Genomic DNA, 114,482 nt, shown 5'->3' on the forward strand with positions numbered 1-114,482 from the left:
TCTCAAATAAAGTTTGAATCTGATTCAAAATCAACTCTTGGCTAATTTATCCTCGTTTTTACTGTTTTAAGTTCAGCACAACTTTTTCAAAAATGTTCTCGTTCCAACTTCGTTGGAACCGGAATTTTCAAGGTTGTTTTATTGTTTAGTTTTCAAAGTTCTGTGTTTGTTACTGTTCATCAGCAACTTTTATATCTTATCACGTTCGTGATTGTCTGTCAAGAACTTTTTTTGAAAACTTTTTATTTTTAACCGATGTGAAAATCAATTCCCCAGTTAAATTCAGTCTTCTTAGTCCTTCAATAAAGATATCAAAGCGGAGAAGGAGGGATTCGAACCCTCGCGCCGCGTTAACGACCTATACCCTTAGCAGGGGCACCTCTTCGGCCTCTTGAGTACTTCTCCGAATTAAATAACTTTATTAATTTCACTGCTGTGACGCAAAAATTATTATACTAAACATAATTAAATATGTCAACTGTTTTTTTCATTTTTTTATTTATTATTTATTAACCTCATTTGTAAAACTAACTTCCTCCCCTATATGACTTATCGTGGAAGTTACTATTTCCGAAAATCATGTATGGAAATTACTTATTCTTATTTATCAATACTTCATCATACAGATTATTGCCGTTAGAATCGATTACAACTATTACCGGTAATTCTTCTACTCTTAGCTCTCTTATAGCTTCTGTTCCAAGATCATCATATGCAAGTACTTTGGCTTCTTTTATACATTTTGATAGTAAAGCTCCTGCACCACCTATTGCTGCAAAATATACTGCATGGTTTCTTTTTATAGCTTCTATTACTTCTTTACTTCTCTTTCCTTTTCCGATCATTCCTTTTAATCCTCTGTCAAGGAGTCTTGGTGTATACTTATCCATACGACTGCTTGTTGTTGGACCTGTTGATCCGATTACTTTGCCTTCTCTTGCAGGTGATGGTCCTAGATAGTATATTATATTATCTTTAAGCTCTACCGGTAATTCTTCATTCTTGTCTAGTGTCTCATCCATCCTTTTATGTGCTGCATCTCTTGCTGTATATATTGTTCCAGTTATATATACAAAATCTCCTGTTTTTAAGTCTTTTATCTTATTTTCTGTTAATGGTGTTGTTATATGTTTTTCCATTTGTTACTCCTTTTTGTACCTGTTTATTTTGTTTTATTTACCTGTATAATTATAATATTGGTAAAGTATTTGCCGACTGTATCATATTAGTAATTATACTCTTGTTAAATATTCTCAAGTTATTATGCTATTAATTATACTTTACTAATTATTTGCTGAATTTATTATATTTCATATACTTGAAAATTCAAAAAACAACCACTCTGTGCAATTTTATCTATATTTCTCTTGTTATATGTCTGTTTACATGACAGCATATATTTACTGCAACTGGTAATCCGGCTATATGTGTTGGATATGTCTCAATATTTACTGCAAGGGCTGTGTTCTTGCCACCAAGTCCTGCTGGTCCTATTCCTGTTTCATTTATTTTTTCAAGCATCTCTTCTTCTAGATTTCTTACATATTCTTTTTCAGGCTTTATATTCAAATCTCTTGTTAATGCTTTTTTTGCCATTATTGCACATTTTTCAAATGTTCCTCCTATTCCTACTCCGACTACCATTGGAGGACATGCGTTTGGTCCTGCTTCTTTTACTGCTGTCAAAATTGCATTTTTTACGCCTTCTATTCCATCTGCAGGTTTTAACATATATACTTTACTCATGTTTTCACTTCCGAAACCTTTTGGTGCTACTGTTATTTTTATTTTATCTCCTGGCACCATGCTATAGTGTATTACTGCTGGTGTGTTATCTTTTGTATTTTCTCTGTATATTGGATCTTTTACTATTGATTTTCTTAGATATCCTTCTGTGTATCCTTCTCTTACACCTTCATTAATGGCATGTTCATATGTATCGCCAACAAGATGTACTTCCTGACCGATCTCAATGAATATTACTGCCATGCCTGTATCCTGACATATTGGTATCATTTCTTTTTGGGCTATATCCAGATTTTCTTCAAGTTTATCAAGTACTTGTCTTCCAAGCTCTGTTGTCTCTGTATTTATTGCATTATTGAGTGCATTTTTCATGTCATCTGCCATATAATGATTGGCAAGTATACACATTTCTTTTATATTTTTTGTTATCTCGGTTGCGTTTATCTCTCTCATTATGTTTACTCCTTTTATCTAATCCATATTTTAGGTAATTGCAAAGCTATATTGTATCATTTAGCTGTATCTGTCTTTGCTTAGTAATGTTTTTATTCTATAATGCTGCTATTCTAGCTGTTTTGTTATTTAATTTGTTTTTGTTATTTAATAATGTCTTTATTAAACTTTTTTTGCATACTTTTATCTTAGTTACTTAATGATACAATCAATTTAGCTGTTTAGCATTTTACATTTATATTGTAACTTATTTTTGTTTGTTATTGATACTTTTTTGTTATTATATTTTTTTATCTTATTTATTACTAGAATTAATATTTACGTTTTGCTGATGAATTAAGTATATATTTTGTATATGTATTATGATTTTTCTAATTTTTTATATATTGATGATTATTCACGTCCTGTATTTGTTGAAATCGCTTTTATTTATGTCTCGTATTTGCTGAAAACATTTTTATTCACATCTAGTTTTTACTGAAACTGCTTTTTTTACGGCTCATATTTGCTGAAAACATTTTTATTTACATATTGTACTTGCTGAAACTGCTTTTATTTACAGCTCATATTTGCTGAATCCATTTTTATTTACATATTGTACTTGCTGAAACTGCTTTTATTTACAGCTCATATTTGCTGAATCCGTTTTTATTTACATATTGTACTTGCTGAAACTGCTTTTATTTACGTTTCGTATTTGCTGAAAACATTTTTATTCACATCCAGTATTTGCTTAAATATTTTTACAACTTTTGTCATTTATCCCCCATCCAACAGTCTCCAGATTTAAAAATCTATCATCTTTTAGTCTTTCAGCCAGATCTTTAATATCGATTTCAAATGCTTTTAGTTTTTCGTTACGATATTTCAGTTTAACATTTACATGCTTATCTTCACATAATTTTATTTCTTCAAGCATTTTGTAATATGTTTTATCATCGCACATCTCATGAGCAGATATCATAAAAGTATTATACAGATATTTATTTTCTCCATCTATATGAGCGTATACTTCTATGCTTATACTGGCTGCTGCATCATCAAGCTTTGGCTCAGTAAAATCATCAACTATATATGGTAACTGCATTTCCTTAATTACTGTTTTTGAAAAAAATCCCATTTTAATTGCTCCTTCCTAATAATAGATTTTTTCTTAATTATATCAAAACAGGCTTCCATATACAATTATACTTATGTATTTACATAGCAATGTTAATGTATATTTAAATTGCATTTTTATTATGGGATATATGTTCTATTGTTGAACATATATGATTTTGATATAATTTGAATGTTAATATTAAAAACATATTAGGCTTTATATTAGGAGGAATATTATGGTTTTATTAGATGTAAAAGAAAATAATGGTTGGCTTAGTTCAAGGTGGAATTTAACTTATAGCATCGGATGGCAACAGATATGCAAGGCTGTTAATTCTGTTTATCAATATTATAACAATGCTGAACTGTTAACTGATGGCATGCAGGTAAGCATATCTAATCCAGATGACATATTAAAACTTGATGAACGCAGTTCAATGGTTATCAGAGGATTATCTACCATTGTAAAATGTCCTGTAATGATAACTTTTTATAATCAGATGCAGTTTGTTGATGTTACGGTTCCATGTATGACAGATGAGTTTAAAACAGCAGATTATAAGAGTTTTAATATGTCACTTGGACAGTATATGGACAGCATTGAACTAGCAATGTACAGATAAGGCTACATGTTGTTGAAATTGCTGAGTTTTATTAAAAATGCACCTTATTATGTTTCGAATAAGGTGCATTTTTTGCTTAAGGCAAGTATAATAATATTATAACTAGCAATTCTAATCTCTGTTTTTTATTATTTATACTTACCTTAGGCTTTGTATTTATATTATTGGTTGGTGTTACTTGCTTTTCTAGTTAAGCTTATTTGTTAACGTTGTTTCACTTTTTTAGTTAAGCATTATTCATTATCTTTTTCTGGTTTTTCTAAATCGAGTTCTTCTAAGTCATTTTCCTGACCATTTTGAACTTCTTTTTCTTCTCTTACTTTTGCTACTCTTGCAACTGTTACGTTGTCATCAAGATTAATAAGTTTTACACCAGATGTTATTCTTCCTAGTGTTGAGATATCTTTTACCATTAATCGTATTATTATTCCTTCTGTTGTTATAAGCATAATCTCTCTTGTGTCATCTACGGCTTTTGCTCCGATTACATTGCCACTTCGATCATTGATCTTATAACATTTTACGCCTTTTCCGCCTCTTCTTTGTACTGTAAATTCTTCTGTGAGTGTTCTCTTTCCTATACCATTTTCTGATACTATAAGTAATGAATCGCCCTGTGTATCGAGCTGCATTCCAATTACTTCATCATCTGGTGACAGATTCATTCCGATTACACCCATTGCACTTCTTCCGGTAGGTCTTACGTCTTCTTCACTAAATCTGATACACATACCTAGTTTTGTAACCAAGAAGATATCTTTTTTGCTATCTGTTAGTTTTACTTCAATAAGTTCGTCATCATCTTTTAGTGTTATTGCCTGAATTCCAGATTTTCTTATGTTGTTATATTCTTTTATGCTTGTCTTTTTAACAATACCATTCTTAGTTGCCATAAATAGATAGTTGTTATCATCTGTCTCGCCAATTGGTATTATTGCTGAGATCTTTTCTTGTGGCATAAGCTGAAGAATATTAACTATAGCTGTTCCTCTTGCTGTTCTGCTTGCTTCTGCTATCTCATATGCTTTTATCTTGTATACTCGTCCATAGTTAGTAAAGAACATAAGGCTGTGATGTGTTGTTGTCATTAAAAGATCTTCTATATAGTCATCTTCTATTGTATGCATTCCTTTTATTCCTTTACCACCACGATTCTGACTCTTGAAATTATCTGGTGTCATTCTCTTTATGTATCCGAGGTTAGTCATGGCTATTACTGTGTCTTCATCTGGAATAAGATCTTCCATTGTGATGTCGTATTCGTCATATCCTATTGATGTTCTTCTGTCATCACCATATTTTTCTGCTATTAGAAGTATCTCTTCTTTTATTACGTTTAACAATTTTTTCTCATCTTCAAGTATTGATTTGAAGTATTCGATCTTTTTCTCAAGCTCTTTATATTCATTCTCAAGTTTCTCTCTTTCTAGTCCTGTAAGTGCTCTAAGACGCATATCTACAATTGCCTGAGCCTGTGTCTCTGACAGAGCATAGTTCTCGATGAGTCTTGCTTTTGCTATTGATACATTTTCTGAATTTCTTATTATTTTAATTACTTCATCTATGTTATCAAGTGCTATTATTAATCCTTCTAATATGTGTGCTCTTTCTTCTGCTTTATTTAAGTCATATTTTGTTCTTCTTGTTACTACATCTTTTTGATGATCAAGGTAGTGATTTAACATCTGACTTAAATTTAATACTTTTGGCTGATTGTCTACTAACGCAAGCATTATTACACCAAATGTATCTTGTAACTGTGTATGCTTATATAGTTGATTAAGTATTACATTCGCATTAACATCTCTTCTAAGTTCTATACAGATTCTCATTCCCTGTCTATCTGATTCATCACGAAGTTCTGTTATTCCATCGATTTTCTTTTCTTTTACAAGTTCTGCTATCTTCTCGATAAGTCTTGCTTTATTAACAAGATATGGTAATTCTGTTACTATTATTCTGCTCTTGCCATTTTGCATTGCTTCTATTTCTGTAACTGCTCTTACTTTTATCTTGCCTCGTCCTGTTCTGTATGCTTCATTAATTCCTGTTGTTCCAAGGATTGTTGCACCAGTTGGGAAGTCTGGACCTTTTACTATTTTTAGTATCTCATCAATGTCTGTATCTCTGTCTTCTTCTACATGATTATCAATTATCTTAACTACTGCATTAACTATCTCACGTAGATTATGAGGTGGTATGTTGGTTGCCATACCTACTGCTATTCCTGATGTTCCGTTAACCAGGAGATTAGGATATCTTGATGGAAGAACTACTGGTTCTTTTTCTGTCTCATCGAAGTTTGGTATAAAGTCTACTGTATTTTTGTTGATATCAGCAAGCATCTCCATTGATATTTTACTTAATCTTGCTTCTGTATATCGCATGGCGGCAGCTCCATCTCCATCTACTGAGCCAAAGTTACCATGTCCATCTACAAGTGGATATCTTGTTGACCAGTCCTGTGCCATATTAACAAGTGCTCCATATATTGAGCTATCTCCATGTGGATGGTATTTACCCATTGTATCACCTACGATACGGGCACATTTTCTATGTGGCTTATCCGGGCCATTGTTAAGTTCGATCATTGCATATAGAATTCTTCTTTGTACGGGTTTTAAACCATCCCTTACATCTGGAAGTGCTCTTGATGCAATTACTGACATGGCATAGTCAATATATGATATTTCCATGGTCTTCTTAAGATCGACCTCCTGAATCTTGTCGAAGATATTCTCGTCCATTATATTTCCTCCATTTTCTTTTTGCAATTATGCAAATGGGAGAGTTATTTTTCTCCCATTTATGATATCGTATTATTAAAAGTTATATATGTTCTTATGTTGATTAGATATCAAGGTTATTTACATATTTTGCATTTAATTCAATAAATTCTCTTCGTGGCTCAACTTTATCACCCATAAGAGTTGTAAATGTAAGATCGATCTCAGATGATGTTTCTTCGTCAATCATTACTTTTCTTAAAATTCGTTTTTCAGGATCCATTGTAGTTTCCCACAGCTGCTCTGCATCCATCTCTCCAAGACCTTTGTATCTTTGTATTTTATTATTCTGATCTCTACCGATCTCTGTTAATATCTTATTAAGTTCATCATCACTATATGCATAATATACATTCTTGTTACGTTCTACTTTGTAAAGTGGTGGCTGTGCAAGATATACATATCCACCTTTTATAAGGTCTGGCATAAATCTGTAGAAGAATGTGAGTAAAAGTGTACTTATATGAGCACCATCAACATCGGCATCTGTCATAATTATAATCTTATGATATCTTAATTTGGTTATATCGAAGTCTTCATGTATTCCTGTACCAAATGCTGTTATCATCGCTTTTATCTCTGCATTGCCAAGTATCTTGTCTAGTCTTGCTTTTTCTACGTTAAGTATCTTACCTCTAAGTGGAAGAATTGCCTGTGTACTTCTGCTTCTGGCTGTTTTTGCTGAACCACCGGCAGAATCACCCTCAACTATATATATTTCACAGTTTTCAGGATTTTTGTCTGAACAGTCTGCTAATTTGCCTGGAAGACTCATTCCTTCAAGTGCTGTCTTTCTACGTGTAAGATCTCTTGCCTTTCTTGCTGCATCTCTGGCTCTCTGTGCAAGAATTGATTTTTCACATATTGTCTTTGCTACAATCGGATTCTGTTCTAAGAAGTATGTAAGCTGTTCACTTACTACGCTGTCTACAGCTCCTCTTGCTTCACTGTTTCCAAGTTTCTGCTTTGTCTGTCCTTCAAACTGTGGCTCTTCTATCTTGACACTTACAATCGCTGTAAGTCCTTCTCTTATATCATCTCCTGTAAGGTTAGGATCTGTATCTTTTAATATTTTATTAGCTTTTGCATATTCATTAAATGTCTTTGTTATTGCATTTCTAAATCCTACAAGATGTGTTCCACCTTCAGGTGTATTGATGTTATTAACAAAACTATATGTGCTCTCTGTATATCCATCATTATGCTGCATTGCTACTTCAACATATACATTATTAACTTTTCCTTCACAATAGATAATATTCTCGTATAAAGGTGTCTTGCTCTTATTAAGATATTCTACAAATTCTTTAATTCCACCTTCGTAATGGTATACCATCTCTTTTTTATCTTCACGATCATCTCTTAATATTATCTTTACATTTTTGGTAAGAAAAGCCATCTCTCTTAATCTCTGCTGTAAAATATCAAATTCAAAGACTGTCTCTTCAAATATCTCTTTATCAGGCAAAAATGTTACAGATGTTCCTGTTTTATCTTTATCGCATTCACCGATCACTTTTAGAGGATACATTACTTTTCCTCTCTCATATCTCTGTTTGTGAATCTTACCATCCTGATATACTGTTACTTCAAGCCATTCTGAAAGTGCATTTACTACAGATGCACCTACACCATGTAATCCACCGGATACTTTGTATCCGCCACCGCCAAACTTACCACCTGCATGAAGTATTGTATATACTACTTCTACGGCCGGTATTCCAGCTTTTGGATGAATACCTACCGGTATTCCTCGTCCATTATCAATTACAGTTATTGAATTATCACTGTTAATTGTTACATCTATTGTATTACAGTATCCTGCAAGTGCTTCATCAATTGCATTGTCTACTATCTCGTATACAAGATGATGCAGACCTTTTGATGATGTACTTCCAATATACATACCAGGTCTTTTTCTTACTGCTTCAAGACCTTCTAATATCTGAATTTGATTTGCTCCATACTCAGCACTCATTTTCTTCCTCCTGATCTATGAAAACTATCTTTAATTTTCACTATTAATTATTCCATTTACAACTCTGTATATCTTATCTATGTTAAATCTATTATTTACAAACTCATCAAGTCCTGTGCATGTAATAATAGTCTGAATATTATTAATACTGTTTAGTAAATAATTCTGCCTGTTACTGTCAAGCTCAGATAATACATCATCTAACAAAAGAATAGGCGTATCTTTCGTTATATTCTTAACTAGTTCGATCTCTGAAAGCTTTAACGATAATGCCGCTGTTCGCTGTTGTCCCTGAGATCCATATTTTCTGATATCGTTATCTTTTATTACAAAACATATATCGTCTCTGTGTGGGCCATTCATAGTCAACTTCATTCTAAGATCCCTGTCTCTGTTAGAAATCATAGTTTTATAAAAATCTTCTTCGCTGACTGATGGTTCATATACCACACTAAGAGTCTCCGCTCCTCCTGTAAGTCTTGAATGAATATCGCCAATTATACTATTTAACTCATCAACAAATTGTCTTCGCCTCTTAATTATGTTAACTCCATACTTCTCAAGCTGTGCATCCCATATATCTAGTGTTGACATAAGTGATGAATCATAATACAGATCTTTTAATAATTTGTTTCGCTGATTAATCACCTTATTATAGTTAATGAGATTATTAACATATATACTATCTAACTGGCATAATTCCATATCAATAAAACGTCTGCGTTCAGCCGGACCGTCTTTTATTATATTAAGATCCTCTGGCGAAAAAAATACTACATTTACAATTCCAAAAAGTTCACTTGCTTTTTTGATCGGAATCCCATTAACAGCAATTCCTTTTGCTTTTGATTTTCTAAGATGCACATCTATCCTGTACCTTATGTCATTTTTAAGAAATACAGTTTTTATATGAGCTTCATCAGAATCAAAATTAATCATCTCACGATCTTTTGAACCTTTGTGAGACTTAGTTGTACTTGAAACATATATAGCTTCAAGTACATTCGTCTTACCTTGTGCATTATTGCCATAAAGAATATTGGTTCCTGCATCAAATTCCAATTCCAATGTCTTATAATTTCTGTAATTTTCAAGCATTATAGAATCAATAATCATGTCTTCACCAGCTATTTTACAATCTTGATCTGTGAATTGTTAAACTCAACAACATCTCCATCATAAAGTTTTTTTCCTCTCTGTATCTCAACATTGCCATTAACTTTTACTTCACCATCAGTTATAACAATCTTGGCTTCAACACCAGAATCTACTAATCCTGCAGCCTTAAGAGCCTGTCCAAGTTTGATATACTCATCTCTTAATTTTATAATTTCCACAATAATCCCTCTTTCTAATAATTGCCGGCATTAAAGTTGATCGGCAAAATTAAATATATATATTTTTCTTCAGCATCTTTTATGAAACAAGGTGCTTTTGGATTAACAAGATATATAGATACATCTTCATCATCAATAACTCTTAAAGCATCGATCAAAAATCTTGGGTTAAAACCGATCATTATGTCTTTACCCTCTTTTGTAATATCAATATCTTCATTCATGCTACCAATGTCTGAATTGATCTTAATCTCCATTGAACCATCTGAAATATCTACAACAAGTGGTCTTTTGTCATTCTCTTTGATCATTAATGTGGCTCTGTCTATACAATCAAGCATTTCTTTTTTATTGATAACAACTTTAGTATCATAATCTTTTGAAAGCATCTGATCAACTTTAAAATATTCACCTTCAATTAATCTTGATACAACAGTAGTATTATCAAATTCAAAAACAATATGATTATCAGTAAAGAAAATATTAATATCTTCATTAACTTCTCCAGAGATAATCTTACTTACTTCAGTAAGAGTCTTACCTGGAACAATAACCTTCATGTTATCGTAAGAATTGTTAAGTTCAACTTTACGAATTGAAATTCTGTGTCCATCAAGAGAAACAACTCTTAAGATGTTACCAGTAATCTCAAAAAGTTCACCTGTCATAATCTTATTGCTCTCATTGTCAGCTATTGAAAAAATAGTCTGTCTTATAACTTCTTTTAGAGCAAACTGAGAAAGAACAATACCTTTAGCTTTCTCAATCATTGGAAGAGATGTAAACTCTTCACCAGGCTTACCAGAAATACTAAACTTAGACTTCTCACAAGTAATAGTTGTTACAAGATTATCATCAGTCTCAATAACAACATCATTATCAGGTAACTTACGAATGATCTCAGAAAAGATCTTAGCCTCTATTGCTATAGTACCATTAACAATAATATCACCATCAACAACAGTCTCAATACCAAGTTCAGTATCATTAGCTGTAAGCTTGATCGATCCAGAATTCGTATCGATCAAAATACATTCAAGAATAGTCATAGTAGTTCTTGAAGGAACAGCCTTAAGAACAGTATTAACAGCTTTAAGCAAATTCATCTTAGTACAGATAATCTTCATAATTGTGTAAAACTCCTTTCAACGGGCAAAATAAAATAAATAATATAAAAAAAATCAGTCGTTGTAGTAGTAGGGGATGTTAATAAGTTGAAAAGTGGTCTAAGCCCACAAAAAAACTCATAAAAAGCAATTTAAAAACCATGTTAAAAACAAAAAAAACAATGTTAAAAAGTAAAAAGTTATCAACAATGGCTAAAAAAGCAAAAAACATCAAAAAATAACTATCAACATCAAAAAAACAAAAAATACACAGGATATCCACGAAAAAAAATAACTTATTGTGGATTAATCTTCTTAGTAAGAATATCTATAAGATTCCTTGTACTTTCTTTGGTATTCATCTCGGAAGTAATCTTCTCGATAGCATGTATAACTGTTGTATGATCTTTTTTACCAAGGTAAGCACCAATAGACTGCAATGGAGTCTCAGTGATCGTACGACACAGATACATAGCTATCTGTCTTGGGTAAACAATCTCCTTATTACGTTTCTTAGAAGAAAGATCGGAAGGAGAAATATTAAAATGCTCAGCAACAACCTGAATGATAAGTTCAGGAGTTACTTCTTTATTAACATCAGGAGAGATAAGATCTTTAAGTGCTTCTTCAGCAAGCTGGATATTAATCTCTCTGTGAACAAGTGTTGAATAAGCAACGATCTTAGTAAGAGCACCCTCAAGTTCACGAATATTAGATTTTATATTGGTAGCAATATATTTAATAACATCATTATCAATGTTATAACCTTCAAGCTCTTCTTTTTTCTTAAGGATAGCCATACGAGTCTCGTAATCAGGAGACTGGATATCAACAGTAAGTCCCCATTCAAATCTTGAACGAAGACGTTCTTCAAGAGTCTCAAAATCTTTTGGCGGTTTATCAGAAGATATGATAATCTGCTTCTTAGATTCTCTTAAAGTGTTGAAAGTATGGAAAAATTCTTCCTGTGTACTCTCCTTACCTATTAAGAATTGAATATCATCAATAAGAAGAACATCAATATTACGATACTTCTCACGAAAAGCAATATTTGAATCTTTTTTAATAGAATCAATAAGCTCATTAGTAAACTTCTCGCTTGTTACATAAAGCACCTTAGCATCCGGATTATGCTGCAAAATAAAATGAGCAATTGAATGCATAAGGTGAGTCTTGCCAAGACCAACACCTCCATATATAAAAAGAGGGTTATAAACTTCGGCCGGAGACTCAGCAACAGCTAAAGACGCAGCATGAGCCAGATTATTGTTGGCACCAACAACAAAAGTATCAAATGTATAATTAGGATTAAGCCCTGCATTAATAACATTATCCATATAAGAAGAATGCTTAACAGTCTTTTGATCAACATTCTTAACATCATTAGGTGTAACAAGTTCAATATCATAAACATGTCCGGTGAGTTCAGCAATAATAACACTTAAAGGAACAAGATATTTCTTCTTAATATAATCAAGGCCAAGCTGTTGATCCGGTACAATAATAGTAACCAGATTGTCAGTAACAGAATAAACCTTAAGAGGCATAAGCCAGGTCTTAAAGGAAACATCACTTATATCATGTTCATTTTTCAATGTAATTAGTATTTCATTCCATTTTTCAATAATTACGTTCTCCATTACAATCTCCCTACTTAAAAGTTCTCTATCCTATATAATAAACTAAAATGAGCAAGATTTCAATGTGAATAAATGCGTAAACTTAAAAAAAATCTAGTCAATAAGAACTATTTTTATTAACATAATGTTAAAAAACAAGATTGGGGAAAAGTGAAAAAAAGCTAAAAAACACAACAAATCAACAAGAAATGCACATAAGAAAAACAAAAAAGTGGAACATGTTGAAAAAAAATAAGAACACGAAAAATGTTGAAAAAAAGCCAAAAAATACACAATGAAGATCGGAAATCAACACAAGAGTAAGAAGTTATCCACAAGTTTTACACAAAATGTGGATAACTTCGATCAGAAAGAATGTGGATGTTAGAAAAATGTGGAAAATATAAACATTTAATAAAGAAAGAACTTTCACTTGACGTAGGTAAAAAATTTGAATATAATTGTACTGATGTTTTATTGTAGACTAGAAAAAATAGGTTTTACCATATATGAGATATATTGGTGCATTAGAATAAGGAGGTGTTTGTAGATGAAGATGACATTTCAGCCTAAGAAAAAATCAAGAGCAAGAGTTCATGGTTTCAGAGCAAGAATGAGCACAGCAAACGGAAGAAAAGTATTAGCTGCTAGAAGAGCTAAAGGAAGAAAAGTATTATCAGCCTAGGCCGCATATTTGTGGCCTTTTCTTCTATTATAAAATAAATTATGTTGTTAAAATATAATCTATTAAATAGAAGAGTCAGTTATTAATGGCAAAGAGAGGTCTGTATGAAAGATTATGAATCATTAAAGAAAAATAAAGATTTTCAGTTGGTTTATAGAAAAGGAACTTCCTATGCCAACAGGTATTTAGTAATGTATGTGCTTAAGAATGAATTGGGATACAACAGAGTTGGTGTATCTGTAAGTAAAAAAGTCGGAAATAGTATTGTAAGGCACCGTCTTGCCAGGCTCATACGAGAAAGTTACAGATTGAACAGTGAAAAAGTTAATGATGGATATGATATAATATTTGTTTCGAGAGTGGCATTAAGAGGTAAAGCATATAAGGATACAGAAACATCCATGCTTCATCTTATAAAAATGCATGCTTTGTTAAAAGAGGGATATTAATGATAAAAGAAGGTATTGTTAATTCGGTAAAATTCTACCGCAAGTACTTATCGCCAATGAAACCATATGCGATGTGCAAGTATTATCCTACCTGTTCGCAATATGCCATAGAAGCTGTTGAAAAATATGGAGCAGTTAAAGGCAGTTATATGAGTATGAAAAGAATACTGAGGTGTAATCCATTCTCAAAAGGTGGTTATGACCCGGTACCATAATATTTTTTAATTATTAGGAGGAGATGAAAAGTGATACCATTAACACAGGACAGCAGTTTCCTTATTGGAGATGTTGCAAAGCTACTGGGATACATTTTAAGTGGTATATTTAGATTCCTTGATATGTTTGGAATTGAGAATATTGGACTATGTATTATTTTGTTTACATTTTTTGTAAAACTTGTAATGTTCCCACTTACATTAAAACAACAGAAATTTTCAAAATTATCATCGATTATGCAGCCGGAATTACAGGCTATTCAGAATAAATATAAAGATAAAAAAGATAATGAATCGATGCTAAAAATGCAGGAAGAGACAAAAGAAGTATATGCAAAATATGGTACTTCAATGTCAGCAGGCTGCGTACAGCTTATTATTCAGATGCCAATATTATTCGCATTGTATAGAGTTGTATATAACATACCGGCATACGTTCCTTCTGTAAAAGTTCTATTTACTAATATTCTTGGAACTGATGGAACAACAGGTATTATGAGCGATCCAAATTTCCAGACTATAATGACTGAGCATTTTGGAGCAAAGGCAGATCTTACACTTAATACTAGTATTGATTTATTAAAATCATTTTCAACTGAGAAATGGAACGAATTAGCCAAATTGTTCCCTAATATGGCTGATACAATTAATACAAGTGCAGAGCATTATTCAAGAATGAATGATTTCCTTGGAATTGATCTTGGTGTTGCACCGGGATTCAAGTTATCAATAGCACTTGCAATTCCTATTCTGTCAGCACTTACACAGTGGATAAGTGTTAAATTATCTATGGCACAGAATCCTAATACTGGTAAGACTGACGAAGAGAATCCTATGGCAGCATCAATGGGAATGATGAATAATATCATGCCACTTATGTCTGCATTCTTCTGTTTGACATTACCAGCAGGTCTTGGTGTATACTGGATTGCATCAGCAGTATTCCAGATAATACAGCAGCTTGGAATTAACTACTATTTCAAAAAAGTTGATTTAAATGATATAATTAAGAAAAACATAGAAAAGAATAACAAAAAGCGTGCCAAGAAAGGTCTTCCACCTCAGCAGGTTAATAAGAAAGCAAATGTATATGCAAAGACAGTAAAAAGTGCAGAACAGAAAGCAAAAGAACTTGATGAGAGAAAGAAAGAAATAGAAGAATCTACAAAATATTACAAAAATAATAGTGGAAAAAAAGGAAGTATAGCTTCTAAGGCAGGAATGGTTAAACAGTATAACGAACGTAATAATAAGTAGTCAATAAGTATAGGGGGATGCAAGATGGAATTTATCGAAGTTTCAGCAAAAACTGTAGATGAGGCAATTACGGATGCACTCATAAAATTAGGTACAACAAGTGATAAAATTGAATATGAAGTTATTGAAAAAGGTAGTAATGGATTATTAGGATTTATTGGCGTAAAACCAGCTAAGATAAAAGCATGGAAAAAAGCATCAGGCGTTGATGAAGTTGCAAGAGAATTTCTTGAAAATGTGTTCAGAACAATGGATATGGAAGTTAAGATTGATATAGAACTTCTAGAAGAAAGCAATGCCATGAATATAGACTTATCAGGTGATGATATGGGTGTTCTTATTGGGAAAAGAGGACAGACACTTGATTCACTTCAGTATCTTGTAAGTCTTGTTGTTAATAAGGAGAGTAAATCATTCCTTAAAGTGAAACTAGATACAGAGAATTACAGAGCCAGAAGAAAAGAGACTCTTGAATCTCTGGCAAAGAATATAGCTTATAAAGTAAAAAGAACTAAGAGAGCAGTATCTCTTGAACCTATGAATCCTTATGAAAGAAGAGTAATACATTCAGCACTTCAGTCAGACAAGTATGTGTCTACAAGAAGTGAAGGAGATGAGCCTTTCAGACACGTTGTTGTGTACTTAAAAAAATAGTTATAACCTAAATAAGAGCTGTTTCTGTATTGAAAGGTGCTTTTGCTATATATGCAGTGCCTGATATGGAAACAGCTTTTTGTATATAAATATGATGGTTACAAATGTAATAAATGAATGTTTAAGTAAAAGTTAAAACAAGGTTTAACTTTTACTTAAACACTTAAAAACCTTGAAAATACGCGATTTTACAGATGGTAACGGTAAATAATAATGAAAGATAGGAGTAAGAAAATGAAAAGCGATACAATAGCAGCTATTGCGACAGGCATGGGTAACTCAGGAATTGGTATTATAAGAATGAGTGGTGATGAAGCAATAGCTATTGCGGACAAATTATTCAGATCAAAGAAAAAAGGAAAAACACTCAAAGAACAGAAAAGTCATACTGTTCATTATGGTAATATTGTATATAATGATAATGTAATTGATGAAGTTCTGGTAGTAGTGATGAAAGGACCTAATAGTTATACAAAAGAAGACGTTATTGAAATAAACTGCCATGGTGGGTCACTTGTTATGAAAGAGATACTTGAAGCTGTTATAAAATGTGGAGCAAGACCGGCAGAGCCAGGTGAATTTACCAAAAGAGCCTTTTTGAATGGAAGGATCGATCTGTCGCAGGCGGAAGCTGTTATTGATGTTATTAATTCTAAAAATAAATTTGCATTAAAGTGTTCAGTAGAACAGTTAAGTGGCAAATTCTCAGAAGAGATAAAGTCAATAAGAGATATGCTTATATACAATATTGCATATATTGAATCAGCATTAGATGACCCGGAACATATTAGTCTGGATGGTTTTTCACAAAAATTAAATGTAGATTTAATAAATGTAAAAAAGAGAATAAAAAAGCTTCTTGATACAGCAGATGATGGAAAGATATTAAAAGAAGGTATAAATACTGTAATACTTGGTAAGCCAAATGCAGGTAAATCAAGTCTTATGAATATACTTGTAGGAGAAGACAGAGCAATTGTTACAGATGTTGCAGGTACAACAAGAGATATTCTTGAAGTTCAGATTAACCTTAATGGAATAACACTTAATCTTATTGATACTGCCGGAATTAGAGATACAGAAGATGTAGTTGAAAAGATCGGTGTTGATAAAGCAAAAAAATATGCGAAAGAGGCAGATTTGATAATATATGTAGTTGACGCATCAAGAAAGATAGATGATAATGATGAAGAGATATTTGATATTATAAAAGACAAGAATACAATAGTTCTTCTTAATAAAAATGATCTTAATACTGTTGTTGGTGCAAGTGATATTAACAGATATATTGAAAATTGTCCTGTAATATCAATATCAGCTAAAGAGCAGACAGGAATTGAAAAATTACATGATTCAATAAGAAAGATGTTCTTACATGGAGAGATTAACTTTAATGATGAAGTATTCATTACAAATATAAGACATAAAGCTGCACTTAGTGAAGCTTATAATAGTATAGAACTTGTTATGAGAAGTATAGATGATGGTATGCCAGAAGACTTTTTATCAATAGATCTTATGAATGCTTATGAAGAGCTTGGAAAGATAACAGGTGAAGCAGTAGAAGATGATCTTGTTAATGAGATATTTAGCAAATTCTGTATGGGAAAATAATAATGTAATTAAAGTCGGTACAAGGAGATAGAATTATGAACGTAAATGAAGAGTATGATGTTGTTGTTGTAGGAGCCGGACATGCCGGATGTGAGGCTGCACTTGCATGTGCAAGACTTGGACTTGAGACAATAATTTTTACAATAAGTGTCGAGAGTATAGCTATGATGCCATGTAATCCTAATATTGGAGGCAGTTCAAAAGGACATCTTGTAAGAGAGATAGATGCACTTGGAGGAGAGATGGGTAAGAATATCGACAGAACATTTATACAGTCCAAGATGTTAAATGAATCAAAAGGACCTGCAGTTCATTCACTAAGAGCACAGGCTGATAAAGCAGAATATAGCAGAAGTATGAGAAGAGTTCTTGAGAATACAGATAAACTTACAATACGTCAGGCAGAAGTATCAGAACTTATCGTGGAAGATGGCATAGTAAAGGGTGTTAAGACATATTCAGGTGCGACATATCATTCAAAAGCAGTTGTATTATGTACAGGAACATATCTAAAAGCCAGATGCATATATGGAGATGTGAGCAATTATACAGGTCCAAACGGACTTCAGGCAGCTAATTATCTTACAGATTCGTTAAAAGCCAATGGAATTGAGATGTATAGATTCAAGACAGGAACACCAGCGAGAGCAGATAAGAGAAGTATTGATTTTTCAAAGATGGAAGAGCAGTTTGGAGATAAAAAAGTGGTTCCATTCTCATTCGAGACAGATCCAAAAGATGTTCAGATAGATCAGGAATCATGCTGGCTTACATATACTAATAATAAGACACATGAGATAATAAGAGCTAATCTTGATCGATCTCCACTATATTCAGGTAATATAAAAGGAACAGGACCAAGATACTGTCCTTCAATAGAAGATAAAGTAGTAAGATTTGCAGACAAAGAAAGACATCAGGTATTCATAGAGCCAGAAGGAAGATATACGAATGAGATGTACCTTGGAGGCATGTCAAGTTCACTTCCAGAGGATGTTCAGTATGCAATGTATAGAACAGTACCAGGACTTGAGAATGTAAAAATAGTACGAAATGCATACGCAATTGAATATGACTGTATTAATTCAAATCAGTTAAAATCATCTCTTGAATTTAAAAAAATAAAAGGTCTATTCAGTGGTGGACAGTTTAATGGAAGTTCAGGATATGAAGAAGCAGCTTCTCAGGGGCTTATAGCAGGCATTAATGCAGCACTTAGTATTCTTGGAAAAGAACCATTAATACTTGATCGATCAGAGGCATATATCGGTGTTCTTATAGACGATCTGGTTACAAAGGAGAATTTTGAACCATACAGAATGATGACATCAAGAGCTGAATATAGACTTTTGTTAAGACAGGATAATGCAGATCTTAGACTTACTAAAAAAGGCCATGAGATCGGTCTTATATCAGATGAGAGATATGAAAGACTTCTTGAGAAAGAAAAGCAGATAGCTGCAGAGATTGAGAGAGTAAGTAACGTAAATGTCGGTGCTAATAAGAAAGTACAGGAACTTCTTGAAAAATATGGAAGTACTCCTCTAAAATCAGGAACAACACTTGCAGAACTTATTAAAAGACCTGAACTTAATTATGAAGTACTTGCAGATATTGATAAAAACAGAAAAGAACTATCTGATGATGTAATAGAACAAGTTAATATCAATCTGAAATATGAAGGTTATATAACAAGACAGCTAAAACAGGTAGAACATTATAAGAAGCTTGAAGGAAAGCTTCTTCCGGATAATTTTGATTATAATACTGTAAGTGGACTTAGAAAAGAAGCGCAACAAAAGCTTAATAAATACAATCCTCGTTCAATAGGTCAGGCATCAAGAATATCAGGTGTATCTCCGGCAGATATATCAGTACTTCTTGTACATCTTGAGCAGATGAGAGGAAGAAAATAATAAAGGAGGAAATATGTCAGAGACTTTTGAAAAATATTTAGAGCAGATTAATGTAGTAATTAATGATAAGCAAAAAGAACAGTTTAATAGATTCTATGAGATGCTTATAGAGAAAAATAAAGTAATGAATCTTACAGCTATTACAGAATATGATGAAGTTATATTAAAACATTTTGTTGATTCACTTGCTATAAACAAATATTTTGATATGCAAAGACCATTAAAATTAATAGATGTGGGAACAGGAGCTGGTTTTCCAGGAATTCCATTAAAAATAGCTTTTGAACAGCTTGATGTTACACTTCTTGATTCTCTTAATAAAAGAATTAAATTCATAGAAGAAGTTGCAAAAGTTAATGAATTAGATAAGATAAATCCTATACATGGAAGAGCAGAAGATGTGGCACGTAACAAAGAATATAGAGAAAAATTTGATATATGTGTATCAAGAGCAGTAGCTAATCTTACCAGTCTCTCAGAATACTGTCTTCCATTTGTTAAAGTAGGTGGTTATTTTATATCATATAAGGCAGGTAATTCAGAAGAAGAGATAAATGACAGTAAAGCGGCAATAAAGATGCTTGGTGGCAAGATCGAAAGAGTTGAGAACTTTACACTTGCAGATACTGATATTACAAGAACTTTTGTATTTATAAAGAAAGAAAGACAGACATCAGCTAAATATCCAAGAAAAGCTGGTCTTCCAACAAAAGAACCATTAAAAGGCTAGAAATGAAAAGAGAAATACCAGACTTAGTCTGGTATTTCTGCTATATAAGGTGCGATAGTCTTTAAAAATCTGTTTGGAACTTCAAGGTGAGGTAAAATACCAGCCTGATTAATGATTACAGATTCAATTGAAGGGTTGATAAGTGTATATTCGGTAATTATCCTGTTAATATCAGGAACAGCAGAACCACCAATAATTATAATGCTATTGTTGATTTTTCGTATTGCATTATTAACATTAGCTGTTGTATAATTACCTTTTCTGCTTGAGTTAACAAATCTTGAGTTAGAGCCATTAAAATGTGCACTTTCATAATAAGCATTGATATATTCGGATTTTATATGACTTTTATTAGCAAAATAAGAAGTACTAAACATATCAGCAATATTATTTCTGCTATGAGTGAGATTATATATTAAAGTGCCAATAATAGGAGTATTGAGTAAAATTCGTAAGAATTTTGAATGTCTGCCTGGAATCTTGGCTGTTGCAGCAAGACTTACAGGGTTGACAAGAATAATCCGATTAAAAAGCGAACTATCATTAAAGCATGACATAACAGCAATGGAGCATGATAACGATGAAGCAATTACATCAGTCTTTTTGCGAATGACATCTTTTACAAAATCGCATATAAGCTGTACATACATATAATTGGTATAAGTAATATTTACCTTTTCAGAAACACCACAGCCTAAAAGATCGATAGCATAGACAGTATGAGTCTTAGAAAGCTGTTCAATAACATTGGACCATTCATAAGAACTTGAAGATGAATTAAGATCATGAATAAGCAGGAGTGGAGAACCCTTGCCGGTTTTTAGATACTTAATATCACCAAGTCGCCATCTGTAAGAATAAAACAGACGATTGTTAAGGATATTCTTTTTGGTTGCGGAAACAAAAACAGCTTTGTTAATAAGCGCAGTACCAGCTAAAGCGCTTCCGGCTAATAAGAATGTAGTTGTAAGTAACTTTTTTTGTTTCATACGTTTTACCTCCAAACAATTGATACTTATATTATAATATATTTCGGCATTAAATTACAAAGATATTTAAAAAATGTTAATTTTATTTAATATTTGCTTTCCTTTAGCACGAAAATATTATATTATATAAGGAGAAAGAAAACAAAAAATTATGTTAACCGATAACGGAGTAAGTATGAATAAAGTATATGATTATTTAAATAGACGATATATATATTATAATGATAAAAAAAATGAATATGTGAATAAAGAACATAGGATAGAACTTAATATTGAGCAGATAGATGCTGCAATAGCTAATATTAAGGCTGAACTAAGTTCAGCAGACAGTGTGTTTAAGTGTAATGACAACAGCATATTTAAAAAACAAGAGATCGATAAGCTTTTAGAAGAAAAGGAAACTTTGAAAGAAGAAAAAGTTTCTCTGCAAGAATCAATAGAAGCGGTTGATCTGGAGATAAAAGAGCTTGATGATGTTCTTAAAGAATATCAGGAAAGTGAAGATATTAACTCACATGGTATGGTTGTTGTAGAATCACAGGAGAGAGAACGGCAGAGAATTGCCAGAGATATACACGATTCAGTTGTTCAGACAATGACAGGACTTGTACATAAATCAGAATTCTGTACAAAAGTAATGGATAAAGATCCAATAAGAGCTAAATTGGAGCTAGAAGTAATCAATAATATGGTACGCAACTGTATTGATGAATTAAGAGCTATAATATATGATCTGCGTCCTATGTCATTCGATGATCTTGGAATAGATGTTACACTTAACAGAGTTATAGAAAGATGTAAACTTAATACTGATATGAATATTACATATACAATAGAAGGTGAACCATACCAATTAAAATCTGTAGTAGCTCTTAGTATTATAAGAATTATACAGGAAGCATGCAATAACAGTATAAAATATTCAAAAGGTAAGAATATAAAAATGCAACTTATATATTCAAAAAATGATATAACTTTAATCCATGAAGATGACGGAATAGGTTTTGATTTTAATAAACCATCTAATATTACCGAAAATAATACAGGATTTGGAATATCATCATTAAAAGAGAGAGTATTTTTACTTGGAGGAAAAATATCATTTTCAAGCAATAATAACGGAGTGGGAACAGTTATAAAAGTAATTATCCCCACGTTAAAATAGAAAGGAAGAAAATATATGGCAATTAGAATATTAATAGCAGATGACCATTCAATAGTAAGAGAGGGACTTAAGCAGTTACTCGAATTAGATGGAGATATTGTAGTTGTTGGTCAGGCAGGCGATGGATATGAATGTTTAAGTCTTCTTAATAAATTAAAACCAGATGTACTTTTACTGGATATAAATATGCCAAATCTTGATGGATTAAAAGTGCTTACAATTATGAAAGAAGAAAAGATGGAGGCAAAAGTATTAATTCTAACAATACACAATGAGATAGAATACTTATTGAAGGCAGTAGATATTGGATGTAATGGATATGTATTAAAAGACTCAGATTCAGCATTACTTAAAAAAGCTATATATAATGTATACAATGGCGAGATGTATATACAGCCAAGTCTTACACCATTATTGAATTCAAATCTGTCAGACAGAGATAATTACAAAGATAAACTTAATGAACTCACAAGAAGAGAGTATGATGTATTAAAACTTCTTGCAGAAGGATACTTCAATAAGGAGATAGCATCAACACTTAACATTAGCGAAAGAACAGTAAAGAATCATGTATCAAACATATTCAAGAAAATAGGAGTATCTGATCGTACTCAGGCGGCAGTATTTGCTATAAAGAATGGATTAGCAGAGTTTAAATAATTTATTAATAGTGTTATATATAAATGGATGCTATATATTGGATAGATATACATACAGAATATGTAGAGAATATATAGAGAATAAAAATATTGAACTTATTAATAAAGTTGAACATATTAATACAGTATTGTAGAGAATGAACAAATAGAAATATAGAATCTACCACGATTATTGCTTAAGCAGGCAATGATGTGGTAGATTCTTTTTATATAAGCAATAAAAAATAGACTAATAATATGAAAAATAAAATTGGGATAATCGGTAGGACAATAATGTAAAAGATAAATAATAAATAGTATAAAGAATAAAACATGGTAATGCTGGTGTAGAAGAAAGTAATTATAAATTATGCAATTAAGGTATGTGATAATACATGTTAATGTTTCACGTGAAACATTGATGAATATAATGAGAACAATGAGAAATATTGACAAGTAGATAAGAAGATTAGAAAAATGAAATATTGATTTGATAAGGATATGGAAAGGTAAAAGTTATAGATGTTTCACGTGAAATATTAATGAATATAATGAGAACAATGAGAAACATTAACAAGCAGATGAGCAGATTATAAATATAAGATATTGATAGAGATAAGGACATGAAAAAGTAGAGGTTATAGATGTTTCACGTGAAACATTGATGAATATAATGAGAACAATGAGAAATATTGACAAGTAGATAAGAAGATTAGAAAAATGAAATATTGATTTGATAAGGATATGGAAAGGTAAAAGTTATAGATGTTTCACGTGAAACATTGATGAATATAATGAGTAACAATGAGAGACATTAACAAGTAGATAAGAAGATTAGAAAAATAAAATATTGGTAGAGATAAGGATATGGAGAAGTAAGAGCTGCAGATGTTTCACGTGAAACATTGATGAATATAATGAGTAACAATGAGAGACATTAACAAGTAGATAAGAAGATTAGAGAAATAAGATGTTGATAGCGATAAGGATATGGAGAAGTAGAAGCTATAGATGTTTCACGTGAAACATTAATGATTATAATTAGAAGAATGAAAAATATTGACAAGCAGATAAGAACATTAGAAAAATAAAATATTGATAAAGATAAGGATATGGAGAAGTAAGAGTTATAGATGTTTCACGTGAAACATCTATAAAAAAGATGATAAATATTAGTGAAAAAATATTAGTGGAGTGATATAGAAAACAGCTAAAAAACAGCGTGAAACCTAGGAATAGAGCCATATAAGTGGAAAAATCAAATTGAAAAAATAAAAAAGAAAAAAATAAAAATACCCCCTAAAAGGGGGTAGTCCCGATTTGAAAAATGGAATATCATAAGGAATGTATGTATGATAAAAAGTACATATAAAATAAGACCATACAAAAGAAAAATGTATTTTTGTTAGAATATAAATATAGACCAAAATATTATATTCTAACTGAAATACAGAAACACCAAAAAAAAAAGTCTATGCCAGTAAAAAGCATAGACAAAACACCAAAGAAAGTCTATGTTAGTAAAAAAGCATAGACAAAACACCAAAGAAGGTCTATGTTAGTAAAAAGCATAGATTAAACACAAAAGAAAAATCCAGTGACAAATTTCAAAATTGAAAATCTGGAGAAATACTAAAGATAAGTCAGTATTATTTTTACATACTAAAAAGTAATAAATGACACTGAAAAAAATACCAAAGATAAAAAACTATCTTATGGTATAGGCAAGATATACCATAAGATAGAAAAAACTCTACGTTATATAGTATAAACAAGATACACTAAAGATAAAAAGTACTATGCAATATAGTATAACAAGATATACCAAAGATAAATCTTATACTATATTGTATAGTATAAGACAAAGCACCAAAGATAAATATTATATAGTAAGTATAATAAGAAAAGTAACAAGAACAAATACAGGAGGTAAAAGAAGAAATAAATAGTAATTCATTTACAATATTAAAAAAGTATGTGAAAGAATAAATTGATATAGATATATGGAACTAAAAATGATATAATGTTGTATGTAATTCAAAACTTAGAAATGTTTCACGTGAAACATCGCTAATAAGATATATAAATTGTAAAAACAAGATGTGATGACAGCATGAAACTAAAAATGATAAAGTTTGCATGCGGTCATATATACAAATAATTACTAACTTAATTGGAAAGGAAGTTATAACTTATCGTTTGTTTTTGATTTATTATAACTAAGGACAACTGTAATATGGGAAGAATAATTGCAATAGCTAATCAAAAAGGTGGAGTTGGAAAGACTACAACATCGATCAATTTATCTGCATGCCTAGCAGAAGCAGGAAAAAAAGTATTAACAATTGACATAGATCCACAGGGTAATACTACAAGTGGATTAGGTGTTGAGAGAAAAGATATTAATAATACTGTATATGAGATGCTTCTTGAAGAATGTACTATAGAAGATTGCATAATAAAAAATGTAATAGAAAAACTAGATGTAGTTCCATCTAATGTAAATCTCGCAGGTGCAGAGATAGATCTTATAGGAATAGATAATAGAGAATTTATTATGAAAAAAAATGTTGAGAAGATAAAAGACAAGTATGATTATATAATAATCGATTGTCCTCCATCACTTAACATGCTGACAGTAAATGCAATGACAACAGCTAATACTGTGCTTGTTCCAATACAATGCGAATATTATGCACTTGAAGGGCTAACACAGCTTATGCATACAATTAATCTTGTAAAGAAAAAACTTAATCCTGAACTTGAGATAGAAGGAGTTGTATTTACTATGTATGATGCAAGAACTAATCTATCACTTCAGGTAGTTGAGAATGTTAAGAATAATCTTAAACAGAATATATACAAGACGATAATACCTAGAAATATAAGACTAGCTGAAGCACCAAGTCATGGTATGCCAATTAATCTATATGATTCTAAATCCACTGGTGCTGAGAGTTACAGAAATCTGGCAAAAGAAGTAATGAAACGAAGAAAATAATATAAGAAAGGTGGTGTAAGTAATGGCAGGAAAAAAGAATGCATTAGGAAAAGGACTTGCAAATCTGTTCAGTGAAGAAGCAATTGAAGAAGAGAAGGAAGTAGTAGTAAAAGAAGTTATAGTAAAAGAACCTTCTGATACAATGCTTAAGATAACAGAAGTAGAACCTAACAGAAATCAGCCAAGAAAAAATTTTGATGAAGATCTTTTACAGGAACTTGCTGATTCAATAAAGCAATATGGAATAATACAGCCTCTGATAGTACAAAAAAGAGATGATTATTATGAAATAATAGCTGGTGAGAGAAGATGGCGTGCAGCCAAGATAGCTGGATTAAAAGAAGTTCCGGTTATTATCAAGGATTATACAGATAGAGAGATAGTAGAGATTGCACTTATAGAGAATATACAAAGAGCCGATCTCAATCCAATTGAAGAAGCACAGGCATATCAGAGATTGATAAAAGAATATAATCTCAAACAAGACGAAGTCGCAGAAAAAGTATCAAAGAGTAGAGCAACAATTACTAACTCAATGCGATTATTAAAACTTGATGATAGAGTAAAACAGATGCTTATAGATGAGATGATTACGAGTGGTCATGCAAGAGCACTTCTTGGAATAGAAGATAAGGAATTACAATATACAATTGCAATGAGAGTATTTGATGAGAAGATGTCAGTAAGAGATATTGAAAAAATTATAAAAGATATGTCAAAGCCAACATCTGAGAAAAAAACAGAAATTGATGAGGCAGTAATACTTGCATATAAAAATCTGGAAGATAAGATTAAAAATATCATTGGAAGTAAAGTTGTAATTAAGAATAAAGATAATAACAAAGGTAAGATAGAGATCGATTACTATTCACAGGAAGAATTAGAGAGAATAGTAGATATGATTGCGAAAATCAGATAAGAAAGGAACTAAAAATGAATAGTTTAGATAATGTAATTAATGTTATGAATAATAATATGGCTTATATTGTATCAGGAATGGCACTAATGATACTTATTCTGCTTATTTTACTGATTATCAATATGGTAAAAATAAGTAAGATGAAGAAGAAGTACAATAGTTTTATGCAGGGAAAAGATGCAAAATCTCTTGAAGATACACTATTAAAGAGACTTGATGAAGTAGATGTACTTAAAGAAGATGCAAAAGTAGCATCTAATAATATCAAAGCTCTCCAGGAAAATCTAAAGCTTGCATATCAGAAGATTGGAATTGTAAAATATGATGCATTTAAAGAAATGGGTGGAAAGCTTAGCTTTTCAGTAGCATTACTTGATGATAATAATGACGGATTCATAATCAATGCAATGCATAGCAGAGAAGGTTGTTATACATATATAAAAGAGATTGTTAAAGGTGAATCATACATTATTCTTGGTGATGAAGAGAAACAGGCACTTGAGATAGCATTAAATGAGAGTAAAGCAGTTGTTGTAAGAGAAGCAGAAGACAAAAACAAGTAATAAGAATGAGATACTGAAGCAGATTATAACGAAGGATACAAAATTAAATATACATTATATGGACGGAAAAAAGACAGAAGAAAACACGAATGAAAATAAACATAATTAATTATATAGGAAAAAGGAAACGATGATATTAGACATCTCAAACAAAAAAATGCCTAATATCATCGTTTTTTGTTAACATAATTTAGGTAAAAAAATAACATAAGTGTTAAAAATTTGTTTAATTTGTTATAAAATTATCTATATTGATATACAAAATATTGCAATTTTAACAAATTTTTTGAAAAAAGTACTGTACAAATAAAATAAAAAGTAGTAATATAATTATATCAAAAGATAATTAATGAATGTAATTCATTTTATTATTATGATAGTAAGACAACTGAGTCGATATTATTAAAGGCGGTAACTATTTGTATTACAAAATCCAGTATATAAGATATATGGATGTAGACTTAGATATTTGGATATTTGGATATTTGGATATTTGGATATTTGGATATTTGGATATTTGGATATTTGGATATTTGGATATTTGGATATTTGAATATTTAGATACTTAGATACGTATACTTAGATACTTGGAATAACTTGTAGCAAGGTTAAGATGGCTGCTTGGATATGGATAGTTACAATATCAATTAGAAAAGGGGAATTTATATGAAGTTAAAAAATTTAGTTTCAAAAGGCGTTAATGCAAGTGTTTACAAAGAAGACGGTAAAGCAATTAAAGTGTTTAACAAAGATTTTCCTAAATCAGAAGTTCTGAATGAAGCTCTTAATACAGCAAGAGTTGAAGAAACAGGACTTAATATTCCTAAGATTTCAGAAGTATCAATTATTGATGGTCAATGGGCTATCTCAATGGATTACATAGAAGGTGATACTCTTGCAAAACTTATGAATGACAATCCTGATAAGATGGATGAGTATCTTAATATAATGGTAGATATTCAGCTTGATATGATGACAAAGAGATGTCCTTTACTTAATAAGTTAAAAGACAAGATGACAAGACAGATTCAGAGCCTTGATATTGATGATGGTAAAAAATATGATCTGCTTACAAGACTTGATGGAATGCCAAAGCATGTTAAACTTTGTCATGGTGATTTCAATCCTAATAATATTATTGTATCAAATGGCAAATATTACATCCTTGACTGGGTTCATGCAGCACAGGGTAATGCAAGTGCTGATGTAGCAAGAACTTATCTGTTATTTGCATTAGATGATAAAGATGTAGCAGAGAAATATATGGATATCTTCTGTAAGAAGAGTAATACAGAGAAGAAATATGTTCAGCAGTGGCTTCCAATCGTAGCAGCTGCACAGCTTACAAAACAGAGACCAAGAGAAAAAGAGATGCTTGAACAGTGGCTCGATGTATTTGATTTCCAGTAAAATAAAAATCTAATACAGATTGATAATACATTAGACTAATGAATATTAGAATATAAAATAGCCTATTAAGGCATGCCAGTTATATGAGAAATATATAGTTGGCATGCCTTTTAAGTTATTTTTTGGCTCTTTGTTCAAGAGTGGGGGAATGTTATGCTGTACATATAGATTCTAAACTTTATCTTTAGGTAGAGGTTAGAATTATATTTTGTGAAGAAGCAGAAAGAAGAAGTAGTAGTAAGAAGTAATAGTAAGAAGTAATAGTAAGAAGTAATAGTAAGAAGTAATAGTAAGAAGTAATAGTAAGAAGTAATAGTAAGAAGTAATAGTAAGAAGTAATAGTAAGAAGTAATAGTAAGAAGTAATAGTAAGAAGTAGTAGTAAAAAGTAGTAGTAAGTGAAAAGACCGGTCATTACGACCGGTCTTTTCGATTTGTGATTTATTTAAAGGGAAAACAAACATTAATTAGGTAGTACTTGTGATTATCTATATTAGTAATACTAAGTTCAAATATTACTAACTAATAATTTCATAAGCTTAGGTAGATTATTTACCGTAGTAAGCTCTTAAGTACATTTCTTTCATTTCGCTCATAAGTGGGTATCTTGGGTTAGCACCTGTACACTGGTCATCAAATGCTGCTTCAACCATATCATCAAGTGTTGCTAAGAAGTCTTTTTCATCAACGCCATAATCAGCGATTGTCTTCTTGATACCAACTCTAGCTTTTAATTCTTCGATAGCTACGATGAAGTTATCGAATTTCTCCTGGTCATTCTTACCTTTGATTCCAAGGAAGTTAGCACATTCAACATATCTGTCAAATGCATGTGGATACTGATACTGTGAGAATGTACCCATCTTAGTAGGAACATCAGCAGCATTGTATCTCATGATATCTGTAATTAATAATGCATTAGCGATACCATGTGGAAGGTGATGGAAAGCACCTAACTTATGTGCCATTGAGTGGCATAAACCAAGGAATGCATTAGCGAATGCCATACCAGCAAGTGTAGAAGCATTAGCCATCTCTTCTCTTGCTTTAGGGTCTGCAGCACCATTTTCATAAGCACTTGGTAAGTTGTTAAAGATAAGTTTCATAGCTTTAAGTGCAAGACCATCTGTATAATCAGTAGCCATGATTGAAGCATAAGCTTCAAGAGCATGTGTTAAAGCATCAATACCAGAAGCAGATGTTAATCCTTTTGGCTGGTTCATCATCATATCTGCATCAATGATTGCCATCTTAGGAAGTAACTGATAATCAGCTAAAGGATATTTTGATCCTGTCTTTTCGTCTGTGATAACAGCGAAAGGTGTAACTTCTGAACCTGTACCTGAAGATGTTGGAACAGCAATGAAATATGCTTTTTCACCCATCTTAGGGAATGTATAAATACGTTTTCTGATATCCATGAATCTCATTGCCATATCAAGGAAATCAACTTCTGGGTGTTCGTACATAACCCACATAATCTTACCAGCATCCATTGCTGAACCACCACCGATTGCGATGATTGTATCTGGTTCAAATGAACGCATTGCTTTTGTACCTTCAATAGCACATGCAAGTGTTGGGTCTGGTGCAACATCATAGAATGTTGTATGCTGAATACCCATTTCATCTAATTTATCTGTAACACATTTTGTGTATCCGTTTTTATATAAGAATGAGTCAGTAACGATGAATGCTTTCTTTTTGCCCATAACGTTCTTTAATTCATCAAGTGCAACAGGAAGACATCCTTTTTTGAAGTAAACCTTTTCAGGTGCTCTAAACCAAAGCATATTCTCTCTCCTCTCAGCAACAGTTTTAATGTTAAGTAAATGTTTTACACCAACGTTTTCTGAAACTGAGTTACCGCCCCATGAACCACAACCAAGTGTTAATGATGGAGATACTTTGAAGTTGTATAAGTCACCGATACCACCCTGTGATGAAGGTGTATTGATTAATACTCGGCAAGTCTTCATTGCTTCCTGGAATTTTTCAATCTTTTCTTTACCTGTTCCAACATGGATATAAAGAGAAGATGTATGTCCGTAACCACCGTCAGCAACTAATCTCTCAGCTTTTTCAACAGCGTTATCGAAGTCTTTTGCTCTGTACATTGCAAGTACTGGTGATAATTTTTCATGAGCAAATTCTTCTGAAAGTTCAACTGATTCAACTTCACCAATAAGAATCTTAGTAGCTTCAGGAACTTTAACTCCTGCTAAAGCTGCGATTGTGTGAGCTTTCTGACCAACGATTTTAGCATTTAAAGCACCGTTGATGAGAATTGTCTTTCTAACTTTTTCTGTTTCTTCTTTATTAAGGAAATAGCATCCTCTATCTGCGAATTCTTTACGAACTTCGTTATATACTTTATCACATACGATAACTGACTGCTCTGAAGCACAAATCATACCATTATCAAATGTTTTTGAATGAATGATTGAGTTAACTGCAAGTCTTACATCTGCTGATTCATCAATGATAGCTGGTGTATTACCAGGACCAACACCAAGTGCAGGTTTTCCTGAAGAATAAGCAGCTTTAACCATACCAGGACCACCTGTTGCAAGAATGATATCTGCTGTTCTCATTACTTCATTAGTAAGGTCAAGTGATGGTACATCGATCCATCCGATAATTCCCTTTGGTGCTCCAGCTTCAACAGCAGCATTAAGAACAACTCTTGCAGCTTCGATTGTTGATTTTTTAGCACGTGGATGTGGACTGATGATGATTGCATTTCTTGTCTTTAAACAAATTAATGTCTTGAAGATTGCTGTTGATGTTGGGTTTGTTGTAGGAATAACAGCTGCAACAACACCGATTGGTTCAGCAACTTTCTTAATACCATATGATGTATCTTCTTCAATAACGCCACAAGTCTTAGTATTCTTGTATGCGTTGTAAATATACTCTGCTGCGAAGTGGTTCTTAATAACTTTATCTTCAACAACACCCATTCCAGTTTCTTCTACTGCCATCTTAGCAAGTGGAATACGAGCTTTGTTAGCTGCTAATGCAGCTGCAAGGAAGATTTTATCAACCTGTTCCTGTGTGTAAGTTGAGAAAATTCTCTGAGCTTCTCTAAGTTCATTAAGTCTTATTGTGAGAGACTCAATGCTGTCTACGATTTCTGGGCTTTTGATTTCATCTTTTTTTGCCATTTTAAATAGAACCTCCTAAAATAATATATTGGTAAATTGATTAATTGTTTGTCAATGTTTTAACAATTATGATTATAGTACATTGTTATTTATTTGTCAATATATTTGTTTGAAAAAATTTATTTTAATATATATTAGGAAAGTTAGTTGTTTTATTATTGAAAAAATGGTATATTCTATTTAGATAAGGATACAAATTTGGCGAGGTAAAATTATGAGGTTAGTTCAGATTGATGCACTATGCGGTGGAGAGGTACTGGCGGGCCCGGTAACAATGAAGTCAGGTACAGTTTTAATGCAACCGGGTACAGTTATTAAGAGAGAGTATGTTTCCCAACTTAAAGATCTTGGTATTGAAAGTGTTAATATTGAAGATGAAGAAGGTACTTCAGATAAAAGTCCTCTTATTAATAGAGAGACTATGACAGGATATAGACGTGAGGTCATGGAATTAATTGATATGCACATATATAAGCAGTCGAGAGAGCTTATGGAACTTAGTGATCTTGCAAAAAAGATTATGAAGGATGTTTTGTCAAGAAAAGATGAATTAAAGTATGGATTTGCATACGTTAATATTGGTGATGATATGTATGCTCATTCAGTTAATGTATGTGCAATCTCTGTTCTTGTAGCAGATCTTATGGAGATGAGCAGTGAACAGATTGAAGATATTGCTGTTGGTGCAATTCTTCATGATATAGGATTAAGATATGTAACTATTCCATATGAGAATGTTGAGATATCAACACTTAATAACAGGGAACAGTTTGATTATAAAAAACATGTAATTCATGGATATAGCACAGTCCAGGAAGAGAACTGGCTGTCTGATATCTCAAAGACAATTATACTCTCACATCATGAGCTTCTTGATGGTAATGGTTATCCTTTTAGAAGTAAAGGTTCAAGAATCAAACCGGAAGTAAGAATAGTGGCAGTATGTGATATTTTTGACAGTATGCTACATGGAATAGGACATGAGAAAAAGGATATTAATTATACAATTTCATATCTTGAAGAGAATTGTGGCACATTGTATGATGAAAAAGTAACAAATATTTTGTTAGGATTAATAAAGTAGTAATGTATATCCAAGTGTGGAAAGGAAAAAGTAATGCATAAGTATCTTAGAGCTATAGGGCTTAGCAATTTAAAAAACAATCTTGATGTGATTCACTGGATTAATGATGTTGTTGATGATGCACTTAAGAATAATAGAATAATTACAGCTGATATTACAGATGTATGTGAGATAAGAATTGACTACTCCAAGTTATTTGGGCTTGCAGTGAGAGGTATTATGGATAATGGAAAGTTTATAGTGGATTATTATTTTCCTTATTATAAGGGCAGTCATTATGCAAAGCTTAGACCTTTTGAAATTGAAAAATATACATATAATGAATCGTATGCCGGTGCATGTGAGAATCTGGCTAATGGAATATCTGTCGTTTTTTATGTGAATAATCCGATAAATTTTCTTGATAAATATAATGAGAATATGTTTGTGAAATTCTCAGCAATGTCAGTATCAGGTAAGATTATTATGCCACTTAAAAAGAGTAAAAGACAGATGAATATCTCAAAAGCTTTGTCTAAGAAGAGAAGTATACTTATTAATGAACTCAAGAATGGCGATGATGATGCAATGGATGAACTTGTTAATGATGATATGTTTATGTATTCTAAGATGGCAAAAAGGTTTGCTAATGAGGATATTTTGTCTGTTGTCGATACTGTTTTTATGCCATATGGAATGGAATGTGATCTGTATTCAATTGTAGGAGATATCATATCTATGAGTGAAGTAACTAATAATGTTACAGGCGAGATTGTATATAATATGGATATTGAGAGTAATGGAATAGAGTATAATCTTGGAATTAATAAAGAAGATTTACTTGGAATTCCAGAAGTGGGAAGACGCTTTAAAGGTGAAATATGGTTACAGGGAACAGTTGATTTTATCTGATAGCTGTTATATAATAATATGTACAGTGCGCATCTATAGCTCAGTAGGATAGAGCGACCGCCTCCTAAGCGGTAGGCCGCTGGTTCGAATCCAGTTAGGTGCATTGATATTTATAGGTGAAAGGGGATTGGTTTCATGAATTATATAGTATTAGATCTGGAATGGAATCAATGTCCTTATGGTAAAGAAGAGGGAGTTGAAAAACTTCCTTTTGAAGTTATTGAGATCGGTGCAGTTAAGCTTAATAGTAAGCTTAATGTTATTAGTGAATTTCAGTGTTATATAAAGCCACAAGTATATAAAGAACTTCATAGAGTGACTTCGGATCTTCTTAAGATAAGTATGAAAGATCTAAAAAAAGGACTTCCATTTAAAACAGCAATGGAGAGTTTCTTAAGATGGTGTGGCAAGGAAGAATATAGATTTTGTACATGGGGTAGTATGGATCTTATTGAACTTCAGAGAAATATGACTTATTTTGGCGTTGAAGACAGGCTTGAATTTCCATTATTTTATTATGATATTCAAAAGCTTTTCAGTATCAGATATGAAGATGGTAAGATTAGGAGATCGCTTGAATTTGGTGCTATATATTGTTGTGCAAAGATTGATAAGAAGTTTCACAGTGCTTTATGTGATGCAAAGTATACAGCTGAAGTTATGAAAAATATGGATTTCTATTCTGTTAATTCCTATTATTCGATTGATACTTATACTATTCCTGATAATAGTAAGGAAGAGATTACTGCTGTATATGATAAGTATTCTAAGTATATATCAATGGGATTTGATTCAAGAGAGGAACTTATGAGCTGCAAGAGGATATTTGTTACAAAGTGTTATGTATGTAATAAGATTCTTAGAAAAAAGATTAGATGGTTCTCATATAATAATAAAATGTATTATTGTCTTGCTAATTGTAGTGAACATGGTTACATGAAGGGAAGATTAAGGATAAGAAAAGATGATAATGGGCGTTATTATGCTATTAAAATACTTAAACTTACAGATGAAGATGGTGCTTTGCTTATAAAAGAGAAGAAAAAAGAAGTGAAGCGAAAACGCATTGAGAAGAAAAAACGTGATCGTAATAATTCAAAAATGGAAGAAGAGTAGCAGTTAAAATAAGAATGTTCTAAGAAATATTCTTATTTATAGCTGCTACTCTTCTTTTGATAGATAAATATAGTTTGTATATAATATTAGAAAGCAAGTCTATGATATATATGCTTACTTATCATTGTTAGTTATAATAATTGTGTCTTTTTTTATTATGTTTGCGTCTCTTAATCTTACGTTTTTTGTTAATAAGTACAAAATTGTAAGTGAGGATGAAGATTAAAAATACAAGAATAATCACAAGTAGTATGATTAGTTTGATATTTATCTGAAGATAGCTTTTGTTAGTGATTCCTGTATCGTCAGAGGATGCTTCTCCATCTTTGTTGTTGAAGGTGAATATACCAGGTTTTGAGTTGGTAAGTATAAGATCTGTACTTCCGACATTGGCACCTTCATAAGTATAATTGATTGTAGCAATCTTTTGCGTTTCACTTTGTTCATCAACAGATTCTGTATTATATGATATTGATGATGTTGCTGCTGAAAAGTCAACATTGTTAGGAAGAACAATATATGAACTACTGTCTATCGAGAGATCGATATTAGTATGTTCAAACAGATCACTTGTTGTATTGAAAAATGTAGCCTGTGGAACTGTATATTGTGTCTCATTTTGCGCAATATTTATACATTTATAGTTGTTAAAACCATATTCAAACAGGTTAACGGTATCGTCATATATATCTGTCAGTGTTGATTTCATTACACATACAATTAGCTTCATACCATCTTTTTCGGCAAATGATACAAGTGTGTTGCCGGATACAGTGGTCCAGCCTGGTTTGCCACCAAGGCTATAAGCATATTCTTTCTCTCGTCCAGGGAGAAGTTTATAACGGTTATAGAAGAAACGGGATTCGCTCTTCATATTAGTTGCAGGTATTGTATAGGTTGTTGGAAGTGAGATTATACTCATGAATTTGTCGCTTTTAAAACATTGTCTTCCTATCATTGCCATATCGTATGCTGTTGTATAGTGATTCTCGTCTTCAAGTCCACTTGCGTTAGTAAAGTGTGTATCGAGAGCTCCAAGTTCTTTTGCTCGCTTATTCATGAGATCGGTAAATGATTCAAGTGAACCGGAGACATATTCTGCCATTCCGTATGAGGCTTCATTGGCTGATTTCATAAGGATTGCATGAAGTGTCTGATCGACTGTTAACTGTTCACCTACATCAAGGCTTATATGAGCGTCTTCGAATGGATTGATGCTGTAGACTGCATTGTGTGAAAATGTAATTACATCGTCCATATTGCAATTCTCAATGCCAAGAAGTGCTGTCATTATCTTGGTTATGCTTGCAGGATAGTTACGCTCATGTGAATTCTTATCATATAGTACTGTTCCTGTTGTTGCTTCTATAAGAACTGCTGATCCTGAATTGACATTGGGTGGAGCAGGCCATGTTGATGGAACAGTTGGGATTGTAGTATTAGCAGTTGCTGTCTGTGATTCTGCTTCTGTGGATGAAGTTTCTGGCTGATTAGCTGTGTCTGAAGCAGTGTTATTGGTTACGGATTTATTCTCTGCATATACAGTATGCAGGTTTGAGAATGCTGTATTTATAAAAACAAAAGTGCACATAAGGAATGCAGCACATTTTTTGAAATTTTTCATTATTAACCCCTCTTCGTAATTATTGTATATCTTATATATTATATTAGCTTTCAGGGTATATATCAAGATACTTTTTCTTGAGTTTCCGCAGTTTTATCCACAGTCCCCTGATTACTACTGCTTCTTTATAGACAACTTAAAAAAAATGCCCAAAATATAAGGAATCTTCTTCCCTTTTGATGTAAAATTAAGCTACCAACCAAAAACCTTACTAAACAAAAAAGAAGGAGATTCCCTATGGCTAATTGTACATCAAATACTTACACTTTGAAACGAAAAATTTTAACTTTTTCAAATAAAATTTCAAGACGTCTTTCCAAACCAGAACGTAAATTTACAGCAGATATTATATACGGTATGCTGGCCGCCGGAAGTTGTCTCCTAACAGATGTTGTTGATCAGCTTCATAAAAACTCCAAAAAGATAAATATTGTTGACCGCCTTTCCAGACACCTTGATAAAGGTACTCCTGCCGAAGTAGCCGCTTCTTATCTTCAACAGGTTAAAAAATGGGTTCCGGCAGAGCCTGTGATTCACATTGATGACAGCGATGTTGTAAAACCAGATGGTTATAAATTTGAGTCACTGGGTATCGTGCGCGATGGTTCGGAAAGTACCTCTACAAAAATAGATAAAAAAATAGTTCTCCCAAAGTCCGGTTCAGATGGGGCTTATTTCAGTGCCTCTAATCAGCAGACTGTCCATCTCTTTCTTTCGAAGAAACGACAAATTGGCATTTTGGGAAGATTTATCTATTTCATAATTACATTTTGCGGAAACTCAAGGAAAGTGTGCCTTCACCCCCCGCGAACCATAACCTATGGCAGGCACAGCTTTCTTGCGCGCGAATGCGCATCAATTGCCCGCAGGGCTTTTGTCTCATAGGATGATGCCATGAGACAAAAACGCCTGCCCCAAAAAGGGCAGGCGCTTTCGCTCATATTACTATATCTTATAAATTTGCCTCTAAGAATGCTTTGATTCCATCAGCTGCTGCATCCTCGTCAGCTCCGCTTACTTCTACACGGATTTCCTGACCGCATTTGATTCCAAGTCCCATAAGAGCCATCAGTCTTCTTGCATCTGCTGATTTCTCATCCTTGAAAATTGTTACAGTACTCTCATATTTCTGTACTTCCTTTACCAGAAGTCCTGCTGGTCTTGCGTGGATTCCCTGCTCATCTTTGATTGTGTAAGTAAATTCTTTCATTTGTCTACCTCTTTCTTTTATAATATTTTATTTTGAATTCGTCGCACTATTTGTTTGTATCAGTGTTGCGAATTTTGTCACGTACCTTAAGGATCATGGATGGGCTTACGGATAACTCGTCATATCCCATCTTGAGGAAGGTCTCTGTCAGCGTGGTATCTGCGCCAAGCTCTCCACAGATTCCTACCCAGCATCCATGCTTATGTCCATTCTCTGCAATCATCTGAAGCATTTTAAGAACGGCCGGATGATGAGAATCATAAATATTATCAAGCTTTGGATTCTGCCTGTCAATTGCCAGTGTATACTGTGTCAGGTCATTTGTTCCAACAGAGAAGAAATCAACCTCTTTAGCAAGATCCTCACTTACCATAACAGCAGCAGGTGTCTCAATCATGATACCAATCTCTGCATCCTTGTATGGAACTCCTGCTTCATCCAGTTCTGCCTTAACCTCTTTAATAATCTCCTTAATCTGCTTCACCTCAGATACAGAGATAATCATTGGGAACATGATGGAAATATTTCCATAGTAGCTTGCACGGTATAATGCACGAAGCTGTGTTTTGAAAATATCTGTTCTGTCTAAACAGATTCGGATTGCACGATAGCCAAGGGCCGGATTCTCTTCCTTATCCAGGTTAAAATATCCAACCTGCTTATCTGCACCGATATCAAGTGTACGGATGATAACCTTCTTGCCTGCCATGTTCTCAGCAACCGTACGGTATGCCTTAAACTGCTCCTCCTCAGTCGGATAGGTCTCAGATTCCAGATACAGGAACTCACTTCTGAAAAGTCCGATTCCGCCGGCATCATTGGCAAGAACAGATGCCACGTCGGATACACCACCAATATTAGCATAGAGGTTAATTTTCTTTCCGTCAAGAGTAATATTCTCTTTGCCCTTTAACTCCTGAAGGAGACGCTTCTTCTCGTCCTCCTTCTCCTTCTTCTGCTGGTATTCCTCAAGCAGTGACATAGTAGGATCGATGATGATTTTGCCTTCAAATCCATCAACAATTCCCATCTTGCCCTCAATATCCTCCGGATAGTCTACACCAATCAGAGCCGGAATATTCATGGTTCTCGCAAGGATTGCGGTATGGGAATTGGTGGAACCATGTCTTGTTACAAAGGATAAAACCTTTGATTTATCAAGCTGTACTGTCTCACTTGGAGCAAGATCATCCGCAAGCAGGATTACAGGCTCATCGGAATGAATTCCTGCTACACCTGCCCCCTGAAGAACAGATACCAGGCGATTGGAGATATCCTTAACGTCTGCTGCACGCTCCTTCATATAATCATCATCCATGGATGCAAACATCTCTGAGAAATTATCTCCGGTATTTGCTACTGCAAACTCTGCGTTTACTTCCTGATTACGAATCATATTCTCGATGGATTCCACGTAATCCAGATCCTCAAGCATCATCTGATGCACTTCGAAAATCGCGGCGTTAACCTCACCAACTTCTTTCAGAGCCTTGTCATAAAGACCTGCAAGCTGTTTCTTCGCTTCCTCTCTCGCATCCTCAAATCGTTTGATTTCAGCCTCTGTGTCACTGATTTTTGTTCTTTTTACAACATTCTCTGCTTTATTATATACAGACAATCTTCCAATTGCGATTCCGCTAAAAACACTCTTACCCTGAATTACCATAGTGTCTCCTTCTTTCTGTTATTAATTATATGTTTCAACTGCAAACAGTGGCTCTCCAGCCTTCACTGCACCCTCTGCAAGCAGCTTGATTCTTTGGTTATCTTCCAGTTCTGTGCAAAGAATTGGTGAACACAGTGATGGGGCATTCTCTTTGATATAATCCATATCAATCTGCATCAGCTTATCGCCCTTTTTCACCTTCTGTCCATTCTCAACAAATACCTCAAAGCCTTTACCATCCAGCTTCACGGTATCAATTCCAATGTGAAGCAGCAGTGATACCCCGCTGTCTCCCATGAATCCGATTGCATGCTTGGTATCAAAAACGAATGCAACCTCACCATCCTCTGGCGCTACGATTACTGCGTCTGTTGGAGTTACGACAGCTCCATCACCCATCATGCGTCCTGCAAAGGCCTCATCCGGAGCTGTTGCAAGGTCTGCTGCAATACCGGTAATCGGACTTGAGATAACAACGGATGCTGTAACTGTTCCTTCGTTATTCTCAGTCTTAGCTTCTGCCTTGACATCTGTCCGTTCCGGAGCCTCTTCTGCGATGATTTCCTCATCCGGTGCTGTCTCAAGATAATCTTCAAAGTTTGACTTAATTACGGTAACACGAGGTCCGTAAATAATCTGTACACCGTTGCCCTTATGAACAACGCCGGATGCTCCGGTTGCCTTTAACGCTGCATCGTTGACAAGTTCAGCCTTCACAACGGTACAACGAAGTCTTGTTGCGCAGCAGTCAACATCTGAGATGTTCTTCTTGCCGCCAAGTCCTCTTAAGATACCTTCTGAAACAGCATCCTCTGTGGATGCATTCTTGCCTTCTTCTTTTCTTGCATTCACATCTGCTCTTGTATAAAGCTTCACTTCCTCAGCATCGTCACGTCCCGGTGTCTTGAGGTTTAGCTTCTTAATTAAGAAGCTGAATAAGAAATAGTAAACAATAAAGTATACAATTCCGACAATTACAATCCAGATCCAGCTTGTTTTCTTATTGCCCTGTAAAATACCAAACAGGAATAAATCGATAAATCCACCTGAGAATGTCATACCTACACCAACATTAAAGATGTGCATAAGCATGTATGCCGCACCGGCAAGTACACAGTGAATTCCGTAAAGTAATGGTGCTACGAATAAGAAGGTGAACTCCAGTGGCTCTGTAATACCTGTGAGCATGGAGGTAAGTGCTGCGGAAAGAAGAAGTCCTGCTACTGCCTTTCTCTTCTCCGGCTTTGCTGTCTTGTACATTGCAAGTGCTGCTCCAGGAAGTCCGAAAATCATAAGCGGGAACTTACCTGACATAAATCTTGTTGCGGATACTGCAAAATGCTCTACTGTTGGGTCTGAGAGCTGTGCAAAGAAGATATTCTGTGCGCCCTCGATCACCTGACCGGATACCTCTAAGGTTCCACCAACTGCTGTCTGCCAGAATGGAAGATAGAATACATGGTGAAGACCGAATGGAATCAGTAAACGCTCCATGAATCCGTATACCCAGGTTCCTGCGTAACCGGAACGTAATACAATATCACCGATTGCATAGATTCCTGACTGAATTGCCGGCCAGATGAAAAACATCAAGATTCCGACACCTACATATACAAGTCCTGAAATAATCGGTACGAATCTTGTTCCTCCGAAGAAGGATAATACCTGTGGCAGTTCAATTCTGTAGAATTTGTTGTGAAGTGCTGCAACTCCAAGTCCTACGATGATACCGCCAAATACACCCATCTGAAGGGAAGTGATTCCACATACATCGGTAACCGCACCGGAGAGCATTGTTTCTGATCCTCCGTTAACCGTAATCAGTGCCCCAATGGATGCGTGCATGATGAAGAATGAGATAACTGCTGCAAGTGCTGCAACCTCCTTCTCCTTCTTTGCCATTCCGATAGCTACACCCATTGCGAAAATAACCGGCAGGTTGGCAAACACAATGTTACCGGCTGCGTTCATAACCTGTAAAATCTGATTGATAATAGTTCCAGGTCCCATGATTCCCATAAGACCATAAGCTTCTAACATGGTTTCATTGGTAAATGATCCTCCAAGACCGAGCAGTAAGCCTGCTACAGGAAGGATAGCGATTGGAAGCATAAACGATCTTCCGACCCTTTGTAAAACTCCAAAAATTTTGTCTTTCATAAGATACGCCTCTTTCTTAATTAGATACTCTAAATACTTGTTTGTATTGTGTCCATTTTTGGGAATTATCATTTCGGTAGCCTGCAATTTGTTAAGACAATTTCTCCCGGGCGTTTGTCTTTTGTGAATCAAAAAAAGCAAGCGATAACCCTACATAAATATCCCTCAAAAATACTTACGCACGGTTAATGCCTGCTTATCAGTTACACACCATGTTTTACAATTAATTTATAACATAACCCTGTCCTAAAGTCAATATATTTCCGTGCTTGAGTTTCCGCAGTTTTATCCACAGTCCCCTGATTACTACTGCTTCTTTATGGACAACTTAAAAAAATGCCCAAAATATAAGGAATCTTCTTCCCTTTTGATGTAAAATTAAGCTACCAACCAAAAACCTTACTAAACAAAAAAGAAGGAGATTCCCTATGGTTAATTGTACATCAAATACTTACACTTTGAAACGAAAAATTTTAACTTTTTCAAATAAAATTTCAAGACGTCTTTCCAAACCAGAACGTAAATTTACAGCAGATATTACATACGGTATGCTGGCCGCCGGAAGTTGTCTCCTAACAGATGTTGTTGATCAGCTTCATAAAAACTCCAAAAAGATAAATATTGTTGACCGCCTTTCCAGACACCTTGATAAAGGTACTCCTGCCGAAGTAGCCGCTTCTTATCTTCAACAGGTTAAAAAATGGGTTCCGGCAGAGCCTGTGATTCACATTGATGACAGCGATGTTGTAAAACCAGATGGTTATAAATTTGAGTCACTGGGTATCGTGCGCGATGGTTCGGAAAGTACCTCTACAAAAATAGATAAAAAAATAGTTCTCCCAAAGTCCGGTTCAGATGGGGCTTATTTCAGTGCCTCTAATCAGCAGACTGTCCATCTCTTTCTTTCGAAGAAACGACAAATTGGCACTTTGGGAAGATTTATCTATTTCATAATTACATTTTGCGGAAACTCAAGACTTTTTGTGAACAATGTTTTGGAATTTAAATGACTAGAATTTAAATGATGGGTATTAATTAATATTTTGTATGGTGTGGGATATATAATATATATAGCCACTTGATATATTATACGCTCCATTTTAGATAGGTGCTCAAATATCAAGTGGCTATATACTTATTTTAACAATTATTTGTTCTTCTGGTTCTTTTTCTTAGTCTGAGTTCTCTTTATGACTTTAAGTCTTGTGAATTCTTCTCTTTCCTTTTCTTCAAGGGCATTAACAATTGTTGTTGTAAGTGCCTGGTATGTTGGAATAGTTATATTCTTAAGAGCATTAGCACGTTTTTGAGTTTTGTTAATATTAGTTGCAAGACGATATGCTGAATTCTCAACAGATGCAAGTCTTATTGTAAGCTCACGAACTTTATCAAAGTTCATTCTGGCTTCGTCAAGAGATTCTCTTGTACTATAAAAAGCATACGTTGGAGCAGAGTTGTTATCACCTTGTACAAGTGGAATCTCTGTTCCCATTATACTTCTTGTCTTTATCTTGATGGAGTTATCTATAGGTATTGACTGTGATATCTCTTCAACATATCTGATACCAAGCTCAATGTTGGCTTTTTGCAAAGCGGCGTATGCAGCTGTGAATGTTGAATCGATCTCAGTCTGTATTGCTGATGCCTGGTCGATAAGTTCCATTAACTCACGAATGAGGATATTTCTCTTCTTATCCATAAGTTCATAGCCTTGTTTTGCAAGGGCTAATGAATTCTTGGCTAAGATAAGGTTACCTTTTGTAGGAAAGCTTCTAGGATCCATACAATCACCCCTTACTTATCAGCTGGTTTGGCATCATAATATTCGTCAAGAATCTTAGTATTGATTCGATCAAGTTCTTCACGAGGAAGTAGTCTTAATAACTCCCAGCCAAGTTCAAGTGTCTGTGTAATTGTTCTGTTTTCTTCTTCTCCCTGACCTACGAATCTTGTCTCAAATTCTTTACCAAAGTGTAAGTATTTCTTATCAATATCTGAAAGTTCATCTTCACCGATAACTGATGCAAGTGCTCTTGCTTCACCAACTTTTGCATATGATGAGAATAGCTGGTTGGCTACATCCTGATGATCTTTTCTTGTATATCCTTCACCGATACCATCTTTCATAAGTCGTGAAAGTGATGGCAGTACGTTGATTGGTGGATATATTGCCTGTCCATTAAGGTTACGGTCAAGTACGATCTGACCTTCTGTTATATATCCTGTTAAGTCAGGAATTGGATGTGTAATATCATCGTTAGGCATTGTAAGGATTGGGATCTGTGTAACAGAACCATTAACGCCACTTACGATACCGGCTCTTTCATATATTGTTGCAAGCTCACTGTATAAGTAGCCTGGGAAACCTTTTCTTGAAGGAATCTCACCTTTTGATGATGATACTTCTCGAAGTGCTTCTGCGAATGATGTCATATCTGTAAGGATAACAAGGATGTGTTTTCCTTTTTCAAATGCGAGATATTCGGCTGCTGTTAATGCAACTTTTGGTGTTATAAGTCTTTCTACAACAGGATCGTTAGCAAGGTTTAAGAACATACATACATGGTCTGAAACACCGCTTTCTTCGAATGTTTTCTTGAAGTATTCGGCAACATCGTATTTAACACCCATAGCTGCGAATACGATAGCGAAATCTTCATCTGAATCATCTCCAAGTGAAGCCTGTTTAACGATCTGTGCTGCAAGTTTATCATGTGGAAGACCATTTCCTGAGAAGATAGGAAGTTTCTGTCCACGAATAAGTGTTGTCAGACAATCAATTGCTGATATACCGGTTCTTATATAGTTACGAGGATACTCACGAGTTACAGGATTAAGTGGTTTACCATTAACATCTCTTTTACATTCAGCATTGATTGGACCAAGATTATCGATTGGTTCACCGATACCATTAAATGTTCTTCCAAGAAGTTCTTCTGATAGACCGATCTCCATTGGATGTCCTGTAAGTTTTGTATGAGTATTGTTAAGTGACATGTTTTCTGAACCTTCAAATACCTGAATTACGGCTTTGTCTTCATATATTTCAACAATACGTCCGAGTTTTTTCTGGTTATTTTCAACTGTAATTTCTACAATTTCTTCAAAGGCAGCGTTTTTAACGCCCTCTAATACAATAAGAGGTCCGTTGATTTCGCTGAGTCCTAAATATTCTATTGACATACGAGAGCCTCCTTATGCATTCTTTTCGAGAACACGATCGTAGAAATCGTCAATCTCTTTTTTATATTCATCAAATTTGTAAAGATCTTTGTTGGCAACGTCATATTTGATTGCAATTATTCTCTCGAATATGTTCTCTGATTTTAATACTGACATTGGCATTCCCATTGTTACAAGGGCTTTACATTTTTTGTTAAGATAGAGGATTGTCTCCATCATCTTTAACTGTTTCTCAAGTGGTACACATGTGTCTTCTGGATGGAAAGCGTTCTGCTGTAAGAATCCAAGACGGATAACTCTTGCAATTTCAAGAACAAGTTTCTGATCGTCTGGAAGAACATCGCTACCAATAAGTTTTACAATCTCAATGAGGCTGCTCTCCTGGTTAAGTATTGCAACTAACTGGTTTCTGTAATGTACGAAGTTAGGATCTATATTGTCTGCGTACCATGGAGCGAGATCTGAGAGATATTCGCTGTAACTTGTTAACCAATGAATTGCAGGAAAGTGTCTGGCATATGCAAGTGATTTATCAAGTCCCCAGAAGCATCTTACAAATCGTTTTGTGTTCTGTGTTACTGGTTCTGAGAAGTCACCACCCTGTGGAGATACAGCACCGATAATTGATACTGAACCTTCTGTTCCATTAAGGTTTTGCATCATTCCGGCTCTTTCGTAGAATGCTGAAAGTCTTGATGCTAAGTATGCAGGGAAACCTTCTTCGGCTGGCATCTCTTCAAGTCGTCCTGACAGTTCTCGTAAAGCTTCTGCCCAACGTGATGTTGAGTCAGCCATTATAGCTACATCATATCCCATGTCTCTGTAGTATTCAGCTAGTGTAATACCTGTATAGATACTTGCTTCACGGGCTGCAACAGGCATGTTTGATGTATTGGCAATAAGTGTTGTTCTGTCCATCAGTGGATTGCCTGATTTTGGATCGACAAGTTTTGAGAAGTCTTCAAGTACCTGTGTCATCTCGTTACCACGTTCACCACATCCGATATATACGATTATATCTGCATCTGACCATTTTGCGATCTGATGCTGTGTCATTGTCTTACCTGTACCAAAACCTCCTGGAATAGCTGCTGTACCACCTTTTGCTATTGGGAAGAGTGTATCAAGAATACGCTGTCCTGTTACAAGTGGTTTGGCAGCAGGATATCTTTTGCTTGTTGGTCTTGGAACTCTGATTGGCCATTTTTGTGACATTGTAAGTTTTACTTCTGTTCCATCATTTAATTGTAATGTACAGAGTGGATCATTGATTGTATATTCTCCATCTTCACATACATCAAGGATTATACCTTCCATATTAGGAGGTACCATTACTTTATGAACGATCGCATGTGTCTCTGGTACTTCAGCGATTATTGTTCCACCGAATACTGCCTGACCTTTTTCGATTGTCATGTGTGTTTTCCATAATTTTTCTGTATCAAGTGAATCGACACTTACACCACGGCTGATGTATGCGCCTGATTTTTTCGCAATTTCGCTTAGTGGTCTTTCAATTCCATCGAAGATGTTAGAAAGTATACCAGGAGCTAGTGTTACAGAGATTGCATCACCTGTTGCGACTACTTCTTCACCAGGTTTTAATCCTGTAGTTTCCTCAAAAACCTGAATTGTTGTAGTATCTTTGGTAAGGTTAATTACTTCACCAACAAGTTTTTCCTTACCTACATATACCATTTCTGACATTTTAAATCCGGTATTGCCTTTTAGGTATATGACAGGACCGTTAATGCCGTATATAATACCAGTTCTATTCATGGCTAATACCTCCGTTAAAGTTAAAGTTTTCTTTTGCTTCTTCGAGTTTTTTTGCAAATGAATTATCTATTAAGATGTTTCTATCACGAATAACGGCTCTTGTTCCACCCATGAATGAGTATTCACTTATTGTGAGTGAAGCACCTGTCATCATCTCGAGTTTGCTAAGGCTTTCGGAATCGGCAGGATCTATATAGATTGTTACATCGGATTCTCCGGCTATGTCAACTGCCTCTTTGATCTCCTTAACAAGAAGCTTTGTATAGTCTTCAGTACTCATATATTCTTCAAGCATATGAGCTACTTCTACAAATAGTTTATCTTTTAGTTCAGCCTGTTTTTTTGTTATTTTTCTCTTTATGTGAAGCACCTGTTTGCTGATCTCTTTATTTCTGTTACGTTGAAGTTTGTCTTCTTCAACTTTTATCTGGAGTTCAGCTTTTTTCAGTGTCTCAGCTTTATGCTCATCAGCGATTTTTGCCAGAGCTTCTTTGTAATCTGAGATCATTTTCTGACTTCTGTTTTGTGCGTCTTCTATAGAAGCGTTTAAAAAGTGTTGAAGTTTTTCTTCAGTTGTCAAGTTATTCACCTACTTTACCTGATTTTTGGATACTGCATACAGACATATTATGTGTGGTTAATGCAATATAGCAGTTTGCAATAAGTCTGTATGCTGTTTTTTATAGATTGAGTCCGATTGCTTCATTAACGTATGCTGTTATGAAGTCAGGACTTCTTCCTGTACCATGTCTGTCTGGTATCTCTACGAGAAGAGGAAGTTTGTTATTGGTTTTTAGTTCAAGAACTAGATCAGGAAAGTCGTGACTAAGCTTTTCAGTTAAAAGAATTATACCGATCTCTTTGTTCTGTAATGCCTTGTCGAATGCTTCCTTAAGTTCTTCTTTTTCGTGGACAACGACACCTTCTACTCCGGCAAGCCTCATTCCTGTCTGTGTATCCACGTTGTCGCTTATTAAAAACATTTTCATAGTATTATAATTTACCTAAAATCATGAAGGAGATGATTAAGCCGTAGAGGGCAACACCTTCAGCAAGACCTACGAAGATAAGTGATTTACCAAGAATACTTGAATCTTCGCTGATTGCACCAAGAGCGGCACTTGCAGCGCTTGCAACTGCAATACCACCACCGATACATGATAAACCTGTAACTAAAGCGGCAGCAAGGTAACCTAAACCTGTTGAAAGACCAGCTGATGCAGCTGCATCTGCTGCAAATGCGTTACCGCTGAACATAGCGATGTTTGCAAGAATTAATGTTCCAAAGAAGAAAAAGCAGTTGATTCCAAGTGAAGTTTTGTATCTTCCTTTTGATCTTTCTCCAATTAAAAATGCTCCAAAAGGAATTACTATGCTAAGTATTAAAGCAATAATTAAAACGATTTTTGTTAATGTCATCATAAAGATATGACCTCCTTAATTAATGTTGATTATTTGTTATTACCAGCCTTGTATGGCTTGAATTCATGACCGTTTCCTTTGTAGAAACGACTGAATAATTCATAATATTCAAGTCGTAGTACCTGAATACCTACGATAAGTCCTTCCATACCCATTACAAAAAGGTTGCCAAGGATTACAACAATCCAGTTAGGACTTCCGCCTTCTGTAGCTCCTGCAAGCATGAGAACAACTTCCATCATGGCTGCGTGGCTGACAGCAAATGCACCAATACGGACAAATGAAAGTGTATTGGAGAAGTAGCTTAAAAGAACTTCAAACATCTCGAAGAGTGTCTGTACAATGAACATTCCGACACCTGTTTCTGTATCTTTTGCTTTTTTGTCAACAATTCTTGTTAATGGTTCTTTTAGTGCTATTAGAATAAGTGGGATTACAAACATAATTACAAGTACTGCTGTAGCTGGAAGTGAGTTGCCTGTCATGAACAGTACAATCACAAGTACAAGTGAAGCATAGAATACAAATCCTGCCATAGCGTTAGTGTCAAAGAATTTGTTCTCTGTGTCATGCTGTTTGAATCCATTTATAACATGTAATATCATTGATACAAGCACAAGGAACATACCAAATGCAATAGCAACAACGAAAACTGTATTAAGTTTACCTATGAATGGCAATGTTGTCATATGCTCAACCGGTCTAAGCCATACTGCATCGAGAACGTTCTCAAATCCGAATACCGAACCGAACATGAATCCGAAGAATGTGGAGAAGACACCTGCACATGATACAATCGCTGCAAGGTTAATCTTTTTAAATTTGTAAAGTAACAGTCCACCTATGAATAAGACGAGTCCCTGTCCGACATCACCAAACATCGCACCAAATATAAATGAGTATGTTAATGCTACAAATATTGTTGGATCGAATTCGTTATATGCAGGAAGTCCATACATCTTAATAAACATTTCAAATGGCTTGAAAAGTTTTGGATTTTTTAATTTGGTAGGTGGTGTTGAGAATATATTGTTGTGATCGTCTTCTACAATGCAGAAGATGTCCGGATCGTTTTCAATCTCTTTCTCAAATTTTTTAGCATCTGATTCAGTCATCCATCCACAAAGAATATAAAATACAAGGTTATCATCCTTTGTGCATGCAGCTAATTTTCGGACGTCAAAATTAGTTGATAAAGAATTTAATTTGTTATATGATGCACGAATGTCTGAAGCGTTCTTAGAGAGAAGTTCAGCTATTTTAGTATTTACTTCAGTAAGTTCACTGTCTAATTCGGCAATCTTTTTCTCGAGTTCGGCAATTGCTTTTGATGGCTTACCTTCATATTCATCAGGGATAAATAATCTCTCGAAGTGTAGTGATGAGTAGACAGCATCGATCTTTTCTGATTCGGATACAGGAACGAAGTATACGCCCCATACGTAATCTTCATCAGTATGGCATTTGTAGAATACTGTGTCTAAATCATCATATACATATTTCTCAAATTTTTCGTAATATTCATTGGAGATCTTACCAAATCTGAATTTTACGAATTGGAATTTTAATAATTTGTCTACATCAAATTCCAGTTCTTTGAAGTTGATAATCTTTGAAAGGGACTGCTTTAACAGATTCTGTCTGCTCTCAAGATTATTCTTCTCTCTGTTGTAAGATTCAAGACAATTGTCTGTGTCACTTACTGTCTGTAGGGCTTTTTCAAGAGTAATGTCTTTTGAAGCCACGGCGGAAATATTAGATTTATCAAGTAAATCTGAAAATGATTTCGCCTTTGTCAGAGCATCTTTATATGGATTGATCTCCATATATGGCTTAAGGTCGCTTACCGTTTTTAGTTCTGAAAGTGCATTCTCAAGCTGTATTTCATACTTTGAGAGGTATTTTTCAGTAACTCGGTCAATGTCTTCCTTAGGTCCTGTGATGCTCAAAAATTTCATTTTGACAATCACTATGCACACCTCCGTTAACTTAATTTGTAATATAACTTAAAATAGTATTAGAATCTAAGCCGTATCGTACACACTCTAATGCGGTGGTAAGCATTCTTATTTCTCTCTCTTTAAAGAAAAGATATGAATTAATAGTTGCTATAGTGTAAGGCTTTTTCTTACTTTCTAAGCTGTGCATCATAAAACGATTCTTTCGATAGAATTCTTCAGGAGAATTAAGATTAAGACTATTATATAGTCTGCCATAGTAGCTTCCTGATATTATATCTTCAAGATCTTTCCATGATTCAGCGTTTACCATTGCGTTCAAAGTTTCTTTTTTGAGCTTATAATTAACTGGTATTATAAGTGAATAGATATCAGTATTAGGGATATTATAGAACTTTTTGGCTCTGTATATCCACTGAATATTGAGCATGTCTATCTGGCAACCATAGTTATGTGTGATGATCTTAAGATCATCACCTTTCAGGTATTTACCAATAGTCTTCCATACTGATGTAAAATGATACAGATCAAGTTGCATCTCGTAATCAAAGAGCGTTGGTACTGAAAGTGACTGTAATTTGCTAAGTGGCTTATAATAATCAGTTCCTTCAAGGTTAGAAACTAATTCTTCAATGGTTGTGGAGTTTGATAATTTTACAATGTCAATCTTTGAATGACTTTTGAAGAAGTCTTCAAATAAAGACAAATCAAGAGAGACTTCTCTCTTATCAAAAACCATACGCATACAGGACTTTAATATGTTGACTTCATATTTAATAAAATGAAGATCCATAAAGTCTCTTTGTTTTACATTTGCAAACTTATATATCTTTGCGTAGTCCATATACACGCTGTATTCAAGCATCTGTTCTATCTCATCACGATGGATATTATGCTCATCAACGTGCTCAAAAATCTCATGATAACCTGGGTGAGATTTTAAGAAGGCGACGAATTCTGATACAGACTCTATGCCTGATATGGTATTTTTATCCTCGCTGCTGATAAGTTTGCTGCTCATAGCTTTGATTTTGGTATTAATACCACTGTAGGATAATATATTTCCCATAGGTTTATCACTCTCCAATAATAGAAGTCATCAATTGCTTTGCTAATGAAACATGGTTGTTTTCGTAATCTGCCTCCAGGCCGGACAAAGTACTTTCTGTTTGTTTCTTCTGGGCTTCAAGTTCATTTTTTAATTCTGTTTCAAGTTCACTGCGCATTTTTACTATTTTGCTTTGTGTTTCGGCTTCAACTTTTTGGTCGAATTCAGCAATCATGGCTTCGTTGGCAGCAGCAAGCTCTTTTTTCTCAGAAGCGGCGTGTTCCATAATCTTCACAGCTCTTTCTTCTATCTCAGAAAGGGTTTTTACAACTTGTTCCATAAATACCTCCTTAATATTTTTTTTCAAACCTTATAATACACTTTTTTTAAAAAAATTCAATCAATATTTTGAATGAAAATTTTACAAATTTCCCAAAAAAATTGTTTGAAAAGATATATAAATTTGTGTATTATTGTATGTGTTACATTATGAATTGATATATATTTAACAAACACATATATATATATTAGTCACTTTCTTACATATTGTCAAAGAAAAAAAACAAAATGTATGATAAGTGCTTTCATATTATTATATTTCGTTATGGAAAGGGAAATTTATGAGATTAAGAAATGTAAAAGGTGCAAGAGAAGGCCTTGTTGAAAGTAAATATGTTATTGATGAACCAAAACTTAATAAAGGCAGATGGAGAGAAGTGTTTAATAATGCGAATCCTGTGCATATTGAGATTGGTATGGGTAAAGGTAAGTTCATTACAGAGCTTGCACTTAAGAATCCGGATATCAATTATATAGGGATTGAAAAATTCTCAAGTGTTCTTATAAGAGCTGTTGAGAAGATGAATGAACTTGAACTTCCAAATCTCTTATTTATAAGAATGGATGCTGAAGAGATAACGGAAGTGTTTGGAGAAGGAGAAGTTGATAAGATATATCTTAATTTCTCTGATCCATGGCCAAAAGACAGACATGCGAAGAGAAGACTTACATCAAGACAGTTCCTTGGAAGATATGATATTATTCTTAATAAGGCTGGTGATGTTAACTTTAAGACAGATAATAGAAGTCTGTTTGATTTTTCTGTTGAAGAGATTAAAGAGGCTGGCTGGGAGATAACCGGTATTACTTATGATCTTCATAACAGTGATATGAATGAAGGAAATATAATGACTGAATATGAAGAGAAATTCAGTGCTAAAGGAAATCCTATTCATAAAGTTGTTGCAAGAAGATAATTATTGTAAAAGCTGTATTTAGATGGCCTTGAAAAAACAATTAAACAATGGCTTTTGACTTAAATTATTTTTAAAATTGAGATTTGGTAAAATATGATATTATGATGCATATATAATAAGTAAAAAACTAAGTGATATTTAATTATTATATATGCATTTTCTAAGTAAGACATAATGTGGCTTTGTATATGGTCTGCTTACTTAAAGGCGATATTAAGTAATTATTATCAATGGAGATTTTTATGAGAAGAGGTCTAAGAAAGTTAAGATGTCATATTCAGAGAATTTTTATATGTAATTGCAGACTTAATAAGAAAGCATTAAGATGCAGGAAGTCTTTTGATGAAGTTAAGAGACTTATTGATTGTGGCAAGTGTAAAAAATAGAGAGATAAAGTTATTAAAAGAATAGATATTAGTGTTTACAATTGCATATATCAGGATCACGATTTTGGTTTTGTAACAGTTTTTACAATCTGTATAACTGTTGCAAAGCCAGAATTTATAAGGGATTATGGTACATAATTAAAAAAATTAAAAAAAATTAAAAAAGTACTTGCATTATTTAAAAACATGATATATAATAATAAACGCGTCACAGATAAGTGATGGGCTAATAGCTCAGTTGGTAGAGCACCTGACTCTTAATCAGGGTGTCCAGGGTTCGAACCCCTGTTGGCCCACTAAAGGTACTAGTTTTGCAGATTGTAAGCTGCGGGGTTAGTGCTTTTTTTTGCCCATTTCCTGAATATGAGATGACAAATATTCAGTTACAATCTTTTAGCAACTGATTCATATAGATATCTTAACTATGCAATTCTTTCCGGGAATGATACTGCTCATTATGGGTACGATTCTTTGGGAAGATTTTTTTGCTTGGAAAATAGAATATTAAAAAAGAGTTTAAAAAAGGAGACCCCCAGGAATTTGGGGAAAATTCCTGGGGGGTGTTGCCTGTAACTGGTACAGGTGGCAATGGGTTTTATATACAATTATCTCTGTATATCGTATGTATTATTCATTAACCTTAGGATCTGCTCCTTACTGGTAATGTTTGTATCGCCTCTTATAGAATGTTTCATTACTGATGATGCAACAGCAAAGTCTATAACGTCCTGTGGCTGCATCTGTTCCATAAGTGCGAATATGAGACCGGATGAGAATGCGTCTCCGCCACCTACACGGTCTACTATATCAAAATTAATTAACTTGCTCTCGTATGTTGTGCCGTCCATATACAGGTATGCCTTTAATGAGTTATTGCTTCCTGAATGAACGAAGCGGACTGTTCTTGCAATTGCTTTAAAATGATACTGATGGTCTAATTCTTTCATTACAGGATCCATCTGTTCAAATGTCGGCTGCATTGTAAGTCCGTCTTTGTAATCATGTCCCTCTGGATTGTATAGATGAAGAGGTTCGATTCCTATAAGAACGTCTACATATTTCATGTATGTACTTAATACGTCTCGTGCTGTCTCGAATGACCACAGTTTACTTCTGAAGTTAGGATCGAAACTTACTGTAAGTCCATATTGTTTTGCAGTTCTTAATGCTTTCTCGATAAGACGTCTGCAATTATAAGATAGTGCAGGTGTTATGCCGCTTAAGTGTAACCAGTCATAGTCTTTTAAAAAGCTTAAGTCTACATCAGTGTAATCGAATTCACTGAATGCTGAATGTGCACGGTCATATATTACCTGTGAAGCTCTTACTGCGACACCTTCTTCAAGATAATAGATTCCCATTCGTTCACCGGAACGAATAATATGCTTAGTGTGTACATCATTGGCCTTTAAGTAGCTAATTGTTGATTTACCAAGGTCTGTGTCAGGTAAAACTGTAAATATAGTACTGTCAATACCAAGATTAGCTAGCGATACGGCAACGTTGGCTTCTGCTCCACCATAATTCATAATGAAGTTATGAGTTGTAACTATCTTCTCATAGTTTGGAGGAGAAAATCTTAATAATATTTCGCCGATTGTAATAAACTTCATAAGGCACCTCCTGTGTAAATGTTAAATATCACATTCGCATATACGAATTAAAAACGCAAATCCGAAATACTATACTTATTGTATAATACATCGACAGAAAATGCAACAATATTTTGCTATTTTGGCTATTTTTTTAAATAAAAAATAAATAGAGTCGGACCTCGGCCGAAATATATGTTATAATGAGCATGGGTATGTTTATTATATCCTGAAAATGAGTAGTAAAAAGGCTTAAAATTATCTAATAATAAAGGATGCGAGGGAAAGCTATGGCAAATAAAGTTGAATTTACATATGCGTCAAGGGATGGAATTAATAAAGTACATGCGATTAAATGGATTCCAGAAGAAAAGCCGGTAAAGGCGATAGTACAGATTGTTCATGGGATGATTGAATATATTGACAGGTATGAAGCTTTTGCTAATTATCTGTGTGATAATGGCATTATGGTTGTTGGTAATGATCATCTTGGACATGGTAAGACGGCAAAGACGCAGGATGATTTTGGATATTTTGCAGAAAAAGATGGAAGTACAATTCTTGTGAGGGATGTTCACAGACTTAAGAAGATTGTAGAAGAAGAGAATCCGGGGATTCCTTATTTTATTCTTGGTTTTAGTATGGGTTCTTACATACTTAGAAAGTATCTTACATGGTATGGAAAAGGAATAAGAGGTGCAATTATTGCAGGAAGCGGTCAGCCTGATAATAGTCAGATTAACAGAGGACTTAGAGCTATTAAGCTTGTGAAGAGTCTAAGAGGTGACAGATTTAGAAGCAGATTCCTTGAGAAGCAGTGTTTTGGAAAATATAATAGTAAGATAACGTCACCAAAGACCAGTCATGATTGGCTATGTACAGATGAGAATGTAGTCAGAGATTATGAGAATGATGAATTTTGTAATTATCTTTTTACATGCGAAGGATATGAAGAACTTGTTAAGATGATAAAATATGATGGTGACATTGAACATGTTAAGAGTGTGCCTGAAGAACTTCCGATTTTGATTATATCAGGAAGTGAAGATCCAGTTAGCGAGTATGGAGTAAAAGTGAAGACTATATATGATCTCTATCTTAGATCCGGTCTTAAGTATGTGACTTATAATATATATGAGGGCATGCGTCATGAGATATTTAATGAAAAAGATAAAGAGAAAGTATGGAAAGATGTTCTTAATTGGGTTCTTGCCAATTGTCTATAATATGTCTTTGATAATACTCTTATAGATGAGTTAAGTATATATGCAAGATAAGATATATGATTGAAATATAATATAAAAAACAGAGTCTGTTGTATGTTATTTTAAAAGTCGAATGTTATATCTGACTTTTTAAATAACATACAAATATGACTCTGTTTTTTATTAGAATAATTATTATTAGAATAATTAAAAATACGTTAAATCCTTGTTTTACAAATAGTTATATGCACTTTTGATGTAGTCTAATCTTCTTTGTAATTAACGATTTCATCAATGAGTTTTGGAAGCTGTTTATCCATATTGTCGTTAGTGAACTGGCATGTTCCGACAGCTTTGTGACCGCCGCCACCATATTTTAGCATAAGGCTTCCGACATTGACATTACTTGTTCTATTAAGGATGCTATATCCAACAGCAGCAGAACATCCTTCGCCACCTTTTCCATCTACGATCCATACAGAGATGTTCTGTTTAGGATACATACTGTATATCATAAAGCGGTTTCCTGAATATATTGGATTAACGCCTCTTAGATCGGAGATTATAACATCTTTTTCTACTTTTGTATGATTCTTAACCATCTCTTTAAAGAGTGCTGTCTGTTCAAAGTATACGTCTATTCGTTCTTTTACATCCGGCATATTAAGAATCTCTTCGGTAGTCATCGTACGACATGCGTCAATTAATTTTTCCATTAACTGATAGTTAGATATAGTGAAGTTACGCCATCTGCCAAGACCTGTTCTAGGATCCATTAAGAATCCGATAAGAATCCATCCTGTCGGGTTCATTATCTCATCAATTGTAAGATTGCCTGAGTCAACTTTATCAACGGCTTTCATCATCTCGTCAAAGTGAGAGAACCTCTCAGAACCACCATAATAGTCATATATTATTCTTGCACATGAAGGTGTGATTCGGCTTTCGCCTTTATACTTACCTTTTAATTCGTTACGTTCATGTTCGCTTGAATGGTGATCGAACCAAAGCCCACATCCTGGAACGAATGGAACATTGGCAAGGCAATCATCTTTAGTAACTTCGACGAGTCCATCTTGAAGATCCTTTGGATGGGCAAATTTCCAGTTATCTATAATGCCTGCTTCTTTAAGCAATGCACCGCAGGCAAGTCCGTCAAAATCCGAACGGGTAATGAGTCTCATGTAAACACGCTCCTTTAAAATTATATAATTGGTTATTGTTATAATCGGTATAAGTAGTGGGTTTGTTCAATAAAAAATCTTTAAAAAATCTTAATAATTGTATTCGCTTTTAATTAAGATTTATCTGATATAAAAAAAGTATAAAAATTTTCACAAATACTTTATAATGGAGATGAGGTGATGAAAATGGCAAATATACTTGTTTGTGATGATGACAAAGAGATAGTTCAGGCAATTGAGATATACCTGAAGGGAGAAAAACATAATATTTTTAAAGCGTACGATGGAGAAGAAGCTCTTGATATATTGGAGAGAGAGTCGGTTGAACTTGTTCTTATAGATATAATGATGCCAAAACTTGATGGAATAAGAGCAACTATGAAACTTAGAGAGAGATATAATGTACCGGTAATTATTCTGTCTGCTAAATCAGAGGATAATGATAAGATATTAGGACTTAATATTGGTGCGGATGATTATATAACAAAGCCTTTTAATCCGCTTGAGCTTGTAGCAAGAGTTAATTCTCAGATAAGGCGATATACGGAATTTGGCAATAATAGGACTGATAGAATTGAAGATGATGGAATATATACAATAAGAGGACTTACGATTGATGATAGACGCAAGACGGTTACTGTAGAAGGAAAAACTGTGAAGATGACGCCTATTGAGTATAATATTCTCATTTTTCTTGTTAAAAATGCAGGAATGGTATATTCGATAGACCAGATCTATGAGAATGTGTGGAAAGATTATTCTTTTTGTGCAGATAATACTGTTGCAGTACATATAAGACATATTCGTGAGAAGATAGAGATCAACCCTAAGGAACCAAGATACCTTAAGGTAGTATGGGGGGTTGGTTACAAGATAGAAAAATAAAAGAAAAGGGGTATACGTATGAATAAGACGAGGTATAAAAAAGGATTTAAAGCAGCGATGGTGATACTTATGTTGATATCTATGCTGGTAGGGGGAGCAACATTTAAGCTTGTTGTTATTAACATTAACCGTGGTGTTAATCTATCGCAGACGTATACAAGCTATTTTACGGTAAGTGATCTGATAAAGCGTGATATTGGAAAGACTTCTGTATATAAAGATAATATGAACGATTTGATTAATTATGATATAAGCAGGCTTGCGTATTGTGCAGGAAAGTATGGAATATATAGTAGTGATGATAATGTGTTTACTAATACTATATATAGCGATATTAATGGAGATAAGTATACATTTGATGATATTATGAGGATATCATGTGAAGAAACTGGTAATGTATATGCACCGATTAAGAAAGAGACGTTTGCATATATTTTTGCCAATAATCTGGTAGAAGAGATTAATAACAAATATCAAATCGAAGACGGAAAAAAAGATGAGATCTATAATATAATATACAATGCTGTTCTTAATGCAGTTATAAAGAATTCTATAGAAGAATTCGCATCAGATATATATGGCAGATATGAAAGACAAGGATATATTGAATATGCAGCAAAGATACAGGCAGGAGATACAGGCTATAGTGAATTCGCAGATATGATAAGCAATCAGACATATAAATATGCTGATTGTGTAAGCAAAGTAAAAGTAACTGGTAAAGCTATGTATGATACACAAAATAATATACCCGATATTGACAATATAGCTCCATATGCTTGTGCTATGGTTACTACAAAAGAAGAACTTAAGAATCTTAAAGTACGTTACAGAATAAAATTAAATGACGATTTAATAATTACGAATTATGCATCAGAACCCGCAGATAATCAGGTGTTTGAAGAATATATATATGACTCTGGAGACTTTAAGAGCGATTCAAATATAGTATATGGAGGAGAGTATTCATACTCCCATACTTATACTTATGAATGTGAAGATACGGATATAAGTTATATTGATAGTGCATATTCAATATCTGAAGTTGCAGCTGGAGCTGGTGATAACAGTTCACAATATATAAAAGAAGGTAAGATATATATACTTAATGATTATGTTAAAAGTGCAAAAGAAGATTATGAGATTTTAAGCAATATGTTTATCGCAGCTTTAATTATGTGTATCCTGGCATTCATAGGTTTTGTATATTCTAATATAATGCTCATATTGGCAGCAGGACACAGGTATGGAAGTGAGGAAGTACAAAAAAGTATTATTGATAAGTGGTATGTTGAGATAAGAATTATATTAGAAATAATAATATTAGGAATATTTACTGGTGGACTTTCAATATATGTTAACGGATATTCATATACTAACGTTGAAGCTGTTATATTAGGAACGTTTACTATAACAATTACATATCTCTTAATATTTTATCTGGCTCTTAGTATTAAAAGACGTATAATGCTTGTTGATGAAGGGCATAATGAATACTGTCTTAAGAACAATATGCTTTTATTTAAGATAATAAAATGGATTAAGAAGAGATTTGAAGATAAAAAAGCAACAGTAAGAGCAGCTATATTGTTCTGTATATATTTGGGGTTAATACTACTTGGATTTTTAATGGGAATATCAACAGGCAGTATAGAACTGATGATTGTTGAGTGGGTTATAGTTACAGTTGCAGCATTTTTATTTGTTATAAAAGTTATTGCAGAGTACAACACAATTACGGAACATGCAAAACACATATCAGCAGGTAATCTTGATGCCAAACTTGATATATCAGAGTTTCATTATCTTAATAAGAGTATGGCTGAGAATATTAATGGAATTACAGATGGTCTTAATAGTGCTGTTGATGAGAAAATGAAGAGTGAGAGAATGAAGACAGATCTGATAACCAATGTCTCGCACGATATTAAGACACCGCTTACATCGATAATTAACTATGTAGATCTTTTGAAAAAAGAGGATCTTAACAATGAGAGAGCAGCAGAATATCTTGATATTCTTGATAAAAAATCGCAGAGACTTAAAGTGCTTATAGAAGATCTTATAGAAGCTTCAAAGTTAAGTTCAGGAGTAGCAACAATAAGAGAAGATGAGATTAACTTCTTAGAACTTGTCAATCAGACTAATGGAGAATTTGAAGAGAAGTTTGAACAAAAAAATCTTACACTTATAAGCAATATACCAAAAGATAAGATTATGATTCTTGGAGATGGCAGAAAGATATTCAGAGTGTTAGAGAATATATACAATAATGCTTATAAATATGCAATGCCAAACACAAGAATATATCTTGATATCAAGATAACAGACAATAGCATTATTATGGAATTTAAGAATATATCAAGAGAACAGCTTAATATAGATGCGTCAGAACTTACAGAGAGATTTGTAAGAGGAGATCTGTCACGCAATACAGAAGGAAGCGGGCTTGGACTGTCGATAGCAGCCAATATAGTTGAACTTCATCATGGCAAACTTGAGATAATTCTTGATGGCGATTTGTTTAAAGTGCGAATTGTGCTTCCACTTTTAATAAAGAACACCATGAAGTCTGCTAACAGTAGTATATCTGGTGCAAATCCACCATTAGATATGACATTTAATGACGTAAAAGAGCCTAAGAATGAAGCTCATACAACAGACAAAAAAGACAAGAAAGATATGAAAAATCCACAAGATATAAAATTTGAAGGCTTTACATTTAAAAGATAATAAAAAAAGACATTGCATTTTTTTACATTGACTATTATAATAGGTACAAATGCTTTAACGTAATAAAGGAGGAAAACGGATGATTAGTCTTTCAAAGTCTGGTGCGTACCTTGTCAATGGAAAAGAAGTAGTACTTGATACACCAGAAGCAGAACAGATTTTAAAAAGTAAATTAGGTGATAATGTACCATCAAAAGAAGATGCAAAGAAGAATACAATAGCATACAGTATTCTTGAGGCTCACAATACATCAGACAATATGGAGAAGTTAAAGATTAAATTTGATAAACTTACTTCTCATGATATAACATTTGTCGGAATTATCCAGACAGCAAGAGCAAGCGGACTTACTAAGTTCCCTGTTCCTTATGTACTTACAAACTGCCATAATAGTCTTTGTGCAGTTGGAGGAACTATCAATGAAGATGATCATATGTTTGGTCTTTCATGTGCTAAAAAATATGGTGGAATATATGTACCACCTCATCAGGCAGTAATTCATCAGTTTGCAAGAGAGATGTTAGCAGGCGGTGGCAAGATGATACTTGGTTCAGACAGCCATACACGTTATGGAGCACTTGGAACAATGGCAGTTGGTGAAGGTGGACCTGAGATTGTAAAACAGCTTCTTTCAAAGACTTATGATATTAATATGCCGGGAGTTGTAATGGTACATCTTACAGGAAAGCCAGAAAAAGGCGTAGGTCCTCAGGACGTTGCACTTGCAATTATTGGAGAAGTATTTGCTAATGGATATGTTAATAACAAAGTAATGGAATTCGTTGGTGAAGGTGTTAATAACTTAAGCGTTGACTTTAGAATCGGTGTAGATGTTATGACAACAGAGACAACATGTCTGTCATCAATATGGGTAACAGATGAAAAAGTTAAAGAGTTCTATGATATTCATGGACGTGTTGAAGAATATAAAGAACTTAATCCAGGCAAAGTTGCATACTATGATGGAGTTATAGAAGTTGATCTGTCAACAATCAAACCAATGATAGCAATGCCATTCCATCCAAGTAATACATATACAATCGAAGAACTTAATGCTAACCTTATGGATATTCTTGATGATGTTGAGAAAAAAGCACTTGTAAGCCTTGATAATAACAAAGTTGAATTTAAGTTAAAAGACAAAGTAAGAAATGGAAAACTATATGTAGAACAGGGTATTATAGCAGGATGTGCTGGTGGTGGATTCGAGAATATCTGTGATGCAGCAGATATCTTAAGAGGACAAAGCATAGGTTCAGATGAATTCACATTAAGTGTGTATCCGGCAAGTATGCCAATATATATGGAGATAATTAAGAATGGTGTTGCAGCTGATCTTATGGGCGCAGGTGCAGTACTTAAGACAGCATTCTGTGGTCCATGTTTTGGTGCCGGAGATGTTCCTGCTAATAATGGACTTAGCATCAGACACTCAACAAGAAACTTCCCTAACAGAGAAGGATCAAAAGTAACTAATGGACAGATAGCATCAGTTGCACTTATGGATGCAAGATCAATAGCAGCAACAGCAGCTAATAAAGGTTATTTAACAGCAGCAACAGATATTGATGTTAACTTTACAAAACCAAAATACTATTTTGATAAGACAATATATGAAAATCGTGTATTTAATGGAGTTGGAAAAGCTAACCCTGATGAACCAATCAAATTAGGACCAAACATTGTTGACTGGCCTAAGATGGTATCACTTACTAATGATATTCTTCTAAAAGTTGTATCAGAGATACATGATCCTGTTACAACAACAGATGAATTAATTCCATCAGGAGAGACATCATCATATCGTTCTAATCCACTTGGACTTGCAGAATTCACATTATCAAGAAAAGATCCTGAATATGTAGGACGTGCAAAACAGGTAAGAGCATATGAAGAAGCAAGAGAACAGGGAACATGTCCTTGCGAATGCGATGAAGAAGTTAAGAAAGCATTTGATGTTGTTAAGACAGCATATCCTGAACTTAAAGCATCTGAGACAGAGATAGGAAGTACAATATTTGCAGTAAAACCAGGCGATGGTTCAGCTAGAGAACAGGCAGCATCATGTCAGAGAGTTCTTGGTGGTCTTGCAAACATTGCTAATGGATATGCAACTAAGAGATATCGTTCAAACCTTATTAACTGGGGTATGCTTCCATTTGTAATTGACGAAGAAGAACTTCCATTTAAGAATGGTGATTTTATCTTTGTAAAAGATATAATTGAAGCAATTAAGACAAAAGCAACAACAATCAAAGCATACGTTGTAAAAGATACACTTGTAGAATTTGACTTAAAACTTGGTGAATTAACAGATGATGAGAGACAGATTATTCTCTCAGGATGTCTCATTAATTACAATAGAGAACAATAATTAAATCTTGATTTAATTATTGATATATAATTTAAAGCTAAAGCAAAGCATGGCAGATTATATCTGTCAAAACAGGAATCAGTTATTGCTGATATCCAGAAAAAAGCGTTCAGTACCAATGGCATTGAACGCTTTTTTTTAGATTTTTATATACAATAATTAAAAAATGTATTATCTTTTAAACAGTTTCTTGATAGAAAAATACAGACGTGATATGATAAAAGTGATTACAATGGGGAAGGTGGCATAAAGATGGAAGAGAATTGCAATTTTATAACTGATTTTGACAAATATCTATTTAACGAGGGAACGCATTATGAGATTTATAACAAGATGGGAGCACATTTATGCAAAATAAATGGTAAGTCTGGAGTTCATTTTGCAGTCTGGGCACCGAATGCCAGGGCAGTAAGTGTTGTTGGGGATTTTAACGACTGGAATGAACAAAATGGCATTATGAGATGTCTTGGAGATGGAATCTATGAGACTTTCATAGAAGGTGCAAAAGTATATGATAATTATAAATATCTTATAACAGCAGCAGATGGAAGTAAACTCTACAAAGCTGATCCATATGCATTTTTTGCAGAAAAACGTCCACTCACAGCATCAAGAGTTGCAGATATAAGTGGCTTTAAATGGAGCGATAAAGAGTGGATTAAGAAGCAGGAAGAAAAAGATATCTACAGAAGTAAGATCTCTATATATGAAGTACATATTGGCTCATGGAAGAAGCATCCGGTTACTGATGAAGATGAAGATGGTTACTATTCATATAGAGAAGTTGCCGAAGAACTTGCAGATTATGTTACAGATATGGGATATACACATATTGAGCTTATGGGAATACTTGAACATCCGTATGATGCTTCATGGGGCTATCAGGTAACAGGATACTATGCACCTACAAGCAGATATGGTGAGCCATCAGATTTTATGTATCTGGTTAATTATATGCATAAAAGAGGAATAGGCGTAATACTTGACTGGGTGCCTGCACATTTTCCAAAAGATGCACATGGTCTTGCTAATTTTGATGGAAGTCCATGCTATGAATATGCAGATCCACGAAAAGGAGAACATCCTGACTGGGGAACAAAAGTATTTGACTTTGGAAGAAATCAGGTAGTGAACTTCCTTATAGCCAACGCACTTTTCTGGATTGAAAAATATCATATTGATGGAATAAGAGTAGATGCTGTTGCCTCTATGCTATATCTTGATTATGGAAGACAGGACGGAGACTGGGTACGCAATAAATATGGTGACAATAAGAATCTTGAAGCGATAGAATTCTTAAGACATTTGAATTCAGTTATTAATAAGAGAGACAAAAGAGCCATGACTATAGCAGAAGAATCAACAGCATGGCCGATGGTAACAAAAGGTGCTGATATGGGCGGACTTGGTTTTACATTCAAGTGGAATATGGGATGGATGCATGATTTCCTTGAATATATGAAACTTGATCCATATTTTAGAAAAGGCAATCATCATAAGATGACATTCGGAATATCTTATGCATTCAGTGAAAACTTCATATTAGTGCTTTCTCATGATGAGGTAGTTCATCTTAAATGTTCAATGATAGCAAAGATGCCTGGTGAATATGAAGATAAATTCAAGAATCTTAAAGCAGGATATACATTTATGATAGGACATCCGGGTAAAAAACTTCTATTTATGGGACAGGAATTTGGCCAGTGGCATGAATGGGATGAGAAAGTATCACTTGACTGGAATCTCCTTGAAGAGCCTGCTAACAAAGATCTTAAAGATTACTGGAGTAAATGTCTTAAATTATATGCAAAATATCCTGTTTTGTCAGAAGGTGACTGTGACAGTGAGAGCTTTAAGTGGATTAACTGTAATGATGAAGAGAAAAGCATATACTCATATATGCGACTTGACAAGAGTGGTAAGAATAATCTTTTATTTGCATTCAACTTCACACCGGTTGAGAGAGCAGATATGCGTGTAGGCGTTCCATGTGCCGGCCAATATACACTTTTATTAGATTCGTTAAACACTGAGTCAAAGAAGATTGTAAAAACAGCCAAAAAGATGGAATGGGATGGACAGCCATATTCGATAGAAGTTCCACTTAAAGGATTTCAGACTATGGTATTCTCATTCGACATAGCAGATAATAACAAAAAGCATTAGATTAGTATAAAATAAAATCTTAAAATAAACACTTCTAAATGCCGACATAATTGTAGATTAAGTTTACAATTGGTGTATAGGAGTGTTTTTTATGAGAGTAGATGCGACAAATTTATTCGAAAAAGTTAATATAGAACAGACAAATGCCAATGCTTTAACAAAAGAGTCTTCCAGTACGGTCAAAAGTTCAGTGGCAGGAACAGAAATTGGCAGCTCATTGTTTGATAAAGTCATGAACAATACGGAGGTAGATAAGTCCATGTGGGGGAGAACAGACGGTACATTATCTTATGAAGAACAGATAAAAAATCAGGCAATGCAGATAAAAAACAATCTAAAAGCATTGTATAATAGCATGTCATGTGGGGACTATGCTGCGATAACCGAAGATGGTACTGATATTAACAATATGGAAGTAAAAGATATAGTAACAGTTGTAGACAGAATAAAGATTATGCTTGCCACATATTGCCGACACTCAGACTATCAGATGGATAATATAAATGTTGATGACATAAAGCAGGTCCTTGGCTCATCAGTTAATGTATACAGTGTGGCAAAGAAGATGGAAGAAGCGGATATTCCATTAACAGAAGATAATTTTAACGACACGATAACAGCGTATGAGATGTATGATAAACTTGAACCACTTAATCGAGAGATGGCAGGATATCTTGTAAAAAACGAGCTTGATCCTACTATAAAAAACGTCTATATTGCAGTTAACAGTGGAGCAAAGGATGATACAAATACAGATAAAAATGGCGATGAGGAACTTTTTAAGGAACTCAAATCCCAGATAGTAAAGATAATAAAAGAAGCCGGACTTAAAGCAGATAATAATACACTTTCAGATGCAAAATGGATGCTTAATAATGATATACCGGTGACTGCAGACAATATTAAAAAATTAGAAGATTATCAGAATATTGGAATAAATAAAGACAAAGATATAATTATTGGTGAACTTACGATGGCAATAGCATCAGGAAATTCACCAGTTCAATATAATCTCCTTGATGGTAATAAGACTTACGATGATATCAAGAATGCTATAGATGTAATTAACAGAACAGACGAGACACAGGTTATTAATCTTATGATGACAGACAGAGAGATAACAATCAAAAATCTTGCCGGAATAATAGATCTGCCATCCTTAGATACATCTGACAATATGGAATTTTATAAAAACAATGAAGAAGAATGTAAAAAAAATTACAGATTACTGCTAGAAGCTAAGATACTTATGACATCAAAATCAGCCAAGAATCTTGCAAAAACAGGAATAGAGATAGATATAACACCAATAGAAGAACTTGTAGACAAGTTAAAACAGTCAGAACTTGATTTAATCAATAAAGAAGCCACAAGAAACGACAAAATAACAATAGAGCAGCTAGATATATATACAGAGACTAATGCAGCGCTGTATTCAATGAGATATGCTCCGGTTATGATTACAGGTCAGATTGCAGAAGGAACAACGCCATATAATATACAAAACATAGCATCAGATGGTGAAACAATGCGACTTGCAATGAACAATGCAGGAAAAGCATACGAGACACTCTCGACACAAGTAAGGACAGACCTTGGAGATTCAGTTCAAAAAGCAGTAGATAACTCAGCGGAAAAGATATTAGAAGAACTCTCATATAAAGACACCAAATATAACAGAAGAATTGTAAGCGTATTGGCATACAACAATATGGACATAACCAGAGAGAACTTTGAAAAAGTAAGAGAGATAGACAGCGAACTTAACAGACTTATGAAAGATATGTCACCAGAGACAGTTATGTCACTGATAAAAAAAGGCATTAATCCACTTACAATGAATATTGATGAATTAAGTGAGATTGTAGAGAATACAACCGTAATAGAAGATACAGCGATGAAATTCGGAGAATTCTTGTATAAACTAGAAAAAGACAATACAGTAGACAAAAAAGACAGAGACAGATACATAGGAATATATAAAGCATTCAGTGTTATAAACTCCACAAAAGGAAAAGTAATAGGAAGTCTTTTGAAACAGAACGAGAATATAACTCTTGGAAACATAGTATCTGCATACAGGACAATGCAAAAAGGTGGTATAGATACAACTGTTGATGATAACAAAGGAATGAATGAAAATACTGAAAAAGGAAAATACTTTAAGAACATTTTCAAAGAAGTATCAGACGGGCTTACACCAGAAGTATTAAAAAAAGCTTTATCAGTAAAAAATGCAGACGATATAACACTTGAAGAATTAAAAGAAATTGCAGGAGATACAAAGTCTGATATAGAGTATACCAAAGAAGCATATGAAGAATATAGACAGGTATATGAAAGACTAAAAGAGTGTGACAACTCAGTAATAGAACAATTAACACTCTATAATATACCAGTTACGGTCAATAATATGATATCAGTATATGCACTTAATGAAGACTATACAAGATATTATAAGAAAATTAAAACACAATTTAATAATTCAGACAATGTCGATGAAGCCAAGATACAAAGCGAGATAGACAATATATTAGACTCGGCAGATGACATGGAAGAATTACAAAAGACCTACAAAACGCTTGATGATGATGTCAATGCATATATGAATAAATACTTAAATTCACAAGAGACACAAGTAAACACTGTAGACGTAAAAAGTCTTAAGCTTGTCAATAATGGTATCTCTATAATTAGTAAATGGAGTAAAAATGAGAATTATGTCATTCCATATACAACTAATGATGGAGATGTAGGTGCCATTAATCTAAAAGTAGTAAGAGACAAAGAATACGGCGGCAAAGTAACAATCGATATAAATTCAGACAAAACAGGACATATCAATGCATACTGTATGTGCAATGACACAAGAATACAGGCATATATAACAAGCGACAGCCGTACAACAAGTGATAATCTTTTAGAAAGCGAAAGCAGATTAGAAGACAATATGCATGAACTTGGTTACAAAGAATGTGATATAAAAATAAGTTTTGCTAAAAAGATACCGACAATAAGTCATGCAGAAAAATCAAGCGAGAAGACACCAACTAATAAACTGTATAAGGTAGCAAAGACAATGATTAATACAATTATTGAAACATTGTAAACTATAATAAAAACAACATCTATTTTTACAAAAATACAATATATGTAGGTTAGAAAACCTATATAGCAGGAAACTAATAGTCGATACAATTGTAGAATAATGCAGAGGTGAAGAAAAATGAGAATTAATACAAATGTGGCAGCATTAATATCAAATAATAATTTACAAAAATGTCAGGACAGAATGTCCGTATCAATCGAAAGACTCTCATCAGGATATAAGATAAATGATGCAAAAGATAATCCGGCAGGAATAGCAATATCAGACATTATGAGAAGCCAGATAAGAGCACTTGATCAGGCAGAATGCAACGCATCAGACGGAGTATCAGTAGTAGAGACAGCAGAAGGAGCATTATCAGAGATAGAAGCAATGCTTCAGAGAATGAATGAACTCTCAGTAAAAGCTGTTAATGGAACTAATACAGACGAAGACAGAGAAGCGATACAGCTAGAAGTGGATGCACTATCACAGGAGATAGACAGAATAGCAAGCGAAACAGAATTTAACGATCAGTCACTTTTAGATGGAACATTCCAGCGAAGAGTATATTTTACACAAGAGACTACACAAGCAGGCGCAACAGTAGAGAACAATATGAATAGCAAAATAAAACTTATAAAAGTAACAGACGTAGTAGAAGCAAATGATTATAAACTTAATATAACATCAGCGGCTAAACAGGCAACAGCAACAATTGCACAGACATCGCTTGTAGCGGGAAAAAGTTATAGTATTAATGGATACAGTTTTGCAATTGATGCAGGTGCGACACAAAATGATATATCACAAGCATTTCAGGATGCATGTGAAAAAGTTGGAATAACAGCAACAATAGATAATGCAACAGGACAATATAATCTTGAAACAGTTGAATATGGTAAAGATATTAAGATTAACCTCATAGATAATGCTGATAAACAGAATCCTATTATAGACAATGTTAGCGGTGATGACGCACAGGTATCATTTGTACAGTCAGGAACAGGATATGCAGGATTTGCAGATTCAGCAACAATAATAACAAAAGGCGATAAGATAAGCGTACATGATATTAATGGATTTGAGCTTACAATAAGAGTAGGTGACATAACAGGCGAGATTAATGCAAAAGTAAAAGACATGGGCAAGATGAACGTTCAGGTAGGAGCTAACGAAGGACAGGAGATAGACGTTAATATTCCTAAAATATCATGCTATAACATAGGAATTAAAGACATCAACCTTCTAAGTGCAAGTACAGCATCACGAGCAATAGAAAAAGTACAAGGCGCAATAGATATGGTAACAGCAGCCAGAACAGAACTTGGAGCATATCAGAACAGATTTGAATATGCAATATCCAACCTCAATGTATCGCAGGAGAATATGACAGCAGCATTTTCAAGAATACGAGATGTTGATATGGCACAGGAGATGACCGAATATACACAGACAACAGTTCTGTCACAGGCAGCAACATCAGTACTTGCACAAGCAAATGCCAGACCAGAGACAGTATTACAGTTACTTGCTTACTAATATAAAAAAGAGGAGGCAGCAATATGACTGATGAGCTTAGAAAAGTATATGCCAAGCGAATATCACAGGCATCAAGAACAGAACTTATAGTAATAATGTTTGATATGTTTAATGACTATATAAAAGATGCAGTAAAAGCGTCACAAGAGGGCGATATAGAAAAGATGCGAAAGAATATAAGACAGGCACGAAAAGTTGTCAACCGACTAATAGAAAGCCTTGATCCAAAATACGATATAAGCATAAAACTCATGTCAATATATCTGTTTATAAACAGAGAACTTCTAAAAGCAGACATACATGCAGACATGAGCAAGACAGAAGAACTAAGCAATATGATGTCAAAACTTCAAAGTGCATTCAAAGAGATTGGTGACAGCGAAGACGAAGAACCTGTAATGAAGAATGTACAGTCAGTCTATGCAGGACTTACGTATGGCAGAAGAGAACTCAACGAATATGTAGACACAGCAGGCAACAGAGAATTTAAGATATAAAATAAAAAAATAAATAAAAGTATTAAGTAATTTGAAAGATGGTACGATATAAAAAATAGTTGTTGAATGTTTTTCATTTAATTATTTATTCCTTTCTTTCATGTTTATAGTACATATAGACAATAACTCCGGATGTGAATCAATCATATCCGGAGTTATTTTTGTAAAATTAGTAAAAGACTAATTAATCGTCATAAAAGACTCTGCACACTTACATTACAGGAAGAACGAGATAAGTGAGTTAGATCACATGGAATAGTCTTATCATAAGTTATACCAAGAGATTTGGCATTCTCGATAAGAAACTTATACCTCTTTTGTATTGAATTGACCTCATATATATAACAATCAATCATATCAGGCTCTAATGCATTATTAAATCCCATATAAGCAGCATTAAGAGCTTTGTTTGTATTTTGAATCTCTTCAATTAAAATCATCTTTTGAATCTCATCAGAAGTATCCTTTTTAAAAAAACTTAAAAATTTAAACATAGACAACCCTCCAAAACATCATATACACTATAAATATAATAAATAAAACCTTTTTCGATGTTGCAGATATGACAGATACATATATTACCTTCTATTACAATATACCCATCAGATAGCGAATATATACAGATAAAAAAATATATAAACTGCTAATAATTAATACAAAATCATCACAATAAAAATAAAATAAAAAATTTTTAAAATATGTATTGACAAAAAGGTAAATATAGTTTATATTAATCAAGTCTTTGCTGGAGCGGCTCTAAGAAAGGAGCTACAGTGAAAGGTATAATTATCATAATGGTATTGACGCTTATTGCCGCAGTATATGATGCGAGACAGAGCAGAATACCCAACTATCTTATTATATCCGGATTAATTATATGGACAATCTGGATGATTCATGACAACAGCAGTTACAAAGACTGCATCTTAGGATTAATAATTCCACTATTTGCATTATTTCCATTTTACATTATAAAAGGATTAGGAGCAGGAGACGTGAAACTTCTAAGCGTATGCGGAGGCTTCATAGGAGTGAATGAACTAACAAAGTATCTTGTTATAATTCTTATGATAAGCTTTATATATGGCGTAATCACTGGAATTGTGAAGAAAAAGAAAATATTAAATCATAATTTAATTCCTATGGCAGTTCCGATATTTATGGGAACTGTAATATATGCAGCAGCATCATTTGGAATTATATTATAAAAAGCAACTGTTAAATAACATAATATAATGTATAAACAATAACAGTTATAAAAAGAAAGGAAAGAGATATGGCCAGAGCCCGTTGCATAATATGTACCAGTGAAGATGAATATACCAAAAGACTATGTAACTGCATTAATTCAAGTGCAGATTATAACATACAAGTCAAAGCGGTTACACATGATAAAATGACAGAAATAGTAAACGAAATTTACGATGACATCTTAATTGTATCAGGAGATATATATGAAAAATTACAGGAATCCAACTATATACATAATAAGACGATGATTCTATGTGATGAAAAAGAATATACATTCTACAATAATGCGATTCTTATGTACAAACCATTTGAAGAGATAATCAACAATATTGTGGGGATAGCAACAACTAATATGTGGATAAATACAAACAATTCCAGTAAAGTTGTGGACAACAAAATCTATGCAATTATATCACCATCAGGTAATGAATACAAATCACTATGTGCATTGGATTTTGCAAGATATATGGCAGAGACAAAGCGAACGCTATACCTTAATTTTGATACATTCTCAGGAATAAGATTTAGCAAATCAGACACTCAGAATATGTCAGATCTTATATATCTCTATCAAAGTGAGAGCGCAACCTATGAAGAAGCAGTAAAAAATATGATGTATATAGAAGGCAATCTGTGCGCACTCAATCCCGTTAATGATCCACTTCATGCAAAAGAACTAAGCCTGTCAGATATATTCGAATTCACCGAAAGCCTTATGACAATAAATGGAACATCATGTGTTGTATTAGACATAGGCAAAGAATATCAGGATTATGCACATATATTCAAACAATGTAATAATGTAATTAACGTAGTATCATCACTTCCTTATGGAAGACGTAAAAATGCAGAATTCGAAGAATATCTTGAAGTAATGGAATTAGGACAATTAAAAAAACAGATGACCATTACAGATCCAGGCAACATATATATGATGGACAACTTAATGGAGACATCAGATGAGAGGAGAGGATACATATCTACAATATATCAACACTTGAACAGTTAAAACGTCAGGTACTTCTAAAAACAGATATATCAAGAGACATACCAGACGAAGAACTACTACTTGCAATAGACTATGAGATCCTCGAAGTCAGTAAGACAATGCGTATGAGCGTTGAAGAAAAGAAGATGTACAGAGTAGAACTGTTTAATGCAATAAAAAAACTAGATATACTTCAGGAACTTGTAGACAACGATGAGATCACAGAGATTATGGTAAATGGTCCGGACAACATATTTGTTGAAAAATCCGGAAAGATAATAAAAGTAGACAAACGCTTCACAGACAGAAGCAGATTAGAAGACGTAATTCAAAATATCGTATCAAAAGCAAACAGAATAGTAAATGCATCAACACCAATAACAGATACAAGACTAATGGACGGATCACGAGTTAATATAGTACTTAATCCGATAGCACTTGATGGACCGGTAATAACAATACGAAAATTCCCAAAAGATCCGGTGACAATAAATCAACTGATAAAATGGGAATCAATAAGCGAAGAAGCAGCAGAATTCCTAAGAAAATTAGTATTAGCAGGCTATAACATATTCATAAGCGGAGGAACAGGCTCCGGAAAGACAACATTTCTTAATGTATTATCCAATTATATTCCAAAAGATGAAAGAGTAATAACAATAGAAGACTCGGCAGAATTACAGATACGAGGCGTAGACAACCTGGTAAGGCTGGAGACTAGAAATAGTAACATAGAAGGAGAAGGAGAGATAACAATGAGAGATCTCATCAAATCTTCACTCCGAATGAGACCTGACAGAATAATAGTCGGAGAAGTACGAGGAGCAGAAGCACTCGATATGATACAGGCGATGAACACAGGGCATGACGGTTCAATCTCAACAGGACACGCCAACAGCCCGGAAGACATGGTAAGCCGATTAGAGACAATGGTACTTATGGGAATGGATATGCCACTTAGCGCAATAAGAAGCCAGATAGGTTCAGCAATAGACATAATAGTACATCTTGGAAGACTAAGAGACAGATCAAGACGAGTACTTAAGATAATCGAAGTAGTAGGATATGACGCAGACAAGATGAATTACAATACATTATACGAATTTGTTGAAACAGATACTATAAAAAACAGAGTAAAGGGGGAATTAGTACGAACAGACAACCAAATGATAAATACAAAGAAGTTGCAGATGGCAGGAATAAAAATCTAATTAATTATGATGAATATACATTTACAACAAAAAAGATAATAATTGGAATATCAACAGCACTAGCGATAATTCTTGCGGTATCATATCTGTTCTATGAGAGTTTTTTTGCAGCAATACTATTATCACCATACATAATGATACACATGAAAAAATATAAAGAAAGATTAAAAAATGAGAGAAAAGAAAAACTCTCAAAAGAATTCTGCGATGTACTTCAGTCAGTAAAATCATCCCTTGCATCAGGTAATTCACTAGAGAATGCATTCAGAGACTCAGGAAGAGAATTAGTGATGATACATGGCAGAGACTGCTACATGATAAAAGAACTCACCAACATAGTCAACCAGCTGTCAGTCAACATTCCATTAGAGATAATAATAGAAGACTTTGGAAAAAGAAGCCAGATAGAAGACATACAGCTATTCTCAGAGATATTAAAATATGCAAAGAGAAGCGGTGGCAACATAATCGGGATAATAACCAAGACAATAGATACAATAAATGCCAAAAACAATGTAAAAACAGACATAGACACAATGATAAGTGGTAAAAAATACGAACAGAAGATAATGAATATAATGCCATTTTTCATAATAGTCTACCTTAAGATGTCAGGAGGAACAATGTTAGATCCGCTATATGGCAATCTTATTGGAATAATAGTAATGACACTATGTCTGTTAGTCTACATGGCAGCAATACAGCTAGCAGCAAAAATATTAGATATAGAGGTATAAATATGAGCATTATATTAGGCGCAGTTATGGTATTAATATCAGCCATAGCCATAGTATATCTTAAAAAAAACAAAGAAAAAAATATATATGAAAAATTTAAAATTCCAATATTAATAATACTTGCAACAGGAATACTTGTAATAATAGGAAGTATCAAAAATTCAGGAGTAGAAATATTAGATACAATAACAAGACCACAGGCAGACGAAGAAAGTGAGGAGATAGAAGCCTATGCGAAATATGATAAGAAGGATTATCCAGTCAGAATTGAGATATCAAAAAAGGAATATACTAAGGAACAGCTTAGCGAGATTTTTGAGAAGACTTATGAGATAATAATAAAAGACATTCCGGCAGAAGGAGAGAGACTAGAACACGTAACCAAAGACCTTAATCTTATGACAAAAGTAAAAGACACAGGAGTAAAAGTAGAATGGACATCAGGCGACCAAAAAATCATACAAAATGACGGAGAAATAGTTGCTGAGAACATACCATCAAAAGGAACAGAAGTTACATTAAATGCAATGATGACATTTGAAGAAAGCATTGCATACTACGACATTACAGCAATAATATATCCTCGTGAATACACACAGGATGAGAAAAATCAGATGCTTATAGACGAAGCAGTAAAAAAATCAGAAGAAAAAGATGAAGAAAAAGTGGAACTTCCAGACACAATATCAGGTAAGGACGTAACATTTTTTATAAAAAAAGAAGACAGTTTCAGATACATAGGAATACTTGGAATTGTCGGAGCAGTGGCAATATTTGTAGCCAAGAACAGACAAGAAAAAGACAAAGAAGAAAAAAGAAAAAAACAGTTAGATCTTGAATATTCAGAGATGGTATCAAAGCTTACACTTTTAGCAGGGGCTGGAATGACCATATCATCAGCCTGGGAGAAGATAGTAAAAGACTACCTTGCAGGCAAAGATCAAAAAGATTTCAAACGCAAAGAAGTATATGAAGAGATGGCAACAACTTACTACAAGATGCAGTCAGGAATGTCAGAGACAGTTGCCTATGAAGACTTTGCAAGAAGATGTAATACACCATTATATCTTCAGTTTGGAACATTATTATCACAGAATGTACGAAAGGGTACAGCTAATTTGCTAAGATTACTCGATAATGCAGCAAATGAGGCGTTTATTCATAGAAAACAACTTGCAAAACAGCAAGGAGAAGAAGCGACAACAAAACTTCTTGTACCAATGATTATGATGCTTGGAATCGTAATGATAATAGTAATATTCCCGGCATTCGTATCCTTTAATATGTAACACACAACAACAGTATAACAATATCAATATATTAATAAAAAATAATAAAATTCAAAAATAACATATTAATAAAAAAAGATAAAGTTATACACCAAACTATTAATAATTAATGAGTAACTGCAACAGCAGTACCATAATAAGAGAGGAGAAAAATAATTATGTTAGCAACAGTAAAAAACTTTTTAAAAGAGGAAGACGGAGTAGGATCAGTAGAGATAATTCTTATTCTTTTAGTGCTTGTAGGACTTGTACTTGTATTCAAAGATGAGATTACTAAGATAACAACAAAAGTATTTAAACATGTTAATGCAGATGTTGACAAACTTTTTAAAAACTAAGTAAAAGACTATGATGCGTAAGAAACTAAATGGATATATGACTGTATTCTCATCTTTATGTTTTGCATTAATCGTGAGCCTTATAACAGTCTGCATAGATGGAGCAAGACTCCAGGGCGCAAGAGCACTTGCATATATGATAAACGATCTGAGTCTTGACACACTTATGTCATATTATTCCAAGCCGCTTTTTGAAGAATATCAGCTTCTGTTCCTGGATGCAGGTTTTGGTGAGAATAAAGTCGATGAAAATAAAATAAAAGAGATTGTAATGAACAATGCAGTCGAGAATATGGAAAAACCTGACAACATTCTTATACCATATACCAGTTATCTGAGTGCAGATATTGCAGAATTTGACATAACCAATATGGTAAAAGCAGTAGATAACAGCGGTAAAATAATGGAAAAAGAGATCACAGAATATATGAAATATGCTTATCCTGCTGAATTACTAACAGACTTTGAAAAAACAGCAGATGACTTAAAGAATGCAGAAGACAAAAAAGACACAAATGATGAACATAAGAGCCTTGAAAAAGCAATAAGAAATCAGAATAACAAGATATTTGAACTTATTGAAAAAGTTGATGGAATTCGTACAAAAAAAGGATCAATATCAGTAAGTGGAGGAACACCTGATATAGTTACAACATACGCCAAGAAGATAATGTATTATGACAAATCAATGTCACAGACAGGAATCAATAATGCAGACATATATAACGCAATATCGCCATTATATATAGAGCTTAACAAGACATTTAAAGATATAACGGATAAATATAATGAGATACTTGATAAGCCGGAAGCAGAGAGACAATATGATATGAATGATGAATATATTAATAATACAATATCAGCACTAATTAATAATACAAAAGAAGCCAGAGAAGAAACTGAAGCAGCTCTTACGATACTTGCACAGATAAGAGAAGCATCAGACGATGTTGAAAAGAAAAAAGATGAAGCAAAGAAGAAAATAGATAATAAAGATGCTGATGAAGATACAAAAAATACTCTCAAACAGACAATAGACGATATGTGTGAAGGCGGATGCATATTTGATGAAGATGAGATGGAATCAGGACTTAGACATAATCTTTCAATATATTCCCAGATTATAGAATTAGAGAATATATCATCAACTAATACAACCAGTGAAAATATAAATAGCAGAATACAGGCAATAAACAATTGTGAAGATTACGCAAAGACACTAAAGATAAGAGAATTGTCATTTGACTATTCAAAATTTGATGTAAATTCATCAAGTAGTGCAGATGATATCTTAGATTCAATAGAAGACTTCTTAGATAATGGGATATTATCACTTGTAATTGATGATACATCAACCCTGTCAGAAGCATCACTATCAGTCACACCTAATGCGGTTATAGAAGGTGACACAGATGTAGAGACAGTTAATCCGGTATATGGAAAATTCCTCACCACACAATATGCACTCGACTATTTTGATAATTATCTTGAAGACAATAGCGATAATACGATTAAGTACGAGTTAGAATACATACTCTGTGGTGAGAAGACAGACAAAGGTAATCTGACAGAAACAGTATTAAAACTGGCAGCAATAAGAGAAGCAGCCAATCTGGCATACCTTTTTTCAAGCCCTTCAAAGATGCAGGAAGCAATGACACTTGCAACAACTCTTGTAGGATTCACAGGAATCTATCCACTTATAAAAGTCACACAGCTTGCGATAATAGCACTGTGGGCTTATGCTGAAGGGATAATGGACGCAAGAGTGCTTCTTGCCGGAGGCAAAGTTGATATAATGAAGACGGAAGACACATGGATGCTGTCGCTTGATAATCTTATGAATAAAGATATCAAGAATAATACAAAGCAAAGCGATTCAGGATATACATACAAACAATATCTCCAATTTATGCTATATCTTAAGAATGAAGAAACTGTCATTGTACGTATGATGGATCTCATAGAAGAAAAAATGCATAAATTAGGTTATACAGGCTTTGCGATGAAGAACTGTATCTACTCACTAGATACTACAAGTAGTTATGATATAAGAAATGGTAATAGAAATATAAAAGTTATAGCTCATAAAAATTATTAAGTGTAAAATAATCTGTCGCAAATAAAATAAAATGAGCTAAAAACAGAGAAAAAGACTTATCGTACCATCTGCAATTAATAATGCTCAAAATCAAAAAATGTATAAGCAAAAATATAATTAATATTTTTGCTTATACATATATGAACAGAGAGGTGAATCAGGATGTTCTCTTCTTTTAGACAGGAACAGTCAAAAAATATATTAGAAAACCAAAATAAAAAAGTAATTAAAAATAAAAATACAAAAGAAAAAAATGGGTCTCTCCAGGTATCCCAAACCAACAAAGAAAAGACTGTAACAGGCAAAAAGGAGAGAAGATCCGGGTTCATCAGGACTCTTGATGGGGTAGTAACAGTAGAAGCCTCATTCGTTCTGCCATTTGTACTTATAGCACTTGCTGCAATTATGTTTCTCATTGAAGTGGTAGTATTCTCAATGAAAGTACAGTTTGCCCTGTATACAACTGCCAGGACAATGTCAGCATATTCCTACAACATAGACGATCCATCCGCCTCACTGTCAGACGCAGCAGCAACAGCGATGGTAATTAACAATGTTGGAAGTGAAGCGATTAATCATGCCAATGTTATAGGTAATGTGGCAGGAATATATATGATTAACTCTAAGATACTAAAAGACAATAAAGACATAGATCTTGTCGCATCATACAATATAAGAGTGCCATTTGATATGTTAAAACTTATGCCAATACATATAGTACAAAGAGCCAAAGTAAGAGGTTTCGTTGGGTATGATTGCCTTAATGATGATGATAAAGACAAAGACGATGAACAGATAGTATATATTACAAGAACAGGAAAAGTATATCATCTTCACAGAGATTGTACATATATACAGCCGGTAGTCTATACAGTAAATGAATCAGAGATTAGTTCAAAACGTAACGAATCAGGAGCTAAATATTATAGATGTGAGATATGTGAAGATACACCGGTAACAGATCATAACGTATATATAACACAATATGGAACTGCATGGCATACAGATGCGAATTGCACAGCTATTAAAAAAGGAGTTCAGGCAATCAAGATAAGTGAAATTGGAAATAGAACACCATGTTCAAAATGTGGACAATAGCATAGTAGATTTACAATACATAAAACGGTTAAATAATTAATAATTAACAAGGAGAAACGATATGGTGATAATAAAAATAATAATAATGTTGATACTTGCTTTAGAAGCAATAATGGATATAAAGACCAGAAAAGTACACATTGTGGCACCGGTATTAATTGCTATATGTGCGGTAACCTATAATATTATATCAGGTAACATAAGTGTAGGATATATAATAACAGTGCTGCTTATAAGTACAATATTTGTGGCAGCAGGAATTGGCTTTAAGAAAAGTATTGGAATGGGAGATGCACTTATATTAGCATCACTTACAATGCTTACAGGAACGAAGATAATGTATATCGCAATGGCATCTTCAATATGCATGGTAATTATATCAGGCATATTAGTAATATTAAAAAAAGCTGACCGAACAACGAAGATGCCATTTGTTCCATGCATACTGGCAGGCTACATAATGCAGGTGATATTATGATAATGAATGATAGATGTAAAGCAAAAATAATAACAAATAATGTCTCAAAAACAAAACCTGAAATAACGACAAATAATGCCTCAAAAACAAAACCTGAAATAACGACAAATAATACCCAGAAAACAAAACCTGAAATAACGACAAATAATGTCTCAAAAACAAAAACTAAAATGACGACAAATAATGTCCAAAAAATAAAAATTAAAAACCCAGCAGACGTTAAAAAAAAGAACTCTTTTAAAAAAAATATGCAAAAAATGTTGGATGCAAAACTTGAAGCAAGTCTTACAGTTGAAGCATCACTAATAGTTCCGGTAGCAATAATGATATTTGCAATGGTAATATTAGCATGTATAAAATTGTATGATAATAGTGTTATAGAAGCCTACTCAATAATAACCAGAGTAGAGTATGCACAATATAATGATTATGGCGAAGATAGACTAAAAGAGATAACAGAGAATATGAAAAAAAGCCTGGATGAAGCAACAATATCAATACAGCTTGAACAATTCGAACTTGATACAACATTTTTAAAATATAATATTAATATAAAAGACAATTTTTTCACTGATAAGACAAGAGGAATATTAAAAGAAGACAGTTCAGAATATGTTCGTCTACAACACTTTTACAAAGAATTCACCAATAAAAAAGACAAAGAATAGATATAAGAGTGAAACTCACTAAGTACCTAAAATGTATAAAAGACGAGGAGAATATAAAAATGGAAGAAGCAAAATATATAAGAGAAGCAGATAAAAGTTATATGAGTTTTGCGATAGCAAAAGACAGACTGCTGCCACAGTATCATATCAAGATGATATCAGAGAATTATATGGAATATATAATTCAGGCAGATACACTGGATGTTAACAGCGAACTGATTCTTAACTATAATATTACATCAATGCGTGCGTTATCAGCATCTATAGGTAAGAATATGATAACATCAGAACTTATAAAAAATCTTATATATGACCTTAAAAATATGTCAAAAGAAATAACAAGATATATGTTAGATATCAATAACATCTGTCTTGATACAGATAAGATAATGATAGATAACATACGAGGACATTTTTCTTTTATATATTATCCATGTGAGAATAAGACATTTATACAGAGCATGCAAGACCTTATAGATGATCTCATACAATATGTAGATTATACAGACAGAATATCAGTTGAGAGCATATATGCACTATATGGTGTTCTAAGACAACCAAACTGCTCATTTGAAGATATGTTAGAAGTATTTAATAACGCAGGCATTAATAATTCTAATAATATGGTAAATAATAATATTAATGCGATGAACAATGCTAATTCTTATGGTGGCAATAATCAGGGGAATAACACAGAATACTGCTTTAATAATGCAGGTGCTAATATGAACAGCAATAACATCGACAATAATAGAACCGGCTATAATGACAATAATTCTAACAATAGTAATATTTACAATAATACTAATAATTCATACAATAATAATTCATGCAATAATACTTCATATAATAATAGTACATACAATAACTTAAATACTCAATATAATAACACATACAACAACAATACTTCATATAGTAACGATAACAATAATTATAATGCTAATATCTACAGCAATGATGACATATACAATGCTATTAATGAAGAAAATAATAATATCCATAACAAAAAATCATTAAAAGACAGATTCCTAAAAAATAAATCCAAAAAAGAATCTAATAATAAAGCACAGACAGATATGCAGTCACAATATGGAACAGCACAACCACAACAGAACAATATAAATGCAGTTACAGATATGCAAAACTTAGATGCTGCAGCCAGCACAACAATACCACCGACATTCATAATATCAGTTATAGCACTCATATCATCAGTGATAGCGGCGATTGTAATAAAAGCATATATGCCAAGAAAGATATGCCTTGTGGCGGCTATTATAAGTGCGGCATTAATGGTATTAATATATCGCAAGAATGAAGATGCAATCAAAAATTATAAGTTTGCTAACAGATCAAAAAATAAAGCAGACAAAAATAAAGAGAAGAATAACGATAACAATAATTCATATAATGATATGTACAACAATAATGATTGGTATAACAATCTTAATAATGGCATAGATAACAATACATTCGCTAATAACTGTAATAACAGCGAATATATATCTGCTTATAATCCATCAGACATGAATAATCAGACATTCAATAATAACTATACTAACGCAGGAATGCCACAGAATAACAATTATACTAATGCAGGAATGTCACAGAATAATAACATAGACAACCAGAATATGTCTAACAATTATGCTTATGACAATATGTCATCTTATGAACAGACAACTGTTCTTAGAGAAGAAGGAACAACAGTACTTAATGACTGCATAAGCCATGTATTTAAGGAAAGTTACCTTGAATATATAGACGATAATGAACGCCAAATCTATGGTGGCAATATCACAATAAGACAAGATAATATGCTTATAGGCAGCAGTAATATCTGCGATTATGTGATAGATAACCCGGCAATAAGCCGCAATCATGCAAGAATATCAAGAATCGGAGACAAATATTACATGACAGACTTAGACTCAACTAATGGAACATTCATTAATGGAATCAGAATGAACAAAAGTGAGACTAAGGAACTAAATAGTGGAGAAGAAGTCATGATAGGACGCATCAGATTCCGATTTGTATGCAATTAAAAATCTTATAGTTTTTATAGATTTTAAAATGAATTATCGACTTACGATATACAATTATATAACAATATGTAAACGATTGAATTTGCCAAAATGCTATGTTAAAATAGGGAATGAAAACACAATAAAATACAGGTGGTGATGCAGAGTGCAAAACAGGATATTAACAGCAATAATTAATAGAGGATATACACTTATAAGAACAGATAATAGCTGTATCAATCTGCTTTTATCTAAAGAACACATGATAATATTAATAGATGTTCAAAATGGAATGAATGTTACACCAGAATTTTTTACTATGATTAATAACGTAGCTGTTGGATTTTTGCAAAAAAGAGGAATACAAAATTGCGATATTATAAAACTTATATTCACAGACAATGTGGCAAAAGTAAGAGAAAGTCTGTACTTTGATAACTCTTACTGGATAATTGATACAATAAGTAAAAGACTTATGGTATATGAAGATCAGCCATACGACTTTGGAGGATTAAGAACAGTCATAGAAGATGCGGTACTTGGTAAAGTAACAAAGCCTAAGAGAACACTAAGAGATATGCCGATTGTGACACTTGCACTTATAGCTGTTAATATAATATATTTTATTGTAATCTATGAGAATGGTGGATTTAACAATGTTACGATGGTAGAACTAGGCGCAGCATTTACACCATATATAACACAATATGGTGAATATTACAGAATATTCACAAGTATGTTTATGCACTTTGGAATAGAACACCTTATAAGCAATATGTTAGCACTTATGGTACTTGGAGAGGCACTTGAGAGATATGTAGGTAAGATAAGATTCCTTATTATATACCTTCTAAGCGGGATAATCGGAGGTATAGTATCAGTCGCTTCTTATGCACTAAGAGACAGAATGGTAGTAAGTGCAGGAGCATCAGGAGCAGTATTTGGCGTTCTTGGAGCGATTCTTGTAGTTACAATTTTTGGGCATATTAGAAGTGGAGAAGTGAGAATAGATCCAAGGAGACTTATAATGTTTGCATTACTAAGTATACTGTCAGGATTCAACGATACAGGAATCGACAACTATGCACATATCGGGGGACTTGTGTCAGGAATCATAATAGCATTAATTATGGTTTTAATAACTGACAGATATAAGTCTGCCAAGTGACATAATAAGACAAAACGGAGGGAAAAGGTATGAAAGTAAACATATATTATGGTGGCAGAGGTCTTGTAGATGATCCTACCAAATTAGTGTTAGAGAAGATGCAGGCAGTATTTGACGAACTGCGTGTTACAACAGAGAGATATAATCTTTTTGAACTTAAGAACAGTATTACAACACTTCCACAGACAATGAAAGATGCCGATGGAATAATTCTTGCTACAACAATAGAATGGCTTGGAATCGGAGGATATATGCAGCAGTTCCTTGATGCCTGCTGGCTGTATGGTGACAAAGCAAAGATGAGAAGTTTATATATGTTTCCAGTAGTAATGTCACAGACGTATGGCGAGAGAGAAGGCGTATATATGCTTCAGAGAGCATGGGACATGATAGGTGGTAAGACATGCGAAGGACTAAGTGCGTATGTAAGTGATACATTAGAATTCGAACTCAATACAGAATATATGGAAGTTGTTGAGAAAAAAGCAGAAGACATATACAGAGTAATCTCTAAGAAGACAAAGACACTGCCAACAAGTACTAATGAGATAACACAGGCTGTGATGAAAGACAACCTTGATCTTACACCACAGGAAAGTGAACAATTATCGAAGTATGTATCTAATGATGAATATGTAAAAAAACAAAAAGAAGATATAGAAGAACTCTCAACACTCTTTATGAGTATGATGGCAACTTCTGACGAGACATCAGAAGGACTTACAGACTATATTGCAGTTCTTAAGAACAGAGCAAAGCCGGTAGAAGACCTGAATGCCGAATATATGATACATATAAGTGATACGGACGAATGTATACATATTAGAGCAGATGAAGAAGAAGTTACAATAGATAATGAGCCATGTGAAGACGCAGATGTGACAGGTAAGCTCACATCCGAAGTACTTAAGCAGATCATAGCAGGAGAGCAGACATTTCAAAAAGCATTTATGTCAGGCGAGATGTCAGCAAAAGGCAATTTTAAAACATTAAGAATGTTAGATCAGATGTTTGGCTTCTGACATTCTCTTTATATACACAAGGAAGGGTAATAACGAATTCATTACCGGAATCTCTAAGATTTCTATGAGTGATTGAACCATTATGTAAAAGAAATATTTTTTTGGCAAAGCACAGAGAAGTTCTTGCACCTTCAAAAGCGGGAGAGCGATAAAAAGCAGTAAAGATATTATCATTTTTATTCTGCTTGTAATGTTTGTTATTATCCTTTATAACAATTTTAATAATATCTTTTGAAAAAGACATTCTAAGGTTGACACAGATGTTATCAGAATTGCATGAGAATATAAAATTTAATACATAATAAAGAGCCTGCCATATTTTGATTGTATCAAAAGAACAGGATGGAATATGTTTTGTAATAGAATATGTAAAAGAAAAGTTTTTGCTATTAAAAGTATCACGAAAATCCACACATAGATTATTGAAATAGCTATATCCATCAAACGTTTCAATCTCTAATTTAGAATTTTCGCATAAGTTTGATATCTCAGATATCATCTTCGTCATACATGCAACATCTTCATTTAACATAGTCCATACAGTATCAGAGTTAAAATCAGGATTTTTAAACTGCATAAGCTGGCAGTTACTGTTAATAAGTGTTATTATATTTCTGAATTCATGAGTCAGATGATTAAGTGAACCTGAATATGAACCAATGATTTTTTCAAAAAGAGCATATAAATCAGGATTGTCGTGTTGAGTTTTTGAAAGAAGATTATATTCGTCTTCACTAAGCATGCTTTGCCACCTCTCATAATTAACAGGGTTAGTCCCTGAATACATATAAAGTAGTTTATCACTTAAATGGGCAAATTACAAACATAATTTGTTTACAGAAAGTGACAAAATATAAAAAAAGATGTTTAAGGAGGAATAAAAATGGCAGATATGTGTATTTTTTGCAAAATTGCAAATGGAGAAATTCCATCAAATTGTTTATATGAGGATGAATTAGTAAAAGTTATACTTGATTTATCACCGGCATCAAAAGGACATGCACTCATCATACCTAAAAGACATGCAAAGGATCTCTTTGAACTTGATGAGGAGACTAAGGCGTATGTATTACAGGTAGCATCAAAAGTAGGTGCGGCACTTAAGAAGACACTTAATGCCGATGGAATTAACATTATGCAGAACAATGGAGAAGCAGCAGGACAGACAGTAATGCACTTCCACATGCATATAATTCCAAGATATAAAGGTGATGGCTTACAACTCTTCCCATCAGGCGAATCAACACCTGAAGAATTAAAAGAGATAAGAGATAAAGTAGTAGCAGAACTTAATTAGTCACAACTAATTAAAAGTAAATAGTACTGCATTATCATTACGAAAGTTAAAACTCGCAAAAGCATATTAAATACAAAAGTACATTATTAAAAACATCTATTAAGATAAAAAATGGATATCCATACTAAGGTATATCAGGCAGAAGCCAATACCATAATTATGAATATCCATTTTTTATACAATAATTTATATAAAAGCTTTATTTAGCAGTTTTATATAAAAGTTCAGTAATAATCTTAACAGCGTCACTTTGAGAACTCTTATCCATATTCTTAATATATGTATCTTTGTTCTTGTACAGAGTCATAATTGTATTATATAAAAGATCATCATTAAGATCATCTTCATCAATCACTTCACTATATCCTTGAGCCTTAAAAGAATTAGCATTAAGAATCTGATCTCCTCGGCTTGCTCTCGCAGAGAGAGGAATAAGAAGATTAGGCTTTCTGATAGCAAGAAGTTCACAGATAGCATTAGCACCTGCTCTTGATACGACTATATCAGAAGCTGCGAAGTAATCTCTAAGTTCATCTTTGGCATATTCAAACTGAACATAACCTTTTTTATCATTGTAACTGGCATCAGTCTTACCTTTACCACATAAGTGTATGATGTCAAAAGATACAAGAAGTCTGTCAAGAATACTTCTTATAGCATTATTAACATTAGCAGAACCTGTACTTCCGCCTACAACTAAGAGAATAGGCTTAGAACCGTCAAAGCCACATAATCTGTAAGCATTCTCTTTGTTACCACTTAGAAGCTCCTTTCTTATTGGAGAACCACTGAGAACAGCTTTCTTCTCCGGAAGCATCTTAACTGTCTCCGGGAAGTTACAGCATACTTTGGTAGCACAAGGAATACTTATCTTGGTTGCAAGACCGGGTGTCATATCAGATTCGTGAATAACAATAGGTACTCTGTGAAGTTTAGCTGCAAGAACAACAGGAACAACAACAAAGCCGCCTTTTGAGAATATAACATCAGGTTTTATCTTCCTCATAAGAGAGCAGGCTTCAAAGAATCCTTTGATAACTCTAAAAGGATCAGACAGATTCTTGATACTCTTGTATCTTCTTAATTTACCAGATGATATTCCATAATAAGGGATATTCTGTTCCTCGATAAGTTTCTTCTCCATACCTTCATATGAACCGATGTAAGATACATCAAAGCCCATTTCCTTTAACTTTGGCAAAAGTGCAATATTTGGAGTAACGTGACCTGCTGTACCTCCGCCTGTCAAAATGATTTTTTTCATTTTACTGCCTCCGATTATTTGTTCTCAAGATAAGCTTTTAAAGCTTTAGAAAGCTGGTCTGGACATGAAGTTCCTTTAACACCACACTGGATACCTTCAAGTCTGTTAATAACTTCATTAATATCCATACCTTCAACAAGTTTGGCAACACCCTGTGTATTACCCATACATCCACCAACGAATTTAACGCCAGTTACAGTATTACCTTCAACTTCAAAATCGATTTCTCTGGCACAAGTGCCTTTTGTCTTGTATGCTATCATAACAATATATTCCTCCTTACATGTAAAAATGAATAAACACTATTGATAATTGTTAAACAATAATGAGAATTATAACACAGTAAGAAGATGTTCGCAATTCACAAATTAGTTGCTTATATTAAAAAGTGCGTGCTATAATTAGAGACAGAGATAATAAGAATAAGCAGATATTAGTAGGAGGAATTATAGATGATAGGAATAATAGGAGCAATGGACGAAGAAGTTAATGCTATTATCGAGAAGATGACTAATGTAGAGTCAAGAGAAAAAGCAGGAATGACATTCAATAAAGGAACGCTTGAAGGCAAAGAAGCAGTTGTAGTAAGATGTGGAATAGGTAAAGTTAATGCAGGGCTATGCACACAGATACTTGTAGATGATTATAAGATAGATGCAGTAATTAATACAGGAATTGCAGGTTCACTTAAGAATCAGATAGATATAGGAGATATAGTATTATCATCAGATGCACTCTACCATGATATGGATGCTACAGGATTCGGATATGACTTTGGCGTAGTTCCAAGAATGGAAAGCTCAGTATTTAAAGGTGATGTAAGACTTATAAATCTTGCAAAAGAATGTTGTGAGAGAGTTAACCCGGACATCAATGTTCATATAGGACGAGTAGTAAGTGGAGATCAGTTCATCTCAGACAAAGCCAAAAAAGACTGGATTAATGAACACTTTGACGGATACTGTACAGAGATGGAAGGTGCAGCAATAGCACATGCAGCAACACTTAATAATATTCCATTCCTTATAGTAAGAGCAATCTCAGACAAAGCCGATAACTCTGCTACAATGGATTATGGTGAATTTGAGAAAAAAGCAATTATCCACAGCGTTAATCTTATAATGGAATTTGTAAAAAATATGTAGAAAACGCTCGTAATTTGTATTACGATTACTACTTAAAAAAATATCATGGAAGTACTATACTATACTTAGATAAAAAGATTATCTAGGGGGGATATTCATGAATAATGTTATATATGTAAGTGCAATACTTATTACAACAGTCACATTTTTGGTAGGAATAATACTAAGGATTAAGAACTATATGTGGTATACTAAAGCTATTAGAGACAGTATCCATATATCTAATACCAAGAACTGTCACCTTAAGAAGATAAGCCTTAAGTATACTAATATGCAGAAACTTGGCGCACTATATGAAGAACCATATATATACGCAAAGCGCAACGTAGATAAGCTAAGTTTTTTAAACAGGCAGGAACAGATACTAAGATGTATACAGATTCTTATGATATATGAAGTTGTAATAACAAGTGTCATATCGGGAAAGACATTATTGGCACCAGATGTATCAATAGATATCAATAACTACTTATTATTAATACTGCCACTTACATATCTGTGCATAACACTTATAAGCACAGTTATATTAGACAGCTCATATCAAAAAGAGATGTTAATCTACAGTGTGTCAGAAGCACTTTCTATGTCTAAGACAGGAAGAGAAGCCGATATACCTGTACAGAAGTCAGATACTAAAAGAGATATGTCAGTACCTGTTAATCTGACTGAAGAAGAAGCTAAGATTGTGGAAGAAGTTATGCAGGAATTTCTTTCATAGATAGAATAATTATACAGGAGGAATAAAGATATGAATATTGTAGTATTAGACAGCAATACACTTGGAGCAGATATAGATCTATCTGTTTTTAAAAAATATGGTGAACTTACAGTATATGAGAAGAGTTCACAAGAAGAAGCAAAAGAACGTGTAAAAGATGCAGATATTATAATAACTAACAAAGTTATGCTTAATGAAGAGACACTTGGCAAAGCTTCACACTTAAGACTTATCTGTGTAACTGCAACAGGCACTAATAATGTAGATTTTGATTATACTAACAGCAAGAATATAACTGTTACTAATGTAAGCGGATATTCAACACCTACAGTAATGCAGCATACATTTGCGATGCTATTCTATCTTCTTGAAAAATTAAGAACTTATGATGAATATGTAAAGAGTGGAGAATATATAAAATCACTGGCATTTACATATCTTGGCGAGAGCTTTAATGATATAACAGGTATGACATACGGAATAATCGGTCTTGGAGCGATAGGACGTGAAGTAGCTAAGGTAGCACAGGCATTTGGATGCAGAGTGATATACTATTCAACATCTGGCAGGAATAATAACTGCGACTATGAGAGAGTTGACTTAGATACGCTGTTAAGAGAGTCAGACATAATATCAATACATGCACCACTTAATGAGAATACACAGGGGCTTATTAACTTAGATAATCTTAATAAGATGAAGAAGAGTGCAATACTTCTTAACCTTGGGCGTGGACCTATAGTCAACGAGAATGACCTTGCATATGCACTTAAGAATGATATAATTGCGGCAGCAGGATTAGATGTTCTTACAAGAGAACCAATGACTAAAGACAATCCACTGTTTGATATAAAAGACAGCAGAAAACTTCTTATTACACCACATATGGCGTGGGGAAGTGTAGAAGCGAGAAGAAGGCTGATGGAAGAAGTATGTAAGAATATAGAAGCATATATTAATGGCAAAGAAAGAAATGTAGTAAGATAATGAAAAAAAGTAGTTACATTATTTTTAAATTTTCTAAAGATAGGAGCATTCACATTTGGCGGTGGATATGCGATGATAGCACTTCTTGAGAATGAATTTGTAATGACAATATTATCAATAATGTCAGTGAAGTTCTCATCAATATATTATATAGTTATTAGTGGTGTTGTGGGGATAGTAATGTATATTGTCCATCATAATTATAAGTAAATGGAAACAAAATGTTTCCATTTAGTGGGGTTTTGTTTTAATAATATGCATGTTATAATGATTAACGTAAAGAGTAGGCAAAAAATATATGGATTATATGTTTCTTATAGTTAGCTTGATATATGTGATGGGAGGTGAAAAATGTGTTTAGTGTAGAGTTAAAAGAGATTAATATGGATGCAGTTGCATCTATGATGGAAACATGTCAATCCCAAAGTCTATCACATTGGATTTTGAAGACTAATGAAATGTTACAAGAAGAGAGGAATTGACGTTGAATAAGAATGTATTAAAGATTGTATTATCCCAATGTTTGTCCAGATTTGGCGATAATATTGAGTATATTGCATTATGTATGTTATGTTACAAGATTACAGGAAATGTAATATCAATAGGAATTGTATCAGTAATTTCAGCTATACCTAATATAATATTTACATTATTTGGTGGGGCAGTATCTGATAGATATGATAAAAAGTCGTTAATGAGTATATGCGAAATTGTTAGGGCAATTGTTATTTTAACAATTCCTATTATGCAGAAGTATAATCAAATATATATCATATATATTGTTTCATTTATTGTATCTACGGCTGAAAGCTTTTTTGAACCATGCTGTTCAGGATATATGTCTTGTATGCTGAATGAAGAAGAATATTCAAAAGTAAGTGGAATTGCTAATTCAGCATATCAGATAGTTAGTATAATAGGTCTTACAGCTGGTGGATTTTTTATATCAATATTAGGAAATTATAATGCATTCTATTTTGATGCATTTACATTTTTGGTATCGGCGATAGTATGTCTTTCTATTGAAAAATGTGAAATAGAAGTGAAATCAGATAATACTAATCTTTTGGGTGAAATAAAAGATGGAATAAAAGAAGTATTTTCACAAAAGAAGAATATTATAAATCTGGTTTTATTAATAGTAATCTCAATATTAATATCACCATTAGAACCATATATAACTGAGTATATGAATCAGGCGGTAGGTTCTTTATCTAAAGATTTTGGTATAGGAGTTATGTTTGCTATCTTAAGTATAGGAGTTATAATAGGTAATCTATTGGCAGTAATTTGCAATAAGGATACTAAAAATAAGAAAAAGATAATCACTTGTGCTATTTTGACAAGTATTCCTGGTATTATGTGTATTAGTTGCAAAAATATATTTTTATTAGGTTGTGGAATATTAATAGTTGGAATAACATCAGGCTGCCTTAGAACGGTAAGTGTTGTTAATGTAATATTATCTGTAGATAAGAGTTACAGATCAAGAACATCTTCTATAATATTACTAATTACACTTTGTATAAGTCCATTGGCAACTATGATCGCTAGTACATGTATTAGTTATAAACATTTGAATATCTTTTGGGATTTTGAGATAGCATTTATTATAATATTAGCAATAGTATGGTGGATAACTTATAATGACAATGAAGAAAGATGTGTGGAGGCTGAATGATGGAGAATGGTATCAGATACCACAAATATTTATACATGAAAATGTTAGAAAATAATAGGAGATATAGTATTATCATCAGATGCACTCTACCATGATATGGATGCTACAGGATTCGGATATGACTTTGGCGTAGTTCCAAGAATGGAAAGTTCAGTTCATCTCAGATAAAGCTGATAACTCTGCTACAATGGACTATGGCGAATTTGAGAAAAAGGCTATTATCCATAGTGTTAATCTTATAATGAAATTTGTAAAAAATATGTAGAAAACGCTCATAATTTGTATTACGATTACTACTTAAAAAAACATCATGGAAGTACTATACTTAGATAAAAAGATTATCTAGGGGGGGATGTTCATGAGTAATGGTATATATGTAAGCGCAACGTAGATAAACTAAGTTTTTTAAAAAGGCAGAAAGAGAAGCCGATATACTTGTACAGAAGTCAGATACTAAAAGAGATATATCAGTACCTGTTAATCTGACCGAAGAAGAAGCTTAATAAGAAGAAGAAGGTTGATGGAAGAAGTATGTAAGAATATAGAAGCATATATTAATGGCAAAGAAATGTATCACATTGATGTTAATTCTATCTAAATGGAAACAAAAAAGTTTCCATTTAGTGGGGTTCCTTAAGCTTAAGATGTATGATAGTATAAAAGCATTACAGGAAAGGAAAAGTCACTTAAGTAATATAGAAATAATAAAGATACATTTTAAGTGATAAGAAACTAAGATGCAGAATAAAATAAGAAAAATAATGACAATAATAGGAATGACACTCATGCTGGTTACAGTTGTGGGGGTAAACAGCATAAGTGTTATAGAACCTAATGGAGAAATTAAAGAAGAAAATATTGATTTTTAATAAATATCAATGTTAAAGTCTTCATGAATAAATTGACATAAATTTGTTATAAGTTTTTCGTTTTCGTAGAGCTTATAACAGCCAATTGAGTATTTGGCTATAGTTATCATTTTATTATAATGTTTACATTCACCAAGTGCTTGCGAAAAGTGTGCATATATATTAGCTAAAGAACAAATATCAGTTGCAATGCAAGGATTTATTGAAGTTATCATGGGTAGTACTTCAATCATTTCCGAAAAACGGTTGAAACGATATAGTCTTCTAAATAGCATGGCGGTAGTAATGCCACTAATTTTTGAACTTAAAAAAATATCAATATTATTAGTGCTTATATATTCTAGAATTTTATAGAAATATTGTATGCCAAGAGATGGTGAAGGACCATCGCAATAAGCAGCACTTAGGCTGTTTAAAATAGTAAGCTCTAGCCATGATAAATGATAGTTTAAAATTTCATTTATATTAAAATTTGGAAGGGTAAGTGATAATGCAGCGTTAAGCTGAGTTATTATTTCTTCGCAATTTTCAAGATAATTTGTGTTTTTATATAAAAAATATTGATAATACAAAGTATCTTTTGGTGTTAAAACCTTTTCCATTGAATGTAAAAGGTTTTTAACTAAATTATAATCAGAATACTTAGTTTTTCTAAGTGCTTGCTGTAAAGAGGATAATTCAGATTCATGCTTGTTACCCAAGAAAGTAAAAGCATTGTCATTTATTCCAAGTCTTTGCAAAAGAGCTTCAGCAAGAGCAATTTCTGGTTGTAAAATATTATTTTCAATCTTAGATAATTTAGATTTACTACAAAGTCCATAACACAAAATAGTCTGAGAGAGCTTCTGTTCTATACGAAGTTCTCTAATTAGACCGCCAAGCGATAACGTGTCTGGAGATGTTAAATCATAACTGCCGTCACCTAAATCTTCTGATACAATGTAGAAACTTTTGAAATCAAAAGCTTCTAACGGAATAATAGGTAAGTTAATTAAATCATCTGAAACCTTTATATTATGAAGTGTTTTTATATAATTAGTGCAAATTGTAGCATAGCAACTTCCTGTTGAATGAGCAGAATAAATTGTAGACTCAAATAATTCATAAGCATTCTTAATATCACCATTATAATATAATCCAAGTGCTGTAAGAAATGATAGCTCGTGTAATACAGAATTATTCATGTTAAAAACAGCTTTATGTCGAAAAGCATCAGCCATTTTATAGGCCGCATTAAAATCTTTAATAGCAAGTAAATACTTGCTATATACAATAGCATTTTCAGCAAGAAGCTGTTCTTTTTCATAAAAAGAAAGTGCGCTGTTTGTAAGATAAGTTGATATTTGAGAACATATGTCAACACATATATCTAATTCGTTAATATAAAAAGCTTCATGTGCAAGAGCAATAAAAAGCTCAATTTCAGTAATTGATAAGAGCATTTTATTTATTTCATCATAATGAAAATCAGGAATGGAGATACTGATAGCGTCAGTGATAGTATCATAATTCTGTCTGTGGTTGCCACATCCTGAACGAAGTTGGATCTTACAGTGAAGTAATAGCCATTCTTGATAATAGTATTTGTTATTAGCCCAATTCATTTTTTCAATTTTTTCTAATTCATCATAGGCAGATCTAAGCTGCCAATAATCCAAAAAAAAGTGAGAACGCTTTAATGAATAAAAACAGTTAAAGTCAGTGCGGTTTGCAAATATAGGAGATGCTTTGGTATTGGAGCCGGCACGCTCCATAAGAGCTTCAAAAGTACTTGGACTTACACCGAGAACTCCAGTTTCTATTTTTGATAAAGATTTTAAACGACAAATTCCATCTGATAATTGTTCCTGTGTTAAGCCTGCTTTTAAGCGGGCTTCTCTAATTACTAAACCTGCGTTGCGTAAGCTCATAATTGTGTCCCCCTTTTAATACTGTAATTTAGCAATTAAAAACTATGGGCATAATTATAAACAAATGTTTTGAAAAAGTCAATATACAATACAATTCTATCTAAATGGAAACAAAAAAGTTTCCATTTAGTGGGGTTCACTTTAAATGAAGCAGGTTTTATAATAAGCATTGTAAAGAGCAGACAGAAAGGAAAGAAATAAAATATGTATGATGTAATAAATGCTTATATGGAAAATGGACTAAAAGTTATATTGCATAGAATACCAGAAGCAAAGACTGTTTCATGTGGACTATGGGTTAATCAGGGAAGCAAACATGAGAATGATGAAAATAATGGATTGTCACATTTAGTAGAACACCTTGTAATTAATCCGCAGAATGCGAACAATTATGAGTATTCAGAATTAGCATATAGGGCAGCAGCAGAAGGTGTTATATATAATGCAGCTACGACCAAAGAGTGTACATATTTTTATTATATAGGTCTAAAGAATACATTAGATATTTGTCTATCCTGTTTGGCTCATATTGCTATTAATAATAGAGATTTTGAACATAACTTTTTTGAGAATGAGAAGAAAGTTGTACTGCAGGAAGCAACAAGTTTCTATTCGTCATTTCAACAGATAAAAGAGCGTACAAGTCAGGCTATATGGGGAAATGTTGGAATTGGAAAAGTTATTATGGGTAATTTGCGATTAATAGAAAAAGCTACACAGGAGCAAGTGCAGGAATTACTTAGAGTAAGTTATATACCAGCAAATGCAACGATAGTAGTGGTTGGAAATATAGATTATTCACAGACTTTAGAGATGATAGAAAACAAGTTTGGAAAATGGGAAGATAGGCGAAAGATAATTAAAGAAGAATTTGTTGAAGAACTTCCAAGTGGATATTGGAATAAAGGAAGTGGTTCAAATGCAGTTATATCTATTGGCTTTAGAGCACCGTCATATCAGTCGGAATATAGAACAGCAACAGATATGATGGTTAGAATACTTGGACAGAGTGGACTACAGGCAAGAATAGTTCAGGAAGTCAGAATGAAAAGAGGACTTGCGTATAATGTAGGAGGTTTTTCAAACTTTTATAAAAACAGAGGTACAATAGGTTTTATGGCAGTTTGCGATAAGAACAAGACGATGGAGGTAGCGGATGTAATTATGAATACGTTTTTTAAAGTATTAACTACTGGGTTTACAGAAGAAGAGATATCTAGAGAAAAGAAAATTATGGAAACATCGATGTTGCTTTCGATGGAGAATACAACAGATCATTTAAGAAATGTTGGAAAGTGCAGTGTAATGGAGAGTAATTTTTATATAGAGAATGAAGTAAGAAGAATAAGAAGTGTAACAAAAGAAGACTTAGATTCTATAGCTAAGAGAATATTACATGAAAACAATATGGGATTAGCTGTAATTGGAGATTGTGAATTAGATAAATTAACAGAGAAAGTTAGATTTTCATAAAAATAAAAAGGAGGTGACAATGATGAGTGATATGGCTTGTATTTATGAGATGAATATGATTGACGAGAATGAGCAAATGGAAAATGATATATTATCAGGTATAGGAATGGATGTTATGCTTTGTCTCATGGATGGGATAAGTACTGGCAGAGAAATTGCAGGTAGAATAGGAGTGCCTAATTATTCGGTTCAATTATATTTGCAAAGGTTTGTCAAGGCAGGATTGGTTAGAGAGGATAAAGAGATTATTCAAAATGGTCAAATTGAAAAACAATATGCTTTGATATCTGATGAGATAGAAATAATGAATCGAATTAGGGGAACTGAAATTGAGAGAAGAAGAAAGGTAGAGTTATCAGGGCAACATTTTGCTTATCTTACTAAGAAAGCGATTAAAAATGTTAATACTGATTCAAGTAAGCCACATAAGATTAAGTCTTATTTTATGAAAGCTAAAAAGTCAGATATGGAGAAATTCAAACAGGAAATAGATGTATTGTTTGAAAAGTATCAGGCACTTGAAGATTTAGATGAAGATGAGACATATAGTCTGTTTACAATATTAGCACCTTATGGAAAAGGAGAAAATGAAAATGAAGACATCAAAATATGAATTGCAAAATGATAAGAATGAAAATCAGGAAGAAAATCTTGATATTCAGAGTACAGAAGTATCTGTAATTGCCGAGGAAGAAAACTTTGGAATCGGTTATGAAATTGTTATTAGTTCAGAAAAACACTGAGTTAATATATAAAATAATAGAAAGAAACGAGGTAAGAAACTATGGAGAGTAAGAAATTTATAGCAAACAAGGAAGACATAACAGTTGCGGATGGAAAAGTTGTGATTGATTCAGAAGAATTTGCAGCAGCAATTCAGAACTATTCGGTTGATGCAACAGCAGCTGAGGAAGACTATTTGAATTTCTGTGTTATTATAGGCGGAAATTAATAAGTATCAAATAATAACAGATATTTAGTATTCTTATTAGATAGGCAGGGATACTCTGCCTATTCTGATAAGGTATACTATTCGATATGGTGGTGCGTAGATGAAAGTATCTAATTATACAACTGAAATACAAATTGATGATGGTAAGAGTATGTTATATAACACGTTATCAAGAAAATATTATGTATACAATGTAGAAGATAAAGAAGAAATTTGGAGTCTTTTGAAAAATCTAAATTGTGGAAGTTATACTTTTCAAGAAATAGAATGGTTAAAGATTTGGTTAGAAAAAAAGATAGTATTACAGGATGCAATTGATGAATTGAGTGAATTGAAGGTGTTGGAAAATACTGCTAAATATCAGGATAGTACTTATAATATTTTGATATATGCTACAAATGCCTGCAATTTTAGATGTACCTATTGCGAACAGAAGCACGTTACCAGGGTGCTTGATGAAAAAATTATGGAACAAATATTAAAATTAGTAAAAAATGCGGCTAAAAAATCAAAAAAAGTAAAAATAGATTGGTTTGGTGGAGAACCTGTGATAGAATATAAAAAAATGTTTTATATTCTGGAAAAAGTTAATGAAATTTGCAGTGCTGAAGGAACTAGTGTTTATTCAACGATTACCACGAATGGATACTTACTCACTGATGCGATGCTTGAACAAATGCAAAAATTGAATATTAAATCTATGCAGATTACTATAGATGGAAATCGTACTTCTCATGACGCAAGACGTGTGTTGGCAAATGGGAAAGGCACCTTTGTTAAAGTGATGGAAAATGTAAACAAGGTTTTACAACATGATATCAAAGTTACTCTGCGTATAAATGTTGATGCAGAAAATATAGAAGATATCTCAGAAGTATTAAATGGAATAGATAAAAAGTACCGTTCACAGGTGTTTGTTAGTATTTCGAATATTTTCCAAAACAAAGAGATGTTAAGTACTTATTCACTTTTAAGACAGGCAATAGACATGGGATATAAAATTATTGGTAGAGAAAATTCATATATTCATTGTCATGCCTGCCAAAAAAATGCAATAGTAATTGATACAGATGGCTCGGTTCTATTGTGTTCTAATACAGATTCAGATGAAAAAAGGATGGGATATTTGGATATAGATGGAAATGTTAGAATAGAACGACTGTCAGATTATTACAAATTAAAAAGTATAAGCGCATTAGATAATCCACAATGCAGAGATTGCATAGAATTGCCATATTGCATTGGAAGTTGTAAATATAGTCGTATGAAAAATAATCAGAAATGTCTTGAAAAACGAGCTGATGGATTAACTCTAAAAGAAAGAGCATTATTAGATTATTACTACGACTTGCATAATATAACACAAAATAAAGTATGTTAGGAGAGATTAAATGGATGCACAGGAAGTAAACGTAAGCATTGAAGAAAACACAAAAGAAGAAAAAATTGGTTATGGAGACATAATAAAGCAAAAAGAATACATGAAGATAATAATCTCTAATGTAATCAGTCGTTTTGGTGATTCCATAGACAGTCTTGCATTTACATGGCTTGTATATGCAGTAACAGGAAGTGCATCATGGACAGCAATAATATTTGCATTGAACCAGCTTCCATCAGTAATTCTACAGCCATTTACAGGTGCATTAGTTGAGAATATGAACAAAAAGCGTGTTATGGTATCAACAGATCTGATAAGAGGAATAGTAGTAGTTCTTCTTGCAGTTTTGTATAAAACAGGTGTAGTTAATCCATTAATACTTGCGGCATTTACACTTATTATATCATCGGTGGAAGCATTTTGTCTTCCAGCAGGAATAGCATTTATACCTAAAGTTATAGATAAGAAGTATTACGCATTTGGAACATCTATGAATTCAACTCTTTGTAATATATCACAGTTAATCGGACTTGGAATAGCAGGTGTTATTATTGGTGTTGGTGGAATAGAAGTTGCTATGTTAATTGATGGTGCAACATTTTTCTTGTCAGCATTTATGACAGGAATGGTTCATAGTACAGAAGAGAGACATGAGAAGAAGAAAGTTAATGTACAGGATTATTTAAAAGGATTAAAAGAAGGATTTTCTTATATAAAAGTCAAAAGAATAATTTTAAATTTCTGTATACTTGGGGTACTTGTTAATGCAGTCACAGTTCCTATTAATTCACTTCAGTCACCAATGGCAGTTGAGATATTTGGATTGGGAAGCGAACTTTTAAGTGTGTTTGGTGTAGCACTTATTCTTGGAATGAGTCTTGGAACAGTAGTATTACCTTACCTAATTAAAAAAATACCGGCAAGAGTGATTGTTGTAGGTTCAGGAATTATAATTGGAATTGGTTATGGAAGTTTTGTGCTTGGAAGATTTACTTATGGTCAGCAGATACCATCATATCTGCTATGTGGAGTTATATCATTGATTGCAGGTATGACACTTAGTTGGATATCAGGTGTAGTACAGATTCAGTTTATGAATAGCGTTGAAGAACAGTATCTTGCACGTTCTGCTTCTATATTTAATGCATGTTCATGCGCAGCTTCTCCAATAATGTCATTTGTTGTAAGTGGATTGGCACTTCGTCTGTCTGTATCAACAATATTCTTGGGTGCAGCTACATGTATGGTAGCAATATTTATGATTATAGGAATTAGTGGAATGAAAATGGAATAGAGCGTTATAGAATTGTTTTGAAAATTTAGAAGGAGATGAGAATTATGGTATTTGTAAGAAACTCAAGCAAATTCTAAATTGCTAACGCTATTATTTGGCGGGTAGGTGTAGTATAGTCGAACTATATTACGCCTACTTTTTGTAAAATATGAGTAGGAGGGAGATAATAATGAAAAAATACTTGTACAAAAATAAAAAGGAATTCATAATGTATCTGATTACAGTACCGATTATGGCGATTATGTCAATTCTGTTCTGTAAGGCGCTTCAGCCAGTACTTGATATAGTACTTACAGGTAAGAATGAGGATTTTGCGAGATACTCACTGCTTGCAGTGGTATTCTCAATTCTTGATATGAGTGCAACAGCATTGTGTAAACGTTCTAAGGAACGGTATCGTGCAGCATTTTTGAAAGATGTGAAAGAAGATATATTTGCTGGAATATTTAATAAAGACATTGTTACATTTGGTGCAAAAGGAAGTTCATATTATATGAATATATTAAACAGAGATGTCTATCAGATGTGTGAGAGCTATTTTGATGCATTGTGTGGAATATATCGTGTGGCAGCCTGCTTTTTGATTACATTTATAACACTTGTGTTTATTAGCCCGTACATAGCTTTGCTTAATATAGCAGTGGGACTTTTATCTGTTATTATTCCGGGAAAATTTGAGAGAAGGCTTAATGATGCACAGAATAATGCGTCAGAGAAAGCTGAGAATTATATAAGAGAGATAAAAGATTCATTTGGTGGTTTTTCTACGATTAAATTGTTTAATATTCAGAGCAGGATAAAGGAAAAAGTAAATGTAGCTAATATAGCACAGGAAAATAGTACATATAAGAGTAATATGCTTAACTATTATGTAGGATGGATATCGATGATGTGCACTTCGTTAAGCTATGTGCTTACAATTGTAATCGGAACATGGCTTGTGCTTAAAGGTAACATGACAGCCGGTACAGTTCTTATGATATCACAGCTTATCGGGGGAATATTATCACCATTTGAGGAACTCCCAATGTATATGGCTGAATATAAATCTGTGGGTGACCTAAGAGAGAAGATAGAGAGCACGCTTGAAAGTGATAATACAGATGTTAATAAGTCATATATAACAGGTGATGGTACAGGAATTGAATTATCGAAAGTATCATTTTCTTATGATGGAGAAGTTAATCAGATTGAAGATATAAGCGTCGGGTTTAAGCCTGGTAAGAAGTATGTAATAGTTGGAGAGAGTGGAAGTGGTAAATCTACACTTGCCAAACTTATTATGGGATTTTATAACAATGAAGGTGAGATAAGACTTGATGGTGTACAGCTTAATGATTATCCCAAAAAACAGCTTTACAGCACTGTTAATTATATGCAGCAGGATGTATTTCTATTTGCTGACAGTCTGTATAATAATATTACTTTATATAATGATTATGATGATAGCAGAATAGAAGATGTAATTGATAAGTCGGGGTTAAGGGAACTTGTCGATTCTCTGCCGGAGAGACTGTCATCTAAGATAAGTGAGAATGGCAATAATCTGTCTGGCGGTGAAAAGCAGAGAATTGGTATAGCAAGAGCACTGTTAAGTGGAGCTAAGTATCTTGTTCTTGATGAAGTTACAGCAAGTCTTGATGCTATTATGGAGAATCAGATTGAGAATACTATCCTTGATATTGATAATGTTGGAAGTGTAATAATAACTCATCGTCTTAATCCTAATCTTTTAAACAGATGTGATGAGATTATTGTATTAAAGGATGGCAAGATAGCAGAGATGGGAAGTTTTAAAGAACTTATGGACAGTAAGGGTTATTTTTATGGCTTCTATATTGTTAATCATGAATAGAATGTAATAATATTTTTGATAAAATAAGTAATAGAATATTATATTAAGGAAACTTTGGAATAGCGAGTTATTAAAAAGAGTGAAACATATAAAAGTTTCACTCTTTTTAATAACTCGCTATTCTTCAATAACATGAATTTCAAGATAATCGAAATCAATATGCTCAATAAAGTTATCCTGTGTAAATCTTACTTTATCATGTCTTTTAAAATCTTCAATATTAGAGTCGAACCACATAGGTCTTTCGAGATCGAATGCTACACATATTTCATCGATTCCATTGAAGATTTTTTTTGTTCTGTTAAGATTTTCAGAATCATTACATACAACAATATCTTTCACAAGATGATTATTCTCAAATATTTTGCCCCACAATCTAAACACATTGTCACATCCTATTCTTTAATGGTATTTATAATCCCTATTCTATCATAAAAGAATAGAAAATGTACTGTAATTGCAAAAATAAATGAAATGAGATTATTTCTGAGTTAAAAGTGATGTTAATATTCCAATAAGCAACAATAAAGAAGTAATAATAATAATACCCATGTTTAATTTACTTTGTCCTATACAAATAGGAACTATATTTAATGTTGATGTAATAGCTGATAGAATAATTATTGCTTTTGCTAATTGAAGATGTTTAATAGTTTCTAAAGCTATTAGAATCATCAATATGCAAGTCAAAGTAAAAACTATTACAGGGAAAAAGTTGGCATATCCAAAAGTAATGGGTGAAATATAATTTGTTTTATGGTATATAATTCTATGTGGCGAGAGTGCAAATTTTAACCATACAAATTTACAGGTTACTTCTAATGTAATAGTTATTAAAATTAATATTAACTTGAAATATGATAATAGGTTGCTTTTGAACATAATTAATCCTTTCGAAATAAGATAATTTAATTAAGTTGAAATAATGTACATGAACCAATAAGTCCACTATCTAATAATACATGAGAATATCCTGACCAACCATAATGGCAAATATAATAGTTTCCACTTATTCCATAAACAGTTACGGCATGAGAAACTTTACCGTTTGTTGAGAAAGGAGAAATACTTGCGGGTGAAGGCGTTGAAGTTAATAATCCGAAAACAATGGCTGGATGACCGTTTTTTATAGAATCCGAAACACCAAGTTTACCAAGATAGTAATATGAAGTTGCGGAAATATTATATTCATTGCAATAATCTATTAGAACATCACGAATTGTTTTTCCCCATGATGAGTCAGAATGTCCATAAGAAAGAAGTTTATTCTGTAAGGTATATCCAGATGTTAATAATTGACCATTATTATTCAAATAAGTTGATGGAATGATTCCTCCGTTTGTTTTATGCCAATAATAAAGTAACAAACATGCTGCGGTATATCCACAAGTGCCATTTTCATTTGCGGGATATACTGCGTTTTTTATATAGTTGTAGTTAGGTACATAAACTTTTTTATCAGTGCTCATTATGTCTAAAGATAATGAGTTAGTTCTAGTGGTAGATAGAGCAGATGTAAATCTTTGGTTGGAAAGGACCGTAGTTGCTTTGGACATGGTGTCATGAGTAATAGTGTGAATATACTGATTATTAGTTTTGACATAATAGCATAGTGGACCAAAATAATATAAATTATCATAATATGATTCATATGGAGAAGGTGCGCTGTCAGACATTTCTAAGTATTTTCCAGAAGCATTATCATAAATATAGTATCCATTAGTTCCGATTTCAGTTAGAGTAAATATATTGCCGTTTAAATCCTTAAGTATCTTAGTGCAGACTTTATTTGTATCAATACTAGTAACATTTATTGTGTATTTAGAGCTGGTAAAGGTGTTACATGGAAGTTTGTCCTTAGCTAAAGTTGTCATAGGAAAGGAAATGAATAGAGCAAGAGACAAGAATATAGATAATACTTTTTTCATGTTAGGACCTCCTTTATGAGACTTAGTAGTAGTTAGGTTATTAATGCTATAAGTTATCTGTCATTAAAAGCACCACCTTTTTAAGTTGAAATATTACAAAACTGCGTGTGGCTATATAGTAATAAATTACTATATATACATTTTATCGGGATCAAATTACAAAAAGATAATATAAGTAATCCCTATTCTATCATAAAAGAATAGAAAATGTACTGTAATTGCAAAAATAAATGAAATGAGATATACTCTAAACAGTAAATATATGTTAAGGTGGGGTGATAGAGATGATGGATGGCAATGCAAGGCGAGCTGGAATTGTAGATATTTTGCGCAAAGAAGATAGGCCTGTTTCAGGAGGAAGGTTAGCAACGATATTTTCAGTAAGCAGACAGGTAATAGTGCAGGATATAGCACTTTTGCGTGCAGAGAATAAGAATATACTTTCGACATATAAAGGGTATATTATACAGGAACATACATCGGGAACATTATATACAAGGAGTTTTCATGTAAAACATACGGAAGATGAGATGGAAGACGAGTTAAACACGATTGTTGATCTGGGTGGTAAAGTGCTTGATGTTGTAGTAGAACATAGTGTGTATGGTGCGATTACTGCTGATCTTATTTTAAAAACACGTAAGGATGTAAGAGAATTTGCCGAAAAATTCAAAAAGAGTAATGCAAAGCAGCTTATGAGTCTGTCAGACGGAACACATTATCATACAGTTTCAGCAGAAACAGTACAGACACTTGATGACATTACACAGGAGCTTAAGAAGAAAGGTTATCTTATAGACGTTCAAGGGGGAAGATAATATTTATGGAGAAGAAGAATATACTAGATGGAGACATAACTGATTTAAAGATAATGCGAAAAGATATCAAAGAACTCAATGATATGGAGCAATACAGAGAAGATCTGTCATTTGAGATAAGAAATCTTGAGAAGAATATAGAAGCGGAACATCAGATTCTTGAGAATACGATAGCGCAGACGGTAAAATCAAGGCGTGAAGAGATAGAAAAGGCATACAATACAGAGATAGAGAAGCTTATAGGCAAAGACAAGAAGATAAAAGGTCAGAGAGAAAAAGCCAGAGAGAAAGGTGTAATAGACCGAATTGCCGAGGAGACAAAGCCAGTCTATGAAGAGAATGCGAAGATAAGAGAAGAGATTGCGAATATAATGAAGAAGAACAATATACCATCATTTTGTAATTCATCATTATACTTTTCTATGTTTTTTGCAAGCTCAATTAAAGAGATGTTTTTATTTATAATTCTTCTCATAGGTGTATTCTTGTTTTTACCATGTGGAATATATCTGCTGATACCAAATCATAAGTCATATTATCTTGTAATAATATATTTTGTTATAATAGTAGTCGCATTTCTGTCATATATCTTAATTAATGACAGAACCAAAGTTGCATATACGGAGGAACTTAAGACCATAAGTCGTAAGAGAAAGCTTATAGCACAGAATAATCGTAAGATTAAAGTGATGCGCAATAATATCAAAAAAGATCGTAATGAAGAATATTATAATCTTAATAAATTTGATGCAAAACTTTTTGATAACCAGAAAGAGATGGATCTATATAAGAAGAAAAAGATTTCGGCACTTGCAACATTTGAAGAAGAGACAGTGCCTGTTCTTAGAAAACAGCACGAGGATGAAGATCTTCCAAGGATTAACAGAATGGAAGAAGAGCTTAACCGTAAGAAGAAGCAAAAAGAAGATATAAAGCAAAAAATAAAAGAGAGAACATTGTATGTCTCAACTAATTATGAAGCATATCTTGGCAAAGAGATGTGTACAGTAGAGCGTATAGACAGGCTTATGCAGATTATGTCACAGAATGAGAATATGACCATAAGTGCAGCACTAAAAGCCGGACGAGAACCGGTTAATTTGCAAAAATAGACTTTGGTTTATGCAAAAGTATATGTAGTGGCAATATTGTAACAATGAATTAATAATAAAGTATGATATAAGTAATGTAAAAAATGCCGGAGAGACAATTTAGATCTCCGGTATTTTTGTTTTATGTATTATTTTTACATATCCGTCATATACATAACATTATTTCCGCATAGCTGCTATATACATAACATTATTTTTACATAGCTGCCATATACATAACATTATTTCTGCACAGCCACCATATACATATTCTAATAATCTTAATCTATCACAGATAACCCTTGTCTTGTCCAAATGTTAAAGCGTAAAAATAAAATGATTTGAAAGATACATAAAGTCATAGTGTCACGCATATAATATACATAGCACAGAAGCAACAAAGTAACTTTAGTAACATACGTTAAAAAACGTCTGGTATAGAGAGTGGGGGATAGTGTGATAGAGGCAGTTGTAAGCAAATCGAATAATAAGGATGAGAATCAGACGAATATAAATCTGCCTAAGAACCTAAGACAAATCGGCGAGATATCAAGAGAGAAGAAGATATACATAGAAGACTATACACAGAGTTATATAAGACAAACAGTCAGAAATCGCATGATTCCCTGTATGGGAGTCCTTCTTGGAAGCAGAATAAGAGATAATGGAAGAAAATACATATTTGTAAATGGTGCAGTCAAAGCAGACAAAGGAATAATGCGCAATAATAGAGTAATAATGACAGATACTCTAAAGAATGAGATACAGGAAGAAGCAGCAAGATACTATCATAATACATCAGAAGTTGGCTGGTACTATGTATCAGACCAGGAGAATATAGAAGAGAATATGTCAGTTCTTAAGAATCACATAGACAATTTTCAGAAAAAAGATGGAATATTTATTCATTATAATTATGAAAAAGATGAACTGACAGTTTACACATGCACTCTTGGAACACTTACACCACTTCCGGGATACTATATATACTTTGAGAAAAACAGAAATATGCAGGATTACATGATAGACAATCTGATTCCTGCGACAACAGAAAGCATTGATTCAGACGAGACTTCTAAGAAGATACGGGAGAAGATTCGTTATAAACAGGAAGAAAAAGAGCATGAGAGACTTATGTCAGCAGTATATGTTATGGCAACAATGGTTCTTGTGCTTGCAGCAGCATTTGGAATGAATATCATCAAAGATTCAAAAAGAATAAACAGTGTAGACAATACGATTAATTCTATGGCAACTACTATAAGCGAGATTGGCAAGATGATAATTCCGGGAAGCAGTGGATCTGGTAGTGTTGATGAAGGTGAGACAGTAGAAGTTATGAAACTGAATGGAGAAGTAGAGACAGAGACGGAGACTTCTACGGGAGAGAGTGAGAGCAGTACAGAATCAGATGCAGATACATCAATTAATGATGCACAGGACACGATTTTGCACCAAAGTGGTAGTACCAATACAGAAAATTTGACATCACAACAGGAAGAAACACTACATAAAGTAAAATATGGCGAAACAATAACATCAATATGCAAAAAATACTATGGAACAGATGACAAAAAAACAGTATTAATGGACATGAATAACTTAAGTGATGAAGATAAGATATATGTTGGACAAACGCTTATAATACCATAAGACAACCGATTGCAGTGATAGAGAAGATTCTTGAAAAATAAAGGAAAACACACATACAGATACTGTTAATTAACCCAATTTACCTAAAAAATCAAAAAATACTTTATCTCGACAAAAAATAATAGTATAATAAAACCTGTAGTAAAAAACTTAATAGGCGGAGGGAATGTTATGGAATGGAAGAAAAAAATTATGTATAGCTGGCAGTGTTTTGGGGAAAACATCATCAGAAACGTTTTTGAACTTTCAAATGTAAGTACGGACAAAGAATTAACAGATGGAGTATTTGAAAAAGTTTCTAAACAGCTTGAAGTAATTAATCAAGGCGCAAACGTGGAGTATTTTATCGGTAAGAGTATTTGCTATGAACTTAGAAAAGCCGGATATTTTGTTAATACATATAATATTTGTATGCTTGTAACTAAATTCATTGGGGAAGCAAAGAGAATGTCAGCAAACAAGATGCAGGCATAACAAACATAACTTAACAGCGTGCGTGAACAAAAAATGCTTATATACATACGGGAATGTATATAAGCATTTTTTATATTTTACCCATTTGATTTCAAGATGCTTCTAATATCTTCATGAATGTATATAAGCATTTAAATAAGATATAAAATCGTATAAAAAGTCTCCAGATAGTATAAAAAGAAGTTAACATAGGGAAACTAATATATAAAATATGCAGATGATAAAGAATATAAAGTAAAAGATATCCACTAAGCAGAGCTGATAATGATAAAAAATAAACATTGTTTTCCACAAAAACACATACAAAAAGAGTTGAATTGTTGAAAAAATAAGAGTTATTCACATAGTTATCCACAATTTCCACACAGTAAAGTGCGGGAAACTGTGGATAGAGAATAAAAAGATTATAAAATAAAAGTAAGCATAAAACTAATTGCGAACTGGTCGAATATACGTCTCGATTTCATATCCATTGCACAGAACAATGGTATATACAGCGAGTTCTTCAGAAGTATCATCAGCCAGTTCTTCGATATCATCAGAATAAGAAAAACCCTTAAAGCGTACACGTTCTATAAAAGTAAGACATCTAAGATCTTCTATAGTATGTGTACTTATAATTCTGTGATTAGAATTGATAATGTCCTCTTTGGTAACACTATGCATAGATCCCCCTCCTATTTAATTTTGATTAATAGCTGATTGTAAGACGGTATTTATATCAAGAACACCAGATAAGCGTTGCTATACTAATATCCAAAATACCAGTCAAGTCCTGCTAACTATGAACTTTGTAATCAACTATAATTGTGATTAATGTAGATATTTCTTATAAGATGTGACACAGATAAGCCCCCCAATAATACATATGGCATATTATGTACTCACATAGATACATTATACAATAATATATATGACAAATGAACACAAAATATTGCTATAAAAAGTAAGACAAAGTATATAATAGAGATAAAAAACATCTTCTAAAACCGTAAAAATTAATTGCATAAATACAAAAATAAAATTATACTAAAGGAAGATACACCTAAGGAGGCAGAAAATAATGATCATCGACGAGATAAAACCAGAGATATATACTTTCATCGATTTTACAAAACATGGATACGAAATGGGCAAAAGAAGAGGTCTGCACTCACTAAGCAGCCATTTAGGAGGAGAGATACCACAAGATCACCCATTGCCATATTATGTATATAGCAAGGTAAGAGATTTTCTTATAAAAAATCCAAAAGCAGTAGATGCAATAAAAGAATGTATAAGAGAAGAACTTGAACATCCATCAAATGGATTTAAAAAAGTAGACATAGAAGTAGGACATTATATAGAGAAAAAAGGACTTTTTAAGAAAATAGACTATCCACAGATCAATGTAACAGTAGAATGGTAGATAAAAGCGAAAGTTAGAACAAAAGATACCCAAAAGCCAAGGATAAAAATAAAAACCAAAGTAGAGGATAAAAAAACCAAAGAAAAAACCGGAATACAAGAGCGAAAGTTAAAAAACCAAAGAAAAAACCGAAATACAAGAGCGAAAGTTAAAAAACCAAAGCAAAAACCGAAATACAAGAGCGAAAGTTAAAAAACCAAAGAAAAAACCAGAATATAAGAACAAAAGTTAAAATCAAAATATAAAAGTTAAAAAAGAAAAAACAGCTGCAAATCGCCAAGTTTTAATTCACGATAAAGTGAATACTACTAGCGAGCCGCAGCTGTTTTTATATCACAGCCATACAATAACCTACTCAAATAAGCCAAATATAACATAAGCCATACAATAACCTACTCAAATAAGTCAAATATAACATAAGTCATATTTATAATATCTTAAGCAAGTTCAAGAGCAACTTCCATCATATCTCTAAAAGAAGTCTGTCTCTCTTCAGCAGATAAAGCCTCTCCTGTATAGATGTGATCTGAGATAGTAAGAATACATAAAGCTTTCTTACCGGCTTTAGCAGCATTCATATATAAAGCTGCAGCTTCCATCTCAACACAGAGAACCTGCATACTCTTCCAAAGATCATTAGCAGTAGCATCTGCACTATAAAAAGTATCAGAAGATAAGATATTACCTACAACAGCATTAATATTTTTGCTTTCAGCAACTTCAACAGCTTTTCTAAGAAGAGAAAAGTCAGCAATAGGAGCAAAAGTTCCAGGAAGTTTATACTGAGAAGCATAATTAGAATTAGTAGAAGCACCCATTCCAATTACAAGATCACGAACCTTAACATTGTCTGATAAACCGCCGGCAGAACCGATTCTTATAATGTTATCAACTCCATAGAAATTGAAAAGTTCATAAGAATAGATTCCGATAGAAGGAATACCCATTCCACCGCCCATTACAGAAACTTCTTTTCCATTGTAAGTACCAGTATATCCTAACATATTTCGAACGGTGTTAAAACATACAGGATTCTCAAGATAGTTTTCAGCAATAAACTTAGCACGAAGGGGATCTCCAGGCATTAAAACAGTTTTTGCAATGTCGCCTACTTTAGCTCCGTTATGAGGTGTTGGTACAAATGACATAAATATAGTCTCCTTTTCATATTATTTTTTTCGAAATATATATCGAATAGATATAATATATCACAAATACCCAAAAAACACAAAAGTCTAAAAAGAGATACATAAAGATAAAAAATATGTAACAGATACAATTAAGAAAAGATAAAAAGAGTATATTTTTTTTTACTATATTTGGGCTAAAATACTATGACAGTCAAAAAATATATGCTACAATATGTATTTAAAGAAGGATGAGAAAAAGGGGGCTTTAGGCTTGGTAAGTCGTGAAAAATATTTAAAAGAGAAGAAGAAGGGCTTTCGGACAATAGAGAATCCGGATATAGGAGAGTACGAGAAAAAGATAAAAAGACATCGTATGAAAAACATACTTATAATTATAGGAGTAATAGCAGTTGTCTTTATAATTGTTGGCATCAATATACTCAAAGAGAAGACAAAAGTATATGGTGATTATGATATAGAATCCACACTTGCAGATGCTAATGCTGTTAACAACAATTTTTTTAAATACAAAAATGGGATAATAGAAGTATCAAGAGATGGTATATCATATATAGAAGGGAAGCAGACAATCTGGAATTATGCATACGAGATCAAGAATCCGATATATGCGGTATGTGATAATTACATAGCAGTTGGAGATACACTTGGAACAAAGGTATACATATTTAATGAGAGCGGTTATAAAAGTGAGACAGACGTATATGGAACACCGACAGACATCGCAGTAACCAATACAGGATGCATTATAGTATGTATAGAAGAGAATACAACCAATTATATATATATGTATTCACAGGATACACAGATATATAAGATAAAAACAGACATATCAGGAGGAGGATATCCACTTGCAATGGCATCATCAAAAGACGGACAGAAGTTAGTTGTATCATACCTGTATATTGATGGTGAGAAGATGATGACCAAAGTAGTATTTTATAACTTCTCAGGAGTAGGACAAAATGAAAGTGAGCGAGCAGTTGGAGCATGGCACTACGAAGACACAATAATACCAAAAGTACAATTCACAGACAATGACACAGTAGTGCTTCTTGGGGATAATATGATAAGCGTATACGATTACCGCCAGATACCGGAGAACCACTATGAAGTCAACATAGAGCATGAGATAAAAAAAGCCTTCATAGAGAATGGATACATTGGAATAGTATATAATCTGACCGATTCCAACAATAGCCACGAACTATGCGTATATTCAACATCCAAACAGAAACCGGTGTTAAAATATGCATACAACGAAGATTATACAGAATATATGGTTGCAGAAGACTATATAATGATGTATAACACATCAGCCTGCCGAATGATTAACTTCAATGGATCAGTAAAATTTGATTATACATTCAAGAATATCATCAACAGACTTGTAAAAACCGACTCGCATAACCAGTTTTATCTGATTGCAGATGGAAGTATAAGAAAAATAAGGCTAAAATAATATGTAATTGCGAAAGATATATCAGTAAAAGCAAGCGAAAAATCATCTATAATCCGTAATCCAGAGATTTTACTGCATTATAAATGATAATATAGTAAAGCCTTTGGGATTACCTTTATAAAAGATAGAATAGAAAAGTCTTTTGGAATTATCTTGTAAAAGATAGCATGAAAAAGCTTTTTGGAATTATCTTGTAAAAGATAGAATAGAAAAGTCTTTTGGAATTATCTTATAAAAGATAGAATAGAAAAGTCTTTTGGAATTATCTTGTAAAAGATAGCATGAAAAAGCTTTTTGGAATTATCTTTGCAAAAGAAAAACTTTCGCAATTGATTAAAGCAAACAAAGGATAAAAATAAAAGAAGAAAAACGAAGTACTTATGTAACATAATATTATTTTAAAATAGACAAAATTAATAAAAATAAAAAAAGTTAGAAACAACGAAAAGGAGCGAACTAGATATGAACATATTACTCATAGTAACAATACTTATATTTGCATTATTTACATATGAAGGCTACAGAAAAGGTCTTATAAAGATTGCAATATCGATAGCTTCGATGTTACTTACAACAGCAATAGTGCTTGCAATAACACCGGTAGTGGGCAATTATCTCAAGGAGCAGACTAGCCTTTATGATACAATCAGTGAGAAGACAACAGAATTTGTAAGCTCAAAACACATAGGCGAAGATCTATTTGAAAAAGAACAGTCAAAAGCAGCAGACACATTAAAACTGCCAGAGACAATAGTAAAACTAATAGCCAATAACAACACAACAAAAGCATACAAAGAATTAGGAGCAAAGACATTTGATGAATATGTAGGTGGTTATTTAGCATGTCTTGTAATAGATGCGATAGCATTTGTAGCAGCATCGATAATAGTAATGCTTATATTCAGAATAATACTATTGGCAACCAACATAATAACCAAAATTCCGGGAATACATGGAGCCAATAAGATACTCGGCGGTGTACTTGGATTCGTAAAAGGAATAGTAATAGTATGGTTTATGTTCATAATAATAACAATGTTAATCAGCACACCATTTGGTAAAACCTGTGCAACAATGATTAATGACAATGGATTCCTGTTATGGATCTACAACAACAACCTTCTGCTAAAAATAGTAACAGGAACAGTGTCTTCAATCTGGTAAATGGTAAAAACTATCCAAAAGAATATTTTGACCAAAAAATATTTTAGCGAAATATATAAGCAAATATAAAAAACATCTTTAATTAAAAGTGGCTATTGGTTCGCACCATAGCCATTTTTTAGTATAATGAATTCGTTTTATTTATTGAGTTTAAACTTATTCATTTTAGTTGTTGAGTTTAAAATCATCTAGCAAATGTATTGTTTGTAGTATATACTTAATTTTATGTTACCTAATTTTATGTTATGATAACAAGATACATAAAATAGTTGAACCATTACCTGTTATATACTCTTCATAAGAAGTTGTGGAGAATACCGACTTGTCAACTCCCCACAACCTAAAGGCAGAGGAGCCTATGACAAATGAAAGGATTTTATATATGAAAATACATATTATTGGTTGCAGTGGTTCTGGAAAAACATATTTAGCAAATGCACTTTCAAAGAAGTATAATATTTCTCATTTCGACTTAGACGATATTCAATGGGATAACAACGCCAAAGGATATGGTAAAAAGAGAACGCTTGATGAACGAAAAGCGTTATTACAAGAAATACTATATAATAATGATGAGTGGATAAATGAGGGAGTATATTATGCCTGGGTACAGCAAAGTTTTGATGAAGCTGATAAGATATATGTTCTAGATATGCCTGGCTATCTATGTAAAAGCAGAATTATTATGCGATTTATAAAAAGAAAATTGGGAATACAAAAAGGAAAAAGAGAAACTTTAAAATCGCTCTATGACCTTTTGAAATGGACTGAGACTTTTCAGAATAAAAATATGAAAGAAATAAGAAGCATTTTAGAAAGCTATGACAATAAAGTTATATGGTTATCAAGCAAAAAGGATGTAGAGAAAATAATAAAGGCGGTATGATAACAATCGGAATTTGGCAAAGGAGTGTGATTGTATGAAAAAGAAAGTCTTTGTGGTAATTGCAATTATAGTTGTTTTAGTAATCCTATTAACCCCTGTTCGTATGAACTTAAAAGACGGCGGAAGTGTTAGGTATAAAGCATTAGTGTATGAGGTTACAAAAATACACCGACTTGCACCAGAAGTAGATGGTGTAAAACCATATATTGATGGGTTCGAAATTAAAATATTCGGAATGACAGTTTATAGAGAAACAAACGAATAGACAAATTCAAGTTTACCGAGGAGGTCACCAAATATATTCTTATTTGCGTATGTATCAGAGACCCTCGGTGAACAGAGTCAATATATAAAAGAGAGGCAGTGGAAATCCATTGCCACATTTCAGTATACGACAATTAACTTAGCCTGCGATAGCTGTTTCGTGGGCATTGGAGCGATTATCTATGGTGTCAGTAACATACATATAATGCTTTGCTGTTGTAGAAAAATCTTTATGACCTGCCAACTTTCTGATTTATTCATATATCTCTCCTATTCCGGTCGGAGATTAGAGATGGATGAGCAGGAATAAGATAACATTAAGAATAAGTAATTTCCACACCTGATGTTCGGGATTAGTAACTTCCACGACAAGCCATATAGGGGTGAAAGTTAGTGTTAGAAATGAGCTATAAAATAAAAAATAAAAAAAGTTAAAAAAGTGGTTGACATAACTTGTATGGTATGATATCATCTATCTTGCTGTTGAGGCAAAGCCTTAGAAAATAAGGCAAAACGAAGAATTTAATATATAAAATTAACTGGGGAATTGATTTTCACATCGGTTAAAAAATAAAAAGTTTTTCAAAAAGTTCTTGACAGACAATCACGAATGTGATAAGATATAAAAGTTGCTGATGAACAGTAACAAACACAGAACTTTGAAAACTAAACAATAAAACAACCTTGAAAATTCCGGTTCCAACGAAGTTGGAACGAGAACATTTTTGAAAAAGTTGTGCTGAACTTAAAACAGTAAAAACGAGGATAAATTAGCCAAGAGTTGATTTTGAATCAGATTCAAACTTTATTTGAGA

The 114,482-nt window shown here is 33.1% G+C and carries 101 protein-coding genes, 3 tRNA genes and 1 pseudogene; 69 read left to right on the forward strand and 36 right to left on the reverse strand.

Annotated features, from left to right (window positions below; translation table 11 throughout):
- Positions 1-317: 317 nt before the first annotated feature.
- The 4 genes from KQI85_RS10815 to KQI85_RS10830 form a co-directional block, all read right to left on the reverse strand.
- Positions 318-405, reverse strand: a tRNA-Ser gene (locus KQI85_RS10815).
- Between the two features lie 185 nt (positions 406-590).
- Positions 591-1,139, reverse strand: a complete 549-nt coding sequence (locus tag KQI85_RS10820; RefSeq protein ID WP_216576107.1) for a Fe-S-containing hydro-lyase — start codon at positions 1,137-1,139, stop codon at positions 591-593.
- Between the two features lie 217 nt (positions 1,140-1,356).
- Positions 1,357-2,199: a fumarate hydratase gene (locus KQI85_RS10825; protein ID WP_216576108.1), complete on the reverse strand. Its 843-nt coding sequence runs from the start codon at positions 2,197-2,199 to the stop codon at positions 1,357-1,359.
- A gap of 733 nt (positions 2,200-2,932) precedes the next feature.
- The gene (locus KQI85_RS10830; protein ID WP_216576109.1) at positions 2,933-3,319 is read right to left on the reverse strand and encodes a hypothetical protein; all 387 of its coding nucleotides are present in this window, start codon (positions 3,317-3,319) and stop codon (positions 2,933-2,935) included.
- A 217-nt stretch (positions 3,320-3,536) separates the two neighbouring features.
- On the opposite strand from KQI85_RS10830, the gene KQI85_RS10835 reads away from it, so the two are divergent.
- On the forward strand, positions 3,537-3,923 hold the full coding sequence (locus tag KQI85_RS10835; RefSeq protein ID WP_216576110.1) for a hypothetical protein: 387 nt from the start codon (positions 3,537-3,539) through the stop codon (positions 3,921-3,923).
- 233 nt (positions 3,924-4,156) lie between these two features.
- Here the strand turns inward: KQI85_RS10835 and gyrA are convergent, their stop codons facing one another.
- The 6 genes from gyrA to dnaA form a co-directional block, all read right to left on the reverse strand.
- Entirely contained in the window at positions 4,157-6,670 is a 2,514-nt protein-coding gene (gyrA, locus tag KQI85_RS10840; protein WP_216576111.1) for a DNA gyrase subunit A, read from the reverse strand.
- A gap of 103 nt (positions 6,671-6,773) precedes the next feature.
- On the reverse strand, positions 6,774-8,687 hold the full coding sequence (gene gyrB, locus KQI85_RS10845) for a DNA topoisomerase (ATP-hydrolyzing) subunit B (RefSeq protein ID WP_216576112.1): 1,914 nt from the start codon (positions 8,685-8,687) through the stop codon (positions 6,774-6,776).
- 30 nt (positions 8,688-8,717) lie between these two features.
- Positions 8,718-9,803, reverse strand: a complete 1,086-nt coding sequence (gene recF, locus KQI85_RS10850; RefSeq protein WP_216576113.1) for a DNA replication/repair protein RecF — start codon at positions 9,801-9,803, stop codon at positions 8,718-8,720.
- 11 nt (positions 9,804-9,814) lie between these two features.
- The gene (locus KQI85_RS10855) at positions 9,815-10,024 is read right to left on the reverse strand and encodes an RNA-binding S4 domain-containing protein (RefSeq protein WP_216576114.1); all 210 of its coding nucleotides are present in this window, start codon (positions 10,022-10,024) and stop codon (positions 9,815-9,817) included.
- Between the two features lie 14 nt (positions 10,025-10,038).
- Entirely contained in the window at positions 10,039-11,151 is a 1,113-nt protein-coding gene (dnaN, locus tag KQI85_RS10860; RefSeq protein WP_216576115.1) for a DNA polymerase III subunit beta, read from the reverse strand.
- A gap of 275 nt (positions 11,152-11,426) precedes the next feature.
- Entirely contained in the window at positions 11,427-12,770 is a 1,344-nt protein-coding gene (gene dnaA / locus KQI85_RS10865) for a chromosomal replication initiator protein DnaA (RefSeq protein ID WP_216576116.1), read from the reverse strand.
- Between the two features lie 529 nt (positions 12,771-13,299).
- Between dnaA and rpmH the strand changes: the two genes are divergently transcribed.
- The 8 genes from rpmH to rsmG all read left to right on the forward strand — a co-directional run bounded on the left by rpmH (position 13,300) and on the right by rsmG (position 20,269).
- On the forward strand, positions 13,300-13,434 hold the full coding sequence (rpmH, locus tag KQI85_RS10870; RefSeq protein WP_216576117.1) for a 50S ribosomal protein L34: 135 nt from the start codon (positions 13,300-13,302) through the stop codon (positions 13,432-13,434).
- A 104-nt stretch (positions 13,435-13,538) separates the two neighbouring features.
- Entirely contained in the window at positions 13,539-13,883 is a 345-nt protein-coding gene (gene rnpA / locus KQI85_RS10875) for a ribonuclease P protein component (RefSeq protein WP_216576118.1), read from the forward strand.
- Positions 13,883-14,098, forward strand: a complete 216-nt coding sequence (yidD, locus tag KQI85_RS10880) for a membrane protein insertion efficiency factor YidD (RefSeq protein WP_216576119.1) — start codon at positions 13,883-13,885, stop codon at positions 14,096-14,098. The genes rnpA and yidD overlap by 1 nt, the downstream gene beginning before the upstream one ends.
- A 30-nt stretch (positions 14,099-14,128) precedes the next feature.
- A complete protein-coding gene (locus KQI85_RS10885; RefSeq protein WP_371820604.1) occupies positions 14,129-15,355 on the forward strand; it encodes a YidC/Oxa1 family membrane protein insertase in 1,227 nt (408 codons plus the stop codon).
- A 24-nt stretch (positions 15,356-15,379) separates the two neighbouring features.
- Positions 15,380-16,009 carry an RNA-binding cell elongation regulator Jag/EloR gene (jag, locus tag KQI85_RS10890; protein ID WP_216576120.1) on the forward strand — a complete coding sequence of 210 codons (630 nt, stop codon included), beginning with the start codon at positions 15,380-15,382 and terminating at the stop codon, positions 16,007-16,009.
- Between the two features lie 234 nt (positions 16,010-16,243).
- Complete coding sequence (gene mnmE / locus KQI85_RS10895; RefSeq protein WP_216576121.1) at positions 16,244-17,623, forward strand: tRNA uridine-5-carboxymethylaminomethyl(34) synthesis GTPase MnmE; 1,380 nt, start codon at positions 16,244-16,246, stop codon at positions 17,621-17,623.
- A gap of 35 nt (positions 17,624-17,658) precedes the next feature.
- Positions 17,659-19,539 (forward strand): tRNA uridine-5-carboxymethylaminomethyl(34) synthesis enzyme MnmG, encoded by a 1,881-nt coding sequence (mnmG, locus tag KQI85_RS10900; RefSeq protein WP_216576122.1) that lies wholly within the window; start codon positions 17,659-17,661, stop codon positions 19,537-19,539.
- Between the two features lie 13 nt (positions 19,540-19,552).
- A complete protein-coding gene (gene rsmG / locus KQI85_RS10905) occupies positions 19,553-20,269 on the forward strand; it encodes a 16S rRNA (guanine(527)-N(7))-methyltransferase RsmG (protein ID WP_216576123.1) in 717 nt (238 codons plus the stop codon).
- A gap of 23 nt (positions 20,270-20,292) precedes the next feature.
- Here the strand turns inward: rsmG and KQI85_RS10910 are convergent, their stop codons facing one another.
- On the reverse strand, positions 20,293-21,258 hold the full coding sequence (locus tag KQI85_RS10910; RefSeq protein ID WP_216576124.1) for an alpha/beta fold hydrolase: 966 nt from the start codon (positions 21,256-21,258) through the stop codon (positions 20,293-20,295).
- Between the two features lie 175 nt (positions 21,259-21,433).
- Here KQI85_RS10910 and KQI85_RS10915 point away from each other — a divergent pair, with 175 nt between their 5' ends.
- The 6 genes from KQI85_RS10915 (at position 21,434) to KQI85_RS10940 (ending at position 28,954) form a co-directional block, all read left to right on the forward strand.
- Positions 21,434-22,423 carry a sensor histidine kinase gene (locus tag KQI85_RS10915; RefSeq protein ID WP_216576125.1) on the forward strand — a complete coding sequence of 330 codons (990 nt, stop codon included), beginning with the start codon at positions 21,434-21,436 and terminating at the stop codon, positions 22,421-22,423.
- 15 nt (positions 22,424-22,438) lie between these two features.
- Positions 22,439-23,083 carry a response regulator transcription factor gene (locus KQI85_RS10920; protein WP_216576126.1) on the forward strand — a complete coding sequence of 215 codons (645 nt, stop codon included), beginning with the start codon at positions 22,439-22,441 and terminating at the stop codon, positions 23,081-23,083.
- A 2,214-nt stretch (positions 23,084-25,297) separates the two neighbouring features.
- Positions 25,298-26,062 carry a ParA family protein gene (locus KQI85_RS10925; RefSeq protein WP_216576127.1) on the forward strand — a complete coding sequence of 255 codons (765 nt, stop codon included), beginning with the start codon at positions 25,298-25,300 and terminating at the stop codon, positions 26,060-26,062.
- 22 nt (positions 26,063-26,084) lie between these two features.
- A complete protein-coding gene (locus KQI85_RS10930) occupies positions 26,085-26,981 on the forward strand; it encodes a ParB/RepB/Spo0J family partition protein (RefSeq protein WP_216576128.1) in 897 nt (298 codons plus the stop codon).
- A 14-nt stretch (positions 26,982-26,995) separates the two neighbouring features.
- Positions 26,996-27,544: a DUF4446 family protein gene (locus tag KQI85_RS10935; protein WP_216576129.1), complete on the forward strand. Its 549-nt coding sequence runs from the start codon at positions 26,996-26,998 to the stop codon at positions 27,542-27,544.
- A 666-nt stretch (positions 27,545-28,210) separates the two neighbouring features.
- A complete protein-coding gene (locus tag KQI85_RS10940) occupies positions 28,211-28,954 on the forward strand; it encodes a phosphotransferase (protein WP_216576130.1) in 744 nt (247 codons plus the stop codon).
- Positions 28,955-29,501: 547 nt separating this feature from the next.
- Here the strand turns inward: KQI85_RS10940 and adhE are convergent.
- A complete protein-coding gene (gene adhE, locus KQI85_RS10945; RefSeq protein ID WP_216576131.1) occupies positions 29,502-32,120 on the reverse strand; it encodes a bifunctional acetaldehyde-CoA/alcohol dehydrogenase in 2,619 nt (872 codons plus the stop codon).
- Positions 32,121-32,334: 214 nt separating this feature from the next.
- Here adhE and KQI85_RS10950 point away from each other — a divergent pair, with 214 nt between their 5' ends.
- The 4 genes from KQI85_RS10950 (at position 32,335) to KQI85_RS10965 (ending at position 35,211) form a co-directional block, all read left to right on the forward strand.
- A complete protein-coding gene (locus tag KQI85_RS10950) occupies positions 32,335-33,204 on the forward strand; it encodes an HD-GYP domain-containing protein (RefSeq protein WP_216576132.1) in 870 nt (289 codons plus the stop codon).
- Between the two features lie 33 nt (positions 33,205-33,237).
- On the forward strand, positions 33,238-34,095 hold the full coding sequence (locus tag KQI85_RS10955) for a DUF3881 family protein (RefSeq protein WP_216576133.1): 858 nt from the start codon (positions 33,238-33,240) through the stop codon (positions 34,093-34,095).
- Positions 34,096-34,124: 29 nt separating this feature from the next.
- Positions 34,125-34,198 (forward strand) — tRNA-Arg (locus tag KQI85_RS10960).
- Between the two features lie 32 nt (positions 34,199-34,230).
- Entirely contained in the window at positions 34,231-35,211 is a 981-nt protein-coding gene (locus KQI85_RS10965; RefSeq protein WP_216576134.1) for a 3'-5' exonuclease, read from the forward strand.
- 127 nt (positions 35,212-35,338) lie between these two features.
- On the opposite strand, the gene KQI85_RS10970 is transcribed toward KQI85_RS10965, so the two are convergent.
- Positions 35,339-36,835 carry a D-alanyl-D-alanine carboxypeptidase family protein gene (locus KQI85_RS10970; RefSeq protein WP_216576135.1) on the reverse strand — a complete coding sequence of 499 codons (1,497 nt, stop codon included), beginning with the start codon at positions 36,833-36,835 and terminating at the stop codon, positions 35,339-35,341.
- A gap of 237 nt (positions 36,836-37,072) precedes the next feature.
- On the opposite strand from KQI85_RS10970, the gene KQI85_RS16600 reads away from it, so the two are divergent.
- A complete protein-coding gene (locus tag KQI85_RS16600) occupies positions 37,073-37,720 on the forward strand; it encodes a hypothetical protein (RefSeq protein ID WP_253293841.1) in 648 nt (215 codons plus the stop codon).
- Between the two features lie 67 nt (positions 37,721-37,787).
- Here the strand turns inward: KQI85_RS16600 and KQI85_RS10980 are convergent, their stop codons facing one another.
- From KQI85_RS10980 to KQI85_RS10990, 3 genes are read right to left on the reverse strand one after another with little or no spacing between them, the layout of a single operon-like run.
- Entirely contained in the window at positions 37,788-38,045 is a 258-nt protein-coding gene (locus KQI85_RS10980) for an HPr family phosphocarrier protein (RefSeq protein WP_216576136.1), read from the reverse strand.
- Positions 38,046-38,091: 46 nt separating this feature from the next.
- Positions 38,092-39,711: a phosphoenolpyruvate--protein phosphotransferase gene (gene ptsP / locus KQI85_RS10985; RefSeq protein WP_216576137.1), complete on the reverse strand. Its 1,620-nt coding sequence runs from the start codon at positions 39,709-39,711 to the stop codon at positions 38,092-38,094.
- Positions 39,712-39,732: 21 nt separating this feature from the next.
- Positions 39,733-41,871: a PTS transporter subunit IIABC gene (locus KQI85_RS10990; RefSeq protein ID WP_216576138.1), complete on the reverse strand. Its 2,139-nt coding sequence runs from the start codon at positions 41,869-41,871 to the stop codon at positions 39,733-39,735.
- 428 nt (positions 41,872-42,299) lie between these two features.
- On the opposite strand from KQI85_RS10990, the gene KQI85_RS10995 reads away from it, so the two are divergent.
- Positions 42,300-42,881 carry a hypothetical protein gene (locus tag KQI85_RS10995; protein ID WP_253293842.1) on the forward strand — a complete coding sequence of 194 codons (582 nt, stop codon included), beginning with the start codon at positions 42,300-42,302 and terminating at the stop codon, positions 42,879-42,881.
- A gap of 137 nt (positions 42,882-43,018) precedes the next feature.
- Here KQI85_RS10995 and KQI85_RS11000 read toward each other — a convergent pair whose 3' ends face one another.
- From KQI85_RS11000 to KQI85_RS11040, 9 genes are all read right to left on the reverse strand, one after another.
- Complete coding sequence (locus KQI85_RS11000) at positions 43,019-43,654, reverse strand: V-type ATP synthase subunit D (RefSeq protein ID WP_216576139.1); 636 nt, start codon at positions 43,652-43,654, stop codon at positions 43,019-43,021.
- A gap of 11 nt (positions 43,655-43,665) precedes the next feature.
- Positions 43,666-45,054: a V-type ATP synthase subunit B gene (locus KQI85_RS11005; protein ID WP_216576140.1), complete on the reverse strand. Its 1,389-nt coding sequence runs from the start codon at positions 45,052-45,054 to the stop codon at positions 43,666-43,668.
- A 12-nt stretch (positions 45,055-45,066) separates the two neighbouring features.
- The gene (locus KQI85_RS11010; RefSeq protein WP_216576141.1) at positions 45,067-46,833 is read right to left on the reverse strand and encodes a V-type ATP synthase subunit A; all 1,767 of its coding nucleotides are present in this window, start codon (positions 46,831-46,833) and stop codon (positions 45,067-45,069) included.
- A complete protein-coding gene (locus KQI85_RS11015; protein WP_371820605.1) occupies positions 46,826-47,422 on the reverse strand; it encodes a V-type ATP synthase subunit E in 597 nt (198 codons plus the stop codon). The genes KQI85_RS11010 and KQI85_RS11015 overlap by 8 nt, the downstream gene beginning before the upstream one ends.
- Before the next feature lie 91 nt (positions 47,423-47,513).
- Positions 47,514-47,822, reverse strand: a complete 309-nt coding sequence (locus tag KQI85_RS11020; RefSeq protein WP_216576142.1) for a V-type ATP synthase subunit F — start codon at positions 47,820-47,822, stop codon at positions 47,514-47,516.
- A gap of 4 nt (positions 47,823-47,826) precedes the next feature.
- Entirely contained in the window at positions 47,827-48,255 is a 429-nt protein-coding gene (locus KQI85_RS11025) for an ATP synthase subunit C (protein WP_216576143.1), read from the reverse strand.
- Between the two features lie 29 nt (positions 48,256-48,284).
- Positions 48,285-50,225, reverse strand: a complete 1,941-nt coding sequence (locus KQI85_RS11030; RefSeq protein WP_216576144.1) for a V-type ATPase 116kDa subunit family protein — start codon at positions 50,223-50,225, stop codon at positions 48,285-48,287.
- Positions 50,226-50,244: 19 nt separating this feature from the next.
- Positions 50,245-51,282, reverse strand: coding sequence for a V-type ATPase subunit (locus tag KQI85_RS11035; protein WP_216576145.1), 1,038 nt, complete (start codon positions 51,280-51,282; stop codon positions 50,245-50,247).
- Between the two features lie 7 nt (positions 51,283-51,289).
- Entirely contained in the window at positions 51,290-51,601 is a 312-nt protein-coding gene (locus KQI85_RS11040) for a hypothetical protein (protein WP_216576146.1), read from the reverse strand.
- A gap of 280 nt (positions 51,602-51,881) precedes the next feature.
- Between KQI85_RS11040 and trmB the strand changes: the two genes are divergently transcribed.
- The 3 genes from trmB (at position 51,882) to KQI85_RS11055 (ending at position 53,199) form a co-directional block, all read left to right on the forward strand.
- Positions 51,882-52,517 carry a tRNA (guanosine(46)-N7)-methyltransferase TrmB gene (gene trmB / locus KQI85_RS11045; RefSeq protein ID WP_216576147.1) on the forward strand — a complete coding sequence of 212 codons (636 nt, stop codon included), beginning with the start codon at positions 51,882-51,884 and terminating at the stop codon, positions 52,515-52,517.
- Positions 52,518-52,759: 242 nt separating this feature from the next.
- A complete protein-coding gene (locus KQI85_RS11050; protein WP_216576148.1) occupies positions 52,760-52,903 on the forward strand; it encodes a hypothetical protein in 144 nt (47 codons plus the stop codon).
- A gap of 223 nt (positions 52,904-53,126) precedes the next feature.
- Positions 53,127-53,199, forward strand: a tRNA-Lys gene (locus KQI85_RS11055).
- A gap of 309 nt (positions 53,200-53,508) precedes the next feature.
- Here KQI85_RS11055 and KQI85_RS11060 read toward each other — a convergent pair.
- Positions 53,509-54,516, reverse strand: a complete 1,008-nt coding sequence (locus KQI85_RS11060) for a sugar kinase (RefSeq protein WP_216576149.1) — start codon at positions 54,514-54,516, stop codon at positions 53,509-53,511.
- 269 nt (positions 54,517-54,785) lie between these two features.
- Between KQI85_RS11060 and KQI85_RS11065 the strand changes: the two genes are divergently transcribed.
- Positions 54,786-55,721, forward strand: coding sequence for an alpha/beta fold hydrolase (locus KQI85_RS11065; RefSeq protein WP_216576150.1), 936 nt, complete (start codon positions 54,786-54,788; stop codon positions 55,719-55,721).
- A gap of 242 nt (positions 55,722-55,963) precedes the next feature.
- Here the strand turns inward: KQI85_RS11065 and KQI85_RS11070 are convergent, their stop codons facing one another.
- Entirely contained in the window at positions 55,964-56,884 is a 921-nt protein-coding gene (locus KQI85_RS11070) for an exopolyphosphatase (protein ID WP_216576151.1), read from the reverse strand.
- Positions 56,885-57,070: 186 nt separating this feature from the next.
- Here KQI85_RS11070 and KQI85_RS11075 point away from each other — a divergent pair, with 186 nt between their 5' ends.
- The 7 genes from KQI85_RS11075 (at position 57,071) to fliS (ending at position 70,169) form a co-directional block, all read left to right on the forward strand.
- Positions 57,071-57,769, forward strand: a complete 699-nt coding sequence (locus KQI85_RS11075; protein WP_216576199.1) for a response regulator transcription factor — start codon at positions 57,071-57,073, stop codon at positions 57,767-57,769.
- An 18-nt stretch (positions 57,770-57,787) separates the two neighbouring features.
- Complete coding sequence (locus KQI85_RS11080; RefSeq protein WP_216576152.1) at positions 57,788-60,502, forward strand: sensor histidine kinase KdpD; 2,715 nt, start codon at positions 57,788-57,790, stop codon at positions 60,500-60,502.
- Positions 60,503-60,581: 79 nt separating this feature from the next.
- Positions 60,582-62,876 (forward strand): hydratase, encoded by a 2,295-nt coding sequence (locus tag KQI85_RS11085; protein ID WP_216576153.1) that lies wholly within the window; start codon positions 60,582-60,584, stop codon positions 62,874-62,876.
- Positions 62,877-63,128: 252 nt separating this feature from the next.
- Entirely contained in the window at positions 63,129-65,042 is a 1,914-nt protein-coding gene (gene glgB / locus KQI85_RS11090; RefSeq protein ID WP_216576154.1) for a 1,4-alpha-glucan branching protein GlgB, read from the forward strand.
- Between the two features lie 91 nt (positions 65,043-65,133).
- A complete protein-coding gene (locus KQI85_RS11095) occupies positions 65,134-68,151 on the forward strand; it encodes a DUF6240 domain-containing protein (protein ID WP_216576155.1) in 3,018 nt (1,005 codons plus the stop codon).
- Between the two features lie 117 nt (positions 68,152-68,268).
- Positions 68,269-69,672: a flagellin gene (locus KQI85_RS11100; RefSeq protein ID WP_216576156.1), complete on the forward strand. Its 1,404-nt coding sequence runs from the start codon at positions 68,269-68,271 to the stop codon at positions 69,670-69,672.
- A 23-nt stretch (positions 69,673-69,695) separates the two neighbouring features.
- Positions 69,696-70,169, forward strand: coding sequence for a flagellar export chaperone FliS (gene fliS, locus KQI85_RS11105; RefSeq protein ID WP_216576157.1), 474 nt, complete (start codon positions 69,696-69,698; stop codon positions 70,167-70,169).
- A 191-nt stretch (positions 70,170-70,360) separates the two neighbouring features.
- Here fliS and KQI85_RS11110 read toward each other — a convergent pair whose 3' ends face one another.
- Positions 70,361-70,663 (reverse strand): YaaL family protein, encoded by a 303-nt coding sequence (locus tag KQI85_RS11110; protein ID WP_216576158.1) that lies wholly within the window; start codon positions 70,661-70,663, stop codon positions 70,361-70,363.
- A gap of 279 nt (positions 70,664-70,942) precedes the next feature.
- On the opposite strand from KQI85_RS11110, the gene KQI85_RS11115 reads away from it, so the two are divergent.
- From KQI85_RS11115 to KQI85_RS11175, 13 genes are all read left to right on the forward strand, one after another.
- On the forward strand, positions 70,943-71,377 hold the full coding sequence (locus KQI85_RS11115) for a prepilin peptidase (protein WP_216576159.1): 435 nt from the start codon (positions 70,943-70,945) through the stop codon (positions 71,375-71,377).
- Positions 71,378-71,445: 68 nt separating this feature from the next.
- Complete coding sequence (locus tag KQI85_RS11120) at positions 71,446-72,429, forward strand: hypothetical protein (RefSeq protein WP_216576160.1); 984 nt, start codon at positions 71,446-71,448, stop codon at positions 72,427-72,429.
- Between the two features lie 98 nt (positions 72,430-72,527).
- On the forward strand, positions 72,528-73,619 hold the full coding sequence (locus KQI85_RS11125) for a CpaF family protein (RefSeq protein ID WP_371820606.1): 1,092 nt from the start codon (positions 72,528-72,530) through the stop codon (positions 73,617-73,619).
- 143 nt (positions 73,620-73,762) lie between these two features.
- Positions 73,763-74,356, forward strand: a complete 594-nt coding sequence (locus KQI85_RS11130; protein WP_216576161.1) for a type II secretion system F family protein — start codon at positions 73,763-73,765, stop codon at positions 74,354-74,356.
- Positions 74,357-74,358: 2 nt separating this feature from the next.
- Complete coding sequence (locus KQI85_RS11135) at positions 74,359-75,645, forward strand: immunoglobulin-like domain-containing protein (protein ID WP_216576162.1); 1,287 nt, start codon at positions 74,359-74,361, stop codon at positions 75,643-75,645.
- A gap of 158 nt (positions 75,646-75,803) precedes the next feature.
- Positions 75,804-75,983: a Flp1 family type IVb pilin gene (locus KQI85_RS11140; protein ID WP_216576163.1), complete on the forward strand. Its 180-nt coding sequence runs from the start codon at positions 75,804-75,806 to the stop codon at positions 75,981-75,983.
- 13 nt (positions 75,984-75,996) lie between these two features.
- On the forward strand, positions 75,997-78,084 hold the full coding sequence (locus tag KQI85_RS11145; protein WP_216576164.1) for a DUF5702 domain-containing protein: 2,088 nt from the start codon (positions 75,997-75,999) through the stop codon (positions 78,082-78,084).
- A gap of 162 nt (positions 78,085-78,246) precedes the next feature.
- Positions 78,247-79,182, forward strand: a complete 936-nt coding sequence (locus KQI85_RS11150; protein WP_216576165.1) for a TadE/TadG family type IV pilus assembly protein — start codon at positions 78,247-78,249, stop codon at positions 79,180-79,182.
- Positions 79,183-79,243: 61 nt separating this feature from the next.
- Complete coding sequence (locus KQI85_RS11155; protein ID WP_216576166.1) at positions 79,244-79,660, forward strand: hypothetical protein; 417 nt, start codon at positions 79,244-79,246, stop codon at positions 79,658-79,660.
- Positions 79,657-80,328, forward strand: a complete 672-nt coding sequence (locus KQI85_RS11160; RefSeq protein WP_216576167.1) for a hypothetical protein — start codon at positions 79,657-79,659, stop codon at positions 80,326-80,328. Before KQI85_RS11155 ends, KQI85_RS11160 begins: the two co-directional genes overlap by 4 nt.
- A gap of 59 nt (positions 80,329-80,387) precedes the next feature.
- Positions 80,388-82,376 carry a DUF6382 domain-containing protein gene (locus tag KQI85_RS11165; RefSeq protein ID WP_216576168.1) on the forward strand — a complete coding sequence of 663 codons (1,989 nt, stop codon included), beginning with the start codon at positions 80,388-80,390 and terminating at the stop codon, positions 82,374-82,376.
- A 145-nt stretch (positions 82,377-82,521) separates the two neighbouring features.
- Positions 82,522-83,523: a rhomboid family intramembrane serine protease gene (locus tag KQI85_RS16975; protein WP_216576169.1), complete on the forward strand. Its 1,002-nt coding sequence runs from the start codon at positions 82,522-82,524 to the stop codon at positions 83,521-83,523.
- 29 nt (positions 83,524-83,552) lie between these two features.
- Positions 83,553-84,545: an SCP2 sterol-binding domain-containing protein gene (locus KQI85_RS11175; RefSeq protein ID WP_216576170.1), complete on the forward strand. Its 993-nt coding sequence runs from the start codon at positions 83,553-83,555 to the stop codon at positions 84,543-84,545.
- On the opposite strand, the gene KQI85_RS11180 is transcribed toward KQI85_RS11175, so the two are convergent.
- A complete protein-coding gene (locus tag KQI85_RS11180) occupies positions 84,505-85,287 on the reverse strand; it encodes an ATP-binding protein (protein WP_216576171.1) in 783 nt (260 codons plus the stop codon). The two genes, KQI85_RS11175 and KQI85_RS11180, sit on opposite strands and share 41 nt — an antisense overlap.
- Positions 85,288-85,428: 141 nt before the next feature.
- Between KQI85_RS11180 and KQI85_RS11185 the strand changes: the two genes are divergently transcribed.
- Positions 85,429-85,842 (forward strand): HIT family protein, encoded by a 414-nt coding sequence (locus KQI85_RS11185; RefSeq protein ID WP_216576172.1) that lies wholly within the window; start codon positions 85,429-85,431, stop codon positions 85,840-85,842.
- A 199-nt stretch (positions 85,843-86,041) separates the two neighbouring features.
- Here the strand turns inward: KQI85_RS11185 and KQI85_RS11190 are convergent, their stop codons facing one another.
- On the reverse strand, positions 86,042-87,106 hold the full coding sequence (locus tag KQI85_RS11190) for an undecaprenyldiphospho-muramoylpentapeptide beta-N-acetylglucosaminyltransferase (protein WP_216576173.1): 1,065 nt from the start codon (positions 87,104-87,106) through the stop codon (positions 86,042-86,044).
- 14 nt (positions 87,107-87,120) lie between these two features.
- Positions 87,121-87,366, reverse strand: a complete 246-nt coding sequence (locus tag KQI85_RS11195; RefSeq protein WP_216576201.1) for a TIGR03905 family TSCPD domain-containing protein — start codon at positions 87,364-87,366, stop codon at positions 87,121-87,123.
- 192 nt (positions 87,367-87,558) lie between these two features.
- Here KQI85_RS11195 and KQI85_RS11200 point away from each other — a divergent pair, with 192 nt between their 5' ends.
- From KQI85_RS11200 to KQI85_RS16825, 7 genes and pseudogenes are all read left to right on the forward strand, one after another.
- Positions 87,559-88,251: a 5'-methylthioadenosine/adenosylhomocysteine nucleosidase gene (locus KQI85_RS11200; RefSeq protein WP_216576174.1), complete on the forward strand. Its 693-nt coding sequence runs from the start codon at positions 87,559-87,561 to the stop codon at positions 88,249-88,251.
- Positions 88,252-88,348: 97 nt separating this feature from the next.
- Complete coding sequence (locus tag KQI85_RS11205; protein ID WP_216576175.1) at positions 88,349-88,969, forward strand: hypothetical protein; 621 nt, start codon at positions 88,349-88,351, stop codon at positions 88,967-88,969.
- Positions 88,970-88,999: 30 nt separating this feature from the next.
- Positions 89,000-89,956, forward strand: coding sequence for a D-2-hydroxyacid dehydrogenase (locus tag KQI85_RS11210; protein ID WP_216576176.1), 957 nt, complete (start codon positions 89,000-89,002; stop codon positions 89,954-89,956).
- A 6-nt stretch (positions 89,957-89,962) separates the two neighbouring features.
- Positions 89,963-90,058: pseudogene (locus KQI85_RS16610) on the forward strand (chromate transporter); the annotation flags it as partial.
- A gap of 251 nt (positions 90,059-90,309) precedes the next feature.
- Positions 90,310-90,438 (forward strand): hypothetical protein, encoded by a 129-nt coding sequence (locus KQI85_RS16820; RefSeq protein WP_256448210.1) that lies wholly within the window; start codon positions 90,310-90,312, stop codon positions 90,436-90,438.
- Between the two features lie 2 nt (positions 90,439-90,440).
- Entirely contained in the window at positions 90,441-91,637 is a 1,197-nt protein-coding gene (locus KQI85_RS11220) for an MFS transporter (RefSeq protein ID WP_216576177.1), read from the forward strand.
- A gap of 737 nt (positions 91,638-92,374) precedes the next feature.
- Positions 92,375-92,506, forward strand: a complete 132-nt coding sequence (locus KQI85_RS16825; RefSeq protein WP_256448211.1) for a hypothetical protein — start codon at positions 92,375-92,377, stop codon at positions 92,504-92,506.
- On the opposite strand, the gene KQI85_RS11225 is transcribed toward KQI85_RS16825, so the two are convergent.
- Positions 92,503-94,416, reverse strand: coding sequence for a helix-turn-helix transcriptional regulator (locus KQI85_RS11225; protein ID WP_216576178.1), 1,914 nt, complete (start codon positions 94,414-94,416; stop codon positions 92,503-92,505). The genes KQI85_RS16825 and KQI85_RS11225 overlap by 4 nt on opposite strands.
- A gap of 204 nt (positions 94,417-94,620) precedes the next feature.
- Between KQI85_RS11225 and KQI85_RS11230 the strand changes: the two genes are divergently transcribed.
- The 7 genes from KQI85_RS11230 to KQI85_RS11260 all read left to right on the forward strand — a co-directional run bounded on the left by KQI85_RS11230 (position 94,621) and on the right by KQI85_RS11260 (position 101,371).
- A complete protein-coding gene (locus tag KQI85_RS11230; RefSeq protein ID WP_216576179.1) occupies positions 94,621-95,889 on the forward strand; it encodes a pitrilysin family protein in 1,269 nt (422 codons plus the stop codon).
- Positions 95,890-95,908: 19 nt separating this feature from the next.
- Entirely contained in the window at positions 95,909-96,502 is a 594-nt protein-coding gene (locus KQI85_RS11235; protein ID WP_216576180.1) for a hypothetical protein, read from the forward strand.
- Positions 96,483-96,632, forward strand: a complete 150-nt coding sequence (locus KQI85_RS11240) for a hypothetical protein (RefSeq protein ID WP_216576181.1) — start codon at positions 96,483-96,485, stop codon at positions 96,630-96,632. The genes KQI85_RS11235 and KQI85_RS11240 overlap by 20 nt, the downstream gene beginning before the upstream one ends.
- 41 nt (positions 96,633-96,673) lie before the next feature.
- Positions 96,674-96,841 (forward strand): hypothetical protein, encoded by a 168-nt coding sequence (locus tag KQI85_RS11245; RefSeq protein ID WP_216576182.1) that lies wholly within the window; start codon positions 96,674-96,676, stop codon positions 96,839-96,841.
- Positions 96,842-96,941: 100 nt separating this feature from the next.
- Positions 96,942-98,222, forward strand: a complete 1,281-nt coding sequence (locus KQI85_RS11250) for a radical SAM/SPASM domain-containing protein (RefSeq protein WP_216576183.1) — start codon at positions 96,942-96,944, stop codon at positions 98,220-98,222.
- Between the two features lie 10 nt (positions 98,223-98,232).
- Positions 98,233-99,516, forward strand: a complete 1,284-nt coding sequence (locus KQI85_RS11255) for an MFS transporter (RefSeq protein ID WP_216576184.1) — start codon at positions 98,233-98,235, stop codon at positions 99,514-99,516.
- 169 nt (positions 99,517-99,685) lie between these two features.
- Complete coding sequence (locus KQI85_RS11260) at positions 99,686-101,371, forward strand: ABC transporter ATP-binding protein (protein ID WP_216576185.1); 1,686 nt, start codon at positions 99,686-99,688, stop codon at positions 101,369-101,371.
- Positions 101,372-101,488: 117 nt separating this feature from the next.
- On the opposite strand, the gene KQI85_RS11265 is transcribed toward KQI85_RS11260, so the two are convergent.
- Together KQI85_RS11265 and KQI85_RS11270 are read right to left on the reverse strand one after the other, a co-directional pair.
- The gene (locus tag KQI85_RS11265) at positions 101,489-101,755 is read right to left on the reverse strand and encodes a hypothetical protein (RefSeq protein WP_216576186.1); all 267 of its coding nucleotides are present in this window, start codon (positions 101,753-101,755) and stop codon (positions 101,489-101,491) included.
- 524 nt (positions 101,756-102,279) lie between these two features.
- Positions 102,280-103,299 (reverse strand): hypothetical protein, encoded by a 1,020-nt coding sequence (locus KQI85_RS11270; RefSeq protein WP_216576187.1) that lies wholly within the window; start codon positions 103,297-103,299, stop codon positions 102,280-102,282.
- 284 nt (positions 103,300-103,583) lie between these two features.
- Here KQI85_RS11270 and KQI85_RS11275 point away from each other — a divergent pair, with 284 nt between their 5' ends.
- From KQI85_RS11275 to KQI85_RS11290, 4 genes are all read left to right on the forward strand, one after another.
- A complete protein-coding gene (locus tag KQI85_RS11275) occupies positions 103,584-104,117 on the forward strand; it encodes a transcription repressor NadR (protein ID WP_371820607.1) in 534 nt (177 codons plus the stop codon).
- A 5-nt stretch (positions 104,118-104,122) separates the two neighbouring features.
- Positions 104,123-105,229: a hypothetical protein gene (locus KQI85_RS11280; protein ID WP_216576188.1), complete on the forward strand. Its 1,107-nt coding sequence runs from the start codon at positions 104,123-104,125 to the stop codon at positions 105,227-105,229.
- 435 nt (positions 105,230-105,664) lie between these two features.
- Complete coding sequence (locus tag KQI85_RS16980; protein ID WP_216576189.1) at positions 105,665-106,861, forward strand: LysM domain-containing protein; 1,197 nt, start codon at positions 105,665-105,667, stop codon at positions 106,859-106,861.
- Between the two features lie 171 nt (positions 106,862-107,032).
- Complete coding sequence (locus tag KQI85_RS11290) at positions 107,033-107,335, forward strand: hypothetical protein (RefSeq protein WP_216576190.1); 303 nt, start codon at positions 107,033-107,035, stop codon at positions 107,333-107,335.
- Between the two features lie 429 nt (positions 107,336-107,764).
- Here the strand turns inward: KQI85_RS11290 and KQI85_RS11295 are convergent, their stop codons facing one another.
- Positions 107,765-108,001 carry a hypothetical protein gene (locus tag KQI85_RS11295; protein WP_216576191.1) on the reverse strand — a complete coding sequence of 79 codons (237 nt, stop codon included), beginning with the start codon at positions 107,999-108,001 and terminating at the stop codon, positions 107,765-107,767.
- Between the two features lie 397 nt (positions 108,002-108,398).
- Between KQI85_RS11295 and KQI85_RS11300 the strand changes: the two genes are divergently transcribed.
- On the forward strand, positions 108,399-108,743 hold the full coding sequence (locus KQI85_RS11300) for a hypothetical protein (protein ID WP_216576192.1): 345 nt from the start codon (positions 108,399-108,401) through the stop codon (positions 108,741-108,743).
- Between the two features lie 437 nt (positions 108,744-109,180).
- Here KQI85_RS11300 and deoD read toward each other — a convergent pair whose 3' ends face one another.
- On the reverse strand, positions 109,181-109,891 hold the full coding sequence (gene deoD / locus KQI85_RS11305; RefSeq protein ID WP_216576193.1) for a purine-nucleoside phosphorylase: 711 nt from the start codon (positions 109,889-109,891) through the stop codon (positions 109,181-109,183).
- A 253-nt stretch (positions 109,892-110,144) separates the two neighbouring features.
- On the opposite strand from deoD, the gene KQI85_RS11310 reads away from it, so the two are divergent.
- From KQI85_RS11310 to KQI85_RS11325, 4 genes are all read left to right on the forward strand, one after another.
- Complete coding sequence (locus tag KQI85_RS11310; RefSeq protein WP_216576194.1) at positions 110,145-111,353, forward strand: DUF5711 family protein; 1,209 nt, start codon at positions 110,145-110,147, stop codon at positions 111,351-111,353.
- Between the two features lie 462 nt (positions 111,354-111,815).
- A complete protein-coding gene (locus tag KQI85_RS11315) occupies positions 111,816-112,517 on the forward strand; it encodes a CvpA family protein (protein ID WP_216576195.1) in 702 nt (233 codons plus the stop codon).
- 358 nt (positions 112,518-112,875) lie between these two features.
- Positions 112,876-113,403, forward strand: a complete 528-nt coding sequence (locus KQI85_RS11320) for a DNA topology modulation protein FlaR (RefSeq protein WP_253293846.1) — start codon at positions 112,876-112,878, stop codon at positions 113,401-113,403.
- A gap of 34 nt (positions 113,404-113,437) precedes the next feature.
- Entirely contained in the window at positions 113,438-113,668 is a 231-nt protein-coding gene (locus KQI85_RS11325) for a hypothetical protein (RefSeq protein ID WP_216576196.1), read from the forward strand.
- Positions 113,669-114,482: the final 814 nt, after the last annotated feature.

The organism is Falcatimonas sp. MSJ-15, assembly GCF_018918265.1.
GTDB lineage: Bacteria > Bacillota > Clostridia > Lachnospirales > Lachnospiraceae > Falcatimonas.

Bases quoted from the DNA above. Each gene is read 5' to 3' on its own strand.
- KQI85_RS10970 (WP_216576135.1), bottom strand. From the start codon at position 36,835: ATGAAAAATTTCAAAAAATGTGCTGCATTCCTTATGTGCACTTTTGTT.
- KQI85_RS10835 (WP_216576110.1), top strand. From the start codon at position 3,537: ATGGTTTTATTAGATGTAAAAGAAAATAATGGTTGGCTTAGTTCAAGG.
- gyrB (WP_216576112.1), bottom strand. From the start codon at position 8,687: ATGAGTGCTGAGTATGGAGCAAATCAAATTCAGATATTAGAAGGTCTT.
- KQI85_RS11315 (WP_216576195.1), top strand. From the start codon at position 111,816: ATGAACATATTACTCATAGTAACAATACTTATATTTGCATTATTTACA.
- KQI85_RS11225 (WP_216576178.1), bottom strand. From the start codon at position 94,416: ATGAGCTTACGCAACGCAGGTTTAGTAATTAGAGAAGCCCGCTTAAAA.
- KQI85_RS11000 (WP_216576139.1), bottom strand. From the start codon at position 43,654: ATGGATCCTAGAAGCTTTCCTACAAAAGGTAACCTTATCTTAGCCAAG.
- KQI85_RS11125 (WP_371820606.1), top strand. From the start codon at position 72,528: ATGCGTATGAGCGTTGAAGAAAAGAAGATGTACAGAGTAGAACTGTTT.
- yidD (WP_216576119.1), top strand. From the start codon at position 13,883: ATGATAAAAGAAGGTATTGTTAATTCGGTAAAATTCTACCGCAAGTAC.
- KQI85_RS11035 (WP_216576145.1), bottom strand. From the start codon at position 51,282: ATGGGAAATATATTATCCTACAGTGGTATTAATACCAAAATCAAAGCT.
- KQI85_RS11155 (WP_216576166.1), top strand. From the start codon at position 79,244: ATGGTGATAATAAAAATAATAATAATGTTGATACTTGCTTTAGAAGCA.
- KQI85_RS11185 (WP_216576172.1), top strand. From the start codon at position 85,429: ATGGCAGATATGTGTATTTTTTGCAAAATTGCAAATGGAGAAATTCCA.
- KQI85_RS11150 (WP_216576165.1), top strand. From the start codon at position 78,247: ATGTTCTCTTCTTTTAGACAGGAACAGTCAAAAAATATATTAGAAAAC.
- KQI85_RS10915 (WP_216576125.1), top strand. From the start codon at position 21,434: ATGAATAAAGTATATGATTATTTAAATAGACGATATATATATTATAAT.
- KQI85_RS11205 (WP_216576175.1), top strand. From the start codon at position 88,349: ATGAATAATGTTATATATGTAAGTGCAATACTTATTACAACAGTCACA.
- KQI85_RS11120 (WP_216576160.1), top strand. From the start codon at position 71,446: ATGGCCAGAGCCCGTTGCATAATATGTACCAGTGAAGATGAATATACC.
- KQI85_RS11005 (WP_216576140.1), bottom strand. From the start codon at position 45,054: ATGTCAATAGAATATTTAGGACTCAGCGAAATCAACGGACCTCTTATT.
- fliS (WP_216576157.1), top strand. From the start codon at position 69,696: ATGACTGATGAGCTTAGAAAAGTATATGCCAAGCGAATATCACAGGCA.
- glgB (WP_216576154.1), top strand. From the start codon at position 63,129: ATGGAAGAGAATTGCAATTTTATAACTGATTTTGACAAATATCTATTT.
- KQI85_RS11165 (WP_216576168.1), top strand. From the start codon at position 80,388: ATGGAAGAAGCAAAATATATAAGAGAAGCAGATAAAAGTTATATGAGT.
- adhE (WP_216576131.1), bottom strand. From the start codon at position 32,120: ATGGCAAAAAAAGATGAAATCAAAAGCCCAGAAATCGTAGACAGCATT.
- KQI85_RS10965 (WP_216576134.1), top strand. From the start codon at position 34,231: ATGAATTATATAGTATTAGATCTGGAATGGAATCAATGTCCTTATGGT.
- KQI85_RS10920 (WP_216576126.1), top strand. From the start codon at position 22,439: ATGGCAATTAGAATATTAATAGCAGATGACCATTCAATAGTAAGAGAG.
- KQI85_RS11200 (WP_216576174.1), top strand. From the start codon at position 87,559: ATGATAGGAATAATAGGAGCAATGGACGAAGAAGTTAATGCTATTATC.
- dnaA (WP_216576116.1), bottom strand. From the start codon at position 12,770: ATGGAGAACGTAATTATTGAAAAATGGAATGAAATACTAATTACATTG.
- KQI85_RS11230 (WP_216576179.1), top strand. From the start codon at position 94,621: ATGTATGATGTAATAAATGCTTATATGGAAAATGGACTAAAAGTTATA.
- KQI85_RS11050 (WP_216576148.1), top strand. From the start codon at position 52,760: ATGAGAAGAGGTCTAAGAAAGTTAAGATGTCATATTCAGAGAATTTTT.
- KQI85_RS10980 (WP_216576136.1), bottom strand. From the start codon at position 38,045: ATGAAAGAATTTACTTACACAATCAAAGATGAGCAGGGAATCCACGCA.
- KQI85_RS10930 (WP_216576128.1), top strand. From the start codon at position 26,085: ATGGCAGGAAAAAAGAATGCATTAGGAAAAGGACTTGCAAATCTGTTC.
- rsmG (WP_216576123.1), top strand. From the start codon at position 19,553: ATGTCAGAGACTTTTGAAAAATATTTAGAGCAGATTAATGTAGTAATT.
- KQI85_RS11140 (WP_216576163.1), top strand. From the start codon at position 75,804: ATGTTAGCAACAGTAAAAAACTTTTTAAAAGAGGAAGACGGAGTAGGA.
- KQI85_RS10935 (WP_216576129.1), top strand. From the start codon at position 26,996: ATGAATAGTTTAGATAATGTAATTAATGTTATGAATAATAATATGGCT.
- KQI85_RS11020 (WP_216576142.1), bottom strand. From the start codon at position 47,822: ATGAAAATGTTTTTAATAAGCGACAACGTGGATACACAGACAGGAATG.
- KQI85_RS10995 (WP_253293842.1), top strand. From the start codon at position 42,300: ATGGTTAATTGTACATCAAATACTTACACTTTGAAACGAAAAATTTTA.
- KQI85_RS11270 (WP_216576187.1), bottom strand. From the start codon at position 103,299: ATGAAAAAAGTATTATCTATATTCTTGTCTCTTGCTCTATTCATTTCC.
- KQI85_RS16600 (WP_253293841.1), top strand. From the start codon at position 37,073: ATGGCTAATTGTACATCAAATACTTACACTTTGAAACGAAAAATTTTA.
- KQI85_RS11250 (WP_216576183.1), top strand. From the start codon at position 96,942: ATGAAAGTATCTAATTATACAACTGAAATACAAATTGATGATGGTAAG.
- KQI85_RS11290 (WP_216576190.1), top strand. From the start codon at position 107,033: ATGGAATGGAAGAAAAAAATTATGTATAGCTGGCAGTGTTTTGGGGAA.
- mnmG (WP_216576122.1), top strand. From the start codon at position 17,659: ATGAACGTAAATGAAGAGTATGATGTTGTTGTTGTAGGAGCCGGACAT.
- KQI85_RS10820 (WP_216576107.1), bottom strand. From the start codon at position 1,139: ATGGAAAAACATATAACAACACCATTAACAGAAAATAAGATAAAAGAC.
- KQI85_RS11275 (WP_371820607.1), top strand. From the start codon at position 103,584: ATGATGGATGGCAATGCAAGGCGAGCTGGAATTGTAGATATTTTGCGC.
- trmB (WP_216576147.1), top strand. From the start codon at position 51,882: ATGAGATTAAGAAATGTAAAAGGTGCAAGAGAAGGCCTTGTTGAAAGT.
- KQI85_RS11080 (WP_216576152.1), top strand. From the start codon at position 57,788: ATGAATAAGACGAGGTATAAAAAAGGATTTAAAGCAGCGATGGTGATA.
- KQI85_RS11135 (WP_216576162.1), top strand. From the start codon at position 74,359: ATGAGCATTATATTAGGCGCAGTTATGGTATTAATATCAGCCATAGCC.
- KQI85_RS11190 (WP_216576173.1), bottom strand. From the start codon at position 87,106: ATGAAAAAAATCATTTTGACAGGCGGAGGTACAGCAGGTCACGTTACT.
- KQI85_RS11095 (WP_216576155.1), top strand. From the start codon at position 65,134: ATGAGAGTAGATGCGACAAATTTATTCGAAAAAGTTAATATAGAACAG.
- gyrA (WP_216576111.1), bottom strand. From the start codon at position 6,670: ATGGACGAGAATATCTTCGACAAGATTCAGGAGGTCGATCTTAAGAAG.
- KQI85_RS10990 (WP_216576138.1), bottom strand. From the start codon at position 41,871: ATGAAAGACAAAATTTTTGGAGTTTTACAAAGGGTCGGAAGATCGTTT.
- KQI85_RS11180 (WP_216576171.1), bottom strand. From the start codon at position 85,287: ATGCTTAGTGAAGACGAATATAATCTTCTTTCAAAAACTCAACACGAC.
- KQI85_RS11010 (WP_216576141.1), bottom strand. From the start codon at position 46,833: ATGAATAGAACTGGTATTATATACGGCATTAACGGTCCTGTCATATAC.
- recF (WP_216576113.1), bottom strand. From the start codon at position 9,803: ATGATTATTGATTCTATAATGCTTGAAAATTACAGAAATTATAAGACA.
- KQI85_RS11300 (WP_216576192.1), top strand. From the start codon at position 108,399: ATGATCATCGACGAGATAAAACCAGAGATATATACTTTCATCGATTTT.
- KQI85_RS11320 (WP_253293846.1), top strand. From the start codon at position 112,876: ATGACAAATGAAAGGATTTTATATATGAAAATACATATTATTGGTTGC.
- KQI85_RS11255 (WP_216576184.1), top strand. From the start codon at position 98,233: ATGGATGCACAGGAAGTAAACGTAAGCATTGAAGAAAACACAAAAGAA.
- KQI85_RS11295 (WP_216576191.1), bottom strand. From the start codon at position 108,001: ATGCATAGTGTTACCAAAGAGGACATTATCAATTCTAATCACAGAATT.
- KQI85_RS10955 (WP_216576133.1), top strand. From the start codon at position 33,238: ATGCATAAGTATCTTAGAGCTATAGGGCTTAGCAATTTAAAAAACAAT.
- dnaN (WP_216576115.1), bottom strand. From the start codon at position 11,151: ATGAAGATTATCTGTACTAAGATGAATTTGCTTAAAGCTGTTAATACT.
- KQI85_RS11280 (WP_216576188.1), top strand. From the start codon at position 104,123: ATGGAGAAGAAGAATATACTAGATGGAGACATAACTGATTTAAAGATA.
- KQI85_RS11130 (WP_216576161.1), top strand. From the start codon at position 73,763: ATGAAAAAATATAAAGAAAGATTAAAAAATGAGAGAAAAGAAAAACTC.
- KQI85_RS10940 (WP_216576130.1), top strand. From the start codon at position 28,211: ATGAAGTTAAAAAATTTAGTTTCAAAAGGCGTTAATGCAAGTGTTTAC.
- ptsP (WP_216576137.1), bottom strand. From the start codon at position 39,711: ATGGTAATTCAGGGTAAGAGTGTTTTTAGCGGAATCGCAATTGGAAGA.
- KQI85_RS10830 (WP_216576109.1), bottom strand. From the start codon at position 3,319: ATGGGATTTTTTTCAAAAACAGTAATTAAGGAAATGCAGTTACCATAT.
- KQI85_RS10950 (WP_216576132.1), top strand. From the start codon at position 32,335: ATGAGGTTAGTTCAGATTGATGCACTATGCGGTGGAGAGGTACTGGCG.
- KQI85_RS11210 (WP_216576176.1), top strand. From the start codon at position 89,000: ATGAATATTGTAGTATTAGACAGCAATACACTTGGAGCAGATATAGAT.
- jag (WP_216576120.1), top strand. From the start codon at position 15,380: ATGGAATTTATCGAAGTTTCAGCAAAAACTGTAGATGAGGCAATTACG.
- KQI85_RS11260 (WP_216576185.1), top strand. From the start codon at position 99,686: ATGAAAAAATACTTGTACAAAAATAAAAAGGAATTCATAATGTATCTG.
- KQI85_RS11060 (WP_216576149.1), bottom strand. From the start codon at position 54,516: ATGAAGTTTATTACAATCGGCGAAATATTATTAAGATTTTCTCCTCCA.
- KQI85_RS10910 (WP_216576124.1), bottom strand. From the start codon at position 21,258: ATGAAACAAAAAAAGTTACTTACAACTACATTCTTATTAGCCGGAAGC.
- KQI85_RS11240 (WP_216576181.1), top strand. From the start codon at position 96,483: ATGAAGACATCAAAATATGAATTGCAAAATGATAAGAATGAAAATCAG.
- mnmE (WP_216576121.1), top strand. From the start codon at position 16,244: ATGAAAAGCGATACAATAGCAGCTATTGCGACAGGCATGGGTAACTCA.
- KQI85_RS10825 (WP_216576108.1), bottom strand. From the start codon at position 2,199: ATGAGAGAGATAAACGCAACCGAGATAACAAAAAATATAAAAGAAATG.
- KQI85_RS11145 (WP_216576164.1), top strand. From the start codon at position 75,997: ATGCGTAAGAAACTAAATGGATATATGACTGTATTCTCATCTTTATGT.
- KQI85_RS11040 (WP_216576146.1), bottom strand. From the start codon at position 51,601: ATGGAACAAGTTGTAAAAACCCTTTCTGAGATAGAAGAAAGAGCTGTG.
- KQI85_RS11245 (WP_216576182.1), top strand. From the start codon at position 96,674: ATGGAGAGTAAGAAATTTATAGCAAACAAGGAAGACATAACAGTTGCG.
- KQI85_RS11065 (WP_216576150.1), top strand. From the start codon at position 54,786: ATGGCAAATAAAGTTGAATTTACATATGCGTCAAGGGATGGAATTAAT.
- KQI85_RS16825 (WP_256448211.1), top strand. From the start codon at position 92,375: ATGCAGAATAAAATAAGAAAAATAATGACAATAATAGGAATGACACTC.
- KQI85_RS11085 (WP_216576153.1), top strand. From the start codon at position 60,582: ATGATTAGTCTTTCAAAGTCTGGTGCGTACCTTGTCAATGGAAAAGAA.
- KQI85_RS11175 (WP_216576170.1), top strand. From the start codon at position 83,553: ATGAAAGTAAACATATATTATGGTGGCAGAGGTCTTGTAGATGATCCT.
- rpmH (WP_216576117.1), top strand. From the start codon at position 13,300: ATGAAGATGACATTTCAGCCTAAGAAAAAATCAAGAGCAAGAGTTCAT.
- KQI85_RS11100 (WP_216576156.1), top strand. From the start codon at position 68,269: ATGAGAATTAATACAAATGTGGCAGCATTAATATCAAATAATAATTTA.
- KQI85_RS11160 (WP_216576167.1), top strand. From the start codon at position 79,657: ATGATAATGAATGATAGATGTAAAGCAAAAATAATAACAAATAATGTC.
- KQI85_RS11075 (WP_216576199.1), top strand. From the start codon at position 57,071: ATGGCAAATATACTTGTTTGTGATGATGACAAAGAGATAGTTCAGGCA.
- KQI85_RS11070 (WP_216576151.1), bottom strand. From the start codon at position 56,884: ATGAGACTCATTACCCGTTCGGATTTTGACGGACTTGCCTGCGGTGCA.
- KQI85_RS10925 (WP_216576127.1), top strand. From the start codon at position 25,298: ATGGGAAGAATAATTGCAATAGCTAATCAAAAAGGTGGAGTTGGAAAG.
- KQI85_RS11110 (WP_216576158.1), bottom strand. From the start codon at position 70,663: ATGTTTAAATTTTTAAGTTTTTTTAAAAAGGATACTTCTGATGAGATT.
- deoD (WP_216576193.1), bottom strand. From the start codon at position 109,891: ATGTCATTTGTACCAACACCTCATAACGGAGCTAAAGTAGGCGACATT.
- KQI85_RS11025 (WP_216576143.1), bottom strand. From the start codon at position 48,255: ATGATGACATTAACAAAAATCGTTTTAATTATTGCTTTAATACTTAGC.
- KQI85_RS11235 (WP_216576180.1), top strand. From the start codon at position 95,909: ATGATGAGTGATATGGCTTGTATTTATGAGATGAATATGATTGACGAG.
- KQI85_RS11325 (WP_216576196.1), top strand. From the start codon at position 113,438: ATGAAAAAGAAAGTCTTTGTGGTAATTGCAATTATAGTTGTTTTAGTA.
- rnpA (WP_216576118.1), top strand. From the start codon at position 13,539: ATGAAAGATTATGAATCATTAAAGAAAAATAAAGATTTTCAGTTGGTT.